The sequence below is a fragment of the Pseudomonas sp. B21-021 genome, from assembly GCF_024749205.1.
In the GTDB taxonomy this organism is placed as follows: Bacteria; Pseudomonadota; Gammaproteobacteria; order Pseudomonadales; family Pseudomonadaceae; genus Aquipseudomonas; species Aquipseudomonas paraglycinae.
Genome location: NZ_CP087192.1, coordinates 2,362,467 through 2,476,099 on the forward strand (window position 1 = coordinate 2,362,467; position 113,633 = coordinate 2,476,099).

The 113,633-nt window shown below is 60.4% G+C and carries 108 protein-coding genes and 1 pseudogene (2 of these 109 cut by a window edge); 48 read left to right on the forward strand and 61 right to left on the reverse strand.

The genetic code is table 11. The annotated features are described in order from the left end of the window. The 6 genes from LOY31_RS10530 to LOY31_RS10555 all read left to right on the forward strand — a co-directional run. On the forward strand, nt 1–158 hold the 3' end of the coding sequence (locus LOY31_RS10530) for a type II secretion system protein (RefSeq protein ID WP_007956138.1). Its footprint begins 382 nt before the window's first position; 158 of the gene's 540 nt are visible here — the last part of the coding sequence; its start codon lies beyond the left edge, outside the window; the stop codon is at nt 156–158. After that, nucleotides 155–547 carry a curli production assembly/transport protein CsgE gene (gene csgE / locus LOY31_RS10535; RefSeq protein ID WP_127797541.1) on the forward strand — a complete coding sequence of 131 codons (393 nt, stop codon included), beginning with the start codon at nt 155–157 and terminating at the stop codon, nt 545–547. The genes LOY31_RS10530 and csgE overlap by 4 nt, the downstream gene beginning before the upstream one ends. Further along, entirely contained in the window at nt 544–975 is a 432-nt protein-coding gene (locus LOY31_RS10540) for a curli assembly protein CsgF (protein ID WP_007956141.1), read from the forward strand. The genes csgE and LOY31_RS10540 overlap by 4 nt, the downstream gene beginning before the upstream one ends. Before the next feature lie 29 nt (nt 976–1,004). After that, nucleotides 1,005–1,865 (forward strand): CsgG/HfaB family protein, encoded by an 861-nt coding sequence (locus LOY31_RS10545; RefSeq protein ID WP_258713216.1) that lies wholly within the window; start codon nt 1,005–1,007, stop codon nt 1,863–1,865. A gap of 864 nt (nt 1,866–2,729) precedes the next feature. After that, complete coding sequence (locus tag LOY31_RS10550; protein ID WP_258713217.1) at nt 2,730–3,110, forward strand: DUF6124 family protein; 381 nt, start codon at nt 2,730–2,732, stop codon at nt 3,108–3,110. Between the two features lie 71 nt (nt 3,111–3,181). After that, the gene (locus LOY31_RS10555) at nt 3,182–3,373 is read left to right on the forward strand and encodes a hypothetical protein (protein ID WP_007956144.1); all 192 of its coding nucleotides are present in this window, start codon (nt 3,182–3,184) and stop codon (nt 3,371–3,373) included. 305 nt (nt 3,374–3,678) lie between these two features. On the opposite strand, the gene LOY31_RS10560 is transcribed toward LOY31_RS10555, so the two are convergent. Continuing rightward, complete coding sequence (locus LOY31_RS10560; RefSeq protein WP_085607698.1) at nt 3,679–3,903, reverse strand: antitoxin; 225 nt, start codon at nt 3,901–3,903, stop codon at nt 3,679–3,681. A gap of 204 nt (nt 3,904–4,107) precedes the next feature. On the opposite strand from LOY31_RS10560, the gene LOY31_RS10565 reads away from it, so the two are divergent. Further along, complete coding sequence (locus LOY31_RS10565; protein WP_258713218.1) at nt 4,108–4,830, forward strand: hypothetical protein; 723 nt, start codon at nt 4,108–4,110, stop codon at nt 4,828–4,830. 67 nt (nt 4,831–4,897) lie between these two features. Here LOY31_RS10565 and LOY31_RS10570 read toward each other — a convergent pair whose 3' ends face one another. From LOY31_RS10570 to LOY31_RS10585, 4 genes are all read right to left on the reverse strand, one after another. Then, on the reverse strand, nt 4,898–6,349 hold the full coding sequence (locus LOY31_RS10570) for a curlin (protein WP_258713219.1): 1,452 nt from the start codon (nt 6,347–6,349) through the stop codon (nt 4,898–4,900). Nucleotides 6,350–6,375: 26 nt separating this feature from the next. After that, on the reverse strand, nt 6,376–6,840 hold the full coding sequence (locus tag LOY31_RS10575) for a curlin (protein ID WP_064595177.1): 465 nt from the start codon (nt 6,838–6,840) through the stop codon (nt 6,376–6,378). A 99-nt stretch (nt 6,841–6,939) separates the two neighbouring features. After that, nucleotides 6,940–9,174, reverse strand: a complete 2,235-nt coding sequence (locus tag LOY31_RS10580; RefSeq protein WP_258713220.1) for an Ig-like domain-containing protein — start codon at nt 9,172–9,174, stop codon at nt 6,940–6,942. Between the two features lie 35 nt (nt 9,175–9,209). Then, nucleotides 9,210–10,556, reverse strand: a complete 1,347-nt coding sequence (locus tag LOY31_RS10585; protein WP_258713221.1) for a hypothetical protein — start codon at nt 10,554–10,556, stop codon at nt 9,210–9,212. A gap of 318 nt (nt 10,557–10,874) precedes the next feature. Between LOY31_RS10585 and LOY31_RS10590 the strand changes: the two are divergent. The 5 genes and pseudogenes from LOY31_RS10590 to LOY31_RS10610 all read left to right on the forward strand — a co-directional run bounded on the left by LOY31_RS10590 (nt 10,875) and on the right by LOY31_RS10610 (nt 19,380). Further along, a pseudogene (locus LOY31_RS10590) lies at nt 10,875–12,322 on the forward strand (sensor histidine kinase). 159 nt (nt 12,323–12,481) lie between these two features. Beyond that, a complete protein-coding gene (locus LOY31_RS10595) occupies nt 12,482–15,289 on the forward strand; it encodes a multicopper oxidase domain-containing protein (protein ID WP_258713222.1) in 2,808 nt (935 codons plus the stop codon). Between the two features lie 17 nt (nt 15,290–15,306). Then, nucleotides 15,307–16,377 (forward strand): SCO family protein, encoded by a 1,071-nt coding sequence (locus LOY31_RS10600; RefSeq protein ID WP_408980466.1) that lies wholly within the window; start codon nt 15,307–15,309, stop codon nt 16,375–16,377. 104 nt (nt 16,378–16,481) lie between these two features. Continuing rightward, a complete protein-coding gene (locus tag LOY31_RS10605) occupies nt 16,482–17,975 on the forward strand; it encodes a HAMP domain-containing sensor histidine kinase (protein ID WP_258713224.1) in 1,494 nt (497 codons plus the stop codon). Then, nucleotides 17,944–19,380, forward strand: coding sequence for a sigma-54 dependent transcriptional regulator (locus tag LOY31_RS10610; RefSeq protein WP_085607683.1), 1,437 nt, complete (start codon nt 17,944–17,946; stop codon nt 19,378–19,380). Before LOY31_RS10605 ends, LOY31_RS10610 begins: the two co-directional genes overlap by 32 nt. Here LOY31_RS10610 and LOY31_RS10615 read toward each other — a convergent pair. Then, nucleotides 19,371–19,739 carry a hypothetical protein gene (locus LOY31_RS10615; protein WP_258713225.1) on the reverse strand — a complete coding sequence of 123 codons (369 nt, stop codon included), beginning with the start codon at nt 19,737–19,739 and terminating at the stop codon, nt 19,371–19,373. The two genes, LOY31_RS10610 and LOY31_RS10615, sit on opposite strands and share 10 nt — an antisense overlap. A 164-nt stretch (nt 19,740–19,903) precedes the next feature. Here LOY31_RS10615 and LOY31_RS10620 point away from each other — a divergent pair, with 164 nt between their 5' ends. Next, complete coding sequence (locus LOY31_RS10620) at nt 19,904–20,710, forward strand: class I SAM-dependent methyltransferase (RefSeq protein WP_258713226.1); 807 nt, start codon at nt 19,904–19,906, stop codon at nt 20,708–20,710. Here the strand turns inward: LOY31_RS10620 and LOY31_RS29465 are convergent. The 18 genes from LOY31_RS29465 to LOY31_RS10705 all read right to left on the reverse strand — a co-directional run bounded on the left by LOY31_RS29465 (nt 20,685) and on the right by LOY31_RS10705 (nt 39,821). Beyond that, nucleotides 20,685–20,930, reverse strand: a complete 246-nt coding sequence (locus tag LOY31_RS29465) for a hypothetical protein (protein WP_408980467.1) — start codon at nt 20,928–20,930, stop codon at nt 20,685–20,687. The two genes, LOY31_RS10620 and LOY31_RS29465, sit on opposite strands and share 26 nt — an antisense overlap. 120 nt (nt 20,931–21,050) lie before the next feature. Next, entirely contained in the window at nt 21,051–21,743 is a 693-nt protein-coding gene (locus LOY31_RS10625) for an N-acetyltransferase (RefSeq protein ID WP_221535067.1), read from the reverse strand. 117 nt (nt 21,744–21,860) lie between these two features. Further along, a complete protein-coding gene (locus LOY31_RS10630; protein ID WP_258713227.1) occupies nt 21,861–22,649 on the reverse strand; it encodes a ChbG/HpnK family deacetylase in 789 nt (262 codons plus the stop codon). After that, complete coding sequence (locus LOY31_RS10635; protein ID WP_258713228.1) at nt 22,621–23,808, reverse strand: GNAT family N-acetyltransferase; 1,188 nt, start codon at nt 23,806–23,808, stop codon at nt 22,621–22,623. Before LOY31_RS10635 ends, LOY31_RS10630 begins: the two co-directional genes overlap by 29 nt. Nucleotides 23,809–23,812: 4 nt before the next feature. After that, nucleotides 23,813–24,502: a GNAT family N-acetyltransferase gene (locus tag LOY31_RS10640; RefSeq protein WP_258713591.1), complete on the reverse strand. Its 690-nt coding sequence runs from the start codon at nt 24,500–24,502 to the stop codon at nt 23,813–23,815. Between the two features lie 68 nt (nt 24,503–24,570). Beyond that, nucleotides 24,571–26,490, reverse strand: coding sequence for a hypothetical protein (locus tag LOY31_RS10645; protein WP_258713229.1), 1,920 nt, complete (start codon nt 26,488–26,490; stop codon nt 24,571–24,573). Beyond that, nucleotides 26,487–27,806, reverse strand: coding sequence for a lipopolysaccharide biosynthesis protein (locus LOY31_RS10650; protein WP_221535071.1), 1,320 nt, complete (start codon nt 27,804–27,806; stop codon nt 26,487–26,489). Before LOY31_RS10650 ends, LOY31_RS10645 begins: the two co-directional genes overlap by 4 nt. Then, nucleotides 27,803–28,804, reverse strand: coding sequence for a polysaccharide deacetylase family protein (locus LOY31_RS10655; protein ID WP_258713230.1), 1,002 nt, complete (start codon nt 28,802–28,804; stop codon nt 27,803–27,805). The genes LOY31_RS10650 and LOY31_RS10655 overlap by 4 nt, the downstream gene beginning before the upstream one ends. 13 nt (nt 28,805–28,817) lie before the next feature. After that, the gene (locus LOY31_RS10660) at nt 28,818–29,954 is read right to left on the reverse strand and encodes a glycosyltransferase (RefSeq protein WP_221535073.1); all 1,137 of its coding nucleotides are present in this window, start codon (nt 29,952–29,954) and stop codon (nt 28,818–28,820) included. Continuing rightward, nucleotides 29,947–30,915, reverse strand: a complete 969-nt coding sequence (locus LOY31_RS10665) for a glycosyltransferase (protein ID WP_221535074.1) — start codon at nt 30,913–30,915, stop codon at nt 29,947–29,949. The genes LOY31_RS10660 and LOY31_RS10665 overlap by 8 nt, the downstream gene beginning before the upstream one ends. Further along, a complete protein-coding gene (locus tag LOY31_RS10670) occupies nt 30,912–32,282 on the reverse strand; it encodes an O-antigen ligase (protein WP_085607664.1) in 1,371 nt (456 codons plus the stop codon). Before LOY31_RS10670 ends, LOY31_RS10665 begins: the two co-directional genes overlap by 4 nt. Continuing rightward, nucleotides 32,279–33,331 carry a glycosyltransferase family 4 protein gene (locus tag LOY31_RS10675; RefSeq protein ID WP_375748072.1) on the reverse strand — a complete coding sequence of 351 codons (1,053 nt, stop codon included), beginning with the start codon at nt 33,329–33,331 and terminating at the stop codon, nt 32,279–32,281. The genes LOY31_RS10670 and LOY31_RS10675 overlap by 4 nt, the downstream gene beginning before the upstream one ends. Before the next feature lie 35 nt (nt 33,332–33,366). Next, nucleotides 33,367–34,959: a Wzz/FepE/Etk N-terminal domain-containing protein gene (locus LOY31_RS10680; protein ID WP_007956188.1), complete on the reverse strand. Its 1,593-nt coding sequence runs from the start codon at nt 34,957–34,959 to the stop codon at nt 33,367–33,369. A 16-nt stretch (nt 34,960–34,975) separates the two neighbouring features. Continuing rightward, nucleotides 34,976–36,001: a polysaccharide biosynthesis/export family protein gene (locus LOY31_RS10685; protein ID WP_221535075.1), complete on the reverse strand. Its 1,026-nt coding sequence runs from the start codon at nt 35,999–36,001 to the stop codon at nt 34,976–34,978. 21 nt (nt 36,002–36,022) lie between these two features. Continuing rightward, a complete protein-coding gene (locus tag LOY31_RS10690; protein WP_221535076.1) occupies nt 36,023–36,670 on the reverse strand; it encodes a CpsD/CapB family tyrosine-protein kinase in 648 nt (215 codons plus the stop codon). Continuing rightward, nucleotides 36,670–37,416, reverse strand: coding sequence for a sugar transferase (locus LOY31_RS10695; RefSeq protein ID WP_007956191.1), 747 nt, complete (start codon nt 37,414–37,416; stop codon nt 36,670–36,672). Before LOY31_RS10695 ends, LOY31_RS10690 begins: the two co-directional genes overlap by 1 nt. Nucleotides 37,417–37,434: 18 nt before the next feature. Further along, nucleotides 37,435–38,472, reverse strand: a complete 1,038-nt coding sequence (locus tag LOY31_RS10700) for an NAD-dependent epimerase (protein WP_221535077.1) — start codon at nt 38,470–38,472, stop codon at nt 37,435–37,437. Continuing rightward, nucleotides 38,469–39,821, reverse strand: coding sequence for a UDP-glucose/GDP-mannose dehydrogenase family protein (locus LOY31_RS10705; protein ID WP_007956193.1), 1,353 nt, complete (start codon nt 39,819–39,821; stop codon nt 38,469–38,471). The genes LOY31_RS10700 and LOY31_RS10705 overlap by 4 nt, the downstream gene beginning before the upstream one ends. Nucleotides 39,822–40,212: 391 nt before the next feature. On the opposite strand from LOY31_RS10705, the gene LOY31_RS10710 reads away from it, so the two are divergent. The 7 genes from LOY31_RS10710 (at nt 40,213) to LOY31_RS10740 (ending at nt 47,327) form a co-directional block, all read left to right on the forward strand. Then, nucleotides 40,213–41,910 carry a sulfatase-like hydrolase/transferase gene (locus LOY31_RS10710; protein ID WP_221535078.1) on the forward strand — a complete coding sequence of 566 codons (1,698 nt, stop codon included), beginning with the start codon at nt 40,213–40,215 and terminating at the stop codon, nt 41,908–41,910. 50 nt (nt 41,911–41,960) lie between these two features. Then, complete coding sequence (locus LOY31_RS10715; protein ID WP_007956196.1) at nt 41,961–42,614, forward strand: ABC transporter ATP-binding protein; 654 nt, start codon at nt 41,961–41,963, stop codon at nt 42,612–42,614. Beyond that, complete coding sequence (locus tag LOY31_RS10720; protein WP_221535079.1) at nt 42,611–45,082, forward strand: FtsX-like permease family protein; 2,472 nt, start codon at nt 42,611–42,613, stop codon at nt 45,080–45,082. The genes LOY31_RS10715 and LOY31_RS10720 overlap by 4 nt, the downstream gene beginning before the upstream one ends. Further along, nucleotides 45,072–46,139, forward strand: a complete 1,068-nt coding sequence (locus tag LOY31_RS10725; protein WP_221535080.1) for a lipocalin-like domain-containing protein — start codon at nt 45,072–45,074, stop codon at nt 46,137–46,139. Before LOY31_RS10720 ends, LOY31_RS10725 begins: the two co-directional genes overlap by 11 nt. Nucleotides 46,140–46,225: 86 nt before the next feature. Beyond that, nucleotides 46,226–46,468 carry a hypothetical protein gene (locus LOY31_RS10730; protein ID WP_127797575.1) on the forward strand — a complete coding sequence of 81 codons (243 nt, stop codon included), beginning with the start codon at nt 46,226–46,228 and terminating at the stop codon, nt 46,466–46,468. An 11-nt stretch (nt 46,469–46,479) separates the two neighbouring features. After that, nucleotides 46,480–46,659, forward strand: coding sequence for a hypothetical protein (locus LOY31_RS10735; RefSeq protein WP_221535081.1), 180 nt, complete (start codon nt 46,480–46,482; stop codon nt 46,657–46,659). Nucleotides 46,660–46,742: 83 nt separating this feature from the next. Continuing rightward, the gene (locus LOY31_RS10740) at nt 46,743–47,327 is read left to right on the forward strand and encodes a hypothetical protein (protein WP_085607644.1); all 585 of its coding nucleotides are present in this window, start codon (nt 46,743–46,745) and stop codon (nt 47,325–47,327) included. A gap of 328 nt (nt 47,328–47,655) precedes the next feature. Here the strand turns inward: LOY31_RS10740 and LOY31_RS10745 are convergent, their stop codons facing one another. Beyond that, nucleotides 47,656–48,474, reverse strand: coding sequence for a glycosyltransferase family 2 protein (locus tag LOY31_RS10745; RefSeq protein WP_179695611.1), 819 nt, complete (start codon nt 48,472–48,474; stop codon nt 47,656–47,658). Between the two features lie 244 nt (nt 48,475–48,718). On the opposite strand from LOY31_RS10745, the gene LOY31_RS10750 reads away from it, so the two are divergent. Continuing rightward, nucleotides 48,719–49,537 carry a VanW family protein gene (locus LOY31_RS10750; RefSeq protein WP_221535113.1) on the forward strand — a complete coding sequence of 273 codons (819 nt, stop codon included), beginning with the start codon at nt 48,719–48,721 and terminating at the stop codon, nt 49,535–49,537. A gap of 57 nt (nt 49,538–49,594) precedes the next feature. Here LOY31_RS10750 and LOY31_RS10755 read toward each other — a convergent pair whose 3' ends face one another. The 3 genes from LOY31_RS10755 to LOY31_RS10765 form a co-directional block, all read right to left on the reverse strand. Further along, entirely contained in the window at nt 49,595–49,900 is a 306-nt protein-coding gene (locus tag LOY31_RS10755) for a hypothetical protein (RefSeq protein WP_085607638.1), read from the reverse strand. Between the two features lie 44 nt (nt 49,901–49,944). Further along, a complete protein-coding gene (locus LOY31_RS10760; RefSeq protein WP_221535082.1) occupies nt 49,945–50,337 on the reverse strand; it encodes a hypothetical protein in 393 nt (130 codons plus the stop codon). Between the two features lie 116 nt (nt 50,338–50,453). Next, nucleotides 50,454–50,744 (reverse strand): hypothetical protein, encoded by a 291-nt coding sequence (locus LOY31_RS10765; protein ID WP_085607634.1) that lies wholly within the window; start codon nt 50,742–50,744, stop codon nt 50,454–50,456. Nucleotides 50,745–50,928: 184 nt separating this feature from the next. Here LOY31_RS10765 and LOY31_RS10770 point away from each other — a divergent pair, with 184 nt between their 5' ends. Continuing rightward, nucleotides 50,929–51,474: an RNA 2'-phosphotransferase gene (locus tag LOY31_RS10770; protein ID WP_221535083.1), complete on the forward strand. Its 546-nt coding sequence runs from the start codon at nt 50,929–50,931 to the stop codon at nt 51,472–51,474. Between the two features lie 11 nt (nt 51,475–51,485). On the opposite strand, the gene LOY31_RS10775 is transcribed toward LOY31_RS10770, so the two are convergent. The 8 genes from LOY31_RS10775 to LOY31_RS10810 form a co-directional block, all read right to left on the reverse strand. Next, a complete protein-coding gene (locus LOY31_RS10775; RefSeq protein WP_074687771.1) occupies nt 51,486–51,860 on the reverse strand; it encodes a hypothetical protein in 375 nt (124 codons plus the stop codon). Further along, entirely contained in the window at nt 51,857–56,551 is a 4,695-nt protein-coding gene (locus LOY31_RS10780) for an RHS repeat-associated core domain-containing protein (RefSeq protein WP_258713231.1), read from the reverse strand. The genes LOY31_RS10775 and LOY31_RS10780 overlap by 4 nt, the downstream gene beginning before the upstream one ends. Continuing rightward, the gene (locus LOY31_RS10785) at nt 56,552–57,289 is read right to left on the reverse strand and encodes a DUF4123 domain-containing protein (protein WP_085607628.1); all 738 of its coding nucleotides are present in this window, start codon (nt 57,287–57,289) and stop codon (nt 56,552–56,554) included. It lies immediately after the preceding gene. Beyond that, nucleotides 57,279–59,321, reverse strand: a complete 2,043-nt coding sequence (gene tssI, locus LOY31_RS10790; protein WP_085607626.1) for a type VI secretion system tip protein TssI/VgrG — start codon at nt 59,319–59,321, stop codon at nt 57,279–57,281. The genes LOY31_RS10785 and tssI overlap by 11 nt, the downstream gene beginning before the upstream one ends. A gap of 130 nt (nt 59,322–59,451) precedes the next feature. Next, complete coding sequence (locus tag LOY31_RS10795; protein ID WP_003226246.1) at nt 59,452–59,967, reverse strand: Hcp family type VI secretion system effector; 516 nt, start codon at nt 59,965–59,967, stop codon at nt 59,452–59,454. A gap of 314 nt (nt 59,968–60,281) precedes the next feature. Then, nucleotides 60,282–61,667, reverse strand: a complete 1,386-nt coding sequence (locus LOY31_RS10800; RefSeq protein WP_085607624.1) for a VOC family protein — start codon at nt 61,665–61,667, stop codon at nt 60,282–60,284. Nucleotides 61,668–61,778: 111 nt separating this feature from the next. Further along, nucleotides 61,779–62,717 (reverse strand): alpha/beta fold hydrolase, encoded by a 939-nt coding sequence (locus LOY31_RS10805; RefSeq protein ID WP_007956226.1) that lies wholly within the window; start codon nt 62,715–62,717, stop codon nt 61,779–61,781. Nucleotides 62,718–62,733: 16 nt separating this feature from the next. Next, nucleotides 62,734–64,188, reverse strand: coding sequence for an NAD(P)/FAD-dependent oxidoreductase (locus LOY31_RS10810; protein ID WP_085607621.1), 1,455 nt, complete (start codon nt 64,186–64,188; stop codon nt 62,734–62,736). 190 nt (nt 64,189–64,378) lie between these two features. Here LOY31_RS10810 and LOY31_RS10815 point away from each other — a divergent pair, with 190 nt between their 5' ends. After that, nucleotides 64,379–65,452 carry a diguanylate cyclase gene (locus LOY31_RS10815; protein WP_085607619.1) on the forward strand — a complete coding sequence of 358 codons (1,074 nt, stop codon included), beginning with the start codon at nt 64,379–64,381 and terminating at the stop codon, nt 65,450–65,452. 84 nt (nt 65,453–65,536) lie between these two features. Further along, nucleotides 65,537–66,769 (forward strand): M20/M25/M40 family metallo-hydrolase, encoded by a 1,233-nt coding sequence (locus LOY31_RS10820; protein WP_085607617.1) that lies wholly within the window; start codon nt 65,537–65,539, stop codon nt 66,767–66,769. A gap of 86 nt (nt 66,770–66,855) precedes the next feature. Here LOY31_RS10820 and LOY31_RS10825 read toward each other — a convergent pair whose 3' ends face one another. Together LOY31_RS10825 and LOY31_RS10830 are read right to left on the reverse strand one after the other, a co-directional pair. Next, complete coding sequence (locus LOY31_RS10825; protein WP_258713232.1) at nt 66,856–68,196, reverse strand: AAA family ATPase; 1,341 nt, start codon at nt 68,194–68,196, stop codon at nt 66,856–66,858. After that, nucleotides 68,196–69,149, reverse strand: coding sequence for a reverse transcriptase domain-containing protein (locus LOY31_RS10830; protein WP_221535087.1), 954 nt, complete (start codon nt 69,147–69,149; stop codon nt 68,196–68,198). The genes LOY31_RS10825 and LOY31_RS10830 overlap by 1 nt, the downstream gene beginning before the upstream one ends. A gap of 795 nt (nt 69,150–69,944) precedes the next feature. Between LOY31_RS10830 and LOY31_RS10835 the strand changes: the two genes are divergently transcribed. Then, a complete protein-coding gene (locus LOY31_RS10835) occupies nt 69,945–70,247 on the forward strand; it encodes a hypothetical protein (RefSeq protein ID WP_064595275.1) in 303 nt (100 codons plus the stop codon). Between the two features lie 78 nt (nt 70,248–70,325). On the opposite strand, the gene LOY31_RS10840 is transcribed toward LOY31_RS10835, so the two are convergent. From LOY31_RS10840 to LOY31_RS10875, 8 genes are all read right to left on the reverse strand, one after another. After that, complete coding sequence (locus tag LOY31_RS10840) at nt 70,326–71,195, reverse strand: oxaloacetate decarboxylase (RefSeq protein WP_007956238.1); 870 nt, start codon at nt 71,193–71,195, stop codon at nt 70,326–70,328. A gap of 160 nt (nt 71,196–71,355) precedes the next feature. Next, entirely contained in the window at nt 71,356–72,390 is a 1,035-nt protein-coding gene (astA, locus tag LOY31_RS10845) for an arginine N-succinyltransferase (protein ID WP_258713233.1), read from the reverse strand. 55 nt (nt 72,391–72,445) lie between these two features. Continuing rightward, nucleotides 72,446–73,462: an arginine N-succinyltransferase gene (locus LOY31_RS10850; RefSeq protein ID WP_085607611.1), complete on the reverse strand. Its 1,017-nt coding sequence runs from the start codon at nt 73,460–73,462 to the stop codon at nt 72,446–72,448. A 118-nt stretch (nt 73,463–73,580) separates the two neighbouring features. Beyond that, nucleotides 73,581–74,930 (reverse strand): APC family permease, encoded by a 1,350-nt coding sequence (locus tag LOY31_RS10855; RefSeq protein ID WP_011333496.1) that lies wholly within the window; start codon nt 74,928–74,930, stop codon nt 73,581–73,583. A gap of 87 nt (nt 74,931–75,017) precedes the next feature. After that, a complete protein-coding gene (locus LOY31_RS10860) occupies nt 75,018–75,770 on the reverse strand; it encodes an N-formylglutamate amidohydrolase (RefSeq protein ID WP_221535089.1) in 753 nt (250 codons plus the stop codon). Further along, the gene (locus LOY31_RS10865; RefSeq protein ID WP_258713234.1) at nt 75,754–77,085 is read right to left on the reverse strand and encodes a glutamine synthetase; all 1,332 of its coding nucleotides are present in this window, start codon (nt 77,083–77,085) and stop codon (nt 75,754–75,756) included. Before LOY31_RS10865 ends, LOY31_RS10860 begins: the two co-directional genes overlap by 17 nt. Continuing rightward, nucleotides 77,082–77,726, reverse strand: coding sequence for an isochorismatase family cysteine hydrolase (locus tag LOY31_RS10870; RefSeq protein ID WP_085607605.1), 645 nt, complete (start codon nt 77,724–77,726; stop codon nt 77,082–77,084). The genes LOY31_RS10865 and LOY31_RS10870 overlap by 4 nt, the downstream gene beginning before the upstream one ends. Before the next feature lie 2 nt (nt 77,727–77,728). Then, nucleotides 77,729–78,583: a MurR/RpiR family transcriptional regulator gene (locus LOY31_RS10875; RefSeq protein WP_258713235.1), complete on the reverse strand. Its 855-nt coding sequence runs from the start codon at nt 78,581–78,583 to the stop codon at nt 77,729–77,731. A 320-nt stretch (nt 78,584–78,903) separates the two neighbouring features. Here LOY31_RS10875 and LOY31_RS10880 point away from each other — a divergent pair, with 320 nt between their 5' ends. Next, nucleotides 78,904–79,476: a histidine phosphatase family protein gene (locus tag LOY31_RS10880; RefSeq protein ID WP_258713236.1), complete on the forward strand. Its 573-nt coding sequence runs from the start codon at nt 78,904–78,906 to the stop codon at nt 79,474–79,476. Next, nucleotides 79,473–80,228: a precorrin-6A synthase (deacetylating) gene (gene cobF / locus LOY31_RS10885; RefSeq protein ID WP_258713237.1), complete on the forward strand. Its 756-nt coding sequence runs from the start codon at nt 79,473–79,475 to the stop codon at nt 80,226–80,228. Before LOY31_RS10880 ends, cobF begins: the two co-directional genes overlap by 4 nt. Here the strand turns inward: cobF and ftrA are convergent. Then, complete coding sequence (gene ftrA, locus LOY31_RS10890; RefSeq protein WP_258713238.1) at nt 80,197–81,186, reverse strand: transcriptional regulator FtrA; 990 nt, start codon at nt 81,184–81,186, stop codon at nt 80,197–80,199. The genes cobF and ftrA overlap by 32 nt on opposite strands. A 100-nt stretch (nt 81,187–81,286) precedes the next feature. Here ftrA and LOY31_RS10895 point away from each other — a divergent pair, with 100 nt between their 5' ends. The 4 genes from LOY31_RS10895 (at nt 81,287) to LOY31_RS10910 (ending at nt 84,891) form a co-directional block, all read left to right on the forward strand. Next, complete coding sequence (locus LOY31_RS10895) at nt 81,287–81,721, forward strand: rhodanese-like domain-containing protein (RefSeq protein ID WP_085607595.1); 435 nt, start codon at nt 81,287–81,289, stop codon at nt 81,719–81,721. A 254-nt stretch (nt 81,722–81,975) separates the two neighbouring features. Then, a complete protein-coding gene (locus LOY31_RS10900) occupies nt 81,976–82,755 on the forward strand; it encodes an ABC transporter substrate-binding protein (protein ID WP_221535094.1) in 780 nt (259 codons plus the stop codon). A 128-nt stretch (nt 82,756–82,883) separates the two neighbouring features. After that, on the forward strand, nt 82,884–83,996 hold the full coding sequence (locus tag LOY31_RS10905) for a succinylglutamate desuccinylase/aspartoacylase family protein (RefSeq protein ID WP_221535095.1): 1,113 nt from the start codon (nt 82,884–82,886) through the stop codon (nt 83,994–83,996). 181 nt (nt 83,997–84,177) lie between these two features. Continuing rightward, nucleotides 84,178–84,891 (forward strand): alpha/beta hydrolase, encoded by a 714-nt coding sequence (locus LOY31_RS10910; protein ID WP_221535096.1) that lies wholly within the window; start codon nt 84,178–84,180, stop codon nt 84,889–84,891. A 3-nt stretch (nt 84,892–84,894) separates the two neighbouring features. On the opposite strand, the gene LOY31_RS10915 is transcribed toward LOY31_RS10910, so the two are convergent. After that, the gene (locus tag LOY31_RS10915) at nt 84,895–85,461 is read right to left on the reverse strand and encodes a hypothetical protein (protein ID WP_085748241.1); all 567 of its coding nucleotides are present in this window, start codon (nt 85,459–85,461) and stop codon (nt 84,895–84,897) included. An 86-nt stretch (nt 85,462–85,547) separates the two neighbouring features. Next, entirely contained in the window at nt 85,548–86,321 is a 774-nt protein-coding gene (locus LOY31_RS10920; RefSeq protein WP_127797602.1) for a hypothetical protein, read from the reverse strand. Nucleotides 86,322–86,469: 148 nt separating this feature from the next. Here LOY31_RS10920 and LOY31_RS10925 point away from each other — a divergent pair, with 148 nt between their 5' ends. Together LOY31_RS10925 and LOY31_RS10930 are read left to right on the forward strand one after the other, a co-directional pair. Continuing rightward, complete coding sequence (locus tag LOY31_RS10925) at nt 86,470–87,009, forward strand: chalcone isomerase family protein (RefSeq protein ID WP_221535097.1); 540 nt, start codon at nt 86,470–86,472, stop codon at nt 87,007–87,009. A 97-nt stretch (nt 87,010–87,106) separates the two neighbouring features. After that, nucleotides 87,107–88,405, forward strand: a complete 1,299-nt coding sequence (locus LOY31_RS10930) for an Nramp family divalent metal transporter (RefSeq protein WP_408980476.1) — start codon at nt 87,107–87,109, stop codon at nt 88,403–88,405. A gap of 118 nt (nt 88,406–88,523) precedes the next feature. Here LOY31_RS10930 and LOY31_RS10935 read toward each other — a convergent pair whose 3' ends face one another. Continuing rightward, on the reverse strand, nt 88,524–89,414 hold the full coding sequence (locus tag LOY31_RS10935) for a LysR family transcriptional regulator (protein WP_221535114.1): 891 nt from the start codon (nt 89,412–89,414) through the stop codon (nt 88,524–88,526). A gap of 18 nt (nt 89,415–89,432) precedes the next feature. Here LOY31_RS10935 and LOY31_RS10940 point away from each other — a divergent pair, with 18 nt between their 5' ends. Continuing rightward, nucleotides 89,433–90,131, forward strand: coding sequence for an NADPH-dependent F420 reductase (locus tag LOY31_RS10940; RefSeq protein ID WP_408980468.1), 699 nt, complete (start codon nt 89,433–89,435; stop codon nt 90,129–90,131). Nucleotides 90,132–90,311: 180 nt separating this feature from the next. Here the strand turns inward: LOY31_RS10940 and LOY31_RS10945 are convergent, their stop codons facing one another. From LOY31_RS10945 to LOY31_RS10955, 3 genes are read right to left on the reverse strand one after another with little or no spacing between them, the layout of a single operon-like run. Then, nucleotides 90,312–91,493: an acetyl-CoA C-acetyltransferase gene (locus LOY31_RS10945; RefSeq protein WP_007956270.1), complete on the reverse strand. Its 1,182-nt coding sequence runs from the start codon at nt 91,491–91,493 to the stop codon at nt 90,312–90,314. A gap of 11 nt (nt 91,494–91,504) precedes the next feature. Then, nucleotides 91,505–92,170, reverse strand: a complete 666-nt coding sequence (locus tag LOY31_RS10950; protein WP_007956272.1) for a CoA transferase subunit B — start codon at nt 92,168–92,170, stop codon at nt 91,505–91,507. A gap of 24 nt (nt 92,171–92,194) precedes the next feature. Beyond that, nucleotides 92,195–92,893: a CoA transferase subunit A gene (locus tag LOY31_RS10955; protein WP_007956274.1), complete on the reverse strand. Its 699-nt coding sequence runs from the start codon at nt 92,891–92,893 to the stop codon at nt 92,195–92,197. A gap of 284 nt (nt 92,894–93,177) precedes the next feature. On the opposite strand from LOY31_RS10955, the gene LOY31_RS10960 reads away from it, so the two are divergent. Further along, on the forward strand, nt 93,178–94,056 hold the full coding sequence (locus LOY31_RS10960) for a LysR family transcriptional regulator (RefSeq protein ID WP_258713239.1): 879 nt from the start codon (nt 93,178–93,180) through the stop codon (nt 94,054–94,056). Nucleotides 94,057–94,066: 10 nt separating this feature from the next. Here LOY31_RS10960 and LOY31_RS10965 read toward each other — a convergent pair whose 3' ends face one another. Beyond that, nucleotides 94,067–94,909, reverse strand: coding sequence for an NAD-dependent protein deacetylase (locus LOY31_RS10965; RefSeq protein WP_221535101.1), 843 nt, complete (start codon nt 94,907–94,909; stop codon nt 94,067–94,069). An 80-nt stretch (nt 94,910–94,989) separates the two neighbouring features. Then, nucleotides 94,990–96,036 carry a class I SAM-dependent methyltransferase gene (locus LOY31_RS10970; RefSeq protein ID WP_085607571.1) on the reverse strand — a complete coding sequence of 349 codons (1,047 nt, stop codon included), beginning with the start codon at nt 96,034–96,036 and terminating at the stop codon, nt 94,990–94,992. A 608-nt stretch (nt 96,037–96,644) separates the two neighbouring features. On the opposite strand from LOY31_RS10970, the gene LOY31_RS10975 reads away from it, so the two are divergent. From LOY31_RS10975 to LOY31_RS10985, 3 genes are all read left to right on the forward strand, one after another. Next, on the forward strand, nt 96,645–97,178 hold the full coding sequence (locus LOY31_RS10975; protein WP_221535102.1) for a hypothetical protein: 534 nt from the start codon (nt 96,645–96,647) through the stop codon (nt 97,176–97,178). Between the two features lie 358 nt (nt 97,179–97,536). Next, complete coding sequence (locus LOY31_RS10980) at nt 97,537–98,376, forward strand: DUF692 domain-containing protein (protein ID WP_221535103.1); 840 nt, start codon at nt 97,537–97,539, stop codon at nt 98,374–98,376. Next, nucleotides 98,369–99,118, forward strand: coding sequence for a DUF2063 domain-containing protein (locus LOY31_RS10985; protein WP_221535104.1), 750 nt, complete (start codon nt 98,369–98,371; stop codon nt 99,116–99,118). Before LOY31_RS10980 ends, LOY31_RS10985 begins: the two co-directional genes overlap by 8 nt. A gap of 141 nt (nt 99,119–99,259) precedes the next feature. Here the strand turns inward: LOY31_RS10985 and LOY31_RS10990 are convergent, their stop codons facing one another. Together LOY31_RS10990 and LOY31_RS10995 are read right to left on the reverse strand one after the other, a co-directional pair. After that, entirely contained in the window at nt 99,260–100,567 is a 1,308-nt protein-coding gene (locus LOY31_RS10990; protein WP_258713240.1) for an ATP-binding protein, read from the reverse strand. Further along, nucleotides 100,564–101,304 carry a response regulator gene (locus LOY31_RS10995; protein WP_085607563.1) on the reverse strand — a complete coding sequence of 247 codons (741 nt, stop codon included), beginning with the start codon at nt 101,302–101,304 and terminating at the stop codon, nt 100,564–100,566. Before LOY31_RS10995 ends, LOY31_RS10990 begins: the two co-directional genes overlap by 4 nt. Nucleotides 101,305–101,610: 306 nt before the next feature. Here LOY31_RS10995 and LOY31_RS11000 point away from each other — a divergent pair, with 306 nt between their 5' ends. From LOY31_RS11000 to LOY31_RS11010, 3 genes are all read left to right on the forward strand, one after another. Further along, the gene (locus LOY31_RS11000) at nt 101,611–101,880 is read left to right on the forward strand and encodes a DUF2790 domain-containing protein (RefSeq protein ID WP_007956290.1); all 270 of its coding nucleotides are present in this window, start codon (nt 101,611–101,613) and stop codon (nt 101,878–101,880) included. Between the two features lie 29 nt (nt 101,881–101,909). Continuing rightward, nucleotides 101,910–102,248 (forward strand): hypothetical protein, encoded by a 339-nt coding sequence (locus tag LOY31_RS11005; RefSeq protein WP_221535106.1) that lies wholly within the window; start codon nt 101,910–101,912, stop codon nt 102,246–102,248. A 77-nt stretch (nt 102,249–102,325) separates the two neighbouring features. Continuing rightward, on the forward strand, nt 102,326–103,540 hold the full coding sequence (locus LOY31_RS11010) for a cytochrome c biogenesis protein DipZ (RefSeq protein ID WP_221535107.1): 1,215 nt from the start codon (nt 102,326–102,328) through the stop codon (nt 103,538–103,540). 18 nt (nt 103,541–103,558) lie between these two features. On the opposite strand, the gene LOY31_RS11015 is transcribed toward LOY31_RS11010, so the two are convergent. After that, entirely contained in the window at nt 103,559–104,020 is a 462-nt protein-coding gene (locus tag LOY31_RS11015; protein ID WP_221535108.1) for a GNAT family N-acetyltransferase, read from the reverse strand. Between the two features lie 229 nt (nt 104,021–104,249). Between LOY31_RS11015 and LOY31_RS11020 the strand changes: the two genes are divergently transcribed. Both LOY31_RS11020 and LOY31_RS11025 read left to right on the forward strand, forming a co-directional pair. Then, nucleotides 104,250–104,522, forward strand: coding sequence for a DUF4242 domain-containing protein (locus LOY31_RS11020; protein WP_007957179.1), 273 nt, complete (start codon nt 104,250–104,252; stop codon nt 104,520–104,522). 25 nt (nt 104,523–104,547) lie between these two features. Next, a complete protein-coding gene (locus LOY31_RS11025; RefSeq protein WP_007957178.1) occupies nt 104,548–105,360 on the forward strand; it encodes a class I SAM-dependent methyltransferase in 813 nt (270 codons plus the stop codon). 110 nt (nt 105,361–105,470) lie between these two features. Here the strand turns inward: LOY31_RS11025 and pcsA are convergent, their stop codons facing one another. From pcsA to LOY31_RS11040, 3 genes are all read right to left on the reverse strand, one after another. Further along, nucleotides 105,471–106,193 (reverse strand): phosphatidylcholine synthase, encoded by a 723-nt coding sequence (gene pcsA / locus LOY31_RS11030; protein WP_115079921.1) that lies wholly within the window; start codon nt 106,191–106,193, stop codon nt 105,471–105,473. A 190-nt stretch (nt 106,194–106,383) separates the two neighbouring features. Next, entirely contained in the window at nt 106,384–107,685 is a 1,302-nt protein-coding gene (locus LOY31_RS11035; protein ID WP_221535110.1) for a cation:dicarboxylate symporter family transporter, read from the reverse strand. Nucleotides 107,686–107,755: 70 nt separating this feature from the next. Further along, nucleotides 107,756–109,111 (reverse strand): adenylosuccinate lyase family protein, encoded by a 1,356-nt coding sequence (locus tag LOY31_RS11040; RefSeq protein ID WP_221535111.1) that lies wholly within the window; start codon nt 109,109–109,111, stop codon nt 107,756–107,758. A gap of 117 nt (nt 109,112–109,228) precedes the next feature. Here LOY31_RS11040 and LOY31_RS11045 point away from each other — a divergent pair, with 117 nt between their 5' ends. The 5 genes from LOY31_RS11045 to ligD all read left to right on the forward strand — a co-directional run. Next, a complete protein-coding gene (locus tag LOY31_RS11045; RefSeq protein WP_179695568.1) occupies nt 109,229–109,963 on the forward strand; it encodes a GntR family transcriptional regulator in 735 nt (244 codons plus the stop codon). A gap of 92 nt (nt 109,964–110,055) precedes the next feature. Further along, the gene (locus LOY31_RS11050) at nt 110,056–110,781 is read left to right on the forward strand and encodes a tellurite resistance TerB family protein (RefSeq protein ID WP_258713241.1); all 726 of its coding nucleotides are present in this window, start codon (nt 110,056–110,058) and stop codon (nt 110,779–110,781) included. 167 nt (nt 110,782–110,948) lie between these two features. Beyond that, nucleotides 110,949–112,325 carry an iron-containing redox enzyme family protein gene (locus LOY31_RS11055; protein ID WP_258713242.1) on the forward strand — a complete coding sequence of 459 codons (1,377 nt, stop codon included), beginning with the start codon at nt 110,949–110,951 and terminating at the stop codon, nt 112,323–112,325. An 11-nt stretch (nt 112,326–112,336) separates the two neighbouring features. Continuing rightward, nucleotides 112,337–113,290: a class I SAM-dependent methyltransferase gene (locus LOY31_RS11060; RefSeq protein ID WP_258713243.1), complete on the forward strand. Its 954-nt coding sequence runs from the start codon at nt 112,337–112,339 to the stop codon at nt 113,288–113,290. 17 nt (nt 113,291–113,307) lie between these two features. Further along, nucleotides 113,308–113,633, forward strand: partial view of a DNA ligase D gene (ligD, locus tag LOY31_RS11065; protein ID WP_258713244.1) — the beginning only. It continues 2,221 nt past the right edge of the window; 326 of the gene's 2,547 nt are visible here — the first part of the coding sequence; the start codon lies at nt 113,308–113,310; the stop codon falls past the right edge of the window.

The window sequence follows — 113,633 nt, forward strand, 5'->3', positions numbered from 1 at the left end:
TGCCGTTGAAGCAGGCGGACTTCCCGTCGCAGTGGTCGGATTTCGAAGGCATGCAGCGTTATTCGGACTGGCAGTTCGTGGCCGAGAAAGCCTTTCTTGATGGCACCAACGGCCCCGCAAAAGGCCAGTCAGCGCTGCCGCAGGCGTTGCAGCCATGAGCCGCCAATGGTGGTGCGCGTTGATCCTTGCGGCCGTGGCGTCTTTCGCCAGCGCCAGCGAAGAAGACGAAATGATGGGCTTCATCGTCGACGACACGATCTCGCACATCGGCCACGACTTTTACTACTCGTTCAGCGAGCGTCTGCGCGACACCAGCCGCATGGATTTCAACCTGGTGGTGCGCGAGCGCCCCGACGCGCGCTGGGGCAGCCTTGTGACCGTCGAATATCAACAACGCCTGGTGTATCGGCGCTTCCTGCCGCCGAACACCGTGGAACTGAAGGACGAGGCCTACGAGGCCGCCGACTCGGTTCGACTGGAGGTCGTCCGGCGCAAGCTGGAAGCCTTGTTGCAGGACACCACCGACCTTGAGAAGGACGAACTATGAACACGACAACGTTCTCACGGCGCAGCGGATTCTGGATCTCGGGGTTGTTGATCGGGCTTGCCAGCGCCGCTGCCGTCCAGGCCACCGAACTGGTCTACACGCCGGTCAACCCGTCGTTCGGCGGCAACCCGCTCAACGGCACCTGGCTGCTGAACAACGCCCAGGCGCAAAACGACCACGACGATCCGGACCTCAAGAAACGCTCGACGGTGGCCGGCACTTCGGCCCTCGAACGTTTCACCAGTCAATTGCAGTCGCGGTTGCTAGGGCAACTGCTGGACAACATCTCCACCGGCAACACGGGGAGCCTGTCCACCGACGCTTTTATCGTCAACGTCGTTGATGACTCGGGGGCACTCACGATTGAAGTGACCGACCGAGCGAGCGGCGAAGTTTCCGAAATTCAGGTGAACGGCCTCAACCCATGACGGGATGACGGTTCCGGGGAGTGATGGACATGAAAAAAATAATAGCGCTAGGGCTGATGTTGGCAGCATTACAAGGGTGCAGTCTGCGCGAGCCGATGCCGGCCGAGCAGGACACCGATACCCCGACCCTGACCCCCAGGGCCTCCACTTATTACGACTTGCTGAAAATGCCGCGACCCAAGGGCCGGCTGATGGCGGTGGTGTACGGCTTCCGTGACCAGACCGGGCAGTACAAACCGACGCCGGCCAGTTCCTTTTCCACCAGCGTCACCCAGGGCGCGGCGTCGATGTTGATGGACGCGATGCAGGCCAGCGGCTGGTTTGTGGTGCTCGAACGGGAAGGGCTGCAGAACCTGCTGACTGAACGCAAGATCATTCGGGCTTCGCAGAAGAAACCGAATACGCCGGTGAACATTCAGGGTGAGCTGCCACCGTTGCAGGCGGCGAACATGATGCTTGAGGGCGGGATCATCGCTTATGACACTAACGTGCGTAGCGGTGGGGAAGGGGCGCGGTATCTGGGGATTGATCTGTCCCGTGAGTATCGGGTGGATCAGGTGACTGTGAATTTGCGCGCGGTGGATGTGCGTAGCGGGCAGGTGTTGGCGAATGTGATGACCAGCAAGACGATTTATTCGGTTGCGCGCAGTGCGGGGATTTTCAAGTTTATCGAGTTCAAGAAGTTGCTTGAGGCTGAGGTCGGGTATACGACTAATGAGCCGGCGCAGTTGTGTGTGTTGTCGGCGATTGAGGCGGCGGTGGGGCATATGGTGGCGCAGGGGATTGAGCGGCGGTTGTGGCAGGTGGCCGGGGATAGTTCTACGCCTTCGCAGGATGATGTTTTGAATCGGTACCTGACTCAGAACAAGGTGGATCCGGAGGCTGAGTGAACTTGGCGGCCTTTGGGCCGACCAGGTTCCTTTGGGGGGGGTGTGAATATCCGTTTCTTTGGATGCGGCCGCTGACGGTTCCGCCCTTACGGCGGGTCACTTTGGCAAACGCCCCAAAGTAACCAAAGGTCTGGGCCCCGGCGTTCGGCCCCTCGCTGGGGCTCGGGGTTCCTTCGCTCCGGGATTCATCCGGGGGCATCGCCTCCGGTTTGCTTCGCTGCACCTCCTCTCGATGTGTTTGGCTTCGCCAAACGGTCGCTTCGCTCCCACCCCCGGATAAATCCCTCCACTCAGCCTGCCGAAGGGGCCGGCACGTCAAAAGCTTTACTCGAGCTAACGCTCATTGTGTTGAGTGGTGAGAAGCGAAAAGCGAAAAGCGAAAAGCGAAAAGCGAAAAGCGAAAAGCGAAAAGCGAAAAGCGAAAAGCGAAAAGCGAAAAGCGAAAAGCGAAAAGCGAAAAGCGGACTGCTTTTGCTTTGATCGTTCCCACGCTCCGCGTGGGAATGCAGCCCGGGACGCTCCGCGTTCCATTCTCGAATGTTTAAAAGTTGTGTCTGTTTTGCCGATCCTTCCCACAAGGTTTTCAGGTTGTCCGTCGGAAGCGCGGGCTCTAGCCTGTTTCGGTCGCTGCCAATTCAGCGATCGGGTCTGGAAACCCGGATGTGTGAGAAAGCGAAATCGCTTTTCATAACGTATGCTTGCGCACCTTCATTGTGTGCACGCTGTTATGGCGGCTGTGCGCGGGAGACATTTATGTCTGCCGGGTCGCGTTCTCCCCGGATTTCCAGCCCGCGTACAGCTGCCACCCATTCTTCCTGGAAGTCGATTGGGCCGGCTGCAACCATCAATGAGGACGAAATGACCATGAAAAAACCAACACCCAACCCACCCGAAACCCAAGCCAACCCCGAAAGCGACCCAACCTCCCCATACACCTCCACCCACTCCAAAAAACTCCACGAAGCCGCCGAACGCGCCCTCGATCATTACCTCTGCCCCGGCGCCCACATCATGGGCAGCGCCAACGAACCCGCCCCGATGTACCTCGCCAACCCGGCCTACAACACCGAATCCCTGCTCGCCAACGCCTGCGAATCTCTGGGCTCCGCCAGCGAAATGCTCAACAACTTCGCCGCCACCCTAGACCCCGCCCACCGCAAGACCGCCCTGGGCATCGCACAGATCCTCATGCTGGGTGAATTGGCCGTAAATCAGGCCTTGGATCACGTCGAACTGAAGGGCTGATCCAGCACATCCCCAATAAAAAACGCGGCCCAGCAACGGGTCGCGTTTTTCACATTCAAACTGGAGTCACCATGGATCCCCTGATATCCACAATCGTTTCAGACTTTGAAAGCGAAGAGCAGGCCGCCAGCTACGACCGCTGGTTGATTGCCAAAATACAGGCTTCAATCGATGACCCACGACCCAGCATTCCGAATGAACAGGTGATGGCTGAAATGTCGGCCCTGATGGAGGACAAACGAAGAAAGCATGAGGCGGGGTGAGTGCTTTGCGTTGGCAAGGTGAAAAGTAGAAAAGCGCAATGCCGATTTTGGCTACTCTACTGCTTCCTGACGACTAACTATTTTTGAGGAGCGCATGGACCTTTCACCACCACTGGAAATCGACAGCGCAGCTTATGCAGAATTCTTGGGTCTGTGGGAAATGGGCTCTTTTGATAACCAGCGATTGGGGCAAGCCTTCTACAACCATTTTCGCCTCCATCGGTTAACCGATCAGGCTTTGTTACAGGGGCTGTAGGAGGCAGAGGGCAAGAAGGCTCGAGCCGCTATAAGTCGTATATTTCATCTCAATTAGCATCAGCCCTTTTGCGCATCGATTCCATCAAGGCATATATCTCGGCCATCACCTGGTCATGCGGAATGCTCGGACGCGGATCATCGAGAGAAGCCTGTACTTCGGCCCGAAACCAACGGTCATAACTCGCAGCCTGCTCCTCGGGATCAAGATCCGAAACCACCGGGCACAGTGGGTCGAAAGGTATCGCTGTCGTCGCTGTCTGGATGAATTGCATGTGGGCCAAGCTCCATGGGGATCAAGTTGTCCCGGCAAATCCTAGAGCCTGCACTTCCGACGGCCAACCGCCAGAACTCGTCAGAAAATTCCCGAAGCTTCTGAAAACGTTCCGTTTTTCCGTTGGACGCGACCATGGGCTTTTACCCATGGGTGACGTTAGAATGCCATCACTTTCAGTGTGCAAATCAAAAGGAATGAATAAGTGCTCATACTGTTCGCGCTGGCGCTGTTGTTTACCGTGACGTTCGCCTTGATTGGGGTGGTTGGTGTGATAGCGCCGAAGCTTTTCAGGGACAGAAAAACCGGTCGGATCCCCAGCCGGTTCAGCCTGTTCCTGGCAGGGTTGGTCATGAGTGGAGCGTCTTTCGCTCTTCTCACCTATACCTCCACCAAGGTTCAGCAGGCCGCAGGCTTTGGCGGGTCGGGCGGCGTCTCCGCCAGCGCCAACCGGGACGCTTCACCTTCTGCGACTTCCATGGGATTGAGCGTCGACGAGTTTCATGACGCGTTCAACGCCGCTATCGGTCGATACAAAAAAGAATACAAAGCCGCCGACTTTGATGTCGACACAACCGGCGTTACGGGAGTGTTCAATTACATTTTCAGCCAGGACCTGACGATGATGGGAACCCTTGACAAGGATGACGGCAACGTCGACTTGATCATCATCAATATCTCTCCAAACGAGGAGGAGGCGGAGCAGCTTCGTATGTTGACTGTTCTGTTGGCGACCACCGAGGCACTCAATCCTGACATTCCGGTGGAGGAGAACAAAAAGATGGTGATGGAGGTATTCCATGAATCCATTGTGAAGTTCAATTCCGAAGATTCAGTCGAGCGTCAGGTAGGCGACCTCAAATACTCGGCGAGGACGGGTGATCACACAGGCATGATGTTTTCTGTCGTGAAGAGCAGCGAAGGCTGAATCGTCCTGCTGGCATAAAAAAGCCGCGATCCCTCACCCGGGGATCGCGGTTTTTTTTACCCGACACTTACTGCTGCAACACCGTCGCCTGGTTAGCCGACCCAAACTGTTGAATGGTCGCGGTCTGCGTCATCCCGCTCTGATCCACATTGGCAATGTTCCCGGTGCCGCCCTGGGTTACATACGCCACGTTCATGGTGTCCGCCTGTTTCACGGTGATCATGTTGTCACTGCCATACAGCTGCGCGGTGTAGGCCTGGTTGCCGGTGCCGGATTGATCGAATTCGGCGCTGTTGCCCGAGCCGTTCGAGGAGCCCTGAACCAGGTTGGTGATGCCGCGTTGGTCGGCGATGAGGATGTTGTCGCTGCCGTTCTGATCGAAGTACAGCTCGTTGTAGGAATCCGCCTGGCTGACCGTGGTCTTGTTGCCAGTGCCGGTCTGGTTGGTGGTCATGATGTGGCCGATGCCGTCCTGTTTGAAGCTGGCGATGTTGCCGTTGCCGGCCTGGGTGACGGTGGCGCGCTGGCTGCTGCCGAACTGGCCGCCCAGTTGCGGGCCTTTCCAGTTGCTGGCGTAGACCTTGTTGTCATTGCCCACCGAGGCGGCGTTGAGGGTGTGGCTGTCGCCGTTCTGGTAGGTGAAGTGCACGTTGCCGTTGCCGACCTGGTACAGCGCCAGGGTCGAGTTGACCGATTCGAACTGGTCGGCATAGATGGCGTTGGTGTTGCCGACCTGGGTGACGGCGGCGGTGTTGTTTTCGCCGAAGCTCTGGTCGACCACGGTTTCGTTGCTGTCGCCGTACTGGTTGACGGTGGCCTGGCTTGCCAGTTGCGAGTCTTGCCAGATTTCGGTGCCGTTGAGGTTGCCGAACTGGTTGATGGTGATGTTGCCGCCAGTGCCGTTGCGCTGGTCGCCGTAGGCGTAGTTGTTTTCGCCGGCCTGGTTGATACCGATCTGGCCGCCGTTGTGCAGCACCTGTTCGGCGGTGCCGTAGTTGGCGGTGCCGTACTGGGTGATCACCGAGCTGTTGCCGGTGCCTTCGTACAGTTGCTCGATGTTGGCTTCGTTGCTGTCGCCGAACTGGAAGCTCTTGCCTTCGCTGCCGTTCTGCGAGTCTTGATAGACGAACGAGAAGTTGCCGGTGCCTTGCTGTTGTTGCAGGGCCTGATTGCCGGCGCCGAAGCCGAGGGACTGGCTGGCGTGGGTGGTGTTGAAGGCGCCGACCTGTTGCTGGGTGATGGTGCTGTTGTCTTCGTAAAGCTGTTCGGCGTAACCGGCATTGTAGTCGCCGACCGCGTCCTGGGTGATGACGCTGGTGGCGGTGTCTTGCACGGCGGCGGCGTCGTTGCCCTGGCCCAGTTGGGTCTGGGTGGCGGTGCTGAACGGCGCCTGGGTCTGCTTGACGTTGGCGATGTTGGCGGTACCGAGCTGGCTCTGGGTGGAAATGCTGTCGTCGGCCATGGCCTGGGCACTGATCATGACCAGGATGGCGGCGGTGAGGGGCGTCAGTTTGAACATGATGAACTCTCCGATGATTGCAGTGCTTAGCGATATTGCTTGACCGAAACGCTCATGCCGTTGCCCGACTGTGTCACGGCGCTTTGCAGCCCCGTGCCGGCCTGCTCGATGCTGGCGTCGTTGTTGTTGCCGTTTTGCGAAATCTGCGCACGGTTGTGGCTGCCGGTTTGCGTGATGGACGCGGCGTTGCCGGAGCCGTTTTGCGTGATCAAGGCCATCAGGTCGCTGCCTTGTTGCAGGATGTACGCCTCCTGATTGCTGCCCGACTGCACGATCCTGCCCAGCAGCGACTGACCGTTCTGCGAGAGCAGGGCGAGGTTGACCTGGCCGTTCTGGTCGATCAGGGCTTGCTGGCCCACGGGGGGCGGCAGTTCGCCGAGATCGGCGCTGTTGGGCGCCAGGTCATCGTTTTCCATCAGGTCGTCGGCGCGCACGCCCGCACTGACGCACAGGGCGAGCAGGCAAAGCAGGGCGGCGGTCGGCGTGTTCATGGCGTTGTCCTGTGTTGTGTGCTGCTCAAATCCGGAATCGTGGCTGAGTCAGCCCCACCCACCCCGCGCCTGGCGGTGTGGGTTGGGTGGGGCGTGGGTTCAGAGCGTGTTCACCGAGATGGTGCGAACGGTGCCCTGGGACGAACGGATGGTGGCGGTCGGGTTGGCTGATGGCACGACCAGCGTGTTGTTCAGCGTCAGCCGCCAGCGTCCGGTTACCGGTACCGTGGTGGTGCCCAGCGTTACCAGCCCGGTCGGGGTGGTGACCTGCACGGTGATGGTGTTGCCGGTGGTCACCGACGAGGTGCCGGCGAAGTCCCAGTTGAAGCGGCCGCCGGAACGGGCCTGCACGGTCGAGGTGGTGATCGTGAAGGTTTCCGCCGCTGGCCGTGGCGACACTTGCACCGTGACGGTCGCCGGCGTCGACTGGGCGTTGAAGCTGTCCCGGGCGATGTAGGTGAAGGTCGTGGTGAAAGCCGTGGTCACGGTGGCCGGTGGGGTGTAGGTGATCACCGTGCCGTCGGTGCTGACCGTGCCGCGTCCTGCCGGCGGTTGGGTCAGGCTGGCGACGCCCAGCGGCGTGTTGCCTTCCGGATCGGTGTCGTTGGCCAGGACGTTGATCGGGATTGCGACACCCAATGTGGCGACGCTGTCGGCGACGGCGGTCGGTGGCCGGTTAGGCGCGACGGTCACCGTCACGGTCGCCGGGTTGGCCGAGGCCAGGCCTTTGCTGTCTTGCGCCTTGTAGGTAAAGGTCGTGGTCAGCGGTGTCGTCACCACGGCTGGCGGGGTGTAGACCACCGAGGTGGTGCCGCTCAGCGCGACGGTGCCCTGGCCGGCGGCCGGTTGAGTCAACGCGGTGATGGTCAGCGGCACGTTGTTGTCCGGGTCGCTGTCGTTGGTCAGCAGGCTGAGGGTGATCGGCACGCCGAAGCTGGTGCTGCCGGTGTCGGCGTTGGCCAGTGGCGCCTGGTTCTCACCGGTGTCCGGTGCTGCACCGACCACTACGACTGGCTCGGTATCGCTGCCGCCGGCGGCGGATTTGACCGTGACGGTGGCCGGAGGCTGGGTCAGGTCGGCCACGGTGATTTTTTGCAGCGTGCCGGTTTTCGACAGGCGTCCGTAGCCCTGGGCAACCATGTCCGGCACCGCGACTTCATCGGTCGAGGTGGCTTCGATCAGCAGGCTGTGGTTGGCCCAGCTGTAGCGGGCGGTCTGGATTTTCACCACGTCGGTGAGCTTGGCCGAGACGGCAGTCGGCCGGGTCGCGCCGGCCGGGTTGGTCGCGGTCACGACTACCACCGACGGCAGGGTGCCGTTGCCCAGGCGCTGGCCGAAGAACAGCCCGTTGTTGTCGCCCAGCAGACTGGTCTGGCACGGCGTCGGTGGTGGGCCGGGCAGCAACGCCAGGGTTTCGCGGAAGCACAGGGTCGTGCTGCTGTCAGCCTTGGCGAACACTTCGGCGCGCACACCGGCCGAAGTCCGGCGATAGGTGGCGCGGTCGATGGCGACGTGGGTCTGTTGACGGTTGTCGAGGACCTTGCCGGCGACGGTGAACAGGTTGGTCTGAATCGAACCGGCGCCCGACGGACCATCGATCCGCAGGAAGTTGGTGTTGAACGGGCTGCCGGTCACCGCTTCGGTGAGGTTCGGGTCGCCGACGAAGGTTTCGATGCCGCCGGTGTCCGGGTTCACTTCGGTGTACGGGCCGTTGATGCTGCGCAGGAACGGGCCGATGGCGCCGTTGAGCGCACCGCTGAAGTTGCCCGGCGCGCCGATGCCGATGTCTTTGGTGATGTTGATCGCCCGCCGGCCAGGTGTGGTGACGTTGACGGTTTCAACACCATACGGGTGGGTGATGGTGTAGGTGCCGGCCACCGGGACGTTCACCCGGATACGAATCCGCGCGAAGCTTTGCTGATCGCCATCCACCGGATTCTCCGAGGCGAACGCCGCTTCGATGCCTGCGACGTAGGCGTCTACGCCGAAACCGGCACCGTTGTTTGGGATCGCGGTTTCAGCCAGGAACCAGAAGGCTTCCGGCGGCCAGTTGTCGGGGAACACCATCGGCAGGGTGTCATCGAACACGCCCGGCTCCGGCAGCAGGGTGCACATGTACGCCGGCGGGGTGCTGACCGGCACCCGCGAACTGGCGGCGCGCGATTGGCAGAGCTCCATCGACAGCAGGTTGTTGTCCTGGTACCACATCGGGAATTTCCCGGTGGCGAAGGTGTAGGGGCCGGGATCGACGGCGGCCAGTTGCGCGAACGCACTGCCGGTCAGCGAGATTGTCAGCCCGAGCGCGTTGAGCGCGAAGCGTGGCCACTTGTTCATGATGCCTCCTGATGCGGATCTGGGCATGTGAGCGTTCATTGCACGATGACCACTTCTTCGGTATCGCTGCCGCCGTTGGACGACGTCACCCGAACCTTGGCCGGTGGAATCGGCGTGATCCCGGTGGCCAGGGTTTTCACCGCGCCATCACCGCCCAGCGCACCGATGGTGGCGCCGGTGCCGGAGGTGGCGGTGAGCACCGGTGGCGAGGTTTCGTCACTGGTCGAGGCCACCACGGTCAATTGCCCGGAAGTGAGGCTGTACTCGGCGCGCTGGATCACCACCAGGTCGGTCAGGCTCATGGGCAGGGTGGTCGGCGAACTGGTGGCGATCGCCAGGTGGTTGTCGGCGGTCACTTGCAACACGGCCGGCAAGGTCGGGTTGACCGCCGATTGCGCGTACCAGCTGCCGGTGCTGTCGGCTTCTGTCATGTTCACCACGGGCGTGCTGCTGGTGATGGCGGCGGTGCCCGGCGCGGGCGGGGCTTTGACGAACACGTCTTGTTGGGCCACTGGTGCGCTTTCGCCGGGCTTGCGCGAGTAGGTGCTGCGCTCGGTGATCAGAGGCGTTGGCCGCACCACTGTCGACAACTTGCCGGACACGGCGAAGGTCGTGGTGCGCAGGTCAATGCCGCCCGGGCCTTCGATGCGCACGTAGTTGGTGTTGAACGGGCTGCCGGTCACGGCTTCGTTGAGGTTCGGATCGCCGACAAACTGCTCGGCCGCGCCGCTCACCGGGTTGGTCTCGGTGTACGGCCCGTTGACGCTGCGCAGGAACGGGCCGATGTCACCCTTGAGCGCGCCGTCGTAGGTTTGCGGGGTACCGATGCCGATGTCGCGGGTCATGTTGATCGCGCGCCGGCCGGGGGTATCGACGGTGAACACGTCGACGCCGTACGGGTGGGTGATGACGTAGGTGCCGGCGGTCGGCACATCCACGCGAATGCGGATCCGCGCAAAGCTGACCTGATCGCCTTCCACCGGCTCTTCGGCGGCGAACGCGGCTTCGATGGCGCTGACGTAAGTCAGGTCGATTCCGCGTGCTGCATCGACGACGGTGGTTTCGCCGGTGAACCAGAACGCTTCATCGGGGAAGTTGGTGGGGAACACGATCGGCTGCGCGTCATCGAACACGCCGGGGGTCGGCAGCAGCGAGCACATGTACGACGGGGCGCCGGGTGTGCTCGGCACGCGGGAGCTGAGCGCTTTGGACAGGCACAGATCCAGAGTGCGACCGTGGGTGTCCTGATACCAGCTGGCGAAACCGCCATTGGCCGGTGTGTAGGGACCCGGATCGACGGCGAACAGAGCGGCCTGGGCAATGCCCTGGGCCAAGGCGCTCACGACCAGGACGGTCGCGGTTTTGGACAGTAAAGGGTGCATGAGTTAATCCCTCTATCAAAGTACCTGCCCCTTGGGGATGGGTCAGTTGCAGAGGGCTTTACAACTTCCATACCAACGACGGGCCAACCGGCCGCAAACGCCCGTGGCGCAAGGGTTCGCGGCTTGGCGTGGGGGGAAAGGGCGCAAGCCCGGATAGGGCGACTGTCCCCAGCATTGGGGATTGTGGGGGCATGAACGCCTGGCGGTTTTTGCATGACCGGGAAATCGGCCGAGCGTGGGGCCGTTCACCCCCCGGATCCGGGCAAACACCCAACCGTGGGCTATAACCCTATAGGGACGTATCGGGAAGTCGCCGCCATGAACATGCAGTCAAAATCGCTACCGATCGAGGAGAGCAGCCAGCGGCTGAACTCGCGCAAGCTGCCGTTCAACCTGTTGCGCTGGTTTTCATTGATCAGCATGGCAGTGATCGGCACCGTGGCCGTGGCGCTCGGGCGGTGTCGACACGGTTCGTGATCGAAGAAAGCGTGCAGCGTGATGCCTTGCTGACCGCGCAGTTCATTCAGGCCATCGCGTCGGCGGAAGTGCGCCACGTCTCGATCCCCAATATCCGCACCATGGGCGAATTGCTCGACCCGCGCCAGGACAAGAACTTTCCCGACGTCGACCCGCAAGCCCGAGCCAGCGCCCGGGGCGAATTTCTCGATCACATCGAGCATTTGCCGGACGTGATCCTCGCCAACATTTATGCGCCGGATCGTACCGTGATCTGGTCGACCAACCCCGCGCTGGTCAACACGCGTATTCATGCCGACGAAGACCTCGACCGGGCGTTCGATGAAAAGATTCCGGTGTCGGCGAGTTATCACGATGTGGACAAGGGCCGTGAAGAACAGAAGTTCGTGGTGCCGCCGGAATACATCTTCATCGAAAACTACATCCCGCTCTTCGACGCCGAGGGCAAGAATGTCACGGCGATGGTCGAGATCTATAAAGAGCCCAAAGACCTGATCGCCCGCATGGAGCGCGGGCTGACGCTGATCTGGCTGGCCACTGCACTGGGCGGCGGGCTGATTTACCTGGGGCTGTACTGGATCGTGCGGCGGGCGGCGATTCTGCTGGCGGCCCAGCAAAAACAACTGATCGCCAACGAAACCTTTGTCGCGCTGGGCGAGATGTCATCGGCGGTGGCTCACAGCCTGCGCAACCCGCTGGCGACCATCCGTTCCAGCGCCGAGCTGGCGCTGGAGTTCGACGCGGGGCCGGCGCAGAAGAACATCAAGGACATCATCGGCCAGGTCGACCGCATGTCGAAGTGGGTGCGCGAACTGCTGCAATCGTTGCGACCGCTCAATGACGACCCGGAACCGGTGAACCTGGTGGCGGCGCTGCACGACAGCCTGATGGCCTTCGAGCAGCAGATCGCCAAGGCCGGCGTGCATGTGGTGTTTCATCCCCAGCAGACGCCGATGGTGCTGAGCCAGCCCATCCAGCTCACGCAAATCCTCAACAGCCTGCTGGCCAACGCGCTGGAGGCCATGGACAAGGGCGGCACGCTGACCATCACCCTCGAACCGAGCGACAGCCGTGGCGTTAGCGTCATGCTCAGCGACACCGGCAAAGGCATGAACGAGGAACAGCGCAGCATGGCCTTCCGGCCGTTCTTCACCACCAAGCAGGGCGGCCTCGGCGTGGGGCTGGTGCTGGTCAAACGGATCATGGAACGCTTCGGCGGGGGCGTGAGCCTGGACAGCCGCGAAGGCGAGGGCACCACCGTTCGTCTGGCGTTTCAACTCATTCAGTAAGTTGGGGTGAACTTTCCCCCAGCAGTGGGTGTCAGGCCCCGGTCACCGGGGAGTGGGGAATGCAACAGCGCTCCCAAGTCCCTGTTACAACTGGAAATGATTTTTTGGCGAGGTAATTGCAAAACACCATCACCCCTTCCTTAGATGAGGCGGCTGGTGATGGACAGAGCAATGCGTGACCCCAAAAAGCTGTTCCTGTTGACGCCCCTGAGCGTCTTTCTGATGTTGACCCTCGGCCAGATGACCGCGGTCCGAGCGAGCCCGATCGACGACGAAAATCAGCCGGAGGCCTCCGACCCGTCGGCCTATTACGACGAGCCCGCAGACCGCGCCGGCGCGCTCAACGCCATCCTGACCATGCCCGAGGCCAACGAAGACTCTTTCGATCTGCCCGACGGGGTCAAAGGCACGCGCAACACGACGCGCACGGAAAACATCCTGCCGCCCACCGTCCAGACCAGTTTCAATTACCCCACCAACGGCAAGCCGAGCCCGCTGTACGGTGCCCAGCCGTTCACTCAGCAACTGGTGCTGTTCGAAGAGTTCGGCCCGGAAAAACTCGACCCGACCACACCGGCCGCGCCGTTGAGCTTCCCGCCAGCGGCCATCGGCCCGGCACCGGCGCAAGACCCGAACAACATCGCTCGCAGTGCGCCTCCCGGCAGCGCGCTGGATGCGTTCCTGCGTCAACCGGGGCTTACGCCATTTCCGAGTCAGTTCGCCAACACGGTTGACCGCAACCCGTGGCAGGCGCAGATCGAACTGTTTCTCAACCGTCATATCGGTTCCTCCGCCGAAGGCCGCCCACCAGGAAAAGGCTGGGCCCATCAGCGCTGGAACGAGTTCTACCCGCAAGTCGCCTACAAGACCGTGCAGACCGGTGCGCGGCTGAACGGCGGCCTGCGTGACAGTCGGCAGATGCACGGTTATGCCGTCGGCGAGTTCGGCCCTGGTGGTCTGTACCACAACGTCGCGGGCGTGCCGGCGACCGATGGCACGGCCAAGGGTGTCGACCCACGGTTCCACCCGGCGATGCCGGTGCAGGACCACAATTCGGTGTGGACCTTCGACGGCACGCTGCCGCCGAAACTGTTGATGGTGCGCTACGGCCAGCCGGTGCTGATGCGTCACTACAACGGCTTGCCGATCGATCCTTCCGCCAACCGCGGTTTCGGTCTGCACACGATCACTACCCACGAGCACAACGGCCACGCGCCGGCGGAAAGCGACGGTTATGCCAACGCGTTCTTCTTCCCCGGCCAGTACTACGACTATCGCTGGCCGATCCAGCTCGCCGGCTACGACAGCATCAACACCAAGGCGGAAGACCCACGCGCGGCGTTCCCGTGCGCACCGGGGGAAACCCTTTGGGTCAACGATATTCAACCTGCGAAAAAGACCTGCGACCACGGCACCATCAAGATTCGCGGCGACTGGCGCGAAACCATGAGCACCCACTGGTTCCACGACCACATGCTCGATTTCACCGCGCAGAACGTCTACAAGGGCAACGCGGCGATGATGAACTACTACAGCGCCCTGGACCGTGGCAACGAATCGGTGAACGACGGCGTCAACCTGCGTTTCCCGAGCGGCAGCGCCTTGCCGTGGGGCAACCGCGACTACGACGTCAACCTGGTGTTCGCCGACAAGGCCTGGGATCAGCAAGGTCAGCTGTGGTTCAACCCGTTCAACACCGACGGCTTCATCGGCGATCAGGTGCTGGTCAACTGGCAGTGGAAACCGACCCTCGACGTGCGGGCGCGCAGTTATCGCTTCCGCATCCTCAACGGTTCGGTGTCGCGCTACTTCAAGCTCGCACTGGTGCGGGAAGTCAAAGGCACCGGCGGCGAATTCCAGGGGCCGAAAAACTCCGGTGTGTCGTACACCCGCGTGCCGTTCCACATGATTGCTAACGACGGCAACATCATGGAACACAGCGTGCCGTTCGACGGCTCTATGGACCTGGATGCCGACGGCGACAAACAGAACCACAACGCGATCCTGCCGACCCAGGGCATCGCCGAGCGGTTCGACATCATCGTCAACTTCGCGAAAAACGGCATCAAGCCGGGCGACAAGCTGTTCTTCGTCAACCTGCAAGCCCAGGACGACGGCAAGGGCCCGAAAGAAGTGATCCCGTTGGCCGACGTGCTTTCGGAGAAATACCTGGCGGTCATCAAGCAGACCAGCAAAGGCCCGCAATGGGACCGGGGCGACCCGGTGGTAGGCAAGGTTCTGCAACTCAACGTCAAGGCTTATACCGGCCAGGATCTGTCGATGAACCCGGCGGCCTACGAACCGGCCAAACCGGGCAAGGCCGAAGGCATGGTGATGATTCCGCTGAAGATCCATCGCGACAACGCTGCCGACAAGGCCTTGCTCGCCAAAGCGCTGCACCGGACCTTTATCTTCGGCCGTTCCGACGGCACCGATGAAGCGCCGTGGACGATCAAGACCGATGGCGGTTTCGGCTTCCACATGGACCCGCGCCGGTTGAATGCGTCGACCAAACTGGCCAGCGGCCCGACCGACGCCGGAGTCAGCGGCATCGGCACCCTGGAAGTGTGGAACATCAAGGCCGGCGGCACGGGCTGGAGCCATCCGGTACACGTGCACTTCGAGGAGGGGATCATCCTCAGCCGTGGCGGCAAGGCCCCGCCTGAGTGGGAAAAATGGGCGCGCAAGGACGTCTATCGCATCGGCTCGGAAGCAGACGGGCTGGACAGCGTCGAAATGGCGATCAACTTCCGCGAGTTCGCCGGGACCTACATGGAGCACTGTCACAACACCCAGCATGAGGACAACTCGATGCTGCTGCGTTGGGACCTGGAAAAACCCGGGCAACTGCAGTTGATGCCGACACCGCTGCCGAGCTGGGATGGCGTGCGCTACGTCAACTCCGCCGCACTGCCAACCTTCCGCACTGGCGACGGCTTCGGCCCGCAAGTGACCGTGAAACCATGAGCAGGGAGGGAGCCGACATGACACAGCCAACGCCGCGCTCCCGCGCCCTGGGCATGCACCTGATTCTGGTGCTGGTCACCTGCCTGCTCGGCAGTCAGGTGCTCATCGCCCATCAGGCACAGCCCGAAGGCGCCAGTGAATCCGCCACCCCGTGGGGTGGCGATTATTTCCCCAACACCCTGCTGACCGACCAGGACGGTCGGCAGGTGCGTTTTTTCGATGACCTGATCAAAGACAAGGTGGTGGTGATCAACTTCATCTTCACTTCGTGCAGCGACTCCTGCCCACTGGAAACCGCGCGCCTGCGCCAGGTGCAGAAACTGTTGGGGGACCGGGTCGGGAAAGACATCTTCTTCTACTCGATCACCATCGATCCGCTGAGCGACACCCCCGAAGTGCTCAAGGCCTATTCGCAACGCTTCAAGGTCGGCCCTGGCTGGAAATTCCTCACCGGCGAATTCGAAGACGTCACCGAGCTGCGCAAGAAGCTCGGGCTGTTCATCGAAGGCGTCGACAACGGCCGCACCAAGGATCACAACCTGAGCCTGATCGTCGGCAACCAGAGCACCGGGCGCTGGATGAAAGCCTCGCCGTTCGAGAACCCGTGGATCCTCGCCGACCAGCTCGCCAACACGCTGCAGAACTGGAAACAGGCCAGCACCGAAGAAAGCTACGCCGACGCCCCGCAGATTCGTCCACCGAGCAATGGCGAAGAACTGTTCCGTACCCGCTGCGCCTCATGTCACAGCCTCGGCCCGCAGGATGGCGAAGGCATCGGCATGCGCAACATCGGCCCGGATCTGATCGGCGTGACCCGCCAGCGTGACCCGGCCTGGCTCAATCGCTGGATCCGCGAACCGGATCGGGTGCTGGCGGAGAAAGACCCGATCGCATTGCAGCTGTTCGAGCAATACGAGCACATCCCGATGCCGAATCTGCGTCTGGATGAAGCTTCAGCGCAATCGATCATCGACTTTTTGAGTGCCGAAACCGAACGTCAGCATCCGTCGGTGCAGCCCTTGGCTGACGGGGCTTTGACGCCAGTAAAACCGGGTTCTGCCAGCGAAACGGTGAGTCGTATGCAGTAGCGGCTAAATAGCATCACTGAACCGTGTGTCACGGTCATTGCCACCTACACTCATTCGAGAGGGCGGCTGTAACCGGCTCGATACCAGAACGCCAGGGCATCTCCATGCAACGACTGGAAGAACAGAAAACATCGGCACCGAACCTCGCGCTGGCGGCCATCAAGAGCTGGGGCGGGCAGTTCAATCTGCTGCGCTGGTTCTCGCTGGCCAGTTTTTTCATCATCGCGGCCGTGGCGCTGGGGTTGGGGTATATCTCCACGCGCTTCGTGGTCACCGAAAGCGTGGAGCGCGATGCGCTGCTCACCGCGCAATTCGTGCAGGCCATCGGCGATGCGGAAATGCGCCACGCCAACATCACGCCGCAACGAACCATGGGCGAGATGCTCGACCCGCGCCAGGACGGGAACTACCCCGACGTCGACCCGCTGGCCCATGCGTCGGCCCGCGCCGAGTTTCTCGATCATGTCGAACACTTGCCCGACGTGTTGCTGGCCACGGTGTATGCCTTGGATCGCACGATTATCTGGTCGACCAACCCAGAGCTGATCAACGTCAGGATCGAAGACGACGACGAGCTGGACGAGTCGTTCGAAATGAAGGTGCCGGTCTCTTCCAGCTACCACAAGATCGACGACGAAAAGCCCGAGCAGAAGCTGTCCCGCGAACCGAAATACCTGTTCATCGAAAACTACATTCCGATGTTCAACGCCGACAAAAGCAAAGTCGTCGCCATGGTCGAGATCTACAAGGAGCCGGCGGATCTGGTGGACCGTATCGACCGTGGGTTCGCTTCGATCTGGGCCGCGACCATTCTTGGCGGCGCGGCGATTTATCTCGGCTTGTTCTGGATCGTGCGGCGCGCCTCGACGCTGCTGCAAAGCCAGCAACAGCAGCTGATCAGCAACGAAACCTTTGTCGCCCTGGGCGAGATGTCCTCGGCGGTGGCCCACAGCCTGCGCAATCCGCTGGCGACCATTCGTTCCAGCGCCGAACTGGCCCAGGAAATCGCCAGCCCCGGCGCGCAACGCAACATCGGCGACATCATCAGCCAGGTTGACCGCATGTCGCGCTGGGTGCGCGAACTGCTGGTGTCGTTGCGCCCGATGAGTGACGACGGCGAGGCGGTGGAATTGCTGGCGGCGGTCGAGGACACCCTGGGGGCGTTTGACGCGCTGATCCGGCGCAATGGCGTCGAAGTGCGATTCACGCCACAAAATTGCCCGCCGGTCGTCAGTCAAAAGGTGCTGCTGACGCAAATACTCAATAGCCTGTTTGCCAACGCCCTGGAAGCGATGCCCAAGGGGGGCGTACTGACTGTCGAGATTGAAACACCGCACACCGGTCATGTGCGCATGACCCTGAGCGACACCGGCAAAGGCATGAGCGCGCAGCAGCAACAGCTGGTGTTCAAGCCGTTTTTCACCACCAAGCAGGGCGGCCTCGGGGTTGGCCTCGCGCTGGTCAAAAGAATCATGGAGCGGTTTCAGGGTTCGGTCATTCTGACCAGCCGGGAGCAGGAAGGAACCCGCGTCAGTCTCAACTTTAGAGTGGCATCGGGAGGGGAATATGGAACACAGCATTCTGCTGGTCGAGGATGACGAACTGCTGGCCGAGAATATTCAGACCTACCTGGAGCGCAAAGACTTCGAGGTGACGGTCTGCCACTCGGCCGAGGACGCGCTGGGGCAACTGGAAAGCTTCATGCCGGACATCGTCCTGACCGACAACTCGCTGCCGGGCATGAGCGGTCACGATCTGATCCAGAAGCTGCGCATCAGCGCGCCGGAACTGAAAGTGATCATGATGACCGGTTACGGCAACGTCGAAGACGCGGTGGTCGCAATGAAGGAGGGCGCCTTTCATTACGTCACCAAACCGGTCGCGCTGCCGGAGCTCAAACTGCTGCTGGACAAGGCCCTGGCCACCGAACGGATGGAACGCACGCTGTCGTTCTATCAGGAGCGCGAAGCGCAGAAATCCGGAGTGCAGGCGCTGATCGGCGAGTCGTCACCGATGCAGTACCTGAAAAACACCATCGGCCAGTTGCTCGACGCCGAGCGGCGCATGGCCAACACCGATCTGCCGCCAGTACTGGTGGAGGGCGAAACCGGAACCGGCAAGGAGCTGGTGGCCCGCGCGCTGCATTTCGACGGCCCGCGCAGCAAAGGCCCGTTCATTGAATTCAACTGCGCGTCGATTCCGTCCAACCTCGTGGAATCGGAACTGTTCGGCCACGAGAAAGGCGCGTTCACCGACGCCAAGGATCGCCGGGTCGGATTGGTGGAAGCGGCGGACGGCGGCACGTTGTTTCTCGACGAGATCGGCGAAATGGACCTGTTGCTGCAGGCCAAACTGCTCAAGCTGCTGGAGGATCGCACCATTCGCCGGGTCGGCTCGGTGAAGGAACGCAAGGTCAACCTGCGGGTGATCAGCGCCACCAATTGCAACCTTGAACAGATGGTCCAGCAGGGCAAGTTCCGCCGCGATCTGTTTTTCCGTCTGCGGATCATCTCGATCAAGGTGCCGCGCCTGTACGCCCGGGGCGAAGACATCCTGCTGCTGGCCCGGCATTTCCTCGCCAGCCACGGCAAGCGCTATGGCAAACCGAACCTGCATTTCAGCGATCAGGCCGAAGAGCTGCTGCTCAGTTACACCTGGCCGGGCAACGTGCGCGAATTGCGCAACATGCTCGAACAGACCGTGCTGCTGGCGCCGAGCGACACCATCGCCGCGCATCAACTGAACGTGTGCATGAGCCTGTGCGATGAGCTGCCACCGCAGCATCAGCACGAGGTGCCGCACACGCACTTCGAACCGCGCCCGGCGAGCAACACCGAATCGATGAACCTGCCGGAGGTCGAGCGCGACATGGTGCGCAAGATGCTCGACAAGACCGACTGGAACGTCACCAAATCGGCGCGCCTGCTGGGCCTGAGCCGCGACATGCTGCGCTACCGCATCGAAAAGCTCGGCCTGGCCCGTCCGGACAAGCGTCAGTGGTAGACCGCGTTGCTGCGCGGACTCGGTGTGCCGAGGCATTCCAGCACGCACGTCGGGTCCAGCACTTCGTCGTTGACGTAGATGCCGCGTTCGGCATCGTAGGTGCGGATAAACACCCGCACCGTCGCATCGGCCACAGTGGGCAGTTGCGAGTCATGGAACACGTGGCGATCCGGGATGACGATGAAATCCTGCGGCGCCGTGTCATCGAACGGCCGGGGCGGCTGAGCGGACAGCGACGGCGGAGCAGGGTGGGCAAAAGGCTGGTCCGCCCCGTAGTAGTTGAAGTTGCTGTCCAGCGCCTGCGCCTGGGTGGCGGCGAGCAGACAGACGGATAACAGCAGTCGATTGAACATTCCCATGGCAGCACCTGTGGAAGCGGATTTCCCCAAGGCTATTAACTATAGCTGCCCGTGGTGCACGGCGTTGTTGCAGGCGCGGTCGGCTTACAAGTTCGCAACAACCTGTTGCGCGAGGCTGAACTAGACTCGGGCCGCTCAATTGTGAGCATCGCCCGGAGTGCGCCATGGAAGTGCCAAACAATAAAAACGCCGTCGAGAGCAATCGTCAGGCGTGGAACGATTCCGCCCGTCATCACCAGGATTCGCCCGACTGGCAGGCCTTGCTGACCGAAGTCACGCAGGCTGACTTTTCCTGCCTCGACGACACCCTTCGCGGCTTGCTCGAGCAGGTCGGTGTCGATGGCAAAGACGTCGTGCAGCTGTGTTGCAACAATGGCCGCGAAAGCCTGTCACTGTTCGCCCTCGGCGCACGGAGCGTGGTCGGCATCGATCAATCGAGGGCGTTTCTCGAACAGGCCCGCGAACTGAACAAGCGTTCGCCGCACAACGCCGAATTCATCGAAGCCGACATTCATCACTTGCCCGAATCGCTGCGCGCCCGTTTCGACGTCGCGCTGATCACCATCGGCGTCTTTGGCTGGATGCCGGACATCGGCGAATGCTTCCGCCACGTCGCCTCGACCCTGAAACCGGGCGGTCAACTGGTGATCTACGAAACCCACCCGTTCCTGGAAATGGTCGACCCCGAGACCGAGGACCCGTTTCGCCTCGCCACCTCGTATTTCCGCGAAGAACCTTTCGTGCTGGAAAAAACGATCGTCTACGTCGGCAAGATCGAACAGCCAGCGGCCAAGTCCTACTGGTTCGTGCACACCCTCGGCGCAATCTTCACCGCTGCCCTCGAGGCCGGCCTGAACATCACGCACTTCAAGGAATACCCGCACTCGAACCGGGAAGAAGTGTATGACCAGTACCAGAACCGCGAGGCGCAGATGCCGATGTGTTTTACGTGGGTGGGGGTGAAACGCTGAGACAGGTACAAGAGGGGGAGGCGAGAGGCGCTGTCTCTTTTTCGGTGAGTCGGATACGGGCTTGCGTCACGTATCCGATTGCTCGAAACAACTCTTCATCGTCACCTTCTGCCAGTACCTGAGAGAGGTACTCACGGATGGTATTCAGATCAACCAGCAGTGCCGTCATTTCAAAATCGGATGTGTTTTGTTCCATCGGTTTGTCTCTGCGTTTCTGCATGAATGTATTAATTCACATGATTGCGATCAGCCAGATGGTGCCGAAACTGAATGACGGGGATTCCTGTACGAGAGTAGGAAGATTCTGCGGCGCCGTCCCGGCCGCCGCAGGATAAATCCGTCAAGCCTGCGCAGCCGCCGTCACCACCGGCCGTCCCGGTTTGCGCAGCGGGTCCAGGCGTGAGCCTTCGTAGCGGGTTTCGCGGAAGAAGCGCCATTTGCCGAACAGGCAATAGACGTGCATGACGCGGCCCTGTTCGTGGTAGCCCATGCGGATGTGCAGTTTCAGCGCCGGGATGTTGTGGGTTTCGCAGACGTCCACCACCTTGTTGCAACCCTGGGCGGCCATGGCTTCCCAGAGGGCGACCTGGACGTCCACCGACAGGCTGCTGCCGAAGTAGGCGCGAATCATTTCGCCGCCGAATTCGAAGAACTCGCCGGGTTTGACCGGGAAGGTGCAGCCGTAATAGTGGCGGTCGTGGTAGTCGCGAATACTGCCCCAGATGAACCCGACCGCATGGCCGTCGGCGTCCAGGTACATGTGCCCGGTATGGCCCTCGTTGGCCAGCTCGGCCATGGTTTCCACGCGGTCACCGAAGTGCTTGGCGAACGCGCCGGCGTTCTCGGCGGTGATGTCGACTTTGCGCAGGCCGTCGTAGGGGCGCAGCTTGTGCGGCGGTACCGGGCTGACCAGGTCGCGCTCCATCCACAACAGTTCCCAATGGAAGAACACGTAGCGTTTCCACAACGTGCCGAAGGTGCGGCCCAGGCCTTTTTGCTTGATACGTTCGCGCAGCTTTTCAATGACGCTCATGATGCCCTCCGTGGCCGAAGCCCGGGTGTTGTGGATGACGCTTTTGTGGGTATAGATCACCCCTGCAAGTCCATGTCAAAGCGCCAGCTTTGAATGTATTGCAAGTTGTGTAACGGTTCAGAGTGCCGCAGCACCGCGTAGAAAATCCTTGTTCAGATCGGCATAGGAAACCCGTGGGACGCCCGCCAGCCGCTGCTCTAGCACGCGGCTCAGGGACTCTCCCGGTTGCAGATACGCGTCGCCGAAATCCGCACCGAGCTGGTTCGGATGGGCGACGATTTCCAGCACGCCGTCGGTCGGCGCAGCAGCGTTGCGCAGGTCCACCGGGGTGCAGACGTAATCGGCCGTGACCCCGGCCAATCCCTGCAATCGGCGGTTGAGCAAACCCTTGAACACGCGTTTGGGCAGGCTGAGGTTTTGCCCCAGGTTACGTGCCAGCCGCACCGGCACACCTTGATGGGCGGCGAAGCGCGCGACGATCTCGCCGATCGGCCAGATATTGTGCACGTGCTGATGCGAATCGAGGTGGCTGGGACGCACGCCGTGATCGACGCAGCGCTGCCACTGCGCCTGCAATTCTTCCTGCACCGCCTCGCGATCTTCCCGGCCCAGCCACAGGCTGTGGCGAGGCAGGCTGAGGTCGAACACGCCGTGGCTGTCGCAGAAGGTGCGACGTTCGAGAATGGCCCGGCTCAAGGGCCGGCCGTAGGTCAGGTTAAAGTGCAGGCCGATCCGGCCTTCCAGCAGCGGCAGCCGGGCCATGGCGCAGGCCGCTTCGAACGCCGGCATGTTGGCCATGACGGTGGCGGAACTGATGACCCCGGCCTGGAACGCGCCGAGGATCACCGCGTTTTCATTCGGACTGAGGCCGAAATCGTCAGCGTTGACTATGACTTGGCGAGGCATGTTCGCCCTCCTTGGTGGGATTGATCACAGGTGTCGCAATGACCGCCGCTTTGGCCGCCGCACGCTTCGCCCGCCATTGTTGCAACCCAGGCTTGAGCCGGTGCCAGACGCGCAGACCGAGCCCCAGCAACAGACCGCTCGGGCGCCACGAGTAGAAGCTCCAGCGCCAGTGTTCCAGTTGCCCGGTCATGCGTTCGTGCAGTTGATGGCTGGAGTTTTCCAGGCTGACCCGGGAGGCATCGATCCAGCGCCAGTTATCGTCCAGCCCCCAGCGAATCCATTCCTCCAGCAACACCCGGCCGCTACCCAGATCGGCGTATTGCGGCAGGAAAGCGAGGTTGTAATCGTAGAGCCGGCCCTGCTCGAACAGGCCGAGCCGATAGCTGATGCAACGCCCGTCCAGCTCCAGCATCACCACGCGCACCCGGCCCGAAGCGGCGAGGGCGGTGAAGGCGTTTTCCATGCAACGGCGGCTGCGCTCGCTGGCAAAGATCCCGACGCCTTCGTCGCCTTTCCAGCTCACCGCTTCGACTTCGCTGATGGCCTGCAGCAACGGGCCCATGCTGGTCGCATCGGGAATGATCCGCCGGACTTCGGCACCGCACGCGGCAATCCGCTTGCGGGCTCGGCGCAGTTTGTAGCGGGGATCGCCCGAGACTTCCTGACGGTCGGTGTCGCTGATCAGGTGCACCGGCACCCGACAGCTCAAGCGACGTTCGCCGGTGGAGCTGTGGGCCATCCATTCGGTGAGCACGCTTTCGTCGCCGACCGGTTCGGCGATTTCGTTGAGTTGCAGCAGGGCGTGGGGCACTCGCTGGCGAATCAGCCGCAGGGCCTGACGCATATCTTCGGCGTTCAGCCGTGATAACAACGCCAGGCGATCGGCCAGCGGATAACCGAGGTGATGCACCACCGGAAACGGCAAACCGAAAAACCGTTCACGGCTCGCCACCAGCGGCAGGCACAAGCGCAATTCGTCTGCTTCCCAACCCAGCAATACGTGCAGCCGCTCGTGCGCGTCGAGCGCCTGCTCTGCCGCACACAGCCAGTCGAGGCTGTTGAACGGCGTGTGATCCGTCACCCGCAGGCGCAGCGCTTCATAGGCCGCCGCCGGGAAGTCAGGTGCGCACAACGAGGTGCGCCATTCGAATTGCGCCATAGGCTCAGGTCGCCGTTGCTGTGACAGGTGGACGGGAAGGTTTGCGCAGCGCATCCAGCCGCGAGCCGCTGTAGCGGGTTTCGCGGTAGAAGCGCCAGCGGCCGAACAACTCATACACATTCATGATCCGGCCCTGTTCGGTATAGCCCATTCGCAGGTGCAGCTTGAGCGCCGGGATGTTGTGGAACTCACAGACGTCCACGACCTTGTCGCAGCCTTGGGCGGCCATGGCTTTCCACAGTTCCAGTTGCAGGTCCACCGACAACTCGGTGCCCCAGTACGAGCGGGTCAGCTCGCCGCCGAACTCGAAGAACTCGCCGGGTTTCACCGGGAACATGCAGCCGTAATAGTGGCGGTCGAAGTAGTCCCGGGCGCTGCCCCAGATGAAGGCCACCGCATGACCCTGGTCGTCCAGGTGCATGTGCCCGGTGTGATGCTCCCGGGCCAGTTCCGCCATGGTGCCGACGCGGTCACCGAAGTGGCGGGCGAAGGCGCTGACGTTGTCCGGGGTGATCTTCACCACCCGCAGCGGCGGATAGGGTTTGAGGCTGTGAGGTGGCACCGGACTGACCAGATCGCGCTCCATCCACAGCAGTTCCTGGTGAGAAAAAATGCAGTGCTTCCAGATCTTTTTCACGGTGGCAGTGAGTCCTTTCTGCCGTAGGTTTTCAGTCAGTTTGCGCAGCATGTTCATGGTCGTTGCTCCTGATGACGAGTCATCGCGCAGCCAGAGGCCAGCGCGGCCGGACATCAACAGGGCGGTCATGAGGCGCTCCAGCTCAGGGCAAACAGGGTCTGTCCCGGCAGCTCGAAGCGCACGCGACCGTCCTGACAGCGAAACGGCGCGTCGCGGCTGCGGTTGTCGGCGCCGAAGTAGCGCAGCGCGCCGTTGTTCAGCGGGCATTTCGCGCCCGCCAGATCGACACGCTGCAAGCGCGTGCCTTTGTTCACGCCGAGCAGGCCGCGTTGATCGTCGCCGGCCATCGCCAGCACATCGACTTCGAACGCATCGTTCTCCAGCCACAGCACGTTGTGCAGCCAGTGCTGCTGGATGAACTGCTGCGCCAGGCCCACCGGTTTCAACTCGAAGCGGTCATCGCCCAGCACCCGCAACATGCCTTTGGGGTACTGCGGCTCATCGGCGGCCTGGAACCAGTTGAGCATCGTCAGCAAACCGTCCTGGGAGGCGTTGATCACCACCGAGGCCCACCACAGCGAGGTGAAATGGGTTTCCTGATCGTAGGGGCTCAGGCTCGAGCCGCTGGACAGGTTGGTCTGGTCCAGCAGCAAGGCCTTGCGCGGCTGGCCCTTGGCGTCGAGGCCGACCAGATCGGCCGCCCGGCGCACGCTGTCGCGGTAGACGCGAGTGGCGAGCAGGTCGCGAATCATCCATTCGTGCCAGGCCAGCGCATCGACCTGATCGGCGGATTCATTCAGCAGGCGCCGCGCCCAGTCGATGCCACGCTTGTTCGCTGCGTTGTCGGCGAACGGCCCGTTGACCAATCGCGAACTGGCCGGCATCGCGATGCGCACGCCTGCCTTGGCATTCGCCGGATCGCTGCGCACTTGCCGGGCCATGCTGGTGAAGATCGAACGGTATTGCTCGTAACTCGAATAATTCAGGTTGGGCTCGTCGGCGAAGCCGATGTAGTGCGTGCCTTTGCCGCCCAGCGCACGGGTGCCGGCGAGCCAGGCGTCGAGGCCGCTGTTGCTTTGCACGTCGGCGCGCAGATCGGCCTGACGCTGACTGCCGGCGAGCAAGGTGATGTCCTGACGAATGCCGAAACGATCCTGATAGACCTGGCGAAACGCATCTTCGAAGTGCGGCTTCTTCGCCGTCACGTCGACGAAACTGTAGTAACTGGCAGCCGTCGGTTTCAGCGCGTCGAGCACCGGATGGCTGGCCGGCGGCGGCATCACGTAGGGCAGGGCGATGCCCAGATCCGGGGTGCGGCCGAGGACTTTGTCGTGCAGGGTGAGGCGCGTCTGGCCGTTGTCTTCGCGCAGCGGTTTGAGCTGTTGCGGGGTCTGCACGAACAGATTGGCCGTGCCGTCGAGCCAGAACGCCGCTTTGCCGCTGCCTTGCAGACGCAGGCGCCAGACCTGTTCGCGTTCGCTGACCGGCAACGCCACCTGATCGAACTGCCAATAGGCGCGATAGGGTTTCAGCGCCAAGGACAGTTGTTGTCCATCGCCGACCCGCTGCGCTTGCAGGGCGCTGACCCCGCCGTGGAACTTGCCCGCCAATATCGCGTGCTCACCGGCGGCGACCTTGAAATACAGCTCATCACCGTTACGGGTTTCTGCACTGAAATGCACCTTGGCCGGAGCGAACAGCGCCACGGTGTTTTCGTCGTGTTCGACCCGGTAACTGCGGAAGCTGTAGCCGGGGATTTCCAGCTGATAACTCGCGGCCCCCGGCGCCAATCGCCAGCTCTGACTGCCACGGGTTTCACTGGCCTTGATGAAGCGCTCGCCCTGCAGTTGGCCCCGGCCGTCGAGCAGGTAAATGTGCTCTTCGTTGGCCTCCGCCTGCCACGCCGGCGCCCAGCGCACGGTCACCGTGTCGGGGCGATCGGCTTGCAGGTACAGGCTGCCGTCGCGAATGTCGCCCCAGCGCATCGACGCCGCGAAGGCGTCCAGCGACAGGCCGAGACCGAGCAGCAGGGCCAGGCCTTTCATGCTGACTTCCGTTGTAAAAAACGACGCTGCAACATCAGCCACATCGGCGTGAGGTCGCTGGGCAGAATGATCAGGGTTTGCCAGAACGCCACGCCGCTCAACCGGCAGTACAGCACCAGCATCGCCACGGTCACCGCCAGATAGGCAATCGACGAAGCAGCCGCCGCGCCGACGATGCCGTAGGCCGGAATCAGCAGCAGGTTCAGCGCAAGATTGAGCAGGGCGCCGATCCCCATCAGCAGCGACACCGTGCCGGGACGATTCTTGCCGATCAGGTCCAGGCGCAGGATGCTCGCGTAGCACAGGCCCAGCAGCCCCGGCAGCAAGGCCAGCAGCGCCGGATACGCCGGTTGGTAGGCGACGCCGAACAGGGTGACGATCAGCCATTCGCCGATCACGGCCATCGTCAGGCAGGCGCCGAGCATCACCGTGGCGGTCAGGCGCAGGGCCAGCGGCGTAACCTTGTCCATGCCTTCGTCCTGTTGCAGCAGGCGTTTCATCAGCGGTGTGGTCACCGCTTCCGGAACGATCAGCAGCAACTCGGCGGCGGCGCTGGCCATCGCGTAATGCCCCAGGGCTGTGCTGCCGAGCAGGGCGCCAATGAACAGGTAATCGGAACGCAGGATCACTTGCTGGAACAGCAGATCCGGATGGCTGCGCGCACTGAAGCGCAGCAGTTCGTTCTGGCTCGCGCGATCCCATTGCAGCTGCAACGGCTGCGCGCGTTTGAGCCACAGCCAGCCGACCAATACCACCAGACTGATGCCGGCCAGCCAACTGATCAGCGCCGCTTCAAGGGCCGCTTCTTTCCACATCCAGAACAACGCGAGAAACAGCAGCAGTGGCGCCAGAGATTCCACCAGTCGCAAGGCATTGAACGCGACCACGCCGCCGGACGCATTGTGCAAGGTCAGCAGACCGCTTTTGAGCACAGTCAACGGCACCGCCAGCAGCAACAGCCACGCCAGCAGACCGAGTTGCATCGTCACGTCCAGTTCACTGCCGAACTCGCGCACCAGCGCCACCACCAGCAAGGTCAACAGACCTGCGAGCAAACAGCCGAACACCAGCACTTGCGCGAGCAACAAGCCCATCGGCCGTTGCTTGGCCGCTTGATAACCAACAGCGGAATTCAAGCCGCCGCTGGTGGCTGCGCTGATCAGATCGGGCAGGGTGCTGAGCAGGGCGAACAGCCCGCGCTCACTGGGCCCGAGAATCCGCGCCAGCAGCACATTCCTCAGCAGGCGCAGGGCGATCATCGCCAGTTTGGTGCCCATGCTCAGCGCCAGATGCTTGAGGTAACTGCCTCGACTCATGGTCGCGCCCCGCGATAGATCCGCCACGACAGCAGTTGCGGATTGCGCGCGGTGCGCTGGCTAACGCCGAAGCGTGGCAGGTTCAGCGGATCACCGGTGCCGCGATAGATGCCGCTGCCAGTGCCGAGCGCGAAGGGGTAATCGTGATGGGCGATCTGTTCGCGCACCCGCTCGTCGTTGTCGCCGTTGGGGTAGCAATACACCGGCAGCGGCCGGTTGCAGCCGTTGAGCATGGCATCGCGACTGCGGCTGATTTCTTCGCCCAGGCGCACATCGTCAAGGCCGGTGAGGATGGCGTGACTGGCGCCGTGGGGGCCGAACCGCACCAGGCCGGAAGACTCCATTGCCCGCACCTGATGCCAGTCGAGTGCCTGAGGTTGCGACTCTTGCGGGCACTCGTCGGTCAGGCGTTCGAGCATCATCGGGTCAAGCGCTTTGAGCCCTTGCAGGTAATGCAACAGGGTCAGACTGCGCCGGTCCACGTCGATGTCGTCCAGTAGCACCGGCACGGGATGATGGATCGATTGCAAATATTCGATCAGGTGCATGCGCGGTTTTTCGCCATGGCTGCCCCACAGGGTTTCGCCGATGCTTTCCCACCAGAAGCGCTGACGGCTGCCGATAAAATCGGTGGAGAGAAAAATGCTCGCCGGCACCTGATGCTTCTGCAGCAACGGGAAGGCGTTGGCGGCGTTGTCGCGCCAGCCGTCGTCGAAGGTCAGCGCCACTCGCGGGCGCTCGGTGCGCAAGGCGTTGGGCTGGAGGATTTCCATCAGCGGCACGCAATCGAAATGCTTGCGCAGCCACACCAGCAAGTGTTCGAAGGCCTTGGGCCCGACGCACAGTTCGTTGCGGTGCGGCAGGTCGGCGGCGCGGTCGTTGGCCAGCACCCGGTGCAACATCAGGATCACGCCGGCGCCGTGTAACTGGTTTCGTCCCACGGACGAGTTGAGATAGAGCCAGCCGCTGGTGCGTTTAATCAGTTGTTTGATCGCCATGGCTCTGTCCCTCTCAACGGTTTTGGTCAGGGTTCCACTGGGCGTAACGCTGGCCGCGCAGGAACTGCCACAGGCCGATGCTCATGCCCGCCAGTGTCACCAGCAGGAATGCCGCAAGGCGGAACGGTTTGGGTAAGCGGTGTTGCGAATCCAGCAGGCCGGCAATCGCGATGGCGTAGCCGACCAGTTGCGCGATCAGGCAGAGGCGATAGAAACCGTGTTCTTCCCACAGCCAGAAATTGCTCAGCAGCAGCGGCAGCAACAGGATTGGCGCCAAGCGGCGGATCAACTTGTGGCTGATCAACGCAATCGAATACAGCCCATGCTTGAACGGATTGAGCAGTTCGCTGCGTTGCGCCAGGCTTTGCAGGCCGCCGACGGTGACCCGCTGGCGACGGCGAAATTGCTTGTCGGCCTCGTCCACGCCGTGGTCGATCACTTGCGCTTCGGGCACGTAGACGATGCGTTTGAATTTCACTGGCGCGCAGGTGCTGATGAAGAAGTCGTCGTTGACCTCGGCCGGCACGTTCTCGAACAGTTCGCGGCGCAGGGCAAGCAGGGCGCCGTCGGCGGAGACCATGCAACCGGTGCGATTTTCGACCCGACGCAACCAGCCTTCGTAGTGCCGATAAAGGCTGTCGCCGATGCTCAAACCGCCGCCGGTGACCGGGATCACCATGTGCCCGGCGCAGGCGCCGACCTGTGGATCGCTCAGGGGGGCCAGCAGGTAGCCGAGGGTTTCCCGCGACCATTGGTTGTCGGCGTCGGTAAACACCAGAATGTCGCCCGTGGCCAGCGCCGTACCTGCGTTCAGCGTGGCGGCCTTGCCCTGGCGGGGCAGGTCGAGCACGGTGATGCGCGGGTCGTCGACCTTGTGCGCACAGGCCACGGTGTCGTCGGTGGAACCGTCGCTGGCCAGGATGATTTGCAGGGTCGCCGGCTGATAATCCTGGGACAGCAGCGAGCGCAGCTTGTGCTCGATGTGCCGCGCTTCGTTGTGAGCGGCGATGACGATGCTGATGTTCAGCGGCGGTGCCGGGCTGTGGCGCCACGCCGGGAACAGCGGCGCCAGCAGCGTCAGTAGCAGCGGGTAGCCGACATAGGCGTACGCCGGCAGCAGCAGGCACATCCAGAAAATGAATTCAGCCACGGGCAGGCCTCCTGGCGTTCCAATGACACAGACTGAGAATGAACGCGGCCCCCGCCAGGTGCAGGCGCACCCAGTGCAGGCCCCACAGTTGCAGGGTCAGGCAGACGTTGTGGTGCTTGGCGCTCTGACGCACGCTGAGCACCAGCCCCGGCACCAGCGTCAACATCACCATGATCGCGGCGTGATGGGGAAAACCGTCGAGCAGGGCGGAAATCGCCAGGAAATCGAGAATCCAGACGAAGATCGACAACATTGGAAATCGCAGCAGCCGCAGGCTGAAACCGTGGCTGCGCAGCAATTGCAGATGACTGCCCTGGCGCCACAGTTCCTTGCCCATCCACTCGCGCCAGTTCATTTCGTAGCCCCAGTGCAGGGCCACGCTTTCATTGATCGAGAGCAGCCGCGCGCCGTGTTCTCTCAGGCGCAAGGTGAACTCCTTGTCCTCGCCGGTGCGCAGGGTTTCGTTGAAACCGCCGACCTTGTCGAACCAGCGCTTGCGCATCAGCAGGTTGGCACTGGGCAGCCAGTCGACGACATGGCTGGTATGGGTGGTCGGGCGTAAGGTGCGGCGTTGCCACGCGGTGGCGTACCACGGCGCGGCGGCGGGGGTGTGCAGGTCGAGGCCGAATATATCGGCCTGACCTTCGGCTTCGAGGGCGAACAGTTGGGTGAGCCAGTCTTCGGGCATTTCGATGTCGGCGTCGATGAATGCCAGCCATTCCCCGGTGGCGATCGCCGTGCCGCGGTTGCGCAGGGCGCCGATCAGCAGGCCGGGCATCACCAGCACCTGGGCGCCGAACTGCCGGGCGATCTGCGGACCTTCGTCACTCGAACCGTTGTCGACCACGATCAGCTCACATTCGACATCCGCCGCATGCGCCGCTTTTTGCGCGGCCAGCAGGGTGCGGCCAATGTGCCGGGCCTCGTTGTACATCGGGATGACGATACTGATCCGGCTCATGCTTTGGCCTCCGTCATCGGTGCCTGCTCGGCTTTGAGGCGCAGAACGCTGGTCAGCGCGAGCATGATCCACAGGTATTTCTGGTTCGGTGCGCTGAGGAACATCAGGAACAGCGTCAGCGACAGAAAGCTCACCCCGAGGTGGGTCATCAGATCCGCCTGCTGCCAGTTGCGGCGCAGCATCCATTCCTTGCGTGCCCGCGCCAGGTTGTACAGGCCCAGCCCGAGCATGCCGACGAACATCAGGCCGGCGGGAACCCCCAGTTCGCTGAAGATTTCCAGGTAAGTGTTGTGCGCCCGGCGGTACAGGTCGCCGATCTTGCGGTTGGCGGAAAACGCCTTGGCGTAGCCGGTGGTGGCGTAGTGCAGCGGGAAGGTGCCGGGGCCGGAACCGAGCAGCGGGTTCTCGCGGATCATCTGGCTGCCGACCACGATGTACGAGGCGCGGCGGCCGAGGGATTCGTCGTTGTGCCCCTTGGCCCCGGCGCTCAATACGCTGAGCGACTGGATACGGGCGATGTAACCGGCAGGCATCGCGTAGATCGCCAGTGGAATCACGATCGCTGCGCCGAGCATGGCGAAGCCGAGATGACGCGGACGAATCCGCGCCAGTTGCGCGCGGTAGTGCCAGCAACCGATCACCAGACTCAAGGCCAGCACCACCAGCCCGGAGCGCGATTCGGTCTTGGTCATGCCACCGAGCAACAGCAGGCAGCAACCACCCCAGAACAGCCGATGCAACAGGTTCGGGCTGCGGATCACCAGTAGTAGCCCCAGCGGAATGGCGAAGGCGATCAGCAGGGCGAAAGCGTTGGGGTCTTCGAGCAGGCCGGCGGCGCGGCCCTGATCCTGGAATTTGGTGGAGAACATGGCCATGGCGCAGGTCGTGCTGACGGCCAGGGTCACCAGCCGGGCGAACAGGTCGAGGTTCAGCTCGCGGCCGATCAGCAGGGTGATGACAAACAGAATCAGGCCGACGCTGATTTCCCGCAGGTGACCCAGCGACATGCCCATGTCATCGGTGTTCAGCAGGCTCAGAAAGTACAGGGTCATGAAGGCGATCAGAAAGCGCCAGATATTGCTGCGCAGGCGATCCGAGGGAATCTGGTGCATCGCCAGTTGCAGCATCAGGATCACCGCCAGCGAAGCGCCGATCAGTTTGCTGCCGGACAACGAGCTGTCCTTGAAGAAGCCCTCGAACGGCACCAGCGCGGCAATGCCGAGCAGGCCCCAGGTCGGTTTGCGGTACAACACCGCGAACCCCACCAGACCGAGCACTGCGCCCGGCGCGAGGTAGGGCCAGGGACTGGCCAGCAGAGCGATGCAGGCCAGACCCAGCAGACTGACGATCGAGAGCGGGAAAATCATGCGCGTGCCTCCCGTGCCGTGCGGATGTACAGCTGCGACCAGCGTTCGGCCAGGGCCTTGAGGTCGTAGCGGTCCTGTTGCGTGCGTTTTGCGTTGTCGCGCAGTTGCCGCGCCAAGCCAGGCTCGGACAGCAACGTGTCGAGCTGGCGGGCGAGGGCGGCGCTGTCGGTCGGGGCCGCGAGCAAGCCGTTGTGGCGGTGCTCCAGCACATCGGGAATTCCGCCGACGCCGAATGCCACCACCGGCACCCCGGCCTGCATCGCTTCCAGCAGAATCATCGGTGTGCCTTCGGTGCGCGAGCTGATCACCAGCGCATCAAGTTGCTGCCACCAGTGACGCATGTCGGTCTGATAACCCGGCAAGCGGATGCGCTGCTGCAAACCGGCGGCGTCGATCCGTGCCTGCAAGTCTTCGCGTTCCGGGCCGTCGCCGAGCATTACCGCGTCGAGTTGCGGGTGCTGGTGACACAGCGGGATCAGCGCGTCGAGAAACAGATCCGGGCCTTTCTCACTGCTCAAGCGCCCGACGTATCCGGCGAGCCAGCGTTGTCTTGGCGCATCGGAAAGCAGGGCGGCTGCGGCCGGCAATCCGTTGGGAATCACCTGCAATTTCTCCGCACGCACGCTGGCCTGACGGTGCAACACCGCGATGCTTTCGGCGACACACACCACCCGATCCACCGACGCCGTGCGGCACAGTTGCAGGCTCAGCCAGGTGTAGAACTTCTGCTTGCGGCTGCGCGGGGTGAAGCCGTGTTGAGTGATCACCAGCGGCAGGCGCAACAGCGTGGCGCCGACCCAGCCGAACAACAGGCCTTTGAAATTGTGGGTGTTGATCAACGGCCGTTCACCGCGCCGCTGACGCAAGTGCCGCAACAGGGCAGCAAGCCCTGCGCAGCCTTGTGCATCGACGCCGGCCTCGCGAAAGCGCGCGATCAGTTCCGGCGGCGCGTCGAGGAACAGCACCTGGTGCTGCCCCGGCGTCGCCAGGCAATGATCGAGCAACATCCGCTCGGCCCCGTAGAACCCGCCGCTGCTGAGCAAATGCATGATCGGCAGCGCGGCGTTCTGGGTAGAGGGCGTGTTCAATTGCGCACCCAGTGCAGGAAGCTCGGTACGGTCCAGTTCTTGTGCGGATTGCTCGGCAGCGCGTTCTGGTCGTTGATCACCAGCAGCACCGGCAGGCCCAGCTCGTGGCTGATTTGCGCCGGATGTTTGAAGCGGTGGTCGAAGAACTCACGCACATAGACCAGTGCAATCGCCAGCAACAGACCGGTGAACAGCCCGAACGGAATGATCAGCATCGGTTTGGGGAACGCCGCTTCGGTCGGCTCGAACGGCGGGCTCAAGACCCGGGCGTTGGACAAGTCGTCGTTCAGCGAGCGGGTGGTGCTGCTTTCGGCAAAACGCTGGGCATAAGTCGAGAACGCGGCGTGCATGGCGTCGATCTCGGTGTCCATCTGCCGCAGCTTGCTCTGGGTTTGCTGCAGCTCGTGGATGCGGTTCTTGAACTCGGCGATGCGCGCGGTTTTCTGATCGATCACCTGTTTCACCACGGCCAGGTCGTTGGTGCGTTCCTGGATGCGGTTGCTGACCACTTTGAGGAATTGCTGGCGGGTGCGGGCAATCTGCTCGCGGGTCAGCAGCATCGGCTCGCTGCCGGGCTGGAACACCGCCAGATCGTTCATGTAGCGGCTGACCTGAGTGGTCAGTTGCTCGCCGAGCTGTTTGATTTCCCGGTCCTCGAACGCCACGTTGTCCACGGTGGTGGTGAAGGTGTAGGGGAAGGTGTAGTCATTGAGTTTGTTGTTGCTGGCGGCGGCCAGGCTGGTTTTCAGGTACTCCAGCCAGCGTTGGCTTTGCAGCAGACGATCCTGGTACAGGTTCAATGCCTGTTCTTCGGTGTTGATCGCGTTCAGGCGGAAGGTGATTTCCTCCTTCGGATCCGACGAGCCGACACTTTCCAGCAGTGCCTGACGGTTGCCTTCCAGGCCATCGAGGCGCACTTGATAAAGCTGCTTCTTGGACTCGTAGAACGATTGCGGCAGGTCGATCGATTGCAGCGCCTGACGGCTCACCAGATAGTTCTGCAACAGGGCGGCGACGAAAGTCGTGCCTTGATGCGGATCGGGGAAGCTGTAGACGATCGAGATCACGTTGGAGCCGGGCAGGGTCTCGATTTTCAGGCTGTCGATGGCTTGCTGGGTCAGTGCATCGAGCGCGGTGTCGCGCACCGGATCGGTCTCAAGCCCCAAAGCATTGCGCACGGGGTTGATCACGTACTGGCGCAGCGGCGAGCTGATGTAGCGCTTGAACGGCTCGCTCACCAGCTTGTTGAACATGCCGGGTGACGGGGTGTATTCGCCCTTGTCGCGCAGTTCGCTGATGGTCTGACGGATCAGTGCCGGCGAGCGCAGGATATTGCTCTCGGTTTCCATGTCCGCCAGCGACGGCGGGATGAAGGTGGCGTTGTCCACGGTGAGCGATGTGGTGGCGTCGCCCTGTGAAAGTTTTTTCGACTGCACGATCACCTGAGCGGTGATATCGAAGCTCTGTTTGAGCAACAGTGGCAGCACCAGCGCGATCACTGCAAAGATCAGGAAGACCCGTTTCACCAGTTGCTTGTTGGCGAAGAAGATCCTGAAGAACTCATGCAGGTAGTTTTCCTTTGGATTCATGTCGGTCACCTGAGAGTCAGTTGCTGTCACTGTCTTTGTTGTCGACGCGGTAGCCGAAGCTGAAGCCCACGCCCTGGAACAGCACCACGTCGGCCAGTTGCCGGGCGAGTTCGCCGGCGCTGGCCAGTTTGGTTTTCGGCACGTACAGCATGTCGTCCGGTTGCAGGTAGGCGATTTGCGGCGCCTCGCCCGACAACGCTTTTTCGACGTCGTAACGCACGGCCTGCACCTGATTGCCGTTGCGCCGCATGATCACCACCGAATCGAGCCGCGCCTTGACGTTGGTGCCGCGCGCCAGGGTCAGCGCCTCAAGCACCGACACCGGCCGGCGGATCGGGTAGGAACCCGGCTGGCCGACTTCGCCCAGCACGTAGATCTCGTTGCCGGCGGTGGACTTGAGCAGCACGTCCACGGTCATCCGGCCCGGCAGTTGTGCGTACTTCTTGTTGAGGAAGGTTTCGAGCTGGTTGACGGTCATGCCTTGCAGCGGCACCGCGCCGATTTCCGGGAAGCTCGCGTAGCCGTCGGTGCCGACGGTGATCTCGCGGCTCATGCCGGTGGCCGGGTGGTTGAGGGCGCTTTTCAGGTTCTGCTCGTTGGTCAGCGGGCTGATGATCTGCACCGTCAACTGATTGCGGTTGGGCTGGAACAGCTGTTTGCGCTGGTAGGCGCGCTGGATTTCCTGGCGCGCTTCTTCGCTGGTCAGCCCGGCGATTTTCACCGAGGTGTTGGCGCCCGGCAGTTCGATGGTGCCGTCCGGCAGCACCAACTGGTTGCCGTTGAGCTGGCTGGCGGCGGTGAAGTTCAGGCCGATCTGGTCACCCGACTGCACGCGGTAAGCGTCCGAGCCGCTGGTGCTGATGTGGAAGATCACGTCCAGCACATCCTGCGGGCGCAGGGTCTGCTCGATCTTCGGCATGTCGGTGGCCTGGGCGTTGGCCGGGGTGGCGGTGAGAATGTTCACCGGCATGTTCTGGGTTTCGGAGGTGCTCGAGCAGCCTGCAAGCGGCAGCATCAGCAGCACAAGAATCCTGGCGTTCATGGCGTCATCCTTTGCGGTTGCTTACAGGTTTTTGTAGAGCCATTTGGGCATGTAGTACTTGCGCCGGTTGAACACGCTGCCGACCACTTTTGCCCCGGCCTGGGTCAACCGCTGCACCGCCGCTTGCGCGACTTCCCAGCGAGTGTCTTCGGCGCGTACCACGAACACCACGCCGTCGACCTGAGTACTGATGACCAGCGTGTCGGCGGCCGAATACACCGCGTCGCCGTCGATCACCACAAAGCGGTACTGAGCGCCCAGTTGATCGAGCAGCGGGCTCAAGCGCTCGGCGGTCAGGTGTTCCATGGTGCGGATCGGCCGGCCGTTGGGCAGCACGTGGAACGGCAAGCTCGACACTTGCACCACGCAGTCCTGCAACAGCGGCGGGGTTTCCCGGTTGAACAGCAGGTCGCGCAGGCCGCGCTCCTTGCTCAGGTTCAGTTGCTGGGTGAGGTTGCTCGCCGACTGGCTGGCATCGACGTACAGCACCTGGCCGCTGCTCATCTGCGCCAGTTGACTGGCCAGCGCCAGGGCGCTGGTGGTGGTGCCGGCGCCGGGGTTGGCGGCGGTCAGGAACAGGATCCGCAGATCCAGGTCCAGCACGGTCGAGGTCAGATTCGACTCGCTGGGGCTGGCAATGCTCAGGCTTTTGTTGGTTGAACCGTCCATTAGCTTGCTCCGTGGCCGCTGAATACTTTGAAGGGGGTTTTCAACAGAATCTTCAGATCAAGCAGGAGGCTCTGCTCGGCGATATAGCTGAGGTCCAACTCAACGCGCTGGTCGAAGTCGATATTGCTGCGTCCGGAGATCTGCCACAGGCCGGTCATGCCGGGGTAGATCGCCAGACGGGCGAGGTGACTGTCTTTGTAGCGGTAGGCGTTGAACGAGGTCGGGCGAGGGCCGACCAGGCGCATGTCGCCGGTCACTACGTTGATCAGATTGGGCAGTTCGTCGAGGCTGGTGCGCCGCAGGAAGCCGCCGATCCCGGTGATGCGCGGGTCCTGGTCGATCTTGAAGTCGATGGCGTCGGCACCGTGCTTGTTCAGGTGGCGCAGCGACTCCTTGAGCTCTTCGGCGTTGGCGACCATGGTCCGGAACTTGTACATGCCGAACTTGCGCCCGCGATAACCGGTGCGCTTTTGCACGAACATCACCGGGCCTTTGCTGGTGAACTTGATGGCCAGCGCCAGACCGATCAGCAGTGGCGAAATCATCAGCAGGATCATCAGCGCGCCGAGGCAGGCCACCACCCGGTTGGTGCGCGACAGTTGCCACGGCCGGCCACCTTCGCGGCCGGTCATCCAGCCCTGACCCTGGCGATGGATCGCCGCGTCGAGGCGCATTCGCTGTTCCGGATCCATGCGTTTGTCCCGCACCAATTGTTGGATCGGTACACCTTTCTCATGTCCAGTCATGGAGTCCTCCGCTGATGTTCAGCCGCGTTCGGCGCGTGGGCGATAGGCAGTGGGGTAGTAATCGCGGAACCAGGCGATGAACCGCCCCAGTCCCTCATCCAGCTCTATCCGGGGCTGGAACCCGGTGGCCTGGGCCAGGTCACTGGCCTCGGCGCAGGTGTTGAGCACATCGCCCGGCTGCAGCGGCAGCAGCTCGACCACGGCTTTCTGGCCGAGGTGTTTTTCCAGCAGGGCGAGGTAGGTTTTCAGCGCCACCGGGTGCTGGCCGCCGATGTTGAACAGGCGCCACGGGGCCATGCTGCTCGCCGGATCGGGTTGTTCGCGGTCCCACTCGGGATTGGCCCGGGGCGCCCGCTCGATCAGGCGTGCGATGCTTTCGATGATGTCGTCGATGTAGGTGAAATCGCGCTGATGCTCGCCGTAGTTGAACAGCTTCAACGGCGAGCCTTCGCTGATCGCCTTGGCGAACTGGATCGGCGACATGTCCGGCCGGCCCCACGGCCCGTAGACCGTGAAAAACCGCAGCCCGGTGCAAGGAATACCGAACAGGTGGCTGTAACTGTGGGCCATCAATTCATTGGCTTTCTTGGTCGCGGCGTACAGCGACAGCGGGTGATTGACGCCGTCCTGCAGCGAGTAAGGCGTGCGCTGGTTGGCGCCATACACCGAACTCGACGAGGCGTAGATCAGGTGCTCGACCGGGTGCCGGCGGCAGCACTCCAGGATGTTGAGGAAACCGTCGAGGTTGCTGTCCAGATAAGCCCTTGGATTCTCCAGCGAATAACGCACCCCGGCCTGCGCCGCGAGGTGCACCACGACTTGCGGCCGTTCGCGAACGAACAACGCTTCCAGCGCCGAGGCGTCTGCCAGATCAATCGTGGCGAGCTGGAAATCCCCGACCTGCTCGCGCACCCAGTCCACCCGATCGTGCTTGAGCTGCGGGTCGTAGTAGCCGTTGAAGTTGTCCAGGCCGATCACCTGATGCCCGTCGCGCACCAGCCGCAGCACGCCATGAGCACCAATGAAGCCGGCCGCACCGGTGACGAGGATTTTCATGGCCGCAACCCGTCAGGCGCGATGTGGCGCAGACCGATGCCGCTGTAGTGCAGGCCGGCGGCTGCCACTTGTTCCGGGTTGTAGAGGTTGCGTCCGTCGATGATGACTTTCGAGCGCAGCTTGCTGGCCAGCAGCTCGAAATCCACCACGCGGAAATTCTTCCACTCGGTGCAGATCACCAGGGCGTCGGCGTCTTCCAGGGTGTCGTCGCGGGTGGCGCACAGGTGCAGGTCATTGCGGTAACCGTAAATGCGCCGGCACTCGGACATGGCTTCCGGATCGTAGGCCTGCACGCTGGCGCCTTCGGCCCACAGCGCATCCATCAGATAGCGGCTGGGGGCTTCGCGCATGTCATCGGTGTTCGGCTTGAACGCCAGGCCCCAGATCGCGATCGACTTGCCGGCCAGGCCTTGGGGGAATTGCGCCCTGAGTTTGCTGAACAGGATGTGCCGCTGCGCGTCGTTGACGTCGGTGACGCTGCGCAGCAGTTTCAGCGGCATGCCGTTGTGTTCGGCGGTGTGCAGCAGGGCGCGCAGGTCCTTGGGAAAGCACGAGCCACCGAAGCCGCAGCCCGGGTAGATGAAGTGATAGCCGATGCGCGGGTCGGAACCGATACCCTTGCGCACCGCTTCGATGTCGGCGCCGAGCAGTTCGGTGAGGTTGGCCAGCTCGTTCATGAAACTGATGCGGGTGGCGAGCATCGCGTTGGCCGCGTACTTGGTCAGCTCGGCGCTGCGGTTGTCCATGAACATCAGTTTTTCGTGGTTGCGGCAGAACGGCGCGTACAGCTCGCTCATCTGCTCGCGGGCCAGGTCGTCGCGGGTGCCGACGATAATCCGGTCCGGCCGCATGCAGTCGGCGAGGGCGCTGCCTTCCTTGAGAAATTCCGGGTTGGACACCACCCGCACCGCCAGGGCGCTTTTGCCGCGCCGCTGCAGTTCTTCTTCAGCGGTGTGCAGCACCTGATCCGCCGTGCCGACCGGCACCGTGGATTTGATGATCAGCGTGCGATCGTCCTCCATGAAGCTTGCGATCTGCCGCGCCACGTTGAGTACATGGCTGAGGTCGGCGGAGCCGTCTTCGTCGGCCGGCGTGCCCACGGCGATGAAGATCAGTGCGGCATGTTCCACCGCATCGCTGGCCTGGGTGCTGAACAACAAACGCCCGGCCTTGATGTTTTCTTCCAAAGTTGCCGAAAGACCCGGTTCGCTAATAGGCGGTACTGCCTGTTGCAGTTGTTTAATCTTGTTCGGGTCAATATCGACGCACAATACGCGATGTCCGACATCGGCAAGTGCGGCTGCTTGTATCAGGCCAACATAGCCCGTACCAAATACGCTCACGTCCATATTGGCGTGCCTCGTAAGACGGTGATGGAAGATCGAAATGGAACTGTCAAAAGGGGTATAGCGCAGCGTGGGGAAAGCGTGTCAGCAAAATGACATGTTGCAAGGGTATAACACCCCCATTTTTGGGGGCGAAAGGCCATCAAGTGCTTGCTGTAGATGGATTTGTCCCGTTCTTGACGGGTTTTTCACATTCCGAAGAAAACGATAAACGGTCGTAGGCCGCGAAATTCAAGGGTTTTAACGACTTGGGTGTGTCAGATTTGAGTCAACAGTTTTTTGACGCTTTTGCATTATGTCCGACATTTCTTGCGCTTTGATGGCCCGGTGCTAGTGTCAGATTTTGACCGACAAATGATTGACCATGTCTCGTCGGACGCGCCCCGGAATTGCCATGTTTCGATACCTGAAAGAACTGCTTTTAATTATTTATCTGCTGCTTTATTTCGAATATTACCTTGACCGCTTAAATGCGATGGGTATGGGGTTGGCAGTACTTCTTTTTGGCGCGATGTTTTTGACGCTGACTTTCGCATTATTACTAACAGCCTATATACGTCAGACTTTCATTCGGCATTTGTTCGCATTAACCCTGTTTGTTTCGGCGGTGTTCTTCGATGTTTATACGAGGGTGACCGCCGATTACCTGACCTACAGCAGTTTCGTCTCGCTGGTGTACTCCGGCGGCTTCATCCAGGAGGCGGCGTATCAGTACCGGGGGGCGATTATCCACGGGCTGCTCAACGGGTTGTTGCTGTTGTTCGGGATCGGTCTCAAGCCCCGGCACGCGATCCCGGTGCCCAATGCCTTGCGGATCGCTGCGCCGTTGTGCGGTGTATTGCTGCTCAGCGCCGTGTTGTTCGTGCGGGCCGGCGAGGGCGCGCGCGGGTTGCCGATCATGTACACGCCGCTGGCCTATCTGAACCTGTTCGGCTACGAAGCGCTGCACAACACCGTCGGCCCGCGTGAGCCGGTGACCTTGGCGCGCAATGGTCCTGCGGTCGGCCACGACATCGTGCTGATCATCGACGAGAGCATTTCCGGCAATTACCTGGACATCAACGCGCCGTTCGGCGTGCACAGCAACCTCAAGCAGGCCCGTCCGGGCGTCGAGATCTTCAATTACGGCTACGCGGCGTCCATCGCCAATTGCAGCGCCGACACCAACATCACCCTGCGCTACGGCGGCACCCGCGCCGACTACATGCGGATCAACAGCACGCTGCCGTCGATCTGGCAGTACGCCAAAAAAGCCGGCATGCGCACGGTCTACATCGACGCTCAGCGCACCGGCGGCAACCTGCAGAACCTGATGAACGATGCCGAAAAAAAGGACATCGACGAATTCGTGCAATTCGACCAGACCAGCGTGCGCGACCGCGACATGGCCGCCGCCGCCAAGTTGATCGAACTGCTCAACGACGACAAACCGGAGCTGGTGCTGATCAACAAGGTCGGCGCGCATTTTCCGGTGCACGACAAATACCCGGACGCCTTCATGGCTTACCGTCCGACCTTGCCGCGCGGGCAGTTCACGGAAGTCGCCGACACCGGCGAACGCACCGGTTTCAACGGCCAGCCGGATGACTGGGTGCTGTATCGCAACGCCTACAAGAACACCGTGCTGTGGAACGTCGGCGAGTTCTTCTCGCGGGTGTTTGCCCAGGCCAATCTGAACAACGCGCTGCTGATCTACACCTCGGATCACGGCCAGGATTTGCACGAGCGCGGTAATCCGGGACTCAACACCCACTGCGGCGGCGACCCGGTGGAGGAAGAAGGGGTGGTGCCGCTGGTGGTGATTCAGGGCGATCAGTTGCAGACGCTCGACTGGTCGGCGCAACTGGCGGCGAACAAGGATCGCTCGAGTCACTACAACATCTTCCCGACACTCTTGCAGTTGATGGGCTACGACCTGCCGGGAATCGAGGCGGTGTACGGCAAACCGCTGAGCGTGGCGACGGCGGATGAATTCACCTTCAACTACCGCTTCAACGCACGGCTGGGGGCCAAACCCGAGTGGAAACACATCGACCTGAACAGCATCGTCACGCCGGGTGAGGCGCCGACGAGTGTGGCGGTGGGTCAGTAACGCGTCGGTATCCGCTATCCTTGGCCGACACGGATCGATCGGATGGCGGCATGCTCCAGGTTCAAAACGTCTTCAAAAGCTACCTCACCCCGCAAGGCCCGTTGCCGGTGCTGCAAGGCATCGACCTGACGCTCAAGCCCGGCAGCAGTCTGGCGCTGATGGGCGAGTCGGGCAGCGGCAAGAGCACGCTGCTGCACCTGATCGCCGGGCTCGACAAAGTCGACAGCGGCAGCATCAGCAGCGGCGAACATCGGCTGGACCGGATGAACGAGGCGCAACTGGCCAACTGGCGGCGCACCGAAATCGGTCTGGTGTTCCAGCAGTACAACCTGATCGGCAGCCTGCGCATCGAAGACAACCTGGCGTTTCAGGCGCGGCTGGCCGGGCGGCATGACCCGCGCTGGCAGCATCATCTGGTGCAGCGTCTGGGGCTGGGTGAATTACTCAAGCGCTATCCCGAACAACTCTCCGGCGGCCAGCAACAGCGGGTTGCGCTCGGCCGGGCGCTGGCGGCGCAACCGAAACTGTTGCTGGCCGACGAGCCCACGGGCAGCCTCGACGAAGCCACCAGCGACGAAGTGTTGCGGCTGTTGCTGGAATTGCTCGATGACACTCCGACCACCTTGCTGATGGTCACCCACAGTCAACGCGTGGCGGCGCGGCTGGCGGAGCGCGTGGTGCTGTCCAGCGGTCGCTTGACGTGAAGGTTTTCCGCCACGCGTTGATGGCGCTGCTCAGTCACTGGCGGCGCCATCCGGTGCAGTTTTTCAGCGTGCTGACCGGGTTGTGGTTGGCCACCAGTCTGTTGACCGGAGTCGAAGCGCTCAACAGTCAGGCGCGGGACAGTTACGCCCGGGCCAGCCAGTTGGTTGGCGGCGAACCCCAGGCCAGCCTCAGCACGCCAAACGGCGCGACGTTCCCGCAACAATGGTTCGTTGATCTGCGGCGCCTGGGCTGGCCGGTGTCGCCGGTGCTGCAAGGGCGCCTGATTCTTAAAGGCCACGAAAACCAGCGTCTGCAATTGATGGGCATCGAGCCGGTGTCGTTACCCGGCGACAGCGCGGTGGCCGGGCAGGCGATGCCGATCGAGCGCATCGTCGAGTTCTTCAGTCCGCCGGGCAGCACCTGGATTTCTCCCGAAACCTTGCGGGCGCTGAACCTCGCCGAGGGCGCGACCCCGGCCACCGAAACCGCTCAGACGCTGCCGCCGCTGCGCGCGCAAACCGACATGGCACCCGGCGTGCTGCTAGTGGACATTGGCGTCGCTCAGCGCGTGCTCGAACAGCCCGATCAACTGTCACGTCTGCTGCTGCCAAAGGATTTTCACGCTGACATCCCGGCCGCGTTCAAAGGTCAGTTGCAGCTCAAGAGCAGTGGCGAGGAAAACAACCTTGCGCGACTGACCGAAAGCTTCCACCTCAACCTCGATGCCCTCGGGTTTCTCTCGTTCATCGTCGGCTTGTTCATTGTCCACGCGGCTATCGGTCTGGCGCTGGAACAGCGCCGGGGATTGCTGCGCACCTTGAGAGCCTGCGGGGTCAGCGCGCGGATGCTGATCGCTTGCCTGATCGTTGAGCTTGGCGCGTTGGCGTTGATCGGCGGGTTGTTCGGCGTGGTCAGTGGTTACTGGCTGGCGAGCGTCCTGTTGCCGGACGTCGCCGCCAGCCTGCGCGGTTTGTACGGCGCGGAAGTGGCGGGGCAGTTGCGCCTGAGTCCGTGGTGGTGGTTCAGCGGTATCGGCTTGAGCCTGCTTGGCGCGTTACTGGCCGGGGCCAACAGTTTGCTGCGGGCGGCGCGTCTGCCGTTGCTGGCGGTGGCGGATCCTCAGGCCTGGCATCAGCAACATGCGCGCTGGTTGCGGCGTCAGGGTTGGGTGGCCGGCGTATGTGCAGTGATTGCCTTGGCCGCGCTGGTATGGGGCAACAGCCTGGCCAGCGGTTTTGTGTTGATGGCGGGGCTGTTGCTCGGCGCCGCACTGGCGTTGCCGGTGTTGCTCAGCGCGCTGCTCAACGGTTTGCTCGGGCGCAGCCGCTCGGTGCTCGGGCAATGGTTTCTCGCCGATTGCCGCCAGCAATTGCCGGCGCTGAGCCTGGCCTTGATGGCGCTGCTGCTGGCGATGGCGGCGAACATCGGCGCCGGCAGCATGACCGCCGGTTTTCGCCAGACCTTCAACGACTGGCTCGAACAACGGCTCACAGCCGAGCTTTATCTGAACCCGAGCAACCCGGCGCAGGCGCGAGAGCTGTACACCTGGCTCAAACAGCAACCGAACGTCACCGCGATCATGCCCAACTGGCAGGTGTCGGTGACGCTGCAAGGCTGGCCGGCGGACGTGTTCGGGATCATCGATCATCCGCACTATCGCCAGCACTGGCCTTTGCTCGAATCTCGAGGAGACGACCCGTGGGCGGCGCTGGCCAAGGACGATGCGGTGATGCTCAGCGAACAACTGGCGCGGCGCTTGAAAGTGACGCCGGGCGATCACCTGACGATTCCCACGCCGGGCGGGTCGTGGTCGCCGCGCATAGTCGGCATTTACGCTGACTATGGCAATCCCAAGGGCCATGTGCTGATCAACAGCAATCACCTGTTGCGCGGCTGGCCGCAGTTGACGCCGAACCGCTTCAACCTGCGCATCGACTCGCCGAACATCCCGGCGTTGCTCACGGCCTTGCAGGCACGTTTCCAGCTCGATGACAGCCGGATCGTCGATCAGGCGCGGCTCAAAGGCTGGTCGGTGCAAGTCTTCGAACGCACCTTCGCCGCGACCGCCGCGCTGAATAGCCTGACGTTGGCCGTCGCCGGTGTGGCGCTGTTCATCAGCCTGCTGACCCAGAGCCAGAGCCGTCTCGGCCAGCTCGCACCGTTGTGGGCCCTGGGCGTGACGCGACGGCAGTTGATGTTGCTCAATCTCGGGCAAACGTGGCTGTTGGCGCTGCTGACGCTGGTGCTGGCCTTGCCGTTGGGCATCGGCCTGGCGTGGTGCCTGGACGCGGTTATTAACGTTCAGGCCTTTGGCTGGCGTCTGCCGCTGCGGGTGTTTCCATTGCAGTTGCTGCAACTGATGGGGCTGGCGCTGCTGGCGACGTTGCTGGCCTCGGCGTGGCCGCTGTATTCGCTGTACCGCACGCAACCGGCGGACCTGCTGAGGACGTTTGCCCATGAGGACTAGGTTTGCGCTGGTGTTTCTGGCGTTGTTGTTGAGTGGTTGCGACAACCCCGCACCGGAGCAGAAGGGTTTCGCCGGGATGGGCGCTCAGGCACAGGCCTTCACGCCGGTGGTGCCGGGACGGGTATTCAGCTTTCCGGCGGATCACGGCGCCCATGACGGTTTTCGCATTGAATGGTGGTACGTGACGGCCAATCTCAAGGATGCGCAGGGTAACGATTTCGGCGTGCAGTGGACGTTGTTTCGCAGCGCTCTGAACGCCTCACCGCAGCAGCCGGGCTGGGCAAACCAGACGATCTGGCTCGGGCATGCGGCGGTGACTTCGGCCAGCGTCCACCACGCCGCCGAGCGTTACGCTCGTGGCGGCGTCGGGCAGGCCGGCGTGCATGCAGCGCCGTTCGAGGCGTGGATCGATGACTGGCGTTTCGTCAGTCAGGCGAGCGATCCGCTGGCCGACCTGCAACTCAGCGCCCGGGACAAGAACTTCAGCTATCAACTGCGCCTGACCTCCAGCCGCCCGCTGGTGTTGCAAGGCGACAAGGGTTTCAGCCAGAAATCCGAACAGGGCCAGGCGTCGTATTACTACAGCCAACCGTTTTTCCAGGCCAGCGGCACCCTGCAGATCGATGGCCAGACCTACACCGTCAACGGCCCGGCATGGCTCGACCGCGAATGGAGCAGTCAACCTCTGACCGCCAATCAGACGGGCTGGGACTGGTTCTCCTTGCATCTGGACAGCGGCGAACACGTCATGCTCTACCGCATGCGCCAGAAGGAAGGGGCGCCGTACCTCACCGGCACGTGGATTGCCGCCGATGGCCAGACCGAAACCCTGCACGCCGACCAGATCAAGCTGACCCCGCAGAACACTGCGAAGGTCGCCGGACGTTCGATGCCGGTGCGCTGGTCGATCGGCATTCCGGAAAAAAATCTGCAGATCACCCTCGATGCAATCAACCCCGACGCCTGGATGAACCTGCGCATTCCGTATTGGGAAGGGCCGGTGCGCCTGAGCGGCAATCGGAGCGGGCAGGGTTATCTGGAGATGACCGGGTATTGATTCCGCGCGCCGTGCCGCGAAGGAATCGATTGGAACTCTGTCCGGGATGCCCCCTCTACCGAGGAACATGGCCGAGGATCCGATCCATGAGCGAGGAACTGAAATCTCCAGACCTGACGACCTGGCAGCAAATGTTTGACGATCAGACGTACTGGCAACAATCCCCGGATGCCCATTACTTCGATCTGCAGCGCATTGCTGACGATTTGCTTGGTCAAGGTGCCATCGATCTTGAGCAGTGGCAGATCCTTAGAGCCAAAGCCGATGACCTGCACAAGGACTCACCTGCTGTGAACGTCACGCGGGAACTCGATGACCCGGAAGCCTGAGGAGGTCCGACATGAAGACTGTTCCTGATAGCGAGCACCCCGATGAACCTCGTCCGCCGGGTGAAACCGAGCGCGACAACGACGCGCTGCGCCCCACCGATCCCAAACAGCGGCAGAGCTCCGGTAAAGGCACCCCCAGTGGCGAGTCCACGGCGCAGGACACTGCGCAACGATCACGGAACAAACCCTGAAGCGCGTCTATGCTCACTGGCACATCCGTCGCTGACCACGTTGGCGCCGGGTGTTGCCATCCATCACAGGGAAAGTACCGCTTATGAAGCTCCAAGCACTGACGCACGCCATTGCACTTGCCACTGTCCTTTCTACTGCCAGCTTTTCGGCGGTGGCCGCCGATATACCGCTTTCGGCCGCTGTCGAGGCCGACCGGGTCACCACCAAAGTGCTGGCGGTTGACCCGGCCAATCATCAAGTGGTTCTGGAAGGCGCGGAAGGTCGCCAGGTGCACATTCAGCTCAGCGACAAGGCGAAAAACCTCGGAAATCTCAAGGTGGGGGATCTGGTCCAGATCGAGGTGACACGTTCGGTCGCCGCTTATCTGGACACCGACGTGGATAAAGGTCTGCCTGGCTCCACCGAGCGCACCGGTGAACTGCGCAACGCAGTGGGCAGCAGCAACCCCGGTGGCGAGGCCTTTCGCCAGGTTCAGGTACAACTGAAAATCACCAAAATTGATTTGGCGAAAAACCAGGTCACCCTGGAAAACCCGTCGGGCCAGTCGAAAACCCTCAACGTCGAAAAGCCCGAGATTCAGGCCAAACTGAAAAACCTGAAAGTCGGACAGAGCGTCGTAGTCACTTACACCGATGTATTAAAAGTGACCAGTCAGCATGAAAGTTGAGTATTGACTCTACAGAATGACTGTTCTTGTACAAGTAATTGTATGAGAACAGTCATATGAAGTATTCGAGGTGGTGATGTCAGAAAGTTTGTCGGGAAATATCGACGAATATTTTCTTTAACTTTTCAGTACATAAATTTCATGTTGAAGCAGGACGACATATCCGCCAATTTCCATTAAAATCCTTCGCGTTCGCCCAGTGTCAGGGCTCTTTACCGGTGCATGGATTGCCAGGCCATTACACTGGGCGAACACCTCCTCGGAGTGGAGGCCAAAGAATTCAGATGCAAAAAGGGCGACTTTGAAGTCGCCCTTTTTTATTGTCTTACTATTTTGCAGGTCGCATGCCTTGTTGTAACTGCAGGCGCTTGAGCGTTTCCTGATACATGGTGGTGCGGCGGTGCTGTGTGCCGTATCCACCGATAGCTGCCACGGTGCCGGCCTGGATGTGATCGAGGTAGCGGAAGATCGTCCGCGGCGAGAGACATTTGATGCCGTAGCCAAGGCTGCTTAAACGATCCTGCAGCGTGTATCCCGGGACCCGGTCGTCCATCGAAAAATGCAGCCCGTGAACCTTGATCAGCCGTGCATTCCACAAGGTGCAGAAGCTTTTCAGGTGAGTTTCCCGGTAGGGTTTTGGATCTCTGGACGGCAACCCCAATTGCTGTTTTGCCCGGCGGAAATAGTGTTTGAAATAACGTGAAGACAAACGCCAGGTGTCTCTAAGCACGCCGCGATCCAATTGCTCGACGCAACCTACCGCCGCTGTATCCAAAGATTGCATGCACTCATTCATCATCATCGAAAAGACAGTACTGTCAAAAACGAAAGTGTCGGTGTGCAGCAAAAACAGGTAATCGGTTTCAACTTTCGCAAGTGCCAGATCAAGTGCCTTGCCATGAGCAATATGCCCCGCTTCCTTGCCGGGTGAAGGGCGCTCGATCAAGTTGATCCAGTCCAGGGACCGCAAGTAGATCAGGCTTTCATCGGCGGAATCGTTGTCCACCACCCACACCGGAATTTGATGATCCTTGACGTATTGCTGGAGAAACTCCAGGCACATCCGGGTTATTTCCGGCGTCTTGTAATTGACCAATACAAGACTGAAGGCGGGCAGTTGTTTTGAGGTGGAATCGATCGCACTCATGGTCTGGGCTCACTTCAAGTTGAAGGGTTCTGCTGACGGCAATCAGCACACAGAACCGCTGCTTTGTGGCCCGGATGGTAGGGACGCAACCTTAGTTGAAGCTTAATTTTCGAGCGCCCGGGTCGGGCGACTTGTTACGGCTTGCGACACAGGTGAGGCGCTTGGCGATCAAGCGCGGTTCCACGGTAAGATGCGCCGCCCTTTAAAGCTCAAGGAAGACAACGGCCCGCGCCGTTCGCCACGGATGAAACCACTTTCCCTCTACCACCCGGCCCTTTACTGGCTGCGCGTGCGGCAAAAAAGACTGTTCCGCCACATCGCCTGGCACTGCTCGAGCAAACGCTACGCGCGGCCTGCCCCGACGTCCGAGCGCTTGCCTTACCGCTACCTCAAACACACCTCAAAACTGATCCGCAAACTCGGCGACTCCGACCTCGCGCTGCAACACAACAAAGTCATCAACCTCAAACTCGCCGTCGCCGCCATCGACGGCGTCACCATCGCCCCCGGCGAATATTTCTCCTTCTGCCGCCTCGTCGGCCGCCCGACCCGCCAACGCGGCTACGTCGAAGGCATGGAACTCTCATTCGGCGAAGCCCGCACCGGCATCGGCGGCGGCATCTGCCAACTCAGCAACCTCATCCACTGGATGGCCATCCACTCACCCCTGGTCGTCATCGAACGCGCCAACCACAGCTTCGATCCCTTCCCGGACGACGGCCGCGTCCTGCCATTCGGCTCCGGCGCGGCGATCTTCTATAACTACATCGACCTGGTACTGCACAACCCGACGGATCGCAGTTTTCAGCTGAAATTGAAGGTCGGAGAGACGCAGTTGGAGGGGGAGTTGTTGTGCGACCGGGAGCGGGCTTATCGGTATCACGTGTTTGGGGTGGGGCATCGGTTTGTGCGAGAGGGGGAGCGGGTGTATCGGGAGAATGAGATTTGGCGGGAGGTGAGGGAGAAGGGGCAGGTGGGAGCGTTGATGGAGAGGGAGCGGTTGTATGGGAATCGGGTGGTGGTTAAGTATGAGGTTTTGGAGGGGATGATTGAGGGGGGATAGCGGTGATGTTGTTTTGGTAAGGTGGTTTACTCCATATATCGGAAGCGTTTATCGATACTAGCTTTCCAGGTTTTTTAATATGTTCTCTAGCGCGATTTTCAGCTCTGCCCAGTTTTTGGCTTTTTCACAATGAGTAGGATTTTGCCAGTCTTGATTGCGGATTAGAGAGATTACAAAGGAACCGTATGTGCTGAATTCTGGATACCATCCGATATCGAGTATTTGGCCGCATGGGAAAGTCGCTTGAAAAAGGTCTTCCTTCAAGTTTTCTATTTCGAGAGAAATGTCGATTGTTTGATCAAGCTGGGAAATGTCATCGAGAGTTATTTTGCCTCCGAGGGTGATGATTTTGCTTGTGTTCATTTAGTTATATCCAGAGGTATTTGAGGGGGGGGGGTGAGCACTGCTCAGATGTTAGTTGGGTAAAGGGTGATTTGAATAGCTAAGATCTCAACAAAACTCGGAAATATAAGATCTTTATTGTCGTTTTTTAGTGAGATGAAGATGATGGAATTGCCAAGTCTCAGCGAACCGCATCCATCTTCGGTAATAGAAATTAGCTCTGCTGTTATATAGGTTATTTCGGCTTCGTGGCGAATTGAGGGTGTGTTGCTCATTGAGGTGAAGATGTTTTTACCCCAATAAAAATCATCATCAATATTTATTTCGACGTCATAGGGACGGTTTTCTCTTGCCTCTAGAGTGAATAAGCTTGAAAGACCTTCTCCATAAAGGGTGGAGAATTCAACAAGGGTCTTTTCTGTGTGGATTTTAACTATGCGCGATATAGTGATTTTCATGAGATTATTAGTCGGAGGGTTTTTGATGAGGTTTTTCTTTGATTGGAAAATCTAAAAAAATGCCAAATGGTTTTTAGAGTTAATCCCGAATTATTGGAATAGCAGAGAAAGGTTGTCTAAGGCTTCCAAAATTGGATTCCTTCCATATGACGCTCAATATCGTCCATGTCATCCTCTCCGAGGGTTGAATCAAATTTTGTAGAGATGATTTTTCTCACCTTCGCAAGTCTTTGAGTCACCTTCTCGTTGTCAATAAAATCGGTAGTCGCTTTTTGATAATCGTTGACAGGCTTGTCGCAATAGTAGCTTCCCATTTTGTGCAGCGAAATCAAGATAAATTCAATTTCCTCTAGAACCTCAAGGGCGTCCTCTCCATTGATTTCTATTGTTTTATTGTTTTCTAACATTGATCTTTCCGAAAGTCAGACGATTATTTTTGTCATGAAAAATTGGCTGGTGAGAAAGGTTGGATTTGTTTTCTTTGGCGGAAAATAAATTTGTAGCCTTTAATTGGTGATTTGTTTTCATGTTTTAATTGTTATATATTTTTGTATGGTTGTTATTCGTGCTCTTTGCTATTAGGAAATTGTTATGACTGGTGAAGTTGATCGTCTAAGTAAAACCATGAGTTTTCTGCTGCGTCATAAACCTGAATCTGTTGGGCTGCATTTAGATTCAGAGGGTTGGGCAAGGCTCGACAGTCTTCTGATAGGGATGCAAAAGTTAGGGGTGGTGGCGGATGATGAGGTTGTGAAGAGGGTAGTGTTGGGAAGCGATAAGCGACGATTTGAGATCTCAGAGGATGGGGTGTATGTTCGTGCTGTACAAGGGCATTCGTCAAAATTGGTAACTCGTGATTACCCTGTCGTTCAGCCTCCTTGTTATTTATATCATGGTACTGCCTATCGCTTTGTTGACTCAATTTTTAAAGAAGGGTTGCAAGCTGGGGCTAGGCATTACGTGCACTTGACTGAAAATAAGGACTTAGCTTTTGACGTTGGTCAGCGGTATGGGTCATCCGTTGTTCTACGCGTGAAAAGTCATGAAATGTTTCTTGATGGGTTCGTTTTTTTTAGGGCAGAGAATAATATTTGGTTGATATCCTCAGTGCCCCCTGAGTATTTAGATAAAATTTAATAGTTATTTTTTCAATTTTCTTCGTTCCATTCTGCATGGGTCTCAATGGCTGTTTTTAGCCAAGTGCAAAAATCAGGATATTCTCCATGAAGCTCCCATCCTTCCGAAGCATAGGCGTGTATTATTAAAACTTTTGGATTTCCAGATAAATCTTCGCCCTCAAAACAAGCAATGTCATCATTCGCGCTGAATTTTGCGAAAGGCACTAGAGTGCGTTTTGGGTAAAGTTTTTTTAGTGTGTTGTGCCAATTGTTTATTTTTCCTTCTTTGTATACTAATAGCCACCAAGGCTCAATGTCTGGTTTAGGCTCCATGGTTGCGAATTCTATAAATTCGCTTGGGAAGTTATAGTTTTCTATTTGTTCAATATCGAGAAAGATCTTCATTTTTTTCCTGTTAGTTTTGGCAAGTCGTCAGAGCCATGTGGGTTTTCATTGCCAAATCTTTTCGGCTTTTGTTTTTGAATTCTAAGTTGCAATGCCTCACCCCACGTGTCGGGCATCACATCGTTTACCTCAAATCGCTCTCTGTTACTTTCTGATAGTGGATCGTTTGGCTTCCACTCTCTCGCCTCAACTTTTATACCTGCCTCTCGTGCAGCTCTAACACGGGTGTTATCCATGCTGGTAAGCTTTCCATCTGGCATGCGGACTACATCAATAGGATCGCCCTGCCATCCATTTTTCTTCATCGAGCTGACAAGATCATCATAGTTGAAGTTTGCACCGGTTCCTCTATCCACTTTGTTATAGGAAACGCTATTTTGGGAGAAGCGTATCTCATTAGGGTCTATGGATTGAACTTTTGGACAAGCGCCAGGTGTGCAGCTCAGACCTAATGGATCGACCCATCCGGTAGGGTTGGGCACATACTGATAGCTGTTCAACCCACCCGCAAGCTTGATCGGGTCAGGGGTCAGAAAACGTCCAGACTCTGGATTGTAGTAGCGATGACGGTTGTAGTGTAGGCCTGTCTCCGCATCGAAGTACTGACCCTGGAAGCGCAACGGGTTATCGATTTCACTGACGTCCAGCGCCGCGAGGTTGCCGTAGGCGCGGTACTTCGCGGACCACATGATCTCGCCACTGTAGTCGGTGAGCTCCTGCGGTGTGCCGAGATGGTCGAGCTGGTAGTAGAACGGCGTTGCCTTGCGCGGGCCTTCGCCGTCGAGCATGGCCAGCGGGCGGAAGCTGCCGGGTTCGTAGATATAAGTGCGATAACGATTGTCACCGCTTTCGGCAATCAGACGTTCGCCTTGCCACAAGAATTCGGTGGTATGGCCATCGACAGTTTTCTCGATGCGACGACCGAAAGCGTCGTACTTGTAGGACGCGGTGCTGCCACCCGGCAGGCTCGCGCCGATCAGTCGATGCTGGGAGTCGTAGCGGTATTCAGTGACGAGTTTCTGGCCAGCGCCACGGCGTTCGCGAATCAGGTTGCCAAAGGCGTCGTAGTCGTAGTGGCGGTCGCCCTGCATCAGCAGACGGTTGCCTTTGACGTTGGCGAGGTTGGCTGTGCCTTCGTTGTTCTGGCCGAGCAGGTTACCGGCCGGATCATGAGCAAAGCTTTCCGGTGTCGAGCCACGAACGCTGATCAAGCGATCAAGCGGGTCGTAGTGGTAGCTGCGGCTACCTTTGCGGCTGTCGTCGATACCGGCGAGGTTGCCGTTTGCGTCGTAGTTGTAGCGGCGCTGGAGCAGGTTTTTGTCGCGTTGGCTGACACTGTGAGCCTGCAAGCGGCCCTGTTCGTCATATTGATACCGGCTGAGCAGCAGGCCCTGCTGGCGCTGCTGTTCGCGACCACCGCTGAACTGGTGAGACGTCAGGCGCGAGCCGTTGAGATCGATGCCGCTGAGCAGGCCGCCGGGTTGATGGCGGTAATCGAGTTTGCTGCCATCGGGCAAGCGACAGTGCTTGAGCTGGCCGACGCTGTCGTACTCATAGCGCAAGGTGCCCCAGCCTTGGTGTTCGGTGACGAGGCGATCTTGCAGGTCGTATTCGTAGGCGAGCGGCCAGTGTCCGTCGTCGACGTTGACCAGGCGGCCGAGGGCGTCGTAGCTGTAGTGAATTTCTTCGCCATCGGGAAGAGTTTTCACCAGAAGCCTGCCTGCGGCATCGCGTTGGTATTCAGTCACCAACTCGCTGCCGTCATCGCCGAATTCGGTTTTCTTCAGCAACTGGCCATTTAGGTCGTATTCGTATGCAGTGCGACGACCGTCGAAGCCGGTTTCTTGCTGGATCAGGCCATTCGGGAAGTAATCGAGGTGGTAATGCTCGCCGCGTTCGTTTTCGATTTCGGTCAGCAGCAGGCGCGAGTTGTCGTAGCGATAGCGCAGCTGGCTGCCGTCAGGATTGATGCGACGGCTGACAAGGTGCAGGTTGTCGGCATATTCGTAACGGGTGACGCGGCCGAGTTCGTCGCGTTCGGCAGTCACGCGCCCATATGGGTTGTAGGTGTAAGCGCGAGTGGCTCCGCCTGGCAGGGTGATTTGCGAGAGACGGTTAGCGGCATCCCACTGATACTGGGTAATCTGGCCGGACTCATCTTGGCGCGTGATTTGCCGGCCGAGTGCGTCGTAGCGATATTTACGCTTACCGCCGTCGGGGAGGCGCTCCTCCAACAATTGGCCAAGGTTGTTCCAGCCCAATTGATGACGGCCACCGTCGGCGTAACTGATTTCCAGCAGTCGTCCCCGGTTGTCGTAGCTGTAGTGGGTCGTGTTGCCATCTGGATCAGTCTGCTGCGTTACATCGCCCTGGTTGTTGCGTTGGTACTTCCAAGTGGCTTTTCCGCGACTGACCTTGCTCACGAATCCACGGCTGTACTCATAGCCGGTGGGTTCGTCTTCTGGTGGAATAACCGCAATCAGTCGCCCGGTTTCGTTGTAATGGAATTCAGTAATTGCACCTAAAGGATCTTGCTCTGCGACCAAACGACCCTTGTCATCATAGGCTTTGAGATTTTCAGCACCGTCAGGGTCAACTTTGGCGACCAGTCGTGCTTTGTCATCGTGGGTGTAGACCTCTTCACTGCCGTCCGCATTGGTGACAGTGACACTACCTTTATCATCCCAAGCGTAGTGCGTGTCCATTTGCGAAAAGTTAGCCCAGTGATGGATGCACCTGGCAGATTTACCTTCCTTCTCCCATTCCCAGTAAAAGATGGCACCACCAGCCAGGCGCCGTTCTAGGATTACGTTCTGAGCGTTGTATGCGTAGTGCTCCGTTTCACCTGCTGCGTTTTTTGCCGCGATCAGTCGATGTTCTGAGTCGTAGCTATAAGCAACTATGGTCTGGATTGTGCTCCATGCATCTTCCAGAGTGTCTGCTGGGATGAATTGCTGATATTCGATGGCTACGATGTGTTTGCGGTCATACCTCAGAAGCAACGCACGACCTGCGCCGTTATCGACTCGCTTGATGCGGCCATGGATATCGCGAGTGATATGCAGCCTGTTGCCATACGCGTCGCTGACAGCAATCAGTGTTGCGCCGGTGCGGTTGTAGCGGAAATGATAAAACTGGGAGCGTTCGCCAGCCTGAGCAAGGATGAGCTCAGAGGGATCATCACCAATAAAAATTGCGGCTTCAGAAAGGCTGTTTGTTATTGCTGGACGTTGCAGGCTCGGCAGCGGGAATGTGATAACTCGATTTTCGTGGTCAGTCCAGACTACTTCATCATTGTTGACGTCAACCCGTTGTGCCAGCGCATGACTCCAGCCATAGCCAAGGCCGCAATCGATTTCTGCTGCGCTAGTGCGATAAAGACGAGTCCAGGAAAAAGGCAAAGTACCATCCAGTTCCCCATCAGTCAGTGTCAGCAGTTCTTCGCCGGTCACCATCGAAACCGGGCAACCATTCGTGCATGTGTTTTTAGCGCAAGTTGCACTTTTTTCGTCAGGCGTCTTGGATTGTGCAGGCGCGTCGTGATGGGCTTTTGGTGCTTCGACGGTTGTCACTCGCTTACCGTCAAAACGCAATTCCGAGATGCCGTTTCTCACCTTTGCCGTCACCCCACGCGCCGCAACGGCGGTGTATTTGGCGACGTATTCCATGAATCCTTTGATGATCTTGAATACCGACTCCACAAAACCAGTGACAGCCTTGATGATGATTTGGCCGTATTTTTTCAGGCGGGCGGCGAGATAGATTACGCCCGTACCTTCGGCAGCAATGGTCAGCACGATACCAATCACGATGTCGATGGCGATGCCGACCACCACCGCAGTTGTCATCTTTGCTGATTCACCTGCCAGTTTCGTTGGTGGTAAACCTGCCAACCAGATCACGGCACTGCGTACCATCAAGAACAATGCAGCTTCGTCGCTGGCCAGTAACATCGCCTTTTTCATGACGTCTGGAGATTGTTTGGCCAGATCAATCAACTTTTGGGTGCCCGCTCCCAAATCTTTGGCAAACTTTCCCGGATCCTGAAGGATGTCGAGCACTAGGCTGATGCCATCCCACACCCCTTTGATGGCTTCCCAGCCACCCTCAAGAATCCCGCTGCCAACAGCCATAGCCATGCCGGATGCGGACAAATTCGACCATTGCGGTTTGAACCCGGCCCATTCTTTGCGCAGGAAGCCTTCCAGATCAGCCGTGATTCCTTTGTAGGAATTGAACAATGTATCGATCTGGCCAGGCGTCACTTCGTTGTGAACGCGGATTTTGTAAAACTTGCCGGGAATGCCGCCAGTCCAGCTTGCCTTACCTTGGGCGTCGAGCTTGACCTTGCTGATTGCCCCACCTTCCACAGCAATGATTTCAACGTCGATATTGCCCAGTGGAATGTCATAAACCGATTCGAATTTGCTTTCGATCAGCAGGGGGCCTTTCAGCGGGCACCGAGCCACGTTCGACGTGAAGTCGCCGTCGGTCATGCTCACCGATTTGCTGGTACTTCCGACCTTTATGATGCGTTCCATGCCCAACAGTGAAGGCAAGTCTGCAGTTCGGCTGCCTTTGTCAGCAAGTTGTGCATACCAGGTTTTTGTTTGCTCCTGATAAAGCGTCAAGCTGTCTTTGAAGGTGTTGAGTTGTTTGTCAATGAAAGCAATGCGTTCCTTCGCGATCATTTAGCCTTGCTCCAGAATCAGGTGGTTTAACAGTGCTTCTTTAAGGTTGTCCGGAGCATCCGGGCGACGCACGAAACGGGTGATTTTCAGTTTCAGGTTGTTCTCGGGCCACGCGCTGTAGAGGTCCGGGCGTGCTTCTTCGAGCCATTGCATCAAGTTGCCGATCAGGGTCGTGTGATCCTCTTTCGCCAACTGATCCAGCAACTTCTTCGGCACCTCCCACCACGGCCAATCCTTCGCCTTCGGCACCACCCTCGGCCCGACTTCCAGGCTTCGCCCATTAATCAGATACCGCTCAAAAACCGGCAACACTTCCCCCGCCGTCTCACCCAACCCCTCAAGAATCGGATAGATATGCCGCCCATCCCAAAACCGGAAAAACACTTCGGTCCCGTCCGGCATCTTCACTTGGGTCAAACTGCGCAGATGTTCGAAAACTTCGTTGGGGTCCGAGCGGGAGACCGCCAGCCAGCCCCAGTCGAGGGCGTCGGTTTCGGTGATCCAGGGCAGGAAGGCCGAGTTGGCCTTGAGTTCGGCGACGTAAGGCATCACCGGTTGCCAGGTGGAGTAGGGCGTTCCGCCCCAGACGGGAATGGCCTGTACGGACGGTTCGCTCTGATACAGGGCTTTGAGCGCTTCGGCATCGCTGGCGGCGCTGATGACCAGATACAGCCGCTCGTCTTTCTGCAGCGGCTGTTGCCCCAGCCAGTCTTTGGGTGTCAGTCGATTAGATGGCACAGGCACCTGCCTTGCATTTTTCACACTCTTCGCAGAACGGCGCATTACGTTTGAGGGTGTTGATTTGCGCCGGCGTCAGTACGGCGCCAGCCTTGTCGGCATCCGCCTGTTTCAGCACGCCCGGCATCAATGGCGCAGCACCAGTGCCGCTGCCCGGTCCGCCGCCTGAGTTGATGTTGATCGCCGGCCCGCTCATGGTCACGCCGCCGCCATCGATCTTTATGAAGCTGCCACCGCCGACCAGCGTCAGTTCAGCCCCAGCCTCCAGCACCACCTTCATGCCACTGCTCAGGTGAATTTCCTGGCCGGCGTCGATGAATTGCCCGGTGCCGATCTTGATGTGCTGGTTCACGCCCACGGTCAGGTGGTCGTTGGCGCGTGCTTCGACTTTGCGGTCTGCGTAAACGGTGTGGTGTTCTTCGGCCTTGAATTCCGTGTAGCTGTTCTTTTCCACAACGTCGTGGCGTTCGTTGCCTACGCGGATTTTCTGGTCGTGTTCGATGTTCTCGTCCCAGTCGCGCTGGGCGTGGAGGAAGATCTGTTCCTGGCCTTTCTTGTCTTCGATGCGCAGTTCGTTGAAGCCGCCGCCACCCATCGAGCTCAGGGTCTTGAAGGTGGTGCGCGTCTTGTTCGCCGGCAGGGCGTAGGGGACGGTGTTTTCCTTGTGGTACAGGCAGCCGCTGATCAGCGGCTGGTCGGGGTCGCCTTCGAGGAAGGTGACCAGCACTTCCATGCCGATGCGCGGGATGGCGATGCCGCCGTACTGGGCGCCGGCCCAGGCGCTGGAGACGCGCAGCCAGCAACTGGTCTTGTCGTCGGCGAGGCCGTCGCGGTCCCAGTAGAACTGGACTTTCACGCGGCCGTATTCGTCGCAGTGGATTTCTTCACCTTTCGGGCCGGTGACCACGGCGCTCTGGCTGCCGAGGATGCGCGGCTTTGGATGATTGAGGGGCGGGCGGTTCGGCACGTCCCACGGGGTGGCCTGGAAGCGGTTGCGGTAACCCTGATGGAAATCGTCTTTGAGCGCGGTGGTGTCACTGGTGACCGACTCTTCCAGCACTTGCGGCTGCTTGCCTTCGTGATGGACTTCGGTGAGCAGCCACAGGTCATTCCACTTGGCCTTCGGGTGTTCTTTCAGCGCGAGGAAATGGCCGCTGACCAGCAACGGCTGGTCGCTCTTGCCTTCGGCGAGCTGGAAGTCGCTGCGATGACGTTCGAGGGCGCGTTTGGCCAGGTGTTTGCCGCGTTCGCGGTCGACGAAACGGCCCGGGTAATCGTAGTCCTCGAGGTCGGGCAGGGCGTCGCCACGGTTTTCGCTTTCGAGGGTGATCCGCGGTTTTTCGAAGTCGTAATCGCGGCGGGTGGTGCGGCTGGTGCGGGTTTCCAGGCGAAGGTCGAAGCGCTTGATCACCGGGTCGCTGGCGACCATGCCGGAGTCCTGCTGATAGGCCACCGGCGCCAGTTTCTTAAACACCGTCTGGTCATCGCCGAACACCAGTTTGTGCGCCGTCGCGGTGTGCTGGAAGTGGTAGTGAATGCCTTCTTCTTCGCACAGGCGCTGGATGAAATGCAGGTCCGATTCGTCGTACTGCACGCAGTAGATGCGATCGGGGTAGATCGAACCGGTCTGAAACTCATAGGCGTTGCCCTGGATGCCGTGTTCTTCGAGCACCTTGCCGATGATTTTCGGCACGCTGAGGTTCTGGAAGATCCGCTGGTTGATCCGGTGGGCGAGGTACGCGAGTTGCGGGCGCAGGGTCACGGAGTAGCGCGTCAGGCGCTTGCCGGAATCGCCTTGCGCGGCGCGGTAGATCAGGGCGTGGATGCCGCTGCCGTCGGGCGACAGTTGCAGGAAGGCCGGTTTGTGCAGCAGGGTTTCGAGGTCCAGCGACGGCTGCTCACTGACCAGCTCCACCTCGAATACGAAAGGCTGGCTGACGGCTTCCCGACCGGTAAGGGTAAACACCTGGAAATCGGCGGAAAGACCTTCGATGGTCAGGGCAAAGTGGGTTTCATTGGCCGGCGCGAACATCCCTTGTTCCTCGTGCTGCATGCGGCGTGTGTCGACGACCGCCAGGCGGTTCAACGCACGCGAAATTCTGGAGGGGCGTAAACAACATCGACCAGCAGAGCTGGCCGATGCTTGAAACGATCAGCCGTAATTAAACGACTGGAGCACGCCAGTCATCGGAACCCGAAGTACCGGAGACTTCGTGGGTCCAGGTGATTTTGCGGTAGGTGAACTGCACTTCTTCCAGGTGGGTGAAGTGCGAGTTGCCTGGATCCTGGCAGTTGTGCATTTTGTTGTTGATGGCGACGATGATCGCGTCTTCCAGTTTGGTGGTGTAGTAGTGCTCTTGGGTACCTTGAGCCGAAGTGCGGTACCACTGGATAACGATTTCGCTCATGCGCTCGCCGGAGGTCAGAGCAGCTTGCAGCAGTGGCGAAGCCTTGTCGTAGACCTTGGTGATGATCACTGGCTTGTGAACGCGCTGACCGGTTGGCTGACCGGATTGCGGGTCACGCGGGATGATCACGTCGTGGCTGAACGCCTGAACCATGACCTGGTCTTCGTGACCTTCCTGGTAGGTGTTGCCAACGGAGTCGGCGGTGAAGGCGCCGGCAGTGATCAGGCCTTGTTTTTCGCCGGTAACCGACATGTACGCTGGTGTTGCCATGGGAGGTGCTCCTTGCGGATAAAGTTAGGGTGCCCGGGAGGCGAAATCGCCCGGTGGGTGCCTGACTGTTATCAAGGAGCGTGCCAGCTTTTGGCACATACCCGGGAGCTGGGGACTTCGCCGCTCTGCTTCGCGGTTTTGAGCGTTTTTTAAACAGCGACGTGGCTGGAAGTGCGCAAGAAGTTGCGCAGTACTGCGCAACTTCTTGCGCACTTGGCTGGAGGCCTTGAAACACATGGCCTCCAGCGGAATCGGTGAGCGTTTTCAGGGAGCAAGTGCGCAACTTCTTGCGCAGTATGGCCAATCGCCGCTTTTCACGCGGAGCGGGCGATTGAAGCGAGGCATTCCTCGATCGAGCGTTGCTGGGTTTCGGCATACAACCCCAACTCATCAATGGTCGAACGCCCCAACGCCAGCTCGAACGCCTGTCGGTTGGAATGCTCGCCATAGTGCGTCTGCGCTGCGTCTCCCAGGTTCGACTGAAAAATCCCCGCTGCACTCACCGGCAGGAAGTCTTCGTACACCAGCGGTTCGGCTTTCACATAGCCGTCGCGCAACAATGCCTGCAGCGAAACATCAGCGGGATGACCCGCCGCCAGCCCTTTGTCTGTCAGGAAATAACGGAAGTACGCCAGTTCCTGCTCGCGCATGCCCTCGAGGCTGTCAGGGAATTCGCTGAAATGCTGGGTCATCAGCGCGTTGTAGCGTGAGGCATTGGCTTCGTTGGAGAAATCGCCGAGTTCATCGCGCGCCGCGTTCAGCAGGCGGTCGTACAGCGCGCGGCCTTTGGGTGTCAGCGCCGCGCCGCGTTGTTCGATTTCACCGAAGCGTGCGCTGTGGCTGCCTCGGGTTTGCGTCTGGTCGGTGAAGGCGATCGGCTCGTCCAGCGCCTTGAAACTGGTCTGACGCAACAGGATCGGGTGCTGCCGACGCGGTGGGCCTTCGATCACCGCCTTGGGCGTGATGCCGTGCTGCGGCATCTGCGCCTGGACGATGTCGATGTCCAGCGTGCGCGGGGTCAGGTGGTTGATATGCGGACCCTTGAAGGCCACGACATCGGCGATCAAGCGATGCTGAGCGCTGAGGGTCTGGTATTGCGCAGCGGTGACGGTGGCGCTGTGGTGCCAGCGAAAAGTCTCCAGCGCTTGCAGGACAAATTCCCCGGCCTCGGATTCATTCAGGCCGCCAGCGGCTTCTGCCTGTTCGATCAGCCTTAGCGCCGAAGGCGTAAAGATCGAACGCTTATCCAGCACTGATTGAGCAAAGGCTCGCAGCTCGGGGTCTTCAATCAATTCCAGTCGCAGCAACGAAGTGAACACCCGGAACGGGCTGACCTGCAGCGCCTCTTCATGCACCGCGCGAAATGCCGTGGAATGCACCGGCACCCCGGCAGGTGTCAGGTCGTAATAGCCTACCGGTTGCATGCCCATCACCGCGAACAGGCGGGCGAGGGTGGCCAGTTCAGCGGCGGTGCCGACGCGGATTGCGCCGTGGCGCTCCATGTCCAGCCGTTCGATTTCGCCGGTGCTGTGCAGTTGACTGGCGATCTGCGGTTCGCGTGCCAGCACGTCGCGGTTGGTCTGTTCCACCAGTTCCATCAACGCGCCGTACAGCGGCACTTCTTCGCGGTACATGTCGGACATCGCTTTGGAGAAGCGTTGGCGGATCAGGTCGGGGCTGACGAAAGGCTGCACGGTCATGAAAAAAATTCCTGGCACGGTCACGTAAAGGATGTCGGAAAAGATCGCAGCCTTCGCCGACGCGGGCAAACGAAGAATCCTACGAACTTCATTCTGCCAACGACTGACCGTTTACCTGTCCTGACGCGAATTCTCCCCCAGAAATTCCCGATACAGACGTGCCGTATTCGACGGTTGCTCGACCATCGGCATATGGCCGACGCCGTCCCAGACATCGACTCGCAAATTGCTGATGCCTTTGCTCCAGACCGGCACGCTGCTGACGTCGATCAACCGGTCCTTGCGGCCCCAGAGCAACAGCGCCGGGCATTTGATGTCCGGCAGTTTCGGCTCCATCGGCGGGCTGGCGCGAAAATCCCGGAAGATCTCTTCCAGTTCATCGCGACATTGCTCGTATCGCTGGGCGATCGCGTCGAGCACCAGACCGGGTACCCACGGTGGTGAGGCCATGGTCATCGCATAGAAGCGTCGGAATTCTTCCCGGGAGTTGATCAGAAACGGATTGTGCCCGCGGGCCAGGTGGCGCTCCATGTCGCTGGCTTCGGGCGCAGTGACGCCGGCCGGGTCGATCAGCGCCACCGAAGCGATGCGGTCCGGGTAGGTCGCCGCCAGCCACGCGGCGATGTAACCGCCCATGGAGTTGCCGATCACATGGACCTTCTCGACGCCGCAGACGTCGAGCAACTGAATCATGCGCTTGGCCTGCACCGGAATGTCGTAGCCACCGCCGGCCTTGAAGCCGGTCTCGCCGTGGCCGGCCAGGTCCGGGATGATCACCCGATACTGCCCGACAAAATGCCGGGCAAAGCGTAGCCACAAGTTCTTTTCGGCACTGTAGCCGTGCAGCATCAAAATGCTGCTTGACGCTTCATAAGGCCCGCCTTGCCAGGTCGACACGGTCATTTCGGCAATCGGAACTTCAATCTTGTGCAACCGGTACAGCCTGGCCTCCAGGGCCGCGCTCAGATCGTAGAGCCAATGGCCGACCGCCGGGTAACTCAACCAGCTCCAGGCCACGAAAACCGCGAGGGCGACAAACAGCAAAAGCATCGTGGGTCTTCCTTGTTCAAGACAGAATGTGGTCAGCCGGTTTCAGCGTCCGGGTCAACCGGTGGTAGCTGAAACTGAAGCCGGGGAACATCGCGATCACGTGACCGCTCCTGCTTTGATACCAACTGTGGCAGCCGCCGGTTTTCCAGACCGTGCGTTCCATCTCCCGGTGAATCATCTGAGTGTAGGTACGTTCTGCTTCGGGGCGAACTTCGATGCTGCGCAGACCTTTGGCCTGCAAGGTGCGGATGCAGTCGAGGATGTAGTTCATCTGCGATTCGATGATGAACAGCGCCGAGGTGTGGCCGATGCCGGTGTTCGGCCCGGTGACGATAAACAGGTTGGGAAAGTCCGGCAGGCTGGTGCCGAGGTAGGCGCGCGGGTATTGCGCCCAGATGTCGCGCAGTTGTACGGCGTTTTTTCCGCTGACCGGGTAGGAAATCACGCCGTCGGTGGCGTCGTAACCGGTCGACCAGACGATCAGATCGACGTCGATGTGCCGGCCGTCTGTGGTGACGATGCCGGTTTCGTCGAGGCTGGCGATTCCCTGTTCGCGGCTGTGCAGCGTGACGTTGGGCAGGGTCAGCGCCGGGTAATAGGTGCTGGAGAGCAGCACCCGTTTGCAGCCGATGGTGAAGTCCGGTGTCAGTTTTTTCCGCAACTCAGGGTCAGTCACCTGGCGTTTGAGAAACTTCAGGGCCTGGCTCTGCACCATGTGAATCGCCGGTTTCGAGTATTTGAAGGCGATGACCCGGGTTTCGAATTGCCAGTAGATCATCCAGCGCAGCAGTTTGTAGGCGGGTTTCAGACCCAGCAGCCAGCGCTGGAACCGACCGAACGTACGGTCGGCCCGGGGCAGCACCCAGTGCGCGGTGCGCTGAAACACGTGCAATCGGGCGACCTTCGGTGCAATCGCCGGAATCACCTGGGCCGCACTGGCACCGCTGCCGACAATCGCCACCCGTTTACTGTGATAGTCGTAGCTGTGGTCCCAATTGTTTGTATGAAAGGTCTTGCCCTGAAAGCGATCCTGGCCGGGGAAGTGTGGGATAACCGGTTGGCTCAGTGGCCCGGTGGCATTGATCAGGAACTGCGCATAAAAAATACCTTTGGTGCCGGTGTGTACGGCCCAGCGTTTTTCGGTGTCGTCCCATTCGACGCGTTCGACGTTGGCCTGCAGTTCCACCCGATCACGCAGGCCGAAGCGTTCGACCACATGGTCGGTGTAGCGGTGCAGTTCAGCCTGTTCGGCGAACATCTGGGTCCAGCGGTAAGGCGCAAAGGACAGGGAATACAGCGGCGACGGTACATCCACCGCTGCACCGGGGTAGGTGTTCTGGCACCAGGTGCCGCCGAAAAAGTCCCGGCGTTCCAGCAAGCGAAAGTCGTCGATACCGGCCTTGAGCAGATTGACCGCCGCGCACTGGCCGCCAAAACCGCTGCCGATGATCAACACTTGGTAGGTTTGCATGGGCCTCCTTCTTAGAGTCTTTTTTCCATTTTCCTACTTTCATGTATAGCCAAACATTTGCCTGCCGTATGGCGGTAATGACGGGGTATTCGGCCCGCTGGCCGGTGATGGCTATTTAACGTCGCCCTGATAGACTCTCAGCACATCCGGTCTGCGGCCTGCGCAGTGCCGTTGAGTGGTCGAGGCCCCTATGGGAAGAACGGGAGGAAAGGGACTTTCACTGGCCAGGAGGCTTTATACATCGCGAACCCTCGGCTTGGTCTTGGGGCTTTTGTGCGTGAGCGTCGCGATGTATCCGCTCGACCCGCCGGCCTGGGTCTGGGCGCTGATGCTGTTTAACGGTCTGGTCTGGCCGCACCTCGCGTATCAATGGGCCCGCCGGGCGAAGGTTCCGTACCACGCCGAACACCGCAACCTGTTGATCGACGCCTTCCTCGGTGGCTTCTGGGTCGCCGCCATGCACTTCAATCCCTTGCCCAGCGCCACGACCATTTCGATGATGGCGATGAACAACGTCGCCATCGGCGGCCTGCGTTTTCTGCTGGCCGGGGCGGCGGCGCAGTTGCTCGGCGTCGGCGTTGGACTGGTGGTGTTTGCCCCCGCGTTTGTCCCGATGACCACACCGGCGCAACTCTATGCCTGTCTGCCGTTGTTGATGCTGTATCCGCTGGCGCTGGGCTGGATCTGCTTTCGCCAGGCCTACACCCTCGGCCTGCATAAACGCGAATTGCTGGCCCTGAGCCGCACCGACAGCCTCACCGGTCTGCTCAATCACGGCGCCTGGAAGGATCAACTGGAAGTCGAATTCGAACGCTGCAAACGCCAGCAGACAGGCGCGGCGATTGCGCTGATCGACATCGACCACTTCAAGGCAATCAACGACACCTACGGCCACGTGGCCGGCGATATCGTCCTGCGCCAGCTGAGCAAGATGCTCAAGCAGAACCTGCGTATGGCCGATGTGGCGGGGCGCTACGGCGGCGACGAGTTTTGCGTGATCCTGCCGGACTTGCCGCTGTTCAACGCGGCGCAGGCGATGGAAGCGTTGCGTGAGCGTTTTTCCTTTCTGGTGTACGAACAGAACCCGGCGCTGAAAGTCAGCCTGAGCATTGGTCTGGCGGCGCTCGATCCGGCTCACGGCGACGCGACACGCTGGCTGGATGACGCCGATCAGGCGCTGTACGAAGCCAAGGCCGGCGGGCGTAACCGGGTGATCTGCTGCAGCGACGACAAGCCACGGCGCGAGGTATTCGATTCGGTTTGAACGGATTGGGTGTCGCATCCGGGATAGAGCCTTGGCGCGATGTCAGGTACGGTTCAGTACCCGACACGAAACAAGGATTGATTCATGACGTTCAAATTCCCTCGTTCCCTGCTGGCCGCCGGTCTCGGCCTGACCCTGTCTTTCGCCACCGCTGGCGCGTTCGCCGAACCGCACAAACAGGTGCTGGCCTACGCAGAACAGTACAAACCCGAAGCCCTGAAGCTGCTCGAACGCCTGGTCAATATCGACTCCGGTTCCGGCTATGAGCCGGGGCTCAAGCAAGTCAGCGACATCGCCATCGATGAGCTGAAAAAGCTCGGCGCCACCATCGAGCTGGTGCCCAACACCCCGGAAAAAACCAACCACGTACTCGCTACGCTCAAAGGCACCGGCAAGGCGAAAATCCTGCTGATGGCACACATGGACACGGTGTTCAAGGAAGGCTCCGCCGCCGAGCGACCGTTCCACATCAAGGACGGCCGCGCCTACGGGCCGGGCGTGATGGACGACAAGGGCGGGATCGTCGCCAGCATCTACGCGCTGAAAATCCTCAAGAACCTCGATTTCAAGGACTACGCGCAAATCACCTTCCTGCTCGATGCCAGCGAGGAAACCGGCTCGGACGTCGCCACCGACCTGATCAAGAAAACCGCCAAGCTTCATGACGTTACCCTCAACCTCGAACCGGGCCGCCCGGCCGATGGTCTGGTGGTGTGGCGCAAGGGCAGCGCAACCGCGCTGGTCGAGGTCAAGGGCAAGGCGGCCCACGCCGGCGTCGCACCGGAACTGGGGCGCAACGCGGCGATGGAGGCGGCGCACCAGATCCTGCAACTGGGCAAGCTCGGCGACGAGGCCAAGAAAACCACCATCAACTTCACCGTGCTCAAGGCCGGCGACCGCACCAACGTGATCCCGGATCAGGCCACGGCCAAGGCTGACGTGCGGGCGGCAGTGCCGGAAGAGTTCGACCGGATCGAGAAGGATCTGGCGCGGGTGTCGCAGGACAAGTTGATTCCTGACACCGAGGTGAAAACTTCATTGCAGCGCGGCTTGCCGCCGATGCCGCAGACGGCGGAGTCGGATCGTTTGATGGCGATGGCCCAGGGGATTTACGGTGAGATTGGCCGCAAGTTGACCGAAGAAGGCAGCGGTGGGGCGGCGGATGCGAGTTTGTCGGCCGGGGTTGGGACGCCGACGCTGGATGGGTTCGGGATTGTTGGCGGCAACATTCATACGCCGGAGGAATACGCGGAGGTGGAGAGTGTGGCACCGCGGATTTATCTGTTGTCGCGGATGATTATGGAGTTGGCGAAATAGTAGTTTGATATATCAGAGTTAAGCAGTCGTCGTGAACGTAGGCTGCTTGCTTTGTTTGTAATAAGCCGAATCATAAAGTGTTCATGTTAGTCAGGTTTTTGAGATAGGAAGCAAGCAATTTCTTTGCTTAGAAGAATTATGTTTTCTTCCGGTGTGTTACACAGGTGCTCAAATATAGCAAGGTCGTTAATAAACTTGTTTTCTGTGATAGCTTTGTAGAAGTGCTTGTCTGTGGTGATATGATCAGCACATTTAAAGTCCGGTAGAAACTCAGAGATTTTATGGTCTTCGAAAATTTTCTTCTCAACGCTATCGAAGGGTAAGAAGTAAGTGTTAGGGCAGTTTTTGATGTGTTTGTATATTTTTTGATCCCCGTCCAGGATTGAGATTACGTTTTCTGGACTGGAAAGAAAATGTTCTTTTGCGTTGAGCAATAGTAGTTTTATTACATTTGATCCCCCTCCAATTGGTACGATTTTGTACTGGGAAAAATTAGCTGGGCAGTACTTTGAAATCATGAAGATGAGAAAATTTTTTAGCATCTCATCTTCTGTCAGGATGTATTTGTCCCAGCCAATAAATCCAAACATTATGCTTTTAATATAGTTGTAGGAGGCGGGTGTGATATCGCCTTCACCATGAATGTTTGTCATGTAGAAAAGCTCTTTGTTTTTTAATGTTCTCATTAGGGCGAGTGAATGGGTAGTACATACAATATTTACTTTGTATGTTTCGCAGAATGCGCGGAGTCGCCGTATTAAATGGGCTTGGGTCGCCGCATCTAGCGAAATATCTATCTCATCAATTACGATTAGCTTACAGTGGTTGGTGATTTTTCTGTACAAACTGATCAGGAAGAATTCACCTGAGCTTAGGTGGTCTTCTCTAACATATCTGTCACCCTCAAGTGGTATGCAGTAATATTTCGTGTTTTTTATTTTTATTTCAACAAGATTTTTGAATTTGTCACTGGAATAGATGTCGCTTAGAAACTCAATGAGTTCGTGAGGGTACGTAAACCTTCCTAATATGATCGCTGTTCGTATGTCCTTGTCCGCAGTGCTGATACTTTGGAAATGGTTGAATCGTTGGCCATACGGCATTGGCAGCTCGACATCGATAGTTTTTTTTATTTCTTCAGGGATGGCTGATTTACAGTTAAGGCTGTTGATCGATGTGTCGAAAGTGAACTGAAATTCGTTAGTGCCGAACCTGTATGTTACCTCGCTATCGGCTTTGAATATGCCTGATGAGGTGGTCTTGGAGAAGGTGTCCGCAGATCGGAAATTAAGGATTGCTTTGATGAGCGTTGTTTTTCCTATTCCGTTCTTTCCTACAATGCATGTGAGCTTGTTTTCACTCAAGTCAACGCCAAAAGTCAAACTCTTAACATGCTGTATGTTTTTTAGCTCGACTGATAGTAGCATTATAGTTTGTCCGACTTATGAAGGAACATATCCACGGTAGTTGTGCCGTATTTCTTTCTTAACTTGTCGAGATAGCTGGGGTCGACTGTGTTGTAGTAGTTAAGATGTCCCGATATTTTTTCTATAGCGCCATCGAAGTCTGATCCTACGATTTTTTTGAATGTCTCTTTGTTGGTGAGGTAATAGTGAAGTTTGATTTCTGTATCTTTTTTGAATTTTATGTCTATGGATACTTTTCCGTTTGGAAGGATTACCATTCCTAGTAGCTTGATTTTGTTCCCTGTCTGAGTGTGTTTGCTTTTTGCATCATTGATCGAGAGTTTGTTTTTTGTAATTTCGGATAACTTTTGCGATATGTATTTTTCAGCCTCAAATATTGAGCTTTTTTCCATGGAGGAAATGATTATGTCGTCAGAGTATCTAGAAAAAACTAATGAGTTGTTTTTGCAGTATTCTTGAAGAGTGTTGTCGAAAGTAAAAAGGCATGCATTGCTGAGAGTTGGTGAGGTTGAGAAACCCACAGGTACTGAGTTGTTGACTGTCAAGGTTTTTACTATTTTTTCAATGTGATCTTGAATATCAGATATTGGACATTGTTCGATATTTTTGAGAATTGTTTCTTTTACCATGTCTTCGTCAATGCTGTTGAAGAAGTTTTTTATGTCGGTCTGAAAGAAATATTTGCTACGGGAATGCTTAGATACTGCATCTACGGCATTTACCCCTTTTCTGTATGAAAAAACAACGTCTTCATTTGTATCTAGATGATCAAGAAGTATCAGTTTTATGAAGGAGTGAAAGGTTCTTAGTTTTTTGTTTGGTACGTGTACTTCTCGATCATTGTATTTTTTTGTTTCGTAAAGACTGGTTATCTCGCCTGTGTCTAACTCAGGAAATTCGAATTTCCCCTGATGCATTGCGACTAACAGCTCTTTTAGAGGTCTTTTGTTCATTTTTTACGCCTTGGGAAGACTGCCGCAGCGAGAATACGACTTCGACAAAATATGCCGCAAAGTATCGTGTGAAACAATCGTTTCTAAAAAAAGAGAAGAAGGAGTTCCTGACGTAGGAAAAATGTTTCCTAAGGACGTGATGGGTAGGAAATTTCGGATCAGGTACGGATGAAAAGAATCGATCTGTAGCTGTAATCGATCAAAAGAAGTACGTATCTATTTTGACGACAGAGGATGAGACGACAAGAAACTGTCTGCTTGCGTAGGAGGTTTTACTATTTGTGTGCCTCTTAGCTCAACGCTAAAAGGCACACAAACGTAAAAGGAGACTAGACACCTGTAGAGGCCAGATTTGATGACTGGAGATGCTCCTAGTCACTGGCATGACTCGGACTGTAGATCAAGGAGTCTTGGAAAACAAGGTGTGAATTGGTGCGTAGTCTGAGCGGTCGTGGATGTAGGTGCTTTGGGCTCTTCGAACCCTTAAGCCCTTGTCTTTTTTGCGCACAACTTTCCAAGACCTTTCCTACAACGTACCCTGTTGCCGCGTTTCGGTGCCGACCCCTATAGTCTGGGCTCGCGGAAAAACTCCGCGAACGACCTTGGCCGGTCGGGCAGGCAAAACGCTACAGCGTCATCGTCCAGACATTCTCGTGCCTGGATTCGCTTTATGGCAGCTGTGCGCGGGACACCTTCGGGTGTGCCGGATGTGGTCTGCCCGGTCGGCCAACCCGCACACAGCCGCCACCTTCTTCGCTTGGCCGCGAACGGTGGTTGCTCTATTGGAGTTACACCATGACCGATCAAGTAATCCCCCGCTACCTCCCCATCGACACCTACGACGCCGAATCCCCGGTGCTCTTCATCAATACTCAAAAAGAACTCAGCGACATGGCCGCGTGTGCGATGCACCGTTTTGTGGTCGTGCGCGATCTGGCAGACACGTTTTCCAGTCTCGACCTCAAGGGCATTTCCGATTGTGATCTGACGCGCATTACCAGCGCGGTGCATCTGCTGATGCGAGAGGGCTGCGCCATTCTGAACGTGATTCAGACGCGAGCATTACAGCGGGAGGAAGGCTTCAAGGCAGCGGTGTAGCGGTTTCGCGGCGGGCGCCATGCGAGTGGACTCGTGATGGCGTCGGGCCGCTCTGCCTCTTTGTAGCGTGTTGCGAGGTTACTCTTTGACGCTCATGTATTCCTTGGCCCAGAGGATGTATTCCTCAGGCTGGGTGTAAGTGTGGGTCAGTTCGGTGGCGCTCAGGTCCGAGGCCTGGGTGAAGATCTGGCGTTGTTCGCGCAGGCTGTCGTAAGTCGCCTTGATCGCCGCGAAATAAGCACCGTGGCCGTCGATGGTCACGCGCACACCCAGTTCGGCCAGGCGTTTGTCGTCGCGCAGCGCCGGGTTGCCGTAGGTCACCAGCATCAGCGGGACGGTCAGGTGTTCGGCGATCTGCTCGAGCTGATCGAAATCCTGAATCCCGACCATGCAGATACCGTCGGCACCGGCGGCCTGGTATTGCTTGGTGCGGCTGATGATTTCCTGGTTCGGCAGGATGCCGGCGTTAGTCCGGGCGATGATTGCCATCTCCGAATCGACCCGTGCTTCCAGTGCCGCGCGGATCTTGCCGACGCCTTCGGCGACGGTGATCAGGTCGGTGGATTTACGGCCGAATTGTGCCGGCAGCAGGGTGTCTTCGATGGTCAGCGCGGCGACGCCGGCGCGTTCCAGTTCGACGATGGTGCGCATTACGTTGAGGGCGTTGCCGTAGCCGTGGTCGGCGTCGGCGATCACCGGCAATTGGGCGACGCGGCCGATGCGGGTGGCCTGTTCAGCGAATTCGCTGAGGGTGATCAGGGCAAAGTCCGGAGCGCCCAGCACCTGCAACGAGGCGACCGAGCCGCCGAGAATCCCTACTTCAAAACCCAGGTCAGCGGCGATGCGGGCAGACATCGGATCGAACACCGAGGCGGTGTGATAGCAGGTGTCGGAAGCCAGCAGCTGACGGAAGTTACGGCGCAAATCTTGATGAGAAAGCCTGGTCATACGAGTTCCACCAATACAAAGGAATGGAAAGGCTTGAGCAAAGGTGTCAACGCCGAAGGTGAAAAGGCTATCACGCCAATGGGTCAAGGATCATGACGAATTAACGAGGAAGTTAACCAGGAAAATCTTGTTCAGGCTTTCTTGTTGCAGGCAGAGGCGCTCAGGCCGCCACCGCCTGCTGCTGTTGATTGGGCAGCGGCACCGCCCGCACCGAGTTGCCCGGCTGCAATTGCAGGCGTTTGGCGGTGAGGCGGTCGATCACCAGACTGCTGCCGACCCAACGGCCCGGCGCGACGGTGATGCGGCAGTTTTCCAGGCGCCGATTGTGGATCAACCACAGCGGCGCCTGATCGTCCGGGGTGCCGATGCTCAGGGTCAGTTCCAGGCTGTCGCGCACGGTGCGGATGCTGCGGATCGGTGCTTCGATCACCGGGCCACCGTCGAAGATGTCGATATAGCCTTTGTGAGAGAAACCCTCGGACTGAAGGATTTTCAGTGCCGGTTCGGTATTGGGGTGGGCCTGACCGATCACGGCCTGGGCCTGTTCGGTGAGCAGGCAGGTGTACAGCGGCTGACGTGGCATCAGTTCGGCGATAAACGCTTTATTGCCCAGTCCGGACAGGTGGTCGGCGTGGCTGAAGTCCATCTGGAAGAAGTGCCGGCCCAGACTGTCCCAGAACGGTGAACAGCCTTGCTCGTCGGCACTGCCGCGCAGTTCGGCGATCATCTTCTCGCCGAACAGGTGCGGGAATTCGGCGACAAACAGCAAGCGCCCCAGCGACAGCAAGCGTCCATTGCTGCCGTGGCGCTGGTCATGGCGCAGGAACAGCGAGCACAGTTCCGATTGGCCGGTCAGTTCGTTGTTGAGGAACAGCGTCGGGATCTGCCGTTGAATACCCAGGTCCGGCGCCGAGCTGACGGTCAGCCCGACCCGATAGTTGTACCAGGGCTCACGCAGGCCGACGGCCCCGGCCAGGGCGCTGACCCCGACCACTCGCTGCTCGTCGTCTTCAAGCACGAACAGGTAATCGGCATCGGCCCGTTCGACCTGCTCGGCGAAGGCGCGCTGTGCCCAGCGTACCCGGTGGGCCAGGCGATCTTCGTTGGCGGGCAGGGTGGTGAACCCCGGCCCGGCCTGTTGCACCAGCGTCATCAACGCTGGCAGGTCGCTGACTTGAACCGGACGGACAATCATGCTGCAACTCCTTTTGCGCGCCTGCTCGGGCACTGTCGTTGGGTAGGGGCGCGGTTCACAGGGCGATCAACCGGATCGTGCCGCCAGCGCGGACGTTCAGCGCCGCGCACAGGGCCGGGTCAAGCCCCAGGGGCTGACCGGGCTGGAAATCCAGCTCGGTGACCACCGCCCGAAAGCCATGCAGAGCATCGTTGCTCACCAGATAGCGACCGCGAGCATCGATCAGCGGTTCCTCCTGAACCGTGACTGTCTGGCTCTGCGCGATCGAACGGATGTTGGCGGTGCGGGCATACAAGGTCGGGCCGGCATCGAACAGATCGATGTAGCTGTTGGTTTCAAAACCCTCGCGCTCGAGGATGTCGAAGGCTTCCTGACCGTCCGGGTGGATGCGGCCGATGCAGTCCTGCGCGGCTTGCGGCAGCATCGGCACGTAGATCGGGTATTGCGGCATCAGTTCGGCGAGAAACGTACGGCTCTGCAAACCGCACAGGCGTTCGGCCTCGACGTAGGGCAGGTCGAAGAAATGTTTGCCCAGCGCATCCCAGAACGGTGAATGGCCTTGTTCGTCGCTGTAACCGACGATTTCGGTGATCACCGCTTCGGCAAATCGCGGCGCGTGGGCGGCGATGAACAGCAGCCGTGCCCGCGACAGCAATTCGGAAAAAGGCGTGCGCACCAGCGCTGCGTCGATGTGAAAACCGCGCAGCAGCGTATGCCCGCTCAGGTCGTGACACAGCGACAGCGCCGGCACGCCGTGTTCGATGTTCAGCTCTCGCGAGGCACTGGTGAAGTGGCGGTTGCGCAGGCTGTAGAACGGCTCGTTGAAACCTGCGGTGGCGAGGATTTCCGAGCAGCCGACCAGTCGATGGCTGTCGATGTCTTCCAGCACGAAGAAGTAGTTCTCCGGGCCCTGAGCCGCCGCATCGCTGTCGAACGAGGCGCAGGACGCGGCGATTTTTTCGCCCAGGCGTTCGCTGTCGTCCGGCAGGGATGTGACGCCCACCAGGCTGTCGCGCGCCAATTGTTGCAATTGAGGCAGGTCGTTTGGCTCGACTGGACGTAAGACCAGCATGGATGCACTCCTGTATCAAAAGGTTCGGCCCATTCGCCGAACCTGACTATCACTGTCGGTTTCCACGCGTTAAAGCGGCGGTCGCCTGATTTGTTGTCAGACGCCGCTCTTTTTCTTGTCAGCCATTGCTCGGGTCAGGCAGCGCGGTACTGGCGCCGAGCTTGTTCAGGAAGAACAGGTACACCAGACCCAGTGCGATCCAGATCAGGCCGAGTTTCTGTGCATCGACGCCCATGTTGTACATGATGGCCGCGACGATGATGAAGCCGATCACCGGGCAGATCAGGTGACGGATCACCTGCCCGGATTTCTGCCGGCGCCAGTAGTAGTTGATCACGGTCAGGTGCAGCAGCATGAAGCCGCTCAGGGCGCCGAAGTTGACCAGCGAAGTCAGGGTGTCCACCGAATTGATGAACAGGTAGCAGATCACCAGCGACAGCACGGCCACCAGATAAATGCTCAGGTACGGCGTGTTGTGTTTCGGGTGCACCTTGGCCAGCACTTTCGGCAGCTTGCCGTCGCGGGCCATGCCGAACAGCAGGCGCGAGACCGCCGCTTGCGAAGTGATCGCCACCGCCACACCCCAGGCCAGGGCCGTGGCTACACCGGTCAAGGTTGCGAGCCAGCTGCCAGCTGCGATTTCGGCGATTTCATAGAACGCGGTGTCGGCGGACTTGAAGCCCATGCCCGCTGCCAGATCGGTAGCGATCCAGGTTTGCGCGACGAAAATCACCCCCATCACTACCAGTGTGATCAACGCAGCTTTGCCGACGCTGCGGCCCGGATCGCCCTTGATCTCTTCGGCGAGGGTGGAGATCGCATCGAAGCCGAGGAACGACAGCACCGCAATTGACACCGCTTGCATCAGCAGGGCGAAGTTGAAGGTTTCCGGGTGATACAGCGGCGCCAGGGTCAACTGGCCGTTGCCGCCACCGTTGTGCAGGGCGTTCCAGGCGTAGAACAGGAAAATCCCCAGCACGACCAACTGCGCCAGCAGGAACACAATGTTCATGCGAGCGGTAAAGGTGATGCCACGCAGGTTGACGAACGTGGCGCTGACCAGAAACGCCAGAATGAAGCCGACTTTCGGGATGTCCGGATACAAATGGTTGAGCGCCATCGCCGCATACACGTAAAGCAGCGGCGGAATCAGCAGATAGTCGAGCAGCATCAGCCAGCCGGCGATGAAGCCGACGTGTTGATTCAGGCCCCGTTGCGCGTAGGAATAAACCGATCCGGCAATCGGAAAGGCCCGGGCCATGCTGCCGTAACTCAGCGCGGTGAAGACCATCGCCACCATGCCGATGATGTAAGCCAGAGGCACCATCCCCGGTGCCTCGGCGTTGACGTAGCCATACACGCCGAACGGGGCGATGGGGATCATGAAGATCATCCCGTACACCACCAGGTCGGTCAGTGTCAGGCTACGTTTCAACTCCTGTTTGTAGCCGAACTCTTCTATTTCCATGAAGCGCAACTCCTTGTCAGCCAATCGGTCGTTTTAGTTGTTATATCGGTCCGTCGTTTACAGCGTCAGCAGTGGTTACATCAATCCTTACAGCAATGGAGCCAGATAATCTGCCCAGCGGGTCACCGCTTCCGGGCTGCGCAGCAGGTCGTTGCGCACTTCGATCAACACCGACTCCAGGCCCCGGGCATCGCCGTGCACCGGTACGGTCATGTCGCCCAGCGGGTCGATCCTGTACGGCTGGTTGCCGGCGACTTTCAGCGGGTGTCGTTCCAGAGCGTCGAGCATCCGCTGGGCATAGGCCCGGGCCTGACCGAACAGCACGCCGACTTCCAGCTCGCGCGGCTGGCCGTAGTACACCGGGGTAAAACTGTGAATCCCTACCACCCGCACCGGCCGACCTTCGGCCAGACGTGCATCGATCAGTTGTTGCAGCCGTGTGTGAAACGGCTTGAACAGGCACTGGCGCCGGTATTCGCGGGTGGCTTCGTCGAGCTCGCGGTTACCCGGCACCTGATAGATCTCGCTTTGCGCCGGGATGCTGTCGGGTGCATGCCGGGGGCGGTTGAGGTCGATCAGCAGGCGCGAATAGTTGGCGCTCAGCAGCGTCGCACCCAGCTGCTCCGACAGTTGCTCGGCCAGCGCCAGGGCACCGATGTCCCAGGCGATGTGTTCGCGCGCGGCCGTGTCATCCAGGCCCAGATTGTTCAGGGCCTCGGGGATGTAGCGGCTGGCGTGTTCGCACACCAGAATCAGTGGGTGCGTCGAATCTTCACGGCTCAGGTTGTAGACCGGTCGGGTGTACAACCCAAGCTCGGCGGATTCAGTACAGGCGTGCATAGTGCTCACAAAGGTCAGCGGGCGAGAGCTGTTCCGTCAGCGCCAGTTCCTCGGTTTTAAGGGCGAAAAAAGTCTCGAGCAACGCGCTTGGCAGCGCTTCGACCAGCGCTTCACTGCGACGCAGGCAATCCAGTGCCTGGGCCAGGGAGGCGGGCAGGGCAACGATGCCCCGGGCCTTGCGTTGTTCGTCGTTGAGTGAATCAGGGATTTCATCGGTGATCGCGTTCAGCGCCAGACGTTGCTCGATCCCCAGGCGTCCGGCGATCAGCAGCGCGGCCATTGCCAGATGCGGCGAGGCGGTGGCGTCCATGGCGCGGAATTCCAGGTTGTATTGCTTCGCCACGGGCTTGTTGCCCAGGCTCACGGTCGGGCAGATGCGCAGCGCCGCTTCGCGGTTCTGCTGGCCCAGACAGGCGTAGGACGCGCTCCAGTGATGCGGCTGCAAGCGCTCATACGACACCGGCGTCGGTGCGGTGAATGCACACAGTGCCGGCAAGTAATGCAGCACGCCCGCCGCCCAGTGCTGGCCGAGGGTCGACAGACCATTGCTGGTGCCGGCGTCGTAAAGCATCGGCTGACCGGCCAGATCGAGCAGGCTGATGTGCAGGTGCACGCCGTTGCACACCGCGTCGGCGGCGGTCTTCGGCGCAAAGCTCAAGTCCAGGCCCATCTGCCGGGCGATTTCGCGGGTGATCTCGCGCACGTTGACCGCGCGATCTGCCGCCGCCACGCCGAGGGTCGGGCGGCAGGTGATTTCGTATTGGTGTTTGCCGTATTCGGGCAGGAACATTTCCGGCTCGGCGCCACCGGCGCGCAACGCACTGAGCAGCCAGCCACCGAATTCGGCGCCCTGGCGCTGGGCTTCGAGCGAGAACGCCAAATGTTCGGCAAACCCGGCATGCAGATTGAATTCGTGTTCGAACGCGGCGTTGACCTGCAAGCCGAGCTCATCGCGATAGCGCTCGACCTCGTTGCGCAACAGCGTGCGCGGGCAGGCGGCCCATGGTCGGCCATCGGTTTCGCGGATGTCGCCGTGGATGAAATCCAGCGCTGGCGCTGCAGCGTCCGGGCCGTTGCTGACGGTGACGCGGCTGGCCAGATCGGGAATCAGCCGCAGGTCGCCATAAGCGCCCCACGGACTGGTCGAGGCGATGATGTCCTGCGGCGTCAGCGCGCTGTTGGCCGGCACCCAGCCACAACCGGCGGCCTGATAGTGCTCCAGCTCATCGGTGGGAAACGAACGGCCACGGGTGACGCCGATCAGGTCGGTGGTGACGATGGTGGTCATCGGCAACGGCGACAGGCGTTCGCTCATGGCTGCATCTCCTGCAACCGGCCGAGTACGGTGTCGGTGTCGGTGATCCAGCAGTAGCCCTTGATCGCGTTCAGGCAGGCGTCGTGGCGTGCTTCGGTGTACGTCGCGCAGGCGTCCGCCACCAGAGTGACGAGGTAGCCACGGTCGGCGGCGTCACGCACGGCCATGTCCACGCATTGGTCGGTGACGATGCCGGCGATGATCAGGTGACGGGTTTCGAGATTGCGCAGCACGTAGTCGATGTTGGTCGAGTTGAAGACGCCGGACGAAGTCTTCGGCAGCACGATTTCGTTTTCCACCGGGGTCAGTTCAGCAATGACCTGAGCCTGCGGGCTGCCCTTGGGCAGGTGCATGTCCGACAGTTTGTGATCCAGCGAGCGATCGCGGCCGTCGGCGGTCAGGCTTTCGATCAGGGTGTGCAGCACGTTCTGTCGTGCGTCGCGGAAGGCGTTGAGCAATCGGACCTGATTGGGCACCACTTGCGAGCGCGTGCGGTTGAGGAAGTACGCGGCGTCCGGGCCTTCGAGGTGCGGGTCGAACTGTGGTTCGAGCCAGGCGCGCTGCATGTCCACCAGCAACAGGGCGGTGTGGTCGGTGACAAACGGCAGGTCCCGTGGCGAGCGATGGGGAAGGCTGAACATCCTTATTTATCCTCCAGCAAATGGGTGTCGAAGTCGTTGCGCAGGGCATCGATGCCTTCCAGGCGATCGGCCAGGTCCGGGCAACGCAGGGTCAGGCAGGCAATCAATGCCTCGACCTGGGCCAGCGCCGGGACCATGGTGTCGAACGGCGAGGCCGACTCCACCGGAGCGCTGATGATCATGTCGGCCAGTTCGCGCAGCGGCGAGGCATAGATGTCGGTGAACAGCACGACGCGGGCGTTGTTGTTCTTCGCCGCGCTCGCCACGCGCAGGGCCTGGGTCTGGTAGCGGCGATAGTCGAACACCAGCACCACATCCTGACGTTGCAGGTCGAACATGCGATCCGGCAGTTGCGCGTTGTCTTCCAGCGCAAAGCAGCCGGGGCGCAGCAGGCGCAAATGATTGAGCAGGTAAGTCGCCATCAGGCTGCTGAAGCGCCCGCCGAAGCAGTACACCTGATGCCGGGTGTCGAGCAGCCAGTCGGCCAGAATTCGCACATCTTCCGGTTGAGTCAGGGCCTGGGTTTCGGCCAGCAGGTTGTGGCTATGAGCCAGGTAGTGACTCCAGGCATCGTCCTTGTTCTGATGCGAGCGCGGCTGCAACAGCGTGCGCGGCGAGCGCAGGCGATGGTCCATGTCACTGAGCAGGGCGTCCTGGAATTCGGCGTAACCACCGAAGCCGAGCTTTTTCACCAGGCGCACTATAGTTGGATCGCTGACGCCGGCATGTTCGGCCAGGCGCGCCATCGGGCCAAGCCCGTTGCGTGGATACTGATCGAGCAAGGCGCGAACGACTTTGCGCTCCGACGGCGTCAGGTCAAGGCCAGGGTCGGTGATCAGGTCTCTTAAAGGGGGCATCCGGGCTCCTGCTGGATGGGGTGTTGAATTCGCTTCACAATCCGTTAAAACAGTATTTATGTAACTGACGCTACATGTCTAGCGAATTTTTCGGCGTTTAAACCAAGCCCCAAAATGGGGCGGGAAGCCCGTAACGCAAGGGTTACACGGATGTCGATCAGTCTTGTAGTCCATTGCCCATTACGGTGTCAGACATTGCCGCTTTCATGCGCTCGAGTCGCCCAATCGACTTGCCCGAGGCCGCCCGGTTTACGGCACAATTGCCGCCGCATCAGCGACTTTGTCGATGACCGTCCTGTTTTCCAGCCGAGTGACTTCCCGTGCAGACCACCCGTTTGACATTGATCTGCTATGCCAGAACAGTCGCACAAAAATTGGCGTGTTTTCCTACGAACGAAGCTGTTGAAGAAACGGCGCTGGCGTCCTGCTCGCTGGCTTCGCGTTTCGACACAGCTTCACGGCTGATTTGCGGCCCGGAGCTGCGCACCCGCCAGACAGCGGCGTGGTTTGGCCATGAAGCGCAAATCGATCAGGCCCTGCGTGATTGCGACTGGGGACGCTGGCAAGGTCAGTCGATCAAGGACTTGCAACGAAACGAACCCGAGGCATTGCGAGCCTGGCTCGAAGATCCGCACGCCGCACCCCACGGCGGCGAGTCGGTGGCGCAACTGCGCGAGCGGGTGGCCGCGTGGCTGGTTTCACTGCAAGCCACGCCGGGGCACGTGGTGGCGGTTACCCATCCGTTCGTGATTCGTGCTGCATTGATGCAGGTCGTGCAGGGCGAGGCGTTTCACAACATCGATGTCGAGCCGCTGGCGGTGGTCGATCTGCGGTTTACCGGGCGCTGGCGGCTACGCTTGTCAGGCATGAACCTGGAAGGAGCGGAGCAATGAAGCGATTGCTGGTGATCGGCATCGGTGCCGGCAACCCGGACTACATCACGATGCAGGCGGTGAAGGCGCTGAACCGGGTGGACGTGTTTTTCCTGATGGACAAGGGCCAGAGCAAGGACAAGCTGATCGACCTGCGGCGAGAAATCTGCGAGCGCTACATCACTGATCGTACGTACCGTTTCGCCGAAGCCCACAGCCCGGAACGCGAGCGCGGCGATGTGGACTACAGCGCCAGCGTCGATGATCTGAACCGCGCCAAGCAGCAAACCTTCGAACGCCTGATCAATAACGAATTGTCTGACGGGCAGTGCGGCGGTTTTCTGGTGTGGGGCGATCCTGCGTTGTACGACAGCACGATTCGTATTCTGCAGGCGATTCTGGCTTCGGGGCGATGTGAGTTTGAATTTGAAGTCATTCCCGGCATCACCAGCGTTCAGGCCCTGGCGGCACAACACAAGGTGCCGTTGAACACCATCGGCCGCTCGATTGAAATCACCACCGGCCGGCGCCTGGCGGCGGGGCAGGTGAGTGACACGGATAGTCTGGTGGTGATGCTCGACGCGGAAGATTCCTACCATCAAGTGGCGGATCAGGCGACCGAGATTTACTGGGGCGCCTACCTCGGCACGCCGGATGAAATCCTCATCCATGGCAAGCTCGGCGACGTTGCCGATGAGATAGAACGGGTGCGCAAGGCTGCCCGGGCCGAACATGGCTGGATCATGGACACCTATCTGTTGCGCAAGCCTTGATCTCGCGACCGAAGCGCTCGCGATACACCGACGGCGGCACCCCGACCACACTGCGAAACGCCACACGAAAGCTTTCCACCGAGCGATAACCACAGCGCAGGGCGATCTGCTCGGTGTTCTGCGGTGTGCTTTCCAGTAATTCCCGGGCCCTGGCCAGGCGTTCGTGTTGCAGCCAGGCCTTGGGTGACTGGCCGCTGGCTTCGGTGAATTTGCGCAGGAAGGTGCGTTCGCTCATCGCCGCTTCGCTGGCCAGATCGCGCACCTCCAGTGGTTCATGCAAGCGCTCGCGGGCCCACTGCATCACGCGCGACAGGTCGCTGCGCGGCGTTGGGCTGACCGGTGTCGGAATGAATTGCGCCTGACCGCCGGTGCGCTGCGGCGACATCACCAGCCGTCGCGCCACCGAGTTGGCGATCTGGGTGCCGAAGTCCCGCGCTACCAGGTGCAGGCAGGCGTCGATCCCGGCCGCGCTGCCGGCCGAAGTAATCAATTGGCCGGAATCAACGTAAAGCACATCCGGGTCGACATCGATGGCCGGGAATCGCTCGGCCAGCTCCGAGGTGTAGCGCCAGTGAGTGGTCGCGCCGTGTCCGTCGAGCAGGCCGCTGGCCGCCAGAACAAACACGCCTGAGCAGATCGACAGCAACCGGGCGCCGCGTGAATGGGCGTCACGCAACGCTTCAAGCAAGGCTTCCGGCACCGGCGCGCTGCGGTCGCGCCAGCCGGGAATGATGATGGTGCGCGCATCCGCCAGCAGCTCCAAACCACCGTCCGCCAGCACCTGAATCCCGCCCATGGCGCGCATCGGGCCTTGATCGACCCCCGCGATGCAGTGCTCGTACCACGGGAAATCGAACTCCGGCCGGGCCAGGCCGAAGATCTCCACGGCGATGCCGAACTCGAATGTGCAGAGGCCGTCGTAGGCCAGAATCGCGACCAGTCCAGGTGAATCAGGCATTTGGCGGAAAATTCCCGGTGAGTGTCTTGTGCGCCACTGTAGCGGCAAGCGGCGGCTCGATAAAGTCTGTTCATCCCCACAGACAAAGGAGTGATTCAACATGCCCAGCCTGGTTCGCGAAATTCCTGCCGCCCCTTCGGCCATTGCCCTGATGCATTTCAGCAACCGTCTGACCTTCGAAACCGATTGTTCCGACGTCTTCAGCAGCCAGGAATCCGGCGAAGTCGACTTTGTGCTGGTGGACGTGCGCGGGCCGCTGGCCTTCGAGCGCGGTCACGTGCCGGGGGCGATCAATATTCCGGGGCGGTTGCTGACGGCGGAAGGGCTGGCGGACTACCCGAAAAACACCCTGTTCGTGGTCTATTGCGCCGGCCCTCACTGCAATGGCGCCAACAAGGCCGCGGTGAAGCTGGCGGCGCTGGGTTATCCGGTCAAGGAGATGATCGGCGGGGTGACCGGCTGGCTCGATGAAGGCTTTCAGCTGAGTGTTGCGACACCGCGCGTCGCCGCCGCGCCGATCGCCTGCGATTGCTGATAGCCGGAGGGTTGCCGCTTCGGCGGCACCTTTTGTCGGCTTTGTCCTACAACCCTTGCACCGCTCTGGCGCACACTTTTCCCACGTGATGGCACTCGCCGATTTTCTGTAAGTATTTGTCGCTTAAACACAATTTGCCCCGTGCGCGCCGCCATAGACTGCCGGCCACTTCGGTTTCTTTGCGCTACACAGCCCAAGGCCGAACCTGACAATCGAAAGCTGCCAATAAAAGCCTCCGCACACGGGAGTAATAAATGAAAAAGCTGGTTATGTTCGGTGCCCTGGCACTGTCGATGTTGTCCCTGACCGCCGTGGCCGAAGACGCCAAACCGATCCGTATCGGTATCGAAGCCGGTTACCCGCCATTCTCGATGAAAACCCCTGACGGCAAACTGGCCGGTTTCGACGTGGACATCGGCGATGCGCTGTGTGAGCAGATGAAAGTCAAATGCACCTGGGTCGAGCAAGAGTTCGACGGCCTGATCCCGGCGCTGAAAGTGAAGAAGATCGACGCGATCCTGTCCTCGATGACCATCACTGACGACCGCAAGAAAAACGTCGATTTCACCATCAAGTACTACCATACCCCGGCGCGCTTTGTGATGAAGGCAGGCTCCGGTGTGAAAGACCCGCTGGTCGAGCTCAAAGGCAAGAAAGTCGGCGTGCTGCGCGCCAGTACCCACGACCGTTACGCCACCGAAGTGCTGGTGCCGGCCGGCATCGAGCTGGTGCGTTACGGCTCGCAGCAGGAAGCCAACCTGGACATGGTTTCCGGTCGTATCGACGCGATGCTGGCCGACTCGGTCAACCTGAGCGACGGCTTCCTGAAAACCGACGCCGGCAAAGGCTTCGAATTCGTCGGCCCGACCTACGAAGACGCCAAGTACTTCGGCGGCGGCGCCGGTATCGCAGTGCGTAAAGGCGATACCGAGCTGGCGGAGAAATTCAACAGCGCCATCAACGAAATCCGCGCCAACGGCAAGTACAAGCAAGTGCAGGACAAGTACTTCGACTTTGACGTGTACGGCCATTAATACGCCGTAGAAAAAAGTGGCCCCGTTGACGCGGTGGCCACTTTTTTTTCGCCCGTGATTTATCCTGTCAGCACATTTTCAATGCAGTCATTGCCCCGGCAACGACCACAGAATTCCCGGAGTTCCCCATGCAACGCATCGACCATCTTCTGCCCTGGAGCCACCTGGGCAGCGAACGTTCCCTGAGCGTGTTCCGTTACGGCGCCGGCCCGCGCAAGGTCTACATCCAGGCCAGCCTGCACGCCGATGAACTGCCGGGCATGCGCACCGCGTGGGAACTGAAAAAGCGCCTGGCCGAGCTGGAAAGCAACGGTCAGTTGCAAAGCGTGATCGAACTGGTGCCGGTGGCCAACCCGATCGGCCTCGATCAGCACCTGCAAGGCAGCCACATGGGGCGTTTCGAGCTGGGCAGCGGCAAGAACTTCAACCGCTCCTTCGTCGAACTCAGCGCGCCGGTGGCCGAGCGCGTCGGGAGTCAGTTGGGTAGTGATGCCCAAGCCAACATTGCGTTGATCCGCCAGACCATGGGCCAGGTCCTCGACGAACTGCCAGCTCCGGCCTCGCAACTGGAAGCGCTGCACCGCCTGTTGCTGCGCCACGCCTGTGAGGCCGACATCACCCTCGATCTGCATTGCGATTTCGACGCCGCGATTCATATTTACGCACTGCCGCAGCACTGGCCGCAGTGGCAATCCCTCGCCGCACGCCTGAAGGCTGGCGTGGCGCTGCTGTGTGAAGATTCCGGCGGCAGCTCGTTCGACGAATCCTGCTCCTCGCCGTGGTTGCGCCTGGCTCGGGCCTTCCCGAACGCGGCGATTCCGCCGGCCAACCTCGCCACCACCCTTGAGTTGGGCAGCATGGGCGACACCCGCGTCGATCAGGCCCAGGCCAATTGCGAGGCTATCCTCGGCTTCCTGGCCGAGCAGGGCTTCATCAGCGGCGATTGGCCGAAAGCGCCGGACGAATGCTGTGAAGGCATGCCGTTCGAAGGCACCGAATACCTGTTCGCACCGCATCATGGCGTGGTGAGTTTCCTGCGCGATGCCGGTGAATGGGTCGAGCGCGGCGATGCGCTGTTCGAAGTGGTCGATCCGCTGAACGACCGCGTGACCACCGTTCGCGCCGGCACCAGTGGCGTGTTGTTCGCCATCGATCGCGGACGCTACACCCAGCCGGGTATCTGGCAGGCGAAAGTGGCGGGGCGCGAGCCGATTCGAGTCGGGAAGCTGATCAACGACTGAAGGATCTTCGCTGAATTTGATGGCCTCTTCGCGGGCAAGCCAGCTCCCACAGGTTTCGAGGTGTACGCACAATCACTGTGGGAGCGGGCTTGCCCGCGATGGCGATGTCAGCGGCACCGCAATAGCTGGAAAGACAGTGTTAGGCTCTGCCCCGAACCCTGCACTGTGTGAAGGAAGGCTTATGTTGAAGGTGTTTGCGCTGTTGACGCTGCTGGCGTCCACTGCCGTTCAGGCTCAGACCTCGTTGCAAAATGATCTGCCGCTCAACTACCTGGCCCAGGTGCACCCGGACGCCGAACCGCGTCCGCTGGTGATTTTCCTGCATGGATATGGCAGCAACGAAGCAGACTTGATCGGTATGAAATTTCAGCTGCCCAAGCAGTACAACTACCTGTCGGTGCAGGCACCGATGGCGTTGGGGGAAGGGCGTTTCCAGTGGTTTCGCAAGAAAGGCGAAGGTGCCTACAACGGCGAGACCGACGATCTGAAGGCCAGCAGCCAGAAACTGCGGGCCTTTATCGCCGCTGCGGCGCAGAAATATCACGCGCAACCGGAGAAGGTGTACCTGATCGGTTTCAGCCAGGGCGCGATGATGACCTACGAGGTCGGGTTGCGCCAGCCAGCGGCGGTCGGTGGCATTGCCGCGTTGAGCGGGCGGGTGTTGCCGGTGCTCAAGAGCGAGCTGAAGTCAGAGCAGCATCCACCGCTGGAAATCTTCATCGGCCACGGCACGGCAGATGACCGTGTGCCGTACAGCGGTGGCACCGAGGCCGATGCGTTGTTGCAGAAGCTGTCGTACAAACCGCAATTTCATGCCTATCCCGGCGTCGGCCACAGCATCAGCGCGGCCGAGCTTCGGGATTTGAACGACTGGTTGCAGCAACTCAATCCCTGAGAATCACTTTTCCTTGAGGATGGTCTTCACCAATGCCTCGTGACCGCTCTTGTCGCTGGCCCGGGAAATCACCTGGACCAGCGCCATGCGCGTGCCGGAACCGGCCAGCAACGTGGTGTTGAGGGTCTGGCCGCCGCCCTGGGTGGCGGTGCTGTCGACCTGACGCAAGCCCAGGCCGTTACCTTTCTGGGTCAGGCTCTTTTCGCTGAGTTTGTTGAAGTCCGGCAGGGCTTTGCGCTGGGCGTCGATGAAATCGGAGACGGTGCCGTCGAGGAACGCACTGTCGTTGTCCTTGACGTTGTTGCCTTCGGGAATCTGGTTTTCGGCGACGATGACCACAGTCTTGGTGGCATCGTTGCTGTACATGGTGCCCTTGGCACCGGTCGGCCCGGCCGGCAGCGGGTCGCCGACAAAGCCCTTGGGCAGGACAAAACTGAATTTGCCGTCGAGCATCGAGACCTTCTCGGTGACAGCCTTCTCTTTGGCCTTGGCTGCCTGAGCATTGATGGCGCCGAAACCGGCCACCGCCGCCAACAACAGGACGACGGCTTTCTTGCTAAGCAATGACATTCGAATCTCCGAGGGATGGTCGCGCTTGGGCGGCGATCATCCCACGGAGCACACCCGGCACTCCAGAGCGGTTTGTCCGGGCGGGCTCAGTTCGGCGACGGTGCCGGCGCGGGTTTGGCCAGCAACTGCCGGGTGACGCCCAGCATCGCCACCGAAACGGCCACGGCCACCACGAAACCGCCGAAACCCAGATTGGGAACCGTCAGCGCCAGCACCAGACAAAACGCCGAAAACGAATACATCCCCGTCGCTGTCGCCCGCAACAACGCGGCGGTAAACGCCGGGCCACGGGTCTGCTGGGAAAACACCGCCATCACGCTGCCGAGCACCGGGAACACCGCGAGCAGACCGCTCCAGCGTTCGCCGACGGTGCTGGCCAGCATCGTCACCACCAGCGTCAACGCGGCCCCGGCGATCATCCGCCAGACCAGTTTGTCCGACTTCGGCGCCGAGCCACCGACCACCGGTTGCACCTTGGGGAACAGGTATGGCGCGGCGAGAAGGGCAGTTGCAGCGGCGGCAATCGAGAAGGGCAGAGAGGCCGGTATCAGCGACAGGATCAACGCCAGCACGGCCCAGACCGATAACGAAACCACCAATGCCAGCGGCCAGTTCGCCCGCTGCGCCACCTGCGCATAAGTGACGCAAAACGCGATCATCGCAAACATGGCCGACAGCGCCGCGACCGCCGATTGCGCGGCAAACGCCGGCCCTTGCTCGATGGCGAGGAAAAACAGAATCGGCCCGACCACCACCGGCAATCCCGACAGCCAACCGGCAACGCTGGGGCCCCAACGCTTCCCGGCCAGGGAAATCAGCAGCAAAAAACCGGGAATCAGCAGCAGTTTGAGGATCAGCACGCAGGTGTCTCCGTGGGGTTGAATGAGGGCCACGTTAGCATTGTCGTGAACGGATTGCTGCACTTGTATGCAAAAGATGTATACAAAATGCCGAGCGCGATAGCGGGCTATGCTCTGAGTATCAGGGTTTACCGGAGTCGATGCCGCGATGAGCAGTACACCGAAGGTGTTGCGTGGATGCTGCGGGATCGGCTTGTGGGCCTTGTTGCTGACCCCCACCTGGGCCAGTTGGCAGGACGCGGTGCCCGGCGCACAGATCATCGGCACCGGCGATTTCAGCGTGTTCGGTTTCGACGTCTACAACGCCCGGTTGTGGAGCGCGGCGCGACCGCTGGCCGATGGGCAGCCCTTTGCACTTGAGCTGATCTACCGGCGCTCCATTTCCCGCGATGACCTGGTGAAGGCCAGCGTCGATGAGATCAGGCGTCTGGCCGGTGCTTCCCTCAGCCCGGTGCAACTGGCCGTGTGGCAAACCCAGATGCAGCAATCGTTCGTTGATGTTCAGGCCGGCACGCGGATCACCGGGGTGTACCTGCCGGGGCAGGGTGCGCGGTTCTTTGTCGGCCAACAATTGCAGCATGAAATCGACGATCCGCAGTTTGCCCGGGCGTTTTTCGACATCTGGCTCGACCCGCGTACGCGCAGTCCCGAGCTGCGCCAGCAATTGCTTGGCAACGGTAAACCCTGAACGCAGCACATCTGCGCTTGGGCACGTCGACTGAAACGTCTAAGCTGCGTCTTTCGACTTGTTTCTGGATGTGTGCGTGAAATTCAGTTTGCCCAAAATCGCCACCGCGCCGTTCTGCCCGCCGGAAGTAGCCGGCAGTGTTCCGGTCGATCCCAATGCCTCGTTCTTCAAACGCGTGCTGCGCTTTGCCGGCCCCGGTTTGCTGGTGTCGATCGGCTATATGGATCCGGGCAACTGGGCCACCGCGATCGAGGCCGGTTCGCGCTTCGGCTACAGCCTGTTGTTCGTGGTGTTGCTGGCGAGTCTGGCGGGCATGGTTGTGCAATGCCTGTGCTCGCGATTGGGCATCGCCACCGGGCGCGATCTGGCGCAGCTGTCCCGCGAACGCTACAGCACTCCGACGGCGCGGCTGCAATGGGTGCTGGCGGAAATCTCGATCATCGCCACCGACCTTGCGGAAGTACTCGGCTGCGCGCTGGCGTTTCACCTGTTGCTGGGGTGTTCGCTGACGTTCGGCATCGCCCTGACCGCATTCGATACGTTGCTGGTGCTGGCCCTGCAAAACCGTGGTTTCCGCCGGCTGGAGGCGATCATGCTGGTGCTGGTGGGCACCATCGGCGCGTGCTTCTTTGTTGAATTGCTGTTGATCAAACCGTACTGGCCGGACGTCGCCCAAAGCTTCAAACCGTCACTGTCGGCGATCAGCGATGCCGCGCCGTTGTACCTGGCCATCGGCATCCTCGGCGCCACCGTCATGCCGCACAACCTGTACCTGCACACGTCGATCGTGCAGACACGGCTGATCGGCAAGGATCTGGCCAGCAAGCAGGACGCGGTGAAACTGGCGCGCATCGACACCATCGGTTCGCTGGCGCTGGCGTTGCTGGTCAACGCGGCGATCCTGATTCTCGCGGCGGCTGCCTTTCATCAGTCCGGGCATACCGACGTGGTCGACATCCAGGATGCCTATCATTTGCTCGATCCGCTGGTGGGCGGCGCGCTGGCTAGCGTGCTGTTCGGAGTGGCGCTGCTGGCGTCGGGGCAGAGTTCGACCTTCACCGGCACCATCGCCGGGCAAGTGATCATGGAAGGCTATTTGAACCTGCGGATTCCCTGCTGGCAGCGGCGCCTGATCACCCGCGGGCTGGCGCTGATCCCGGCATTCATCGGCGTGTGGCTGATGGGCGACGGCGCGGTGGGCAAGTTGCTGGTGCTGAGCCAGGTGGTGTTGAGCCTGCAACTGCCGTTTGCGCTGTATCCGCTGATTCGCATGACTAACGACAAACAGTTGATGGGGCCGTTTGTGAATCGCTGGCCGACGCGCCTGCTAGCGTGGGGATTGTTTGTGGTGATCAGCGGGGCGAATGCCTGGCTGATTCTGCAATTGGCGGCGTAATCGGCGTGATCGGCCCCACTCTCCGGGTTCCAATGGGACGCAGAGCGTCCCCGGCTGCATTCCCACGCAGAGCGTGGGAACGATCATGCGTGAAGCGTGGGAGGGATCATTACGATCATCAGCCAAACGCCTCGACCACAAAATCAATGAACACCCGGGTCTTGGCCGGCAGCAAGGTGCGGCTCGGGTAGTACAGCGAAATCGCCCCGGCATCGCACTGCCAGTCGGGCAGCAGCCGCACCAGCTCACCGCGTTCGATCTGCGCGCTGACATCGGGCAGCACCAGCATCGTCACACCCAGACCCAACAGCGCAGCGGTGCGCATGGCCATCGGGTCATTCAGCACGATGTTCGGGTTGAGCAGGGCGCTGGCCTGTTCGCCGGTTTCGTTGTGCATCTGCCATTGGCGCAGGCGCCCGGTGCGCAGGCCGCGCATGACGATGCCGTGGTGATCGGCGAGATCAGCCGGATGTTGCGGCAGGGCACGTCCGGCCAGATACGCCGGCGACGCCACCGCGAGCACTTCGGCGGACGACAATGGCCGGGCGACCACGCCGGGCGTCAGTTCGAATCCGCCGCCGATCGCCACGTCGTAGCCCTCGGCGATCAAATCCACCTGACGATTCTCGAAGTGCCATTCCGGGCGAATCAGCGGATAGCGCGCCAGAAACTCCGGCAGCAGCGGCAGCATGTGATCGATGCCGAACGTCGGCGGCAGGCTGACCTTGAGCACGCCCGCCGGCTCGCCGCGCTCGGTCGCCACCGTCGCAATCGCGGCCTGCAAGGCATCGAGATTGCCGCCGATGCTCGCCAGAAAACCTTCACCGGCCTCGGTCAGCGACAGCTTGCGGGTCGAGCGCTGAAACAGCCGCACGCCGAGGTTGCGTTCAAGAATCGCCACGTTGCGACTGACCGCCGCCGGGGTTAGCGCCAGCAACCGTGCGGCGGCGGAGAAACTGCCGGTCTCGGCGCTGCGGACGAAAGATTCCAGATTGGCAAGGGTTTCCATAGGTTCGACCTGATAGCGATGCTTGAAGATCATTTAAGGCATTACCGGCTAATCAAGTGGGAATGGCAAGCGCAAGATTCGTTTCGAGTCTTACCCCACTTTGAGGAGAACACCATGAGCACTATCGGAATCATCGGCGCCGGCGCCATCGGTTCAGCGTTTGCCAAAGCCTTGTCGCGTCAGGGCACCCCGTTGGTCATCGCCAACAGTCGCGGGCCGGAGACCCTGGCCGAACTGGTCGCAGAACTCGGCCCGACCGCCCGCGCCGTTACCCGTGAAGAAGCCGCCGCCCAGGACATTGTGCTGGTCGCGGTGAACTGGTCGAAATTGCCGACGGCACTGGCCGGGCTGCCGGACTTCGGCGGGCGGATCGTCATCGACGCCAACAACTCGATTGAAGCGCCGTCGTTCAAACCGGTGGACTTGCAGGGGCGGCCGTCCAGCGAAGTGTTCGCCGAATGGGTGCCGGGCGCGCGGGTGGTCAAGGCGTTCAACCACTTGCTGGCGCGTTTGCTGGAAGCGGATCCGGCGTCGGAGGGCGGCAAGCGTGTGTTGTTCCTGTCCGGGGATGATGCGCAAGCCAAGGCTGAAGTGGGTACGCTGATCGATCAGCTCGGCTTCTTCGGTATCGATCTGGGCGAGTTAAGCGTGGGTGCGCGACTGGTGCAGTTCCCGGGCGGGCCGTTGCCGGTGCTGAATCTGGTGAAGTTCGCCTGATTCGATTGCTGAACTCAAACCAAAGTGGGAGCGAGCTTGCTCGCGAAAGTGGCTTTACATTCAACAATAATGTTGACTGTGCCGCCGTCATCGCGAGCAAGCTCGCTCCCACAGTTTTTTTGCGGCAGACAGCGAGCGGATGTCGTGGATCCACCCGCTGTCTGTTATTGCTCTTTGCGTTTAAGCGCGTTCCAGCGCCAGGGCCACGCCTTGACCGCCGCCGATGCACAGGGTCGCCAGACCCTTTTTCGCATCACGCTTGATCATTTCATGCAGCAAAGTCACCAGCACACGGCAGCCCGATGCACCGATCGGGTGACCGAGAGCGATGGCGCCGCCGTTGACGTTGACCTTGTCCAGATCCCATTGCAGATCCTTGGCCACCGCCAGCGATTGCGCGGCGAAGGCTTCGTTGGCTTCGATCAGATCGAGCTGGCCGATGCTCCAGCCGGCCTTGTCCAGGCAGCGACGAGTGGCCGACACCGGGCCGATGCCCATGATCGCCGGGTCAACGCCGGCGTTGGCGTAGGCAGCGATTTTCGCCAGTACCGGCAGGCCCAGGGCCTTGGCTTTTTCGGCGCTCATCAGAATGACCGCAGCCGCGCCGTCGTTCAGCGAAGAGGCGTTGCCAGCGGTGACGCTGCCGTCCTTCTTGAAAGCCGGACGCAGTTTGGCCAGGGATTCGGCGGTGGTGTCGCCGCGTGGCTGCTCGTCAACCTTGAACGCCACCGGATCGCCTTTGCGCTGCGGGATCAGGATCGGGGTGATTTCATCGACAAACCGGCCGGCCTCGATGGCAGCGGCGGCTTTCTGTTGCGACGCGGCAGCGAAGGCGTCCTGCTGCTCGCGGCTGATCTCGTACTTCTCGACCAGGTTTTCGGCGGTGATGCCCATGTGGTAATCGTTGAACGCATCCCACAGGCCATCGCTGATCATGGTGTCGACGATTTGCGCGTGACCCATGCGCAGGCCGGTGCGCGCGCCCGGCATGACGTAGTTGGCCAGACTCATGTTTTCCTGGCCGCCGGCGATGATCACGTCCGCGTCGCCGCAACGGATCGCCTGGGCGCCGAGGTGCAGGGCCTTGAGGCCCGAGCCGCAAACCTTGTTCAGGGTCATGGCCGGTACGGCGTGCGGCAGGCCGGCCTTGATCGCCGACTGGCGCGCCGGGTTCTGGCCGGCGCCGGCGGTCAGCACCTGGCCCATGATCACTTCATCGACCTGAGCACCGTCCAGACCGGTCTGCTCAAGCAACTGGCGGATGACCGCTGCGCCCAGATCCACGGCGGAGACGGTGGCCAGCGATCCCTGGAAACTGCCGATCGCGGTACGCGTGGCGGCAACAATGACGACGTCTTGCATTTTCGAATTCCTCACTCGGCAGCGAACTGCATTTCCGGTACGTGATCCGGGACGATCAGTTTACCAGCGGTTTTGGCGACGATTTCCTCGACGCTGACGCCAGGTGCGCGTTCCTTGAGGACAAAAGCGCCATTTTCGATTTCCAGGTACGCAAGGTCGGTCAGGACGCGCTTGATGCAGCCGGCGCCGGTCAGCGGCAGGCTGCACTGGCTCAGCAACTTGGACTCACCGTCCTTGGAGGCGTGGGTCATGATGACGATGATGTTGTCGGCGCCGGCTACGAGGTCCATCGCACCGCCCATGCCCTTGACCAGTTTGCCGGGGATCATCCATGAGGCGATGTTGCCTTGCACGTCCACTTCGAAGGCGCCAAGTACGGTCAGGTCGACATGACCGCCACGGATCATTGCGAAGGATTCGGCAGAGCTGAAGATCGAAGCGCCGATACGCGCGGTCACGGTCTGCTTGCCGGCGTTGATCATGTCGGCATCGATGGTGTCTTCAGTCGGGAAAGGGCCCATGCCGAGCAGGCCGTTTTCCGATTGCAGCATGACTTCCATGCCTTCGGGGATGTAGTTGGCGACCAGGGTCGGAATGCCGATGCCGAGGTTCACGTAGTAGCCGTCCTGCATTTCGCGGGCGACGCGTTGAGCCATTTGTTCGCGGGTAAGTGCCATGTTCTTGTTCTCCGTCAGCCTGGATTATTTGCGGATGGTGCGTTGTTCGATGCGTTTTTCGAACGTGCCGCAAATGACCCGGTCGACGTAGATGCCGGGCGTGTGGATGTGTGCCGGATCCAGCTCGCCGGGTTCGACGATTTCTTCGACTTCGACCACGGTGATCTTGCCGGCGGTGGCGGCCAGCGGGTTGAAGTTCTGGGCGGTGTGGCGGTAGATGACGTTGCCGAAGTGGTCGGCTTTCCAGCCTTTGACGATGGCGAAGTCGCCGGTGATGGACTCTTCCATCAGGTACTTGCGACCGTGGAATTCACGCACTTCCTTGCCTTCGGCAACCGGAGTGCCGACGCCGGTTGCGGTGAAAAAGGCCGGGATGCCGGCGCCGCCTGCGCGCATTTTTTCGGCGAGGGTGCCTTGCGGAGTCAGGACGACTTCGATGTCGCCTTTGAGCAGTTGCTCTTCGAACAGTTTGTTTTCGCCGACGTAGGAGGCGACCACCTTGCTGATCTGGCGGTCGGTCAGCAGCACGCCGAGGCCGAAGCCATCAACGCCGCAGTTGTTGGAGACGACGGTGAGGTCGCGGGTGCCCTTGCGCTTGATCTCGGCGATCAGGTTTTCCGGAATGCCGCACAGGCCGAAGCCGCCGGCGATCACGGTCATGCCGTCTTCAAGACCTGCCATGGCTTCCTCGTAGGAATACACGCGCTTGTCGAAACCTGCCATATGCACCTCTTTTATTGTTTGTCGGGCGGCTGGCTAGCCGAATGACTGGAGTGTCGCGCTGAAGGATATATTTGTTAAGTTGATTTTTAAGGTTGATTGATTGATAAAGCTCAATAATTAACCTCGTTGATCGTTCCCACGCTCTGCGTGGGAATGCCTCTAGGGACGCTCCGCGTCCCAGTGACGCGGAGCGTCACGGGCTGCGTTACCACGCAGACGGTTCGACGCCTCGACGTGGGAACGATCAATGAGGTGTTCAGCTTAGTCCCTTGAGTGAATCGTTCATGACCATCAAGCAGATCCGCGCCTTTCTTGCCGTGGCCCAGAGCCTGAGCTTCGCCGTGGCCTGCGAGCGCCTGCACCTCTCGCAATCGGCGCTGAGCCTGACCATCAAGGCGCTGGAAGAAGACCTGGGCGGGCGCCTGTTCAGCCGCAACACGCGCAACGTGGCGTTGACCCCGGAGGGCGAATCGCTGCTGCCGCTGGCCCGGCGCCTGATCGCCGACTGGGACAACGCCGAAGACGAAATGCGCCAGCGCTTCAGCCTTCAGCGCGGGCGGGTGACGCTGGCGGCGATGCCATCGTTTGCCGGCAACCTGCTGCCGCCGATCCTCAAGACCTTCCGCGCGCGTTATCCGAACGTCAACGTCACGGTCAACGACGTGATCAACGAGCAAGTGCTGGAAATGGTCCGCGATCGTCAGGTGGAACTCGGCGTGGCCTTCGAGCCGATGCAGAGCACCTCGCTGACCTTCACGCCGCTTTACCGGGATCGCTTCGTCGCCGTCGTGCCGCAGGATTCGCCGCTGGCCACCCGGAGCGACATTGATTGGCAGACCTTGTTGCAGGAACCGTTCATCACCCTGCAACGACCATCCACGGTTCGGGTGATGCTGGAAGAACACTTGCAGGCCCGAGGGATGAAACTGCCGGTGGAATTTGAAAGCCATCAACTGGCGACGGTCGGGCGGATGGTGGCGAGCGGGCTGGGCGTGAGTGCGGTGCCGGCGTTGTGTGCCGGGCAGATGCGCGAACTGGGCGCGCATTGCCTGACCTTGCACGAGCCGGTGGTGGAGCGGGCGATTGGCGTGCTGACGGATCCGGGGAATGAATTGTCGGCGGCGGCGCAGGCGCTTTTTGACATTCTCAAGGCTGAGCACTGACTTTGGGAGGTCACGAAGTCAGGCGTTGTGTCAGTAGCGGCAATAGCTGTTCGCAGGACGCTTCAATCTTCAAATCCAGCAACTCATCCGCCCGCGTCTTCCCCAGATTGATCGCAATCAGCGGCTTGCCCCGATCCGCAATCACCCGGCACAGGCGAAACGCCGAATACGCCATCAGCGACGAACCGACCACCAGCATCCCGGCGGCATTTTCCGCCAGCGCCATGGCCCGCGCCGCTGTCGGCTGCGCCACGTTCTCACCAAAAAACACCACATCCGGTTTCATCCGCTCGCCAGCGCAATGCGGGCAATGCGGCACCTGAAAGCGTGCCTCGAAGGCCGGGTCGAGCAGGGTGTCGCCGTCCGGTGCCTGCACGGCATCGACACCCGCCAGATATGGATTCTGCGTTTCCATCAAGTGCTGAATCGAATCCCGCTCGCTGCGCTGGCCGCAATCCAGACACAGCACCCGGTGCAGGCTGCCGTGCAGCTCGATGACGTCGTGACTGCCAGCCTGATCGTGCAGGGTGTCGACATTCTGGGTAATCAGGCCGCCAATCCGCCCGTGGCTTTGCAGACTGGCCAGCGCCTCATGGGCGGCGTTCGGCCGCGCCTGACGTACGCGCGGCCAGCCGAGCATGGCCCGGGCCCAATAGCGGCGGCGCGATTCCGGGGCGGCGAGGAATTCCTGGTACATCATCGGCTGCCGGCCACGGCGTACGCCGTCAGTGTCGCGATAATCCGGGATGCCTGACGGCGTGCTGATGCCGGCGCCGGTCAGCACAATGAAGTCGCCGTCGGCCATGACCTGTTGCAGATAGTCGAGCGGGTCGGGGAGGGGACGGTCGAGCATGATCAGCGCTCCGCAGGCTGTAAGTGCCTTGCAGGTTAGCACCGACGGACGCCTCTTTTCAGAGGCGTCCGCTGCCGAGGTTACTTGCGAGCCTCCAGAATCAGGTTGAACGGCGTCTGCGTCGCCCGCCGGAAGTGTTTGAAGCCCGCTTCGGTAAACACTTTGCGCAAGCGCGACTCGCCCGCCTGCGCACCGAGACCGAGTCCCACTTCCTGGGACAGCGAGTTTGGCGTGCAGATGAACGTCGACGCGGCATAGAACAAGCGCCCGACCGGCGTGATGTTTTCGTCCAGGGTGTCGTTGGCAAACGGCTCGACCAGCAGCACGGTGCCGTCGTCTTTCAGGGATTCAAAGGCATGTTTGGCAGCGCCGACCGGATCGCCCATGTCGTGCAGGCAGTCGAAATAGCAGATCAGGTCATAGTCATCGCCGGGATAGCTTTTCGCGGTGCCCTGGAAGAACCGCGCGCGACTGCTAACGCCGCCTTCTTCGGCCCGTTGGGTGGCGACGGTGATCGAAGGCGCGTGATAGTCGAAGCCGACGAACCGCGAGTTGGGATAGGCCTGAGCCATGATCACCGTGGACGCACCGTGACCGCAGCCGATGTCGGCGACCTTGGCGCCTTCTTCGAGTTTGGCCACCACACCGTCCAGCGCCGGCAGCCACTCGGCGATCAAATGCCCCTTGTAGCCGGGGCGGAAGAATCGTTCGGTGCCGGTGAACATGCACGGATGGTGATCGCCCCAGGGCAGGGCGCCGTTGCCGCGCATGGCTTTGACCAGTTTGTCCTTGTCATGGAAAAACGACGCCACCACCCCGAGGCCGCCGGCCACGTACACCGGCGAATCTTCCTTGGCCAGGGCCAGCGCCTGTTCTTCCGGCAGACGAAACTTGCCGTCGTGGTGTTCCATGTAGCCGGACGCCGCGTGGGCGCTCAGCCATTCGCGCACCAGTCGCGGGTTGCAGGTGGTTTTTGCTGCGAGGGATTCGGGGCTGACCGGCTGGCTGTCGGCCATCGCCCGATACAGGCCGAGTTCTTCGCCGACAATGACATTGGCCAGCATCGCCGCGCCGCCCATGTCGTTGACCAGTTTGCCCATGAATTCGTTGAGTCTGGCCTCGTCCATTTCATGTGCTCCTTTGACAGGATCACAGTCCGGTGGCGTTGGGGGTCGAGGCATTCACCACCGGGCGGTGGTCGTGGAAACGGGCAGGGCGACACTGCTGTCCTGCGTCCCCCTCGACTGGGTACTGATTGAGTCTAGCCGCTGTTGGCGCCGGTGGGAGCGGGTTGCGTTGATTTCGAGGCTGTGAATCGTTGTGTATCGCGACGGTGCGTGGATACGCCCTAACAAGGCCGGCAGATCGAAGGCCAGTTCCAGCGCTTTTTTTGACGGGGACGCCTGCGCTGAAAGAAAGGCCAGCAAGACGACGTCTGCTGAAAAGCACGATAGGCGCACTTCCTTACGCAACACGCAGACGTTGCCTACACCTTCGACGTGACGCTATCCCATATTCTGAATCGACTCGGTCGAGGCAAGGACTTTTGAGTGCTGAAGTCTTTGTTTATCTGCGAAGTCCGAAGCCACTTCCTCGCACAGACTGATTGCATCCGCCGAGAAACCGTCCCCGCTACAAGGTATGAGCTCTGTCTTCTTGCCGAGTTACTCACCAATGGTGAACGTGAGCCAAAGCGCAGCAATAAATTAATGCATTGGATGCAACGGAGAGCGAATTGACCGCCTACTTTCCACCGCTGTGCATAGGCGGATTGACGTACAACCTTTCTCATCTCGAACCCTTTACATTCACGATTCAGAGCCAATTGGCGAAGCGTGATTTACGCGTGCATGTCACTTTTACGAATCATTGTTTCAGCAAGGGTTACGATCAAACTTTACATCCGGCTGAAGAGCCAATCCTGCTCGACCATGCCCAGCGCCAGCGTACCTTTTGCATGATCCGCTACCGCCTTTCACTGTCACTGCCGCCAGTGATCAAGGCGTTGAATCATCCACAGGCGAAGGTCCGTGAAACGGCGGCGATGCGAAACTGGGCGTACTCCATCACGATTGAGGATCCGAGCGGGCCCTACCATGTCTTTTTTGAGTTACGCCGTGCTGCAGAAGGGAAGCCGCAAGATCTCAATCTGGTCGTGGAAAGCGCCTACCACCAGACTGAAAAGCCGCCCAGGCTATTCGGGAAAATGGGATTTATGCTGCTGTGCGGTAAGGTCTACCTTCGTCAACCGACCTCCACCAAACGCTGACCCCAGAAACGAAAAAAGGCGCCAAAGGCGCCTTTTTCGATTCGGTAAAGCAGATCCAGACACCACTTGCGAACCGCCTTGCGCGGTTACAGCTCTCGCTGCTGGGAAGCGCTCAATCTCATCTGGTCAGTCGCTTCGATGGGGGCAAAGCTAACGAAAACCGGCGAATACGTCAATGAATTCGTAACTCGCCGTTCGCTAAGAAGGCAGCAGTTCTGTATCCCACTGTGTACAGACTCACCGCCGATACAAAACCCGCCACTTCCCGCGCATTGGCCACATAGCCGCGATACACCCGCCGGTTTAACTGAGCCTGTCAGTCGCCACACCCGGCGGCTCCTCAGCAGAGATCTTGCCCATGCAGATTCCCCACCCCACCTTGCAGGCCAGCGTCGGCCTCGGCCTGCGTCGCGGCCTGATGAAAGACCTGCAAGCCGCCCGCACCGGCGATTTCGATTTTCTGGAAGTCGCCCCGGAAAACTGGATCGGCGTCGGCGGTGCCCATGGCGCCGCGTTGCGTGAGCTGGCCGAGCGGTATCCGTTGTCCTGCCACGGATTGTCGTTGTCGCTCGGTGGCTCGGCGCCGCTGGACGTCGGTTTTCTCCGGGAAGTGCGGGCCTTTCTCGATCATCACAAGGTGCCGCTGTACAGCGAGCACCTGAGTTATTGCAGCGACGACGGTCACCTCTACGACCTGCTGCCGTTGCCGTTCACCGAAGAGGCGGTACACCACGTCGCCGCGCGGATCCGCCAGGCCCAGGACATTCTCGGCCGGCGGCTGGCGGTGGAAAACGTTTCCTACTACGCCGCGCCCCGGCAGGACATGGACGAAGTGACCTTCACCAACGCCGTGCTGCGCGAGGCCGATTGCGATCTGCTGCTGGACGTCAACAACGTCTACGTCAATTCGATCAACCACGGTTTCGATCCGCAGACATTTCTGGCTGCCATCGAGCCGGGCCGGGTGGTCGGGATGCACGTGGCGGGGCATTTCGACGAGTCCGACACGTTGAAGATCGACACCCATGGTGCCTCGGTCAAACCGGTGGTCTGGTCGTTGCTGGCCGACGCTTATGGCCGATTCGGTGCGCAGCCAACCTTGCTGGAACGGGATTTCAATTTCCCGGCGTTTTCTGAACTGGTGGCCGAGTTGCAAACCATCCGCCGCCTGCAAGCCGAAGGAGGCTCGCGTGGATAATCTTCTGCTGCAACAACAGGCGTTGACCCGCTATTTGCGCGATCCAGACCATGAAGCGCCGCCGGCTGACATGAACGCGGCGCGGGTCAATGTCTATCGCGACCTGGTGTTCAACAATGTCTCGCAACTGCTGGGCGGTACGTTTCCGGTGCTGATCCGGATCATCGGCCAGGAACGCTGGCGCACGTTGATCCGCGGTTTCCTGCGGGACTACCGCGCGCAGACGCCGAAATTCGGCGAGATCGCTGAGGAGTTCGTCGGTTACCTCGCCTCGGAGCCGGCCGTATTGGGCGACATTAAATGGCCGGCTTTTCTGGTGGAGTTGGCGCATTACGAATGGGTGGAAATGGTGTTGCAGCAGTCCGACGCCGAAGCCTTGCCCGCGAGCGATCCGGCGCAGTTGCTGGAGCGGTCGTTGCAGGTTTCGGCACTGGCCTGGCCGTTGGCGTACACCTGGCCGGTGCAGATGCTGGGGCCGGATCATCAACCGGCCACGCCACCAGCCCAGCCGACGCTTTTGTTGGTACGGCGCACGACGGACTGGAACGTGAAGTTTTCCGAGCTGAGTCCGCTGGCCTGGCGGTTGTTGCAGCGCATTGGCGAGTTCCCTGCGCTGAACGGTCATGAACAACTGGAAGGGCTGGCGATGGAGGCGGGTTTGCCGGTAACGGCATCGTTCATGGACAGCGGTCTGGCGTTGTTGCGGCAGATGCATGAGGACGGTGTGTTAGGCATTACCTGATTTCGCAAACACCGCAAATCCTGTGGGAGCGGGCTTGGTCCGGGCGGCGATCCGACGAAGAGGCCGGTACAGTCAATGTATTCATCGACTGAACAGACGCCTTCGCGGGCAAGCCCGCTCCCACAGGAATTTATGTTTGGTTTAGGTGTGCAGGGGTAACTTCAGCTCCGCACAAAACCCGCCACCTTCACGGTTGCTCAGATTCAGCGAACCGCCCAGCGCCATCGCCAGTTGCTGGGCAATCGCCAGCCCCAGCCCGGTGCCGCCAGTGCTGCGGTTACGAGAGTTTTCCACGCGGTAGAACGGCTCCATCACCTGGGCCAGTTCTTCTTCGGCGATGCCCGGGCCGCGATCCATGACCTTGATCGAAAGGCCGTTCTTGTCCCGTTGAATCAGCAACTCGGCAGCCCCCGCGAACTTCAGCGCGTTGTCGGTCAGGTTGACCAGCACCCGGCGCAACGCGTGGGGGCGGGTGTCGATGACCGCCTCACTCTTGCCGCTCAATTGCACTTCCTTGCCCATGTCCTGATAGTCGAACACCAGGCTGTCGAGGAACGAATCCAGATTGGTGCGTCGGCTTTCCTCGGTCGAGCCGTGGATGCTGCGGGCATAGGCCACGCCTTCGCGCACCAGATGTTCCATCTCGCCGAGGTCGTTCCACAGTTTGTCTTTCTCGGCCGAATCGTCCATGAACTCCGCCCGCAGTTTCATGCGGGTGATCGGGGTTTGCAGGTCGTGGGAGATCGCCGCCAGCAGTTGCATGCGCTCTTTCAGGTACGCGGCGATGCGCGCCTGCATCGAGTTGAAGGCGCGGGCGGCGTAGGCCACTTCATTCGGGCCTTTTTCGTCGAGGTTGATCGGGTGGGCGTTGGGGTCGAGGGTTTCCACCGCGTTGGCGAGGCGGGTGAGGGGGCGGATGGCGATGCGCACCGCCAGCCAGGTGCAGGCGAGCATCAGCGCCAGTTGTCCGAGCAACACCACCGGCAGCCACGGCGACAGCGGCACCATCGACGGACGCACATCGATGGTCACCGGGCTGCCGTCGCTCAGGCGCAGGTGGCCCTGAAAGTGTTTTTTCGGGCCGGGAATGTCGGTGAACGTCAGCGGATAGGCCTCGCCAATTGCATCGGTAATCGAGGTGACGGCAATCGGCACGTCCTGCGGATCCAGCGGTGTGCCCGGTTCACCCTCGCTCAGCAGATAGCCGTAATTCTTGCGGGCCAGGCGCTTGAGCCACATCGGGCGCTCTTCGGCGGGCAGGCGGTCGAGGATGGCAATCGAGGTCGAGACGTCGGTTTCGAGGTTGCCGAGCATGGTGTTCTTCGCGCTTTCGTAGCGCTCGTAATATTGCGCGCCGAACGACAGCGCCTGAGCGAGGATCAGGCCGATCAGGAAAATCAGCGACAAGCGGGAGGCGAGGGTGCGCGGCCAGCGCAGGGCGACATTCATGCGGGGGCTCCGAGGACTTCGACCGGCAGCGAAAACACATAGCCTTCGCTGCGCACGGTCTTGATGTAGGCCGGTTCGCGGGCGTCATCCAGCAGGCGCTGGCGCAGACGGCTGACCAGCAGATCGATGGAACGGTCGAACAGATCGGCGTCGCGGCCCTGGGTCAGGTTGAGCAACTGATCGCGGCTCAGCACCCGTTGCGGATGGTCGAGGAACACCCGCAACAAACGGTATTCCGCGCCACTGAGCGCGACCATGGTGCCGTCGGTGTCCAGCAGATGCCGGGCCGACGTGTCGAGCTGCCAGCGACCGAACGCCAGCAGCCGACCGCTTTCGGTGACCACCAGATTCGGCGGCAGCATCCGTGTGCGCCGCAGCACGGCATTGATCCGCGCGAGCAGCTCGCGTGCGGCGAAGGGTTTGGTCAGGTAGTCGTCGGCGCCCATTTCCAGACCGAGGATGCGGTCGGTTTCATCGTTGCGCGCGGTGAGCATCAGGATCGGCGTGGCCCTGTGTTTGCCCGAGCGTAATTCGCGGCACAGCAGCAAGCCGTCGTCGCCGGGCATCATGATGTCGAGCACGATCAGGTCGACGGTGTTGGCTTCCAGAAAACTGCGCATCTGCCGGCCATCGGCAACCACTGTGGTGCGCAGGCCGTTCTTCTTCAGGTAATTGCCGACCAGTTCGCGAATCTCGCGGTCGTCGTCGACGATCAGGATGTGATCGACATGTTCCATGGGGCCAAACCTCAATCAAAGGGGATTGCCGGGCAGTCTATCGAGCCTGCGCGAGGCCGCCTGCCTGCCTTTGTATTGCAGTGTATCCAGCGCTGTGACGGATACACGCCGACGCAAAAAGCGGATTTTTACAGGGTTTTGTATCGCTGTGTATCCCGGGCGCGTGCGGATACGTAGCGATTTATACACGGCATTTGCCGACACATGCGCGATACCTCGCGAGCTTTAAATGAGCTCCATCGAGGCACACACAGAACGCCTCGGCCAAATCAACGATTCAACCATTGAAGCCCCGAGGAAAACGCCATGAACACCAAGACCAAATCGATCGCTGCCGCTTGCCTGTTTGCCGCTTTGAACATCTGCACCCTGTCGGCCCGCGCCGAAGCCGATGTCACCCCGCAAACCTACTCCTACGGCAGCCACCTGGACATCCAGAAAGTGGTGTCGCTGAAACAGGACAACTCGATGACCTGCGGCATCGTCGACGCCCGCCTGACCTACCTCGACTCGGCCGGCAAGACCCAGGTGCTCGACTACCGCAAATTCGCCGACGGCTGCAACGAAGACAACTGATTACCCACCTCTATAAAAGGAACATCGCCATGAACAACGTATCGCGCTATCTGACCGCTGTTGCCTTCTCCCTCGCCGGCGTCGCGGCCCACGCCAACGCCGCTGTCGAACAGAACAGCTGTGGCAGCAGCACCTGCTTCCAACTGGCTCCAGTGGCCAAGCCGGGCAGCGACGGCCTGATCGCCGCCGACGGTTCCAGTCGTACGCCACAAGGCCAAACACTGGCTGCCGACGGCTCCAGCCGCACGCCACAGGGCCAGACACTGGCCGCCGACGGTTCCAGCCATACGCCGCAAGGCCAGATGGTGGCTGAAAACGGTGCCAGCCGTACGCCGCAAAGCCAATGGCTGGAGAACCAGACGGCTTGAGGATTGAAGGGTGCTGCCCGTAACGGGCGGCCCCCGAACCACTCAACAGACCACCCCTCATTCAAAAGGTGAACCTCATGTTTCTCATCGCTTTCCTGGGCGGTCTGTTGACTGTCCTCAGTCCGTGCATTCTGCCGGTGGTGCCGTTTCTGTTCGCCGGTGCCGACCGCACCCGTTCTTCGATCCTGCTGACCCTCGGCGGCATGGCCCTGACCTTTGCCCTGATCTCCAGTCTGGCGGTGGTCAGCAGCGAGTGGGTGATCCAGGCCAGCAACACCGGTCGCCACATTGCGCTGGCGGTGATGGTGCTGTTTGCGCTGTCGCTGATTTCCGCCCGTATCGGTGACTGGCTGGCCCGGCCCTTCGTGCTGCTGGGCAATCGCCTCGACCCGGACAGCCGGAAAAAAGCCGGCCCGATGGCGTCGATCATGATTGGTGTCGCCACCGGTCTGTTGTGGGCGCCGTGCGCCGGGCCGATCCTCGGCGTGATCCTTACCGGCGCCATGCTGCAAGGCGCCAACGCCCAGACCAGCCTGTTGCTGCTGGCCTACGGTGCGGGCAGTGCGTTGTCGCTGGGGACGCTGATCTTCGCCGGTCGCGGGCTGGTCAACCGGCTGAAACCGTCGATTCCGTTCACCGGCTGGTTCCGTCGCGGTGCGGGTGTCGCGGTGCTGGCGACGGCGGCGGTGATCGCCACCGGTGCCGATAATCTGCTGCTGGCCAACACCTCGTCCCAAGGCGTGGCGTCGGTCGAGAAAAGCGTGCTGGAAAACGTGCCGAAGGTGGTGGACTACTTCGTCAGCAAAGTCCGTGCGGACTCGACCGAAGACGAAGCCGGCAAAGGCGCGATGCCGTCGCTGTCCGGCGCGGTGCAGTGGCTGAACTCGCCGGAACTGACGGCTGAGTCCCTGCGCGGCAAAGTGGTGCTGGTGGACTTCTGGACCTACGACTGCATCAACTGCCAGCACACACTGCCGTATGTGAAGGAGTGGGAGAAGAAGTACGGCAAGGACGGCCTAGTGGTGATCGGCGTGCACACCCCGGAATACGGCTACGAGCGGATCATCGACAACGTCAAGGATCAGGTGAAGAAGCTCGGCATCACCTACCCGGTGGCCATCGACAACAACTACGCGATCTGGCGCAACTTCGATAACCAGTACTGGCCGGCGCATTACCTGGTCGACGCCAAGGGGCAGGTGCGTTACACCCACTTCGGCGAAGGCAGTTATCAGGCGCAGGAGCAGATGATTCAACAGCTGCTCAAAGAGGCCAAGGCGCCCGCTGCGTAAACCGCAAAACTCAATGGCTCACAGGTCGCGCACCATGAGCCATTGTTCGTTGCCCCAGGCGTGAAAACGCTCCAGCACCGTCCAGCCGCGTTTGGCGTAATAGTCCTGTTTGCTCTGGGTGTGCAGGTAGAAACGCGGCAGGCCCCGGTGTTTCGCTTCTTCAGTAATTCCCTCGATCAGCCTTTCTGCCAGACCCTGGCCGCGTGACTCAGGGCTGACCAGCACACAGGCCAGCCACGGTCCCAGATCCGGTCGAAGGGCAAGGTCCGCCCGGGCCAGTGCCGCACCGCCCAGCAGTCGATCCCCGTCCAGCGCAATCAGGCAACGCCAGTCGCCATTGGTCTGGCCCTCGGCAAATTCGCGCTGCCATTCGGCCAGGGGTTGCTCGGCATATTCGTAATGAAACTGTTGATGGATCCATGCCGCGTAAGTGTCGCTGTGCTGCATGTGATCGGCGAGCCATTCGAAGCGCAAGGACATGATCGAATTCCGTTCCGGGGGAGGGCCTGCATGAGAGCCGATCAGCCGGCGCGTTGGCAACCCCCCGACAGTGTTTCGGGGCCTTTACATAATCCCGCCATTCATCGGCCAGCGCCCGGTTTTACAGGCTCTCCGGACGATTGGCAGGGACGCCGGACAGCGCCCGCGCGATAGTGGGCGAGCAGGGCCGCCACGGCCCTGACATCCATAAAAAGAAAGCGAGGTTGCCATGCCGAAGTTCGTGATTGAACGCGAGATTCCAGGAGCCGGAAAGCTATCGGAGCAAGAACTCAAAGCCGTATCGCAAACGTCCTGCAACGTACTGCGTGAACTCGGGCCAGAGGTGCAGTGGCTGCAGAGTTATGTGACGGCCGACAAGATCTACTGCGTGTACATCGCACCCAACGAAGAGCTGGTGCGCGAACACGCCAAGCGTGGGGGATTTCCAGCCAACAGCGTGTCTCGGGTGACGAGCATCATCGACCCGACCACCGCCGATTGACCCCTCTGCCGCGGAGCACCCATTCATGAGTACCCCCATTGATCTCACTGCCCTGAAGGAACGCCAGAAAGTCGCCTGGGCCAGCGGCGACTACGCCGTGATCGGCACCACCTTGCAGATCGTCGGCGAAACCCTCGCCGAAGCCTGCGACCTGCGCTGCGATGAAGAAGTGCTGGATGTCGCCGCCGGCAACGGCAATGCCACGCTGGCGGCGGCACGCCGTGGTTGTCTGGTGACGTCCACCGACTATGTCGCGGCGTTGCTGGAACGCGGCCAGGACCGGGCGCGCGCCGAGCATCTGGACGTGACCTTTCAGGTCGCCGATGCCGAAGCGCTGCCGTTTGCCGATTCCAGTTTCGACGCGGTGTTGTCGACCTTCGGCGTGATGTTCGCCCCGGATCAGGCCAAGGCGGCCAAGGAACTGGCGCGGGTCTGTCGTCGTGGCGGGCGGATCGGCCTGGCCAACTGGACGCCGGAAGGCTTCGTCGGCCAGATGTTCAAGACCCTCGGCCGGCATCTGCCGCCGCCACCCGGTGCGCAACCGCCCTCGAACTGGGGCGCGGAAGCCTGGCTGCATTCGCATTTCGACGATCGCCAGTTCCAGGTGCAGGTGACTCGCCGCCACTTCAACTTCCGCTATCGCTCGGCGGCGCACTTCATTGATGTGTTTCGCCACTGGTACGGTCCGGTGCACAAGGCGTTCGCGGCGTTGCCGCCGGAGAGCGGGCAGGCGCTGGAAGGGGATTTGACGCAACTGATCGACGGACTGAATCGGGCGGGGGCGGAATCGATGGTGCTGCCGAGTGAGTATCTGGAGGTGGTGATTACTAAGCGTTAGCCATTGTGGGAGCGAGCTTGCTCGCGAATGCAGACTGACATTCAACATCTCTGTTGGCTGACACGCCGCATTCGCGAGCAAGCTCGCTCCCACAGGACCCCGACGGGCCTCTATTTCAGATGCGCACTGTCAAACCACTCCAGCGCCGTGCGCCAGATGCAGATGCCGAGGAAGTACGCCGACGCCAGCAGCCAAAGGCCCATCACCAGCGGGTTGATCACCGGGTGGTTCAGCACCAGCGACAGACTGCACAGCAGCCAGATCGCCGTCACCGCAATGTTGATCGGCATGAACCGGCGTACCCGGAACGGGTGCAAAAACTTCATTCGGGTCACGGTCAGCAGCGCCAGGCCAATCACCGTCAGAAAGGTGATCCACGGCCCCGGATCGATGATGTACAGACACAACGCAACTACGTTCCAGGCAGCAGGGAAGCCGACGAAGTAGTTGTCCTTGCTCTTCATGTTGACGTTGCAGAAGCAGAACAGCGACGACACCAGAATCAGCGACACGGTCAGCAGCAGGGTGTAATCGGGCAGGGGAATGTAGCGATAGATGAACAGCGCCGGGATGAACACGTAGGTCAGGTAATCGATCACCAGATCGAGGATCGATCCGTCGAAACTCGGCAGCACCGACTGCACGTTGACCTTGCGCGCCAGCGCCCCGTCGAGGCCGTCGACGATCAGCGCCACGCCCAGCCACATCAGGCAGTGGGTCGGCTGGTTTTCCAGCAGGGCAAGGGTGGCCAGAAAAGCGGTGACCACGCCGGTCGCGGTGAAACCATGGGCGCCCCAGGCCTTGAGCCTGGCGATGTGGACGGTCGATATCACGAAGGCGTTCTCCAGAAAGTGCAGCAAGCCGCATAAACCCTTGGGCAGCAAGGGTGGCGACTAACCGGGTCGGGGTTGCAGCTATCGACCGGTCGGGCCGGGTCAAGGTTCACCCATTCTTGAAGATTAGCTGGCCCTGAAAAAAATACCCCGGCAGGGCCGGGGCATTTTTATGTGACATCGGTAACCGTCAGAGCGCGGCTTCCGGACTGCGCCCGAACACCCGGTTGTATTCAGCCTTGGCGGTCTGCTCGGTGAACTCCCCCGACCACTTCGACACCACCACGGTGGCCACGCTATTGCCGATGGTGTTGCAGGTGGCAATGGCCATCGACATGAAGCGGTAGACGCCGAACAGCAGCGCCAGACCTTCCACCGGCAGTACGCCAATCGCTGTGACGGTCGCGGCGAACACCACGAAGCTGCCACCGGACACCGCCGCCGCGCCTTTGGAGGTCACCAGCATGATCGCGATGGTACCCAGTTGTTGTTCCCAGCTCATCGGCACCCCGTAGGCATTGGCGATAAACAGCACGCACAACGACATGTAAATGGAGGTGCCGTCGAGGTTGAACGCATAACCGGTGGGCAACACCAGACCGACGCTCTGTTTCGAGCAACCGAACTTCTCGAGTTTTTGCAGCAGGCGCGGCAGGGCGCTTTCCGATGAAGCGGTGCCGAGCACGATGAAAATCTCATCCTTGATGTACTTGAGGAACCGCCACAGGCTGAACCCGGAAATACGGCAGACCGCACCCAGTACGACAAAGATGAAAAACGCCACGCCGACATAGAACATCAGCACCAGATTGGCCAGCGACATCAGCACCGCCGAGCCGTTGCTGCCAACCGCGTACGCCACCGAACCGAACGCGCCGAGCGGAGCGAACTTCATGATCAGGTTGATGAACTCGAAGAAGCACTCCGAGACCCGGCTCAGGCCATCCTCGATCACGCTGCGACGTTCCGGTTTCAGCGCCAGCAGGGCGAAGCCGAACAGCACCGAAATCACCAGCACTTGCAGCAATTGCCCGCCGGCAAAGGCGCCGACGAAGTTGTCCGGGAAAATCCCGTAGATGAAGTCCAGAGTCGACGCCGGGGCATGGCCCTTGGCGACGGCGGCACTGGCGGCTGCGGCGGTGGCGCTGCTCGGGTGAGCGTCGTGCATGCCGGAGCCGATGTTCAGCAGGTTGCCCCAGAGCAGGCCGATGGCCAGGGCAATGGTCGACACCACTTCGAAGTAAATCAGCGCACGCAGGCCGACTTTGCCCACGCGTTTGATATCGCCGGCCGAGGCGATGCCGTGGACCACGGTGAAGAACACCAGTGGTGCCACGGCGGTCTTGATCAGCTTGAGGAAGATGTCGCCGAGAATCTTGAAACTGGCCGCCAGTTCCGGCGCCAGAAAGCCAAAGGCAATCCCCAGCAGCATGGCGGCGATCACCTGAAAGGTCAGGTCCTTGTACAGCGGCTTCTTGTCGGGGGTGGTCATGTCTGCGGTCTCGTTGTTGTTATTGGCGAGCGATGGGCAGAGGGCTCGCGCGCGGCGAGCCCGGTGAGGATCAGCGTTTGACCGAACCCTCACGCGCCAGGGCGATGTCGACCATCTGCGGCGCAAGGCCGATGTAGTTGGCCGGATCGGTCAGGCGCTTGAGTTCCTCGACATCCAGTTGCGCGGTGGCTTCACCCTGGGCCAGCAGCGCGTCGAGCAGGCTGGTGCCCTGATCGTTGGCCATGCGGCAGGCGGCATAGACCACGTCATGCGCAACCTGACGACCGAGTGCCGGCGCCAGCCCCATCATTACGGCTTCAGCGACGATCAGTCCTTGGGTCATGTCGAGGTTTTTGCGCATGCGCTCGGTGCACACTTCAAGGCCGGCGAGCATGAACTTCGCCTGACCCAGCGAGGCAGCGCTGAGGGCGAAGGCTTCCGGGATGGCGATCCATTCGGCTTGCCATGGGCCGGTGGAGCGCTCGAAGTCCTGAATCATCGCGTCGAGCATCAGACCCGCCTGCTGGCGCACGCCTTTGGCAGCGGCATACATCAGCTCGCAGGAAATCGGATTGCGCTTTTGCGGCATGGTGCTGCTGGCGCCACGGCCCTTGACGAACGGCTCGTACACTTCACCCAGTTCGCTGGTCATCATCATCATGACGTCGAGGGCAATCTTGCCCAGCGAGCCGGTGACCAGACCGAGGAAGTTCAGGGTTTCCGCCAGACCATCGCGGGCGACGTGCCAGGTGGCTTGTGGCACGCCCAGGCCCAGTTCGGCCATCAGCGCTTCCTGCACTTCCAGGCCTTTGTCGCCAAGGGAGGCGAGGGTGCCCGCCGCGCCGGCGAACTGGCCGATTTCCACCCGTGGACGCAGTTCCACCAGACGTTCGGCGTGGCGGTCGAACATGCTCAGCCACACCGCGCACTTGTAGCCGAAGGTGATCGGCAGTGCGTGCTGCAAATGCGTGCGGCCGGCCATTGGCGTGTCGCGATAGCGCTTGGCAAGGTCGGCGAGCAAGCCGCGCACCGCTTGAATGTCGCGCTCGACGATGGCCAGCGCGGCGCGGACTTGCAGGACGACGGCGGTGTCCATGATGTCCTGGGTAGTTGCGCCCCAGTGCACGTAACGGCCGGCTTCACCGCAGGTTTTCGACAGCTGCTCCACCAGCGGCAGGATCGGGTAACCGACGATTTCGGTCTCGTGCTGCATCAATGCCAGATCGAGCGAGGCATAGGTCGCCAGCTCGGCAATCTGTTCGGCGGCAGCCGCCGGGATCACGCCGCAGCGCGCTTCGGCCCGGGCCAGGGCGACTTCCACTTCAATGTAGCGTTCGATCAGGGCTTGGTCGGAAAACACGCTGCGCATCTCGGCGGTGCCGAACATGTCGCGGAACAGGGCGGAGTCGAAGACAGTGCTGGACATGAGGGAATCCTGAATATGTTTGTTATTGATCGGACATATTTATTATGTCCGTACATAATTCTTGCGCCCTCGCTGATACACTGTCAACTCGCTTAACCATCGGGACTGATGAAAGGTATGAACACGCGCTATGCGGTCGTTGCAAAAGACTTGATGGAGGGCATCTCCAGCGGTCGCTATCCGCTCGGATCGTTGCTGCCGACCGAGTTCGAACTGTGCGAGCTGTACGACGTGAGCCGGCACACTGTGCGGGCGGCCATTACGCAGTTGCAGAATCAGGGGCTGGTCTCGCGGCGCAAGCGGGTCGGCACCCGCGTCGAGTCCATCTCGCCCAAGGGCGGGTACTCGCAGTCGCTGGCCTCGGTGTCCGACCTGGTGCACCTGGCGGAAACCCAGATGCGCAGCATTCAGAACGTCTCCCGTTTTGTCGCCGACATCGCCCAGGCCCGACGCCTGGGCATGGAGCCGGGGGAGCATTATTTTTGCGTGTCGAGCATTCGCGTCGACGAGCAGAACCGGCGGGCGCCGCTGTGCTGGACCGACGTCTACGCGCAGGAAACCTATGCCGAGGTCATCGAGCTGGCCGAACAGCATCCGGACGAACTGATCGCCGCCCTGATCGAGCGCCATTTCGGCCGGCACATCGACGTGGTCGACCAACAGGTGCGCGCGGTGTTGCTGAGCCCGGAGATCGCCAAAAGCCTCAACGCCGAAGCCGGGTCGCCGGGGCTGAACATCATTCGCCAGTACCGTGACGAGGACGGCGCCCTGATGGTGGTATCGGAAACCACGCACCCCGAAGACCGCTTCACGCTGGTGACACAGATGCGCCGGGAAAAGAGTCCGGGTTGATGCCGGGCGTCAGCCCAACGGTGCTGGCACATCGCATCAAGAGGACTATCGTTGCCTGACGCAGTCATACCCCTTTGCCTGAGGACGACGTCATGAACACCAGTGATCTGCTCGAACAACTGCTGCGAGGCCAGGCCTCGGCGGGACAACAAGGTGGCGCGTCGGCCGGCGGGGGAGCGGGTGGGCTTGGCGGGTTGCTCGGCGGTCTGCTGGGCGGCGGCAGTGGCGGTGGTTCTCCTGCCGGAGGGCTGGGTGGCCTGGGCGGGTTGCTTGGCGGATTGCTCGGCGGTGGCGGGGCGCTGGGCGGCGGGACGCAGCGTCGTTCCGGCGGGACCAATTACGCGGCGCTGGCCTCGCTGGGCATGATGGCTTTCCAGGCGTATCAAGCCTGGCAACGCAGCCAGGCGTCCGCCGCGCCGCAGCAAACTCCGCAGACTGCGGACCTGTTGTCCGGCCCGCAAGTCGAAGAACACAGCCACGCTGTCCTGCGGGCATTGATCGCGGCGGCCAAGGCTGACGGTCGGATCGACGAGTCGGAAAAACACCTGATCAGCAGCGAAATCGGCAAGCACACCAATGACCCGAACCTGCAGCAATGGCTCGACGACGAAGTCGCCAAACCGCTGGATCCCACAGAAGTGGCCCAGGCGGCGCAGAACGATCCAGCCATGGCCGCCGAAATGTACCTGGCCAGCGTGATGCTGGTGGACGATCAGCAGGACGCCGAACGCAATTATCTGGATGAACTGGCGGCGGCGTTGCAGATCGACCCCGAGTTGCAGGTTCACCTCGAGCAGCAGGCCAAGGGCACGGCCTGACCCTCTCACCTCACAGCCTTCGACCGTTCCGTTCAAGCAAGGAGCGAGCCGAAGGCTCCGTCCGTCAGGGCAATTTTCAAGCCGATTGAATTTTTGACGCGCCAAGCCTCTCTGCTTCATTAGAGGCGAGTGACTGAGCGTCCTGCCAATCGATCGAGAATATTGCCATGACTGTCCTGACTCACCTGCAAGCTGCCCACGCCCCATCGCGTCCGCTCGACTCTCTGACTGAGTTGCGGTGTATCCATGAAGCACTTTTAGCCGACGAACATCCGCAGCCGCTGGCGCGCGCCTTTCTGGAAGATCAACTGCTGCAAGCCGCGCAGTTGAAGGATGAGCTGCCATCGGACCCGGCGCAGTGGCATGCCTGGGTGGCCGAGCACTGTGCCGATGTCGCCCGGCAATACGCCGACTACCTGCAACAACGCAAGGCTGGGGGCGCACGGCAGTTCTTCAGTTGCAAGGCTCATGCGCTGTATTTCCTGCAAGCGGTGGCGCCGACCAAACTGGTCGATGGCGCCTGGCTCTACGGCTTGCTCGGACAGTGGCGCGATCCGCGCTTCAGCAGCCTGATCAGCACTTATCTGGAAGAACTGGGCGAGGGCAATCCGGCGCAGAATCACGTGGTGATCTACCGGCAATTGCTCGCCGAACACGGTCTGGAGTCCGGCAGCCCGCTGCCCGACGAACGCTATCTGCAAGGCGCGCTGCAATTGGCCCTCGGTGCCGGCGGCATGGATTTTCTGCCGGAGGTGATCGGTTACAACCTGGGTTACGAGCAACTGCCCTTGCACCTGCTGATCAGCAGTTACGAGCTGAGTGAGCTGGGGATCGATCCTTACTATTTCACCCTGCACGTGACCATCGACAACGCCAGCACCGGTCATGCGCAAAAAGCCGTTCAGGCCGTTCTCGATCTGCTGCCTCTGGAAGCCGATCGCAGCGATTTCCTGCGGCGGGTATCGCTGGGCTATCGGCTCAATGACCTGGGGCAGGGTAGCCGCGCAATCATCGAGGGGTTCGATCTGGAGCGCGAACTGTTGGCGATGCTTGAGCGCAAGTGTCCGTTCGCTCAACACATGCACTCCGACTATTGCCGCTTCGAAGGCAAGACCGTCAATCAATGGCTGGCCGATCCGCAGCAGTTGCCCGGGTTCCTGCAAGCCTTGCAAGACAAGGGCTGGATCAAGCGCAACGAAGATCCGCAGGGCAGCCGCTTTTGGCAATTGATCGATGGCGATGGTGCGGCGATGTTCGGCGTGTTCAGCGCCTATGAAAAGCAACTGGTTCACGACTGGATTGCCGGCGACTGGGTTTCTGCAGACAAACCCGTCGCGTTCCGCCGCCGCCCCTCGGACCCTGCACCGATCGAGGTGCCCGAACAGGACCCCGATGTGCAGCGCCTGAATGCGGCACTGCAAGGGCAGGACGCTCACACCCAAATCGCAACGTTGATCCCTTGGCTCGCACCGGCACGCCATGCACATCCGGCCGGGCTGCTCGCCACTCGCCGATTCATCCAACTCAAATCCGGCCTGCGCTAAGGAAGTCATCAATGAATCAGGAAGAACAACTGTCTGCCAACGATCTCGTGCTGCTGCAACTGGGGCGGCGCTTGCAGGCCGACGGCTATCGTTTCATCACCCCGACGCCGCTGACCCATCAACGGGTCAACCAGCGCGACGAAGGGCAGGCTGCAGATTGTCTCCGGGATGTGTTCGGATGGTCGCGGCCGTTCGAACCGGGCCTGCTGTCTGCCGATGAACAGCGGCAATTGCAGGAAGCCCAGGTGATCGATGAGTTCGACGGGCGCTTGAAGAGCCGGGTGCGCTGGTCGAGCCTGGATGACCTGCTTTTCGTGCATTCCGGATTTCCCACCGATGCGGCCGATTCGGTGTTCTTCGGCCCGGACACCTATCGCTTTGCTCAACTGATCCACAGCCATTTGCAGCAGAACTTTGCGCCCATCCACCGTGCGGTGGACATCGGTTGCGGCGCCGGAGTGGGCGCGATCCTGATTGGCCGTGCCAGGCGAGAAGCGCAAGTGCTGGCGGTGGATATCAACCCCGCCGCTTTGCGCCTGACCACGATCAACGCGGCGCTGGCCGAAGTGGCCAACGTCGAGGTGCGCGCTAGTGATGTATTGCAAGGCGTGGACGGTGAATTCGACCTGATCGTCGCCAACCCGCCGTACATGGCCGATCCGGCCGGGCGAGCTTACCGCCACGGTGGCGGGACGCTGGGGGCGGGCCTGTCGCTGCGGATCGTCGAACAGGCGCTCAATCGCCTGACTCTCGGCGGCTCGCTGGTGCTTTATACCGGTGTGGCGATGGTCGATGGCCGCGATCCCTTCCTCGATACCGTAGTGCCACGGCTGGATGAAAAACGCTTCGGCTGGACCTACCGCGAACTCGATCCCGATGTGTTTGGTGAAGAGTTGCTGAATCCAGGCTATCAGCGCGTCGACCGGATTGCCGTGGTCGCACTGACGGTGACTCGAACAGGCTGAAACAAGGCAGGTGCAGGATGAGCAGGAATCTCGACGACTACAACCGGATGCGCGACTTTTCGGCGACCTCTGAACCGGCGGCTGAACGCCGTCGGGGCAAGAAATCCGCCGGTGACCACGCCCTGCAGTTCTGCATTCAAAAACACGATGCCTCGCACCTGCATTACGACTTTCGCCTGGAGCTCGACGGCGCGCTCAAGAGCTGGGCGGTGCCCAAGGGGCCGTCGCTGGATCCCAAGGTCAAGCGCCTGGCCGTGCACGTCGAAGACCATCCGCTGGACTACGCAACGTTCGAGGGCAGCATTCCCGAGGGGCATTACGGCGCCGGCGATGTGATCGTCTG

Bases quoted from the DNA above. Each gene is read 5' to 3' on its own strand.
- csgE (WP_127797541.1), top strand. From the start codon at position 155: ATGAGCCGCCAATGGTGGTGCGCGTTGATCCTTGCGGCCGTGGCGTCT.
- LOY31_RS10540 (WP_007956141.1), top strand. From the start codon at position 544: ATGAACACGACAACGTTCTCACGGCGCAGCGGATTCTGGATCTCGGGG.
- LOY31_RS10545 (WP_258713216.1), top strand. From the start codon at position 1,005: ATGAAAAAAATAATAGCGCTAGGGCTGATGTTGGCAGCATTACAAGGG.
- LOY31_RS10550 (WP_258713217.1), top strand. From the start codon at position 2,730: ATGAAAAAACCAACACCCAACCCACCCGAAACCCAAGCCAACCCCGAA.
- LOY31_RS10555 (WP_007956144.1), top strand. From the start codon at position 3,182: ATGGATCCCCTGATATCCACAATCGTTTCAGACTTTGAAAGCGAAGAG.
- LOY31_RS10560 (WP_085607698.1), bottom strand. From the start codon at position 3,903: ATGCAATTCATCCAGACAGCGACGACAGCGATACCTTTCGACCCACTG.
- LOY31_RS10570 (WP_258713219.1), bottom strand. From the start codon at position 6,349: ATGTTCAAACTGACGCCCCTCACCGCCGCCATCCTGGTCATGATCAGT.
- LOY31_RS10575 (WP_064595177.1), bottom strand. From the start codon at position 6,840: ATGAACACGCCGACCGCCGCCCTGCTTTGCCTGCTCGCCCTGTGCGTC.
- LOY31_RS10580 (WP_258713220.1), bottom strand. From the start codon at position 9,174: ATGAACAAGTGGCCACGCTTCGCGCTCAACGCGCTCGGGCTGACAATC.
- LOY31_RS10585 (WP_258713221.1), bottom strand. From the start codon at position 10,556: ATGCACCCTTTACTGTCCAAAACCGCGACCGTCCTGGTCGTGAGCGCC.
- LOY31_RS10595 (WP_258713222.1), top strand. From the start codon at position 12,482: ATGGACAGAGCAATGCGTGACCCCAAAAAGCTGTTCCTGTTGACGCCC.
- LOY31_RS10600 (WP_408980466.1), top strand. From the start codon at position 15,307: ATGACACAGCCAACGCCGCGCTCCCGCGCCCTGGGCATGCACCTGATT.
- LOY31_RS10605 (WP_258713224.1), top strand. From the start codon at position 16,482: ATGCAACGACTGGAAGAACAGAAAACATCGGCACCGAACCTCGCGCTG.
- LOY31_RS10610 (WP_085607683.1), top strand. From the start codon at position 17,944: ATGGAACACAGCATTCTGCTGGTCGAGGATGACGAACTGCTGGCCGAG.
- LOY31_RS10615 (WP_258713225.1), bottom strand. From the start codon at position 19,739: ATGGGAATGTTCAATCGACTGCTGTTATCCGTCTGTCTGCTCGCCGCC.
- LOY31_RS10620 (WP_258713226.1), top strand. From the start codon at position 19,904: ATGGAAGTGCCAAACAATAAAAACGCCGTCGAGAGCAATCGTCAGGCG.
- LOY31_RS29465 (WP_408980467.1), bottom strand. From the start codon at position 20,930: ATGCAGAAACGCAGAGACAAACCGATGGAACAAAACACATCCGATTTT.
- LOY31_RS10625 (WP_221535067.1), bottom strand. From the start codon at position 21,743: ATGAGCGTCATTGAAAAGCTGCGCGAACGTATCAAGCAAAAAGGCCTG.
- LOY31_RS10630 (WP_258713227.1), bottom strand. From the start codon at position 22,649: ATGCCTCGCCAAGTCATAGTCAACGCTGACGATTTCGGCCTCAGTCCG.
- LOY31_RS10635 (WP_258713228.1), bottom strand. From the start codon at position 23,808: ATGGCGCAATTCGAATGGCGCACCTCGTTGTGCGCACCTGACTTCCCG.
- LOY31_RS10640 (WP_258713591.1), bottom strand. From the start codon at position 24,502: ATGAACATGCTGCGCAAACTGACTGAAAACCTACGGCAGAAAGGACTC.
- LOY31_RS10645 (WP_258713229.1), bottom strand. From the start codon at position 26,490: ATGAAAGGCCTGGCCCTGCTGCTCGGTCTCGGCCTGTCGCTGGACGCC.
- LOY31_RS10650 (WP_221535071.1), bottom strand. From the start codon at position 27,806: ATGAGTCGAGGCAGTTACCTCAAGCATCTGGCGCTGAGCATGGGCACC.
- LOY31_RS10655 (WP_258713230.1), bottom strand. From the start codon at position 28,804: ATGGCGATCAAACAACTGATTAAACGCACCAGCGGCTGGCTCTATCTC.
- LOY31_RS10665 (WP_221535074.1), bottom strand. From the start codon at position 30,915: ATGAGCCGGATCAGTATCGTCATCCCGATGTACAACGAGGCCCGGCAC.
- LOY31_RS10670 (WP_085607664.1), bottom strand. From the start codon at position 32,282: ATGATTTTCCCGCTCTCGATCGTCAGTCTGCTGGGTCTGGCCTGCATC.
- LOY31_RS10675 (WP_375748072.1), bottom strand. From the start codon at position 33,331: ATGCATTTGCTCAGCAGCGGCGGGTTCTACGGGGCCGAGCGGATGTTG.
- LOY31_RS10680 (WP_007956188.1), bottom strand. From the start codon at position 34,959: ATGAATCCAAAGGAAAACTACCTGCATGAGTTCTTCAGGATCTTCTTC.
- LOY31_RS10685 (WP_221535075.1), bottom strand. From the start codon at position 36,001: ATGAACGCCAGGATTCTTGTGCTGCTGATGCTGCCGCTTGCAGGCTGC.
- LOY31_RS10690 (WP_221535076.1), bottom strand. From the start codon at position 36,670: ATGGACGGTTCAACCAACAAAAGCCTGAGCATTGCCAGCCCCAGCGAG.
- LOY31_RS10695 (WP_007956191.1), bottom strand. From the start codon at position 37,416: ATGACTGGACATGAGAAAGGTGTACCGATCCAACAATTGGTGCGGGAC.
- LOY31_RS10700 (WP_221535077.1), bottom strand. From the start codon at position 38,472: ATGAAAATCCTCGTCACCGGTGCGGCCGGCTTCATTGGTGCTCATGGC.
- LOY31_RS10705 (WP_007956193.1), bottom strand. From the start codon at position 39,821: ATGGACGTGAGCGTATTTGGTACGGGCTATGTTGGCCTGATACAAGCA.
- LOY31_RS10710 (WP_221535078.1), top strand. From the start codon at position 40,213: ATGTTTCGATACCTGAAAGAACTGCTTTTAATTATTTATCTGCTGCTT.
- LOY31_RS10715 (WP_007956196.1), top strand. From the start codon at position 41,961: ATGCTCCAGGTTCAAAACGTCTTCAAAAGCTACCTCACCCCGCAAGGC.
- LOY31_RS10725 (WP_221535080.1), top strand. From the start codon at position 45,072: ATGAGGACTAGGTTTGCGCTGGTGTTTCTGGCGTTGTTGTTGAGTGGT.
- LOY31_RS10730 (WP_127797575.1), top strand. From the start codon at position 46,226: ATGAGCGAGGAACTGAAATCTCCAGACCTGACGACCTGGCAGCAAATG.
- LOY31_RS10735 (WP_221535081.1), top strand. From the start codon at position 46,480: ATGAAGACTGTTCCTGATAGCGAGCACCCCGATGAACCTCGTCCGCCG.
- LOY31_RS10740 (WP_085607644.1), top strand. From the start codon at position 46,743: ATGAAGCTCCAAGCACTGACGCACGCCATTGCACTTGCCACTGTCCTT.
- LOY31_RS10745 (WP_179695611.1), bottom strand. From the start codon at position 48,474: ATGAGTGCGATCGATTCCACCTCAAAACAACTGCCCGCCTTCAGTCTT.
- LOY31_RS10750 (WP_221535113.1), top strand. From the start codon at position 48,719: ATGAAACCACTTTCCCTCTACCACCCGGCCCTTTACTGGCTGCGCGTG.
- LOY31_RS10755 (WP_085607638.1), bottom strand. From the start codon at position 49,900: ATGAACACAAGCAAAATCATCACCCTCGGAGGCAAAATAACTCTCGAT.
- LOY31_RS10760 (WP_221535082.1), bottom strand. From the start codon at position 50,337: ATGAAAATCACTATATCGCGCATAGTTAAAATCCACACAGAAAAGACC.
- LOY31_RS10765 (WP_085607634.1), bottom strand. From the start codon at position 50,744: ATGTTAGAAAACAATAAAACAATAGAAATCAATGGAGAGGACGCCCTT.
- LOY31_RS10770 (WP_221535083.1), top strand. From the start codon at position 50,929: ATGACTGGTGAAGTTGATCGTCTAAGTAAAACCATGAGTTTTCTGCTG.
- LOY31_RS10775 (WP_074687771.1), bottom strand. From the start codon at position 51,860: ATGAAGATCTTTCTCGATATTGAACAAATAGAAAACTATAACTTCCCA.
- LOY31_RS10780 (WP_258713231.1), bottom strand. From the start codon at position 56,551: ATGATCGCGAAGGAACGCATTGCTTTCATTGACAAACAACTCAACACC.
- tssI (WP_085607626.1), bottom strand. From the start codon at position 59,321: ATGTTCGCGCCGGCCAATGAAACCCACTTTGCCCTGACCATCGAAGGT.
- LOY31_RS10795 (WP_003226246.1), bottom strand. From the start codon at position 59,967: ATGGCAACACCAGCGTACATGTCGGTTACCGGCGAAAAACAAGGCCTG.
- LOY31_RS10800 (WP_085607624.1), bottom strand. From the start codon at position 61,667: ATGACCGTGCAGCCTTTCGTCAGCCCCGACCTGATCCGCCAACGCTTC.
- LOY31_RS10805 (WP_007956226.1), bottom strand. From the start codon at position 62,717: ATGCTTTTGCTGTTTGTCGCCCTCGCGGTTTTCGTGGCCTGGAGCTGG.
- LOY31_RS10810 (WP_085607621.1), bottom strand. From the start codon at position 64,188: ATGCAAACCTACCAAGTGTTGATCATCGGCAGCGGTTTTGGCGGCCAG.
- LOY31_RS10815 (WP_085607619.1), top strand. From the start codon at position 64,379: ATGGGAAGAACGGGAGGAAAGGGACTTTCACTGGCCAGGAGGCTTTAT.
- LOY31_RS10820 (WP_085607617.1), top strand. From the start codon at position 65,537: ATGACGTTCAAATTCCCTCGTTCCCTGCTGGCCGCCGGTCTCGGCCTG.
- LOY31_RS10825 (WP_258713232.1), bottom strand. From the start codon at position 68,196: ATGCTACTATCAGTCGAGCTAAAAAACATACAGCATGTTAAGAGTTTG.
- LOY31_RS10830 (WP_221535087.1), bottom strand. From the start codon at position 69,149: ATGAACAAAAGACCTCTAAAAGAGCTGTTAGTCGCAATGCATCAGGGG.
- LOY31_RS10835 (WP_064595275.1), top strand. From the start codon at position 69,945: ATGACCGATCAAGTAATCCCCCGCTACCTCCCCATCGACACCTACGAC.
- LOY31_RS10840 (WP_007956238.1), bottom strand. From the start codon at position 71,195: ATGACCAGGCTTTCTCATCAAGATTTGCGCCGTAACTTCCGTCAGCTG.
- astA (WP_258713233.1), bottom strand. From the start codon at position 72,390: ATGATTGTCCGTCCGGTTCAAGTCAGCGACCTGCCAGCGTTGATGACG.
- LOY31_RS10850 (WP_085607611.1), bottom strand. From the start codon at position 73,462: ATGCTGGTCTTACGTCCAGTCGAGCCAAACGACCTGCCTCAATTGCAA.
- LOY31_RS10855 (WP_011333496.1), bottom strand. From the start codon at position 74,930: ATGGAAATAGAAGAGTTCGGCTACAAACAGGAGTTGAAACGTAGCCTG.
- LOY31_RS10860 (WP_221535089.1), bottom strand. From the start codon at position 75,770: ATGCACGCCTGTACTGAATCCGCCGAGCTTGGGTTGTACACCCGACCG.
- LOY31_RS10865 (WP_258713234.1), bottom strand. From the start codon at position 77,085: ATGAGCGAACGCCTGTCGCCGTTGCCGATGACCACCATCGTCACCACC.
- LOY31_RS10870 (WP_085607605.1), bottom strand. From the start codon at position 77,726: ATGTTCAGCCTTCCCCATCGCTCGCCACGGGACCTGCCGTTTGTCACC.
- LOY31_RS10875 (WP_258713235.1), bottom strand. From the start codon at position 78,583: ATGCCCCCTTTAAGAGACCTGATCACCGACCCTGGCCTTGACCTGACG.
- cobF (WP_258713237.1), top strand. From the start codon at position 79,473: ATGAAGCGATTGCTGGTGATCGGCATCGGTGCCGGCAACCCGGACTAC.
- ftrA (WP_258713238.1), bottom strand. From the start codon at position 81,186: ATGCCTGATTCACCTGGACTGGTCGCGATTCTGGCCTACGACGGCCTC.
- LOY31_RS10895 (WP_085607595.1), top strand. From the start codon at position 81,287: ATGCCCAGCCTGGTTCGCGAAATTCCTGCCGCCCCTTCGGCCATTGCC.
- LOY31_RS10900 (WP_221535094.1), top strand. From the start codon at position 81,976: ATGAAAAAGCTGGTTATGTTCGGTGCCCTGGCACTGTCGATGTTGTCC.
- LOY31_RS10905 (WP_221535095.1), top strand. From the start codon at position 82,884: ATGCAACGCATCGACCATCTTCTGCCCTGGAGCCACCTGGGCAGCGAA.
- LOY31_RS10910 (WP_221535096.1), top strand. From the start codon at position 84,178: ATGTTGAAGGTGTTTGCGCTGTTGACGCTGCTGGCGTCCACTGCCGTT.
- LOY31_RS10915 (WP_085748241.1), bottom strand. From the start codon at position 85,461: ATGTCATTGCTTAGCAAGAAAGCCGTCGTCCTGTTGTTGGCGGCGGTG.
- LOY31_RS10925 (WP_221535097.1), top strand. From the start codon at position 86,470: ATGAGCAGTACACCGAAGGTGTTGCGTGGATGCTGCGGGATCGGCTTG.
- LOY31_RS10935 (WP_221535114.1), bottom strand. From the start codon at position 89,414: ATGGAAACCCTTGCCAATCTGGAATCTTTCGTCCGCAGCGCCGAGACC.
- LOY31_RS10940 (WP_408980468.1), top strand. From the start codon at position 89,433: ATGCTTGAAGATCATTTAAGGCATTACCGGCTAATCAAGTGGGAATGG.
- LOY31_RS10945 (WP_007956270.1), bottom strand. From the start codon at position 91,493: ATGCAAGACGTCGTCATTGTTGCCGCCACGCGTACCGCGATCGGCAGT.
- LOY31_RS10950 (WP_007956272.1), bottom strand. From the start codon at position 92,170: ATGGCACTTACCCGCGAACAAATGGCTCAACGCGTCGCCCGCGAAATG.
- LOY31_RS10955 (WP_007956274.1), bottom strand. From the start codon at position 92,893: ATGGCAGGTTTCGACAAGCGCGTGTATTCCTACGAGGAAGCCATGGCA.
- LOY31_RS10960 (WP_258713239.1), top strand. From the start codon at position 93,178: ATGACCATCAAGCAGATCCGCGCCTTTCTTGCCGTGGCCCAGAGCCTG.
- LOY31_RS10965 (WP_221535101.1), bottom strand. From the start codon at position 94,909: ATGCTCGACCGTCCCCTCCCCGACCCGCTCGACTATCTGCAACAGGTC.
- LOY31_RS10970 (WP_085607571.1), bottom strand. From the start codon at position 96,036: ATGGACGAGGCCAGACTCAACGAATTCATGGGCAAACTGGTCAACGAC.
- LOY31_RS10980 (WP_221535103.1), top strand. From the start codon at position 97,537: ATGCAGATTCCCCACCCCACCTTGCAGGCCAGCGTCGGCCTCGGCCTG.
- LOY31_RS10990 (WP_258713240.1), bottom strand. From the start codon at position 100,567: ATGAATGTCGCCCTGCGCTGGCCGCGCACCCTCGCCTCCCGCTTGTCG.
- LOY31_RS10995 (WP_085607563.1), bottom strand. From the start codon at position 101,304: ATGGAACATGTCGATCACATCCTGATCGTCGACGACGACCGCGAGATT.
- LOY31_RS11000 (WP_007956290.1), top strand. From the start codon at position 101,611: ATGAACACCAAGACCAAATCGATCGCTGCCGCTTGCCTGTTTGCCGCT.
- LOY31_RS11005 (WP_221535106.1), top strand. From the start codon at position 101,910: ATGAACAACGTATCGCGCTATCTGACCGCTGTTGCCTTCTCCCTCGCC.
- LOY31_RS11010 (WP_221535107.1), top strand. From the start codon at position 102,326: ATGTTTCTCATCGCTTTCCTGGGCGGTCTGTTGACTGTCCTCAGTCCG.
- LOY31_RS11015 (WP_221535108.1), bottom strand. From the start codon at position 104,020: ATGTCCTTGCGCTTCGAATGGCTCGCCGATCACATGCAGCACAGCGAC.
- LOY31_RS11020 (WP_007957179.1), top strand. From the start codon at position 104,250: ATGCCGAAGTTCGTGATTGAACGCGAGATTCCAGGAGCCGGAAAGCTA.
- LOY31_RS11025 (WP_007957178.1), top strand. From the start codon at position 104,548: ATGAGTACCCCCATTGATCTCACTGCCCTGAAGGAACGCCAGAAAGTC.
- LOY31_RS11035 (WP_221535110.1), bottom strand. From the start codon at position 107,685: ATGACCACCCCCGACAAGAAGCCGCTGTACAAGGACCTGACCTTTCAG.
- LOY31_RS11040 (WP_221535111.1), bottom strand. From the start codon at position 109,111: ATGTCCAGCACTGTCTTCGACTCCGCCCTGTTCCGCGACATGTTCGGC.
- LOY31_RS11045 (WP_179695568.1), top strand. From the start codon at position 109,229: ATGAACACGCGCTATGCGGTCGTTGCAAAAGACTTGATGGAGGGCATC.
- LOY31_RS11050 (WP_258713241.1), top strand. From the start codon at position 110,056: ATGAACACCAGTGATCTGCTCGAACAACTGCTGCGAGGCCAGGCCTCG.
- LOY31_RS11055 (WP_258713242.1), top strand. From the start codon at position 110,949: ATGACTGTCCTGACTCACCTGCAAGCTGCCCACGCCCCATCGCGTCCG.
- LOY31_RS11060 (WP_258713243.1), top strand. From the start codon at position 112,337: ATGAATCAGGAAGAACAACTGTCTGCCAACGATCTCGTGCTGCTGCAA.